This window comes from Weissella sagaensis (assembly GCF_010306265.1).
In the GTDB taxonomy this organism is placed as follows: domain Bacteria; phylum Bacillota; class Bacilli; order Lactobacillales; family Lactobacillaceae; genus Weissella; species Weissella sagaensis.
This window is the reverse complement of sequence record NZ_BLKA01000007.1, coordinates 1-108949: the sequence shown is the minus strand read 5'-3', so window position 1 is coordinate 108949 and position 108949 is coordinate 1. Positions and strand designations below refer to the sequence as shown.

The 108949-nt window shown below is 36.0% G+C and carries 111 protein-coding genes, 4 tRNA genes, 1 rRNA gene, 1 other RNA gene and 1 pseudogene; 11 read left to right on the top strand and 107 right to left on the bottom strand.

From position 1 onward, the window contains the following. Positions 1–490: 490 nt before the first annotated feature. From G7Y65_RS07965 to G7Y65_RS07885, 17 genes are all read right to left on the bottom strand, one after another. Positions 491–2686 carry an LTA synthase family protein gene (locus tag G7Y65_RS07965; RefSeq protein WP_165314781.1) on the bottom strand — a complete coding sequence of 732 codons (2196 nt, stop codon included), beginning with the start codon at positions 2684–2686 and terminating at the stop codon, positions 491–493. 116 nt (positions 2687–2802) lie between these two features. Beyond that, a complete protein-coding gene (locus G7Y65_RS07960; protein ID WP_042493767.1) occupies positions 2803–3057 on the bottom strand; it encodes a DUF1797 family protein in 255 nt (84 codons plus the stop codon). Between the two features lie 13 nt (positions 3058–3070). Continuing rightward, positions 3071–4069 (bottom strand): lysylphosphatidylglycerol synthase transmembrane domain-containing protein, encoded by a 999-nt coding sequence (locus tag G7Y65_RS07955; protein ID WP_165314780.1) that lies wholly within the window; start codon positions 4067–4069, stop codon positions 3071–3073. Further along, a complete protein-coding gene (locus tag G7Y65_RS07950) occupies positions 4069–5106 on the bottom strand; it encodes a glycosyltransferase family 4 protein (protein ID WP_042493765.1) in 1038 nt (345 codons plus the stop codon). Before G7Y65_RS07950 ends, G7Y65_RS07955 begins: the two co-directional genes overlap by 1 nt. Continuing rightward, positions 5103–6350 carry a glycosyltransferase family 4 protein gene (locus G7Y65_RS07945; protein ID WP_165314779.1) on the bottom strand — a complete coding sequence of 416 codons (1248 nt, stop codon included), beginning with the start codon at positions 6348–6350 and terminating at the stop codon, positions 5103–5105. Before G7Y65_RS07945 ends, G7Y65_RS07950 begins: the two co-directional genes overlap by 4 nt. 152 nt (positions 6351–6502) lie before the next feature. Continuing rightward, a complete protein-coding gene (locus tag G7Y65_RS07940; protein WP_042493763.1) occupies positions 6503–6817 on the bottom strand; it encodes a hypothetical protein in 315 nt (104 codons plus the stop codon). Further along, a complete protein-coding gene (glmM, locus tag G7Y65_RS07935) occupies positions 6817–8175 on the bottom strand; it encodes a phosphoglucosamine mutase (RefSeq protein ID WP_042493762.1) in 1359 nt (452 codons plus the stop codon). The genes G7Y65_RS07940 and glmM overlap by 1 nt, the downstream gene beginning before the upstream one ends. 7 nt (positions 8176–8182) lie before the next feature. Next, a complete protein-coding gene (locus tag G7Y65_RS07930) occupies positions 8183–9151 on the bottom strand; it encodes a CdaR family protein (RefSeq protein ID WP_042493760.1) in 969 nt (322 codons plus the stop codon). A gap of 1 nt (position 9152) precedes the next feature. Continuing rightward, positions 9153–9986, bottom strand: a complete 834-nt coding sequence (gene cdaA / locus G7Y65_RS07925) for a diadenylate cyclase CdaA (protein ID WP_137600811.1) — start codon at positions 9984–9986, stop codon at positions 9153–9155. An 8-nt stretch (positions 9987–9994) separates the two neighbouring features. Further along, complete coding sequence (locus tag G7Y65_RS07920; RefSeq protein WP_042493756.1) at positions 9995–12052, bottom strand: Na+/H+ antiporter; 2058 nt, start codon at positions 12050–12052, stop codon at positions 9995–9997. A 22-nt stretch (positions 12053–12074) separates the two neighbouring features. Next, positions 12075–12968, bottom strand: coding sequence for a UDP-N-acetylmuramate dehydrogenase (gene murB / locus G7Y65_RS07915; RefSeq protein ID WP_137600809.1), 894 nt, complete (start codon positions 12966–12968; stop codon positions 12075–12077). 13 nt (positions 12969–12981) lie between these two features. Then, positions 12982–13515, bottom strand: coding sequence for a 3'-5' exonuclease (locus tag G7Y65_RS07910; RefSeq protein WP_137600808.1), 534 nt, complete (start codon positions 13513–13515; stop codon positions 12982–12984). 12 nt (positions 13516–13527) lie between these two features. Beyond that, on the bottom strand, positions 13528–14040 hold the full coding sequence (locus G7Y65_RS07905; protein WP_137600807.1) for a GNAT family N-acetyltransferase: 513 nt from the start codon (positions 14038–14040) through the stop codon (positions 13528–13530). Further along, positions 14040–14501, bottom strand: a complete 462-nt coding sequence (gene tsaE / locus G7Y65_RS07900; RefSeq protein ID WP_042493783.1) for a tRNA (adenosine(37)-N6)-threonylcarbamoyltransferase complex ATPase subunit type 1 TsaE — start codon at positions 14499–14501, stop codon at positions 14040–14042. Before tsaE ends, G7Y65_RS07905 begins: the two co-directional genes overlap by 1 nt. 125 nt (positions 14502–14626) lie before the next feature. Then, positions 14627–15604, bottom strand: coding sequence for a linear amide C-N hydrolase (locus tag G7Y65_RS07895; protein WP_042493749.1), 978 nt, complete (start codon positions 15602–15604; stop codon positions 14627–14629). A gap of 111 nt (positions 15605–15715) precedes the next feature. Then, complete coding sequence (pta, locus tag G7Y65_RS07890; protein ID WP_042493746.1) at positions 15716–16696, bottom strand: phosphate acetyltransferase; 981 nt, start codon at positions 16694–16696, stop codon at positions 15716–15718. Positions 16697–16819: 123 nt separating this feature from the next. Beyond that, positions 16820–17485: a uracil-DNA glycosylase gene (locus G7Y65_RS07885; RefSeq protein ID WP_081839324.1), complete on the bottom strand. Its 666-nt coding sequence runs from the start codon at positions 17483–17485 to the stop codon at positions 16820–16822. 122 nt (positions 17486–17607) lie between these two features. Here G7Y65_RS07885 and G7Y65_RS07880 point away from each other — a divergent pair, with 122 nt between their 5' ends. Continuing rightward, positions 17608–18156, top strand: coding sequence for an LURP-one-related/scramblase family protein (locus G7Y65_RS07880; RefSeq protein WP_137600806.1), 549 nt, complete (start codon positions 17608–17610; stop codon positions 18154–18156). 86 nt (positions 18157–18242) lie between these two features. Here G7Y65_RS07880 and G7Y65_RS07875 read toward each other — a convergent pair whose 3' ends face one another. From G7Y65_RS07875 to eno, 6 genes are all read right to left on the bottom strand, one after another. Further along, positions 18243–18980, bottom strand: a complete 738-nt coding sequence (locus G7Y65_RS07875) for an amino acid ABC transporter ATP-binding protein (protein ID WP_042493744.1) — start codon at positions 18978–18980, stop codon at positions 18243–18245. After that, positions 18980–20428, bottom strand: coding sequence for an amino acid ABC transporter substrate-binding protein/permease (locus G7Y65_RS07870; RefSeq protein ID WP_042493742.1), 1449 nt, complete (start codon positions 20426–20428; stop codon positions 18980–18982). The genes G7Y65_RS07875 and G7Y65_RS07870 overlap by 1 nt, the downstream gene beginning before the upstream one ends. A 244-nt stretch (positions 20429–20672) precedes the next feature. Beyond that, entirely contained in the window at positions 20673–21143 is a 471-nt protein-coding gene (smpB, locus tag G7Y65_RS07865) for an SsrA-binding protein SmpB (RefSeq protein WP_042493741.1), read from the bottom strand. A gap of 20 nt (positions 21144–21163) precedes the next feature. After that, the gene (gene rnr / locus G7Y65_RS07860; protein ID WP_165314778.1) at positions 21164–23521 is read right to left on the bottom strand and encodes a ribonuclease R; all 2358 of its coding nucleotides are present in this window, start codon (positions 23519–23521) and stop codon (positions 21164–21166) included. Between the two features lie 74 nt (positions 23522–23595). Then, positions 23596–23835 carry a preprotein translocase subunit SecG gene (gene secG / locus G7Y65_RS07855; RefSeq protein WP_042493739.1) on the bottom strand — a complete coding sequence of 80 codons (240 nt, stop codon included), beginning with the start codon at positions 23833–23835 and terminating at the stop codon, positions 23596–23598. Between the two features lie 133 nt (positions 23836–23968). Further along, positions 23969–25327, bottom strand: a complete 1359-nt coding sequence (gene eno, locus G7Y65_RS07850) for a phosphopyruvate hydratase (protein WP_042493738.1) — start codon at positions 25325–25327, stop codon at positions 23969–23971. A gap of 296 nt (positions 25328–25623) precedes the next feature. Here eno and G7Y65_RS07845 point away from each other — a divergent pair, with 296 nt between their 5' ends. Further along, on the top strand, positions 25624–26328 hold the full coding sequence (locus tag G7Y65_RS07845; protein WP_042493736.1) for a hypothetical protein: 705 nt from the start codon (positions 25624–25626) through the stop codon (positions 26326–26328). Positions 26329–26400: 72 nt separating this feature from the next. Here G7Y65_RS07845 and tpiA read toward each other — a convergent pair whose 3' ends face one another. The 18 genes from tpiA to G7Y65_RS07755 form a co-directional block, all read right to left on the bottom strand. Continuing rightward, positions 26401–27174, bottom strand: a complete 774-nt coding sequence (gene tpiA / locus G7Y65_RS07840; protein ID WP_042493734.1) for a triose-phosphate isomerase — start codon at positions 27172–27174, stop codon at positions 26401–26403. An 89-nt stretch (positions 27175–27263) separates the two neighbouring features. Next, positions 27264–29015: a glycoside hydrolase family 13 protein gene (locus tag G7Y65_RS07835; protein ID WP_137600803.1), complete on the bottom strand. Its 1752-nt coding sequence runs from the start codon at positions 29013–29015 to the stop codon at positions 27264–27266. Positions 29016–29030: 15 nt separating this feature from the next. Continuing rightward, the gene (locus tag G7Y65_RS07830) at positions 29031–30134 is read right to left on the bottom strand and encodes an ABC transporter ATP-binding protein (RefSeq protein ID WP_042493729.1); all 1104 of its coding nucleotides are present in this window, start codon (positions 30132–30134) and stop codon (positions 29031–29033) included. Between the two features lie 12 nt (positions 30135–30146). Beyond that, entirely contained in the window at positions 30147–30986 is an 840-nt protein-coding gene (locus tag G7Y65_RS07825; protein WP_042493726.1) for a sugar ABC transporter permease, read from the bottom strand. A gap of 9 nt (positions 30987–30995) precedes the next feature. Beyond that, positions 30996–32333 (bottom strand): carbohydrate ABC transporter permease, encoded by a 1338-nt coding sequence (locus G7Y65_RS07820; protein ID WP_042493724.1) that lies wholly within the window; start codon positions 32331–32333, stop codon positions 30996–30998. 71 nt (positions 32334–32404) lie between these two features. Continuing rightward, a complete protein-coding gene (locus G7Y65_RS07815) occupies positions 32405–33613 on the bottom strand; it encodes an extracellular solute-binding protein (protein ID WP_137600801.1) in 1209 nt (402 codons plus the stop codon). Between the two features lie 168 nt (positions 33614–33781). Continuing rightward, the gene (locus G7Y65_RS07810; RefSeq protein ID WP_042493721.1) at positions 33782–35461 is read right to left on the bottom strand and encodes a glycoside hydrolase family 13 protein; all 1680 of its coding nucleotides are present in this window, start codon (positions 35459–35461) and stop codon (positions 33782–33784) included. Between the two features lie 304 nt (positions 35462–35765). Next, complete coding sequence (gene ptsP, locus G7Y65_RS07805; RefSeq protein WP_042493720.1) at positions 35766–37493, bottom strand: phosphoenolpyruvate--protein phosphotransferase; 1728 nt, start codon at positions 37491–37493, stop codon at positions 35766–35768. Positions 37494–37531: 38 nt separating this feature from the next. Next, positions 37532–37798 (bottom strand): phosphocarrier protein HPr, encoded by a 267-nt coding sequence (locus G7Y65_RS07800; protein WP_042493719.1) that lies wholly within the window; start codon positions 37796–37798, stop codon positions 37532–37534. A 183-nt stretch (positions 37799–37981) separates the two neighbouring features. Continuing rightward, positions 37982–38167, bottom strand: coding sequence for a protein YkzS (gene ykzS, locus G7Y65_RS07795; protein ID WP_042493717.1), 186 nt, complete (start codon positions 38165–38167; stop codon positions 37982–37984). Between the two features lie 32 nt (positions 38168–38199). Further along, positions 38200–39171 carry a beta-ketoacyl-ACP synthase III gene (locus G7Y65_RS07790; RefSeq protein WP_042493716.1) on the bottom strand — a complete coding sequence of 324 codons (972 nt, stop codon included), beginning with the start codon at positions 39169–39171 and terminating at the stop codon, positions 38200–38202. Positions 39172–39259: 88 nt separating this feature from the next. Continuing rightward, on the bottom strand, positions 39260–39877 hold the full coding sequence (locus G7Y65_RS07785; protein WP_042493714.1) for a histidine phosphatase family protein: 618 nt from the start codon (positions 39875–39877) through the stop codon (positions 39260–39262). Between the two features lie 107 nt (positions 39878–39984). After that, positions 39985–40938, bottom strand: coding sequence for a thioredoxin-disulfide reductase (gene trxB, locus G7Y65_RS07780; RefSeq protein WP_042493713.1), 954 nt, complete (start codon positions 40936–40938; stop codon positions 39985–39987). Between the two features lie 161 nt (positions 40939–41099). Next, on the bottom strand, positions 41100–41975 hold the full coding sequence (gene galU, locus G7Y65_RS07775; protein WP_042493711.1) for a UTP--glucose-1-phosphate uridylyltransferase GalU: 876 nt from the start codon (positions 41973–41975) through the stop codon (positions 41100–41102). A gap of 7 nt (positions 41976–41982) precedes the next feature. After that, on the bottom strand, positions 41983–43041 hold the full coding sequence (locus tag G7Y65_RS07770; RefSeq protein WP_170999668.1) for an NAD(P)H-dependent glycerol-3-phosphate dehydrogenase: 1059 nt from the start codon (positions 43039–43041) through the stop codon (positions 41983–41985). A gap of 69 nt (positions 43042–43110) precedes the next feature. After that, positions 43111–44040, bottom strand: a complete 930-nt coding sequence (gene hprK, locus G7Y65_RS07765) for an HPr(Ser) kinase/phosphatase (RefSeq protein ID WP_042493707.1) — start codon at positions 44038–44040, stop codon at positions 43111–43113. A gap of 15 nt (positions 44041–44055) precedes the next feature. Beyond that, positions 44056–44439 (bottom strand): phage holin family protein, encoded by a 384-nt coding sequence (locus G7Y65_RS07760; protein WP_165314777.1) that lies wholly within the window; start codon positions 44437–44439, stop codon positions 44056–44058. Between the two features lie 141 nt (positions 44440–44580). Then, positions 44581–44754, bottom strand: a complete 174-nt coding sequence (locus G7Y65_RS07755) for a type II toxin-antitoxin system RelB/DinJ family antitoxin (protein WP_042493705.1) — start codon at positions 44752–44754, stop codon at positions 44581–44583. A 562-nt stretch (positions 44755–45316) separates the two neighbouring features. Here G7Y65_RS07755 and G7Y65_RS07750 point away from each other — a divergent pair. Further along, positions 45317–45766: a universal stress protein gene (locus G7Y65_RS07750; protein ID WP_042493704.1), complete on the top strand. Its 450-nt coding sequence runs from the start codon at positions 45317–45319 to the stop codon at positions 45764–45766. 139 nt (positions 45767–45905) lie between these two features. Beyond that, positions 45906–46250, top strand: a complete 345-nt coding sequence (locus tag G7Y65_RS07745) for a hypothetical protein (protein WP_042493702.1) — start codon at positions 45906–45908, stop codon at positions 46248–46250. 76 nt (positions 46251–46326) lie between these two features. On the opposite strand, the gene G7Y65_RS07740 is transcribed toward G7Y65_RS07745, so the two are convergent. From G7Y65_RS07740 to G7Y65_RS07630, 24 genes and pseudogenes are all read right to left on the bottom strand, one after another. After that, positions 46327–47106, bottom strand: coding sequence for a peptidylprolyl isomerase (locus G7Y65_RS07740; RefSeq protein WP_042493698.1), 780 nt, complete (start codon positions 47104–47106; stop codon positions 46327–46329). A gap of 88 nt (positions 47107–47194) precedes the next feature. Continuing rightward, positions 47195–48280 carry an ABC transporter substrate-binding protein gene (locus tag G7Y65_RS07735; RefSeq protein WP_042493696.1) on the bottom strand — a complete coding sequence of 362 codons (1086 nt, stop codon included), beginning with the start codon at positions 48278–48280 and terminating at the stop codon, positions 47195–47197. A gap of 2 nt (positions 48281–48282) precedes the next feature. Further along, positions 48283–49104 (bottom strand): ABC transporter permease, encoded by an 822-nt coding sequence (locus tag G7Y65_RS07730; RefSeq protein ID WP_042493695.1) that lies wholly within the window; start codon positions 49102–49104, stop codon positions 48283–48285. Further along, positions 49094–49912 carry an ABC transporter permease gene (locus G7Y65_RS07725; RefSeq protein ID WP_042493694.1) on the bottom strand — a complete coding sequence of 273 codons (819 nt, stop codon included), beginning with the start codon at positions 49910–49912 and terminating at the stop codon, positions 49094–49096. The genes G7Y65_RS07730 and G7Y65_RS07725 overlap by 11 nt, the downstream gene beginning before the upstream one ends. Further along, entirely contained in the window at positions 49902–51014 is a 1113-nt protein-coding gene (locus tag G7Y65_RS09550) for an ABC transporter ATP-binding protein (RefSeq protein WP_042493692.1), read from the bottom strand. The genes G7Y65_RS07725 and G7Y65_RS09550 overlap by 11 nt, the downstream gene beginning before the upstream one ends. A 129-nt stretch (positions 51015–51143) precedes the next feature. After that, the gene (gene fusA, locus G7Y65_RS07715) at positions 51144–53267 is read right to left on the bottom strand and encodes an elongation factor G (RefSeq protein ID WP_042493691.1); all 2124 of its coding nucleotides are present in this window, start codon (positions 53265–53267) and stop codon (positions 51144–51146) included. 130 nt (positions 53268–53397) lie between these two features. Beyond that, positions 53398–53868: a 30S ribosomal protein S7 gene (gene rpsG, locus G7Y65_RS07710; protein WP_042493690.1), complete on the bottom strand. Its 471-nt coding sequence runs from the start codon at positions 53866–53868 to the stop codon at positions 53398–53400. A gap of 19 nt (positions 53869–53887) precedes the next feature. Further along, a complete protein-coding gene (rpsL, locus tag G7Y65_RS07705; RefSeq protein WP_042493689.1) occupies positions 53888–54307 on the bottom strand; it encodes a 30S ribosomal protein S12 in 420 nt (139 codons plus the stop codon). A gap of 768 nt (positions 54308–55075) precedes the next feature. Continuing rightward, positions 55076–55234, bottom strand: coding sequence for a HeH/LEM domain-containing protein (locus tag G7Y65_RS09475; RefSeq protein ID WP_228179998.1), 159 nt, complete (start codon positions 55232–55234; stop codon positions 55076–55078). Then, a pseudogene (gene rplT / locus G7Y65_RS07700) lies at positions 55211–55624 on the bottom strand (50S ribosomal protein L20); the annotation flags it as partial. The gene G7Y65_RS09475 and the pseudogene rplT, both read right to left, overlap by 24 nt. Before the next feature lie 66 nt (positions 55625–55690). Next, positions 55691–55885: a 50S ribosomal protein L35 gene (gene rpmI, locus G7Y65_RS07695; protein WP_042493686.1), complete on the bottom strand. Its 195-nt coding sequence runs from the start codon at positions 55883–55885 to the stop codon at positions 55691–55693. 25 nt (positions 55886–55910) lie between these two features. Further along, entirely contained in the window at positions 55911–56444 is a 534-nt protein-coding gene (gene infC, locus G7Y65_RS07690) for a translation initiation factor IF-3 (RefSeq protein ID WP_042493684.1), read from the bottom strand. Between the two features lie 175 nt (positions 56445–56619). Then, positions 56620–57039, bottom strand: coding sequence for a transcription antitermination factor NusB (gene nusB, locus G7Y65_RS07685; protein ID WP_042493683.1), 420 nt, complete (start codon positions 57037–57039; stop codon positions 56620–56622). Beyond that, the gene (locus G7Y65_RS07680) at positions 57036–57473 is read right to left on the bottom strand and encodes an Asp23/Gls24 family envelope stress response protein (RefSeq protein WP_042493682.1); all 438 of its coding nucleotides are present in this window, start codon (positions 57471–57473) and stop codon (positions 57036–57038) included. The genes nusB and G7Y65_RS07680 overlap by 4 nt, the downstream gene beginning before the upstream one ends. A gap of 99 nt (positions 57474–57572) precedes the next feature. Next, positions 57573–58139, bottom strand: a complete 567-nt coding sequence (gene efp, locus G7Y65_RS07675) for an elongation factor P (protein ID WP_042493680.1) — start codon at positions 58137–58139, stop codon at positions 57573–57575. A gap of 161 nt (positions 58140–58300) precedes the next feature. Continuing rightward, positions 58301–59644, bottom strand: coding sequence for a glucose-6-phosphate isomerase (locus G7Y65_RS07670; protein ID WP_042493679.1), 1344 nt, complete (start codon positions 59642–59644; stop codon positions 58301–58303). 115 nt (positions 59645–59759) lie between these two features. After that, positions 59760–60794, bottom strand: coding sequence for an aldose epimerase family protein (locus G7Y65_RS07665; protein WP_165314776.1), 1035 nt, complete (start codon positions 60792–60794; stop codon positions 59760–59762). A gap of 125 nt (positions 60795–60919) precedes the next feature. Then, complete coding sequence (locus G7Y65_RS07660) at positions 60920–61666, bottom strand: sensor histidine kinase (protein ID WP_165207015.1); 747 nt, start codon at positions 61664–61666, stop codon at positions 60920–60922. Positions 61667–61839: 173 nt separating this feature from the next. Then, on the bottom strand, positions 61840–62568 hold the full coding sequence (locus G7Y65_RS07655; RefSeq protein ID WP_042493777.1) for a response regulator transcription factor: 729 nt from the start codon (positions 62566–62568) through the stop codon (positions 61840–61842). A 308-nt stretch (positions 62569–62876) separates the two neighbouring features. Beyond that, entirely contained in the window at positions 62877–64124 is a 1248-nt protein-coding gene (codA, locus tag G7Y65_RS07650; protein WP_042493677.1) for a cytosine deaminase, read from the bottom strand. A gap of 27 nt (positions 64125–64151) precedes the next feature. Continuing rightward, positions 64152–66230 (bottom strand): DNA topoisomerase, encoded by a 2079-nt coding sequence (locus G7Y65_RS07645; protein WP_137600799.1) that lies wholly within the window; start codon positions 66228–66230, stop codon positions 64152–64154. A gap of 38 nt (positions 66231–66268) precedes the next feature. Further along, entirely contained in the window at positions 66269–67666 is a 1398-nt protein-coding gene (locus tag G7Y65_RS07640; RefSeq protein ID WP_042493675.1) for a cytosine permease, read from the bottom strand. 123 nt (positions 67667–67789) lie between these two features. Continuing rightward, entirely contained in the window at positions 67790–68842 is a 1053-nt protein-coding gene (locus tag G7Y65_RS07635) for a mechanosensitive ion channel family protein (protein ID WP_137600798.1), read from the bottom strand. A 104-nt stretch (positions 68843–68946) separates the two neighbouring features. Then, positions 68947–69933: a GMP reductase gene (locus G7Y65_RS07630; protein WP_042493672.1), complete on the bottom strand. Its 987-nt coding sequence runs from the start codon at positions 69931–69933 to the stop codon at positions 68947–68949. A 195-nt stretch (positions 69934–70128) separates the two neighbouring features. Between G7Y65_RS07630 and ssrA the strand changes: the two genes are divergently transcribed. Then, positions 70129–70493, top strand: a transfer-messenger RNA (tmRNA) gene (gene ssrA, locus G7Y65_RS07625). Positions 70494–71251: 758 nt separating this feature from the next. Here ssrA and G7Y65_RS07620 read toward each other — a convergent pair. The 5 genes from G7Y65_RS07620 to G7Y65_RS07600 all read right to left on the bottom strand — a co-directional run bounded on the left by G7Y65_RS07620 (position 71252) and on the right by G7Y65_RS07600 (position 73934). After that, the gene (locus G7Y65_RS07620; protein ID WP_503827300.1) at positions 71252–71440 is read right to left on the bottom strand and encodes an LvrA C-terminal domain-related protein; all 189 of its coding nucleotides are present in this window, start codon (positions 71438–71440) and stop codon (positions 71252–71254) included. Between the two features lie 226 nt (positions 71441–71666). Next, the gene (locus tag G7Y65_RS07615; RefSeq protein WP_042493671.1) at positions 71667–72062 is read right to left on the bottom strand and encodes a DUF722 domain-containing protein; all 396 of its coding nucleotides are present in this window, start codon (positions 72060–72062) and stop codon (positions 71667–71669) included. 2 nt (positions 72063–72064) lie between these two features. After that, positions 72065–72379 (bottom strand): hypothetical protein, encoded by a 315-nt coding sequence (locus tag G7Y65_RS07610; RefSeq protein WP_155982517.1) that lies wholly within the window; start codon positions 72377–72379, stop codon positions 72065–72067. Positions 72380–72573: 194 nt separating this feature from the next. Then, positions 72574–73056, bottom strand: a complete 483-nt coding sequence (locus G7Y65_RS07605) for a TspO/MBR family protein (RefSeq protein WP_042493669.1) — start codon at positions 73054–73056, stop codon at positions 72574–72576. A gap of 737 nt (positions 73057–73793) precedes the next feature. Beyond that, positions 73794–73934: a hypothetical protein gene (locus G7Y65_RS07600; protein ID WP_155982516.1), complete on the bottom strand. Its 141-nt coding sequence runs from the start codon at positions 73932–73934 to the stop codon at positions 73794–73796. A 62-nt stretch (positions 73935–73996) separates the two neighbouring features. Between G7Y65_RS07600 and G7Y65_RS07595 the strand changes: the two genes are divergently transcribed. Then, positions 73997–74206 (top strand): hypothetical protein, encoded by a 210-nt coding sequence (locus G7Y65_RS07595; RefSeq protein WP_042493667.1) that lies wholly within the window; start codon positions 73997–73999, stop codon positions 74204–74206. 117 nt (positions 74207–74323) lie between these two features. Here G7Y65_RS07595 and G7Y65_RS07590 read toward each other — a convergent pair whose 3' ends face one another. From G7Y65_RS07590 to G7Y65_RS07555, 8 genes are all read right to left on the bottom strand, one after another. Further along, positions 74324–74566: a GlsB/YeaQ/YmgE family stress response membrane protein gene (locus G7Y65_RS07590; protein WP_042493665.1), complete on the bottom strand. Its 243-nt coding sequence runs from the start codon at positions 74564–74566 to the stop codon at positions 74324–74326. 130 nt (positions 74567–74696) lie between these two features. Continuing rightward, positions 74697–74978: a hypothetical protein gene (locus G7Y65_RS07585; protein WP_165314775.1), complete on the bottom strand. Its 282-nt coding sequence runs from the start codon at positions 74976–74978 to the stop codon at positions 74697–74699. 315 nt (positions 74979–75293) lie between these two features. Beyond that, positions 75294–76868, bottom strand: coding sequence for a DUF5906 domain-containing protein (locus G7Y65_RS07580; RefSeq protein WP_165314774.1), 1575 nt, complete (start codon positions 76866–76868; stop codon positions 75294–75296). Beyond that, on the bottom strand, positions 76865–77767 hold the full coding sequence (locus tag G7Y65_RS07575) for a hypothetical protein (protein ID WP_165314773.1): 903 nt from the start codon (positions 77765–77767) through the stop codon (positions 76865–76867). Before G7Y65_RS07575 ends, G7Y65_RS07580 begins: the two co-directional genes overlap by 4 nt. Before the next feature lie 459 nt (positions 77768–78226). Further along, positions 78227–78490, bottom strand: a complete 264-nt coding sequence (locus G7Y65_RS07570) for a hypothetical protein (protein ID WP_141926534.1) — start codon at positions 78488–78490, stop codon at positions 78227–78229. 341 nt (positions 78491–78831) lie between these two features. Continuing rightward, positions 78832–79113, bottom strand: a complete 282-nt coding sequence (locus tag G7Y65_RS07565; RefSeq protein WP_165314772.1) for a hypothetical protein — start codon at positions 79111–79113, stop codon at positions 78832–78834. A gap of 6 nt (positions 79114–79119) precedes the next feature. Further along, entirely contained in the window at positions 79120–79440 is a 321-nt protein-coding gene (locus G7Y65_RS07560) for a Rha family transcriptional regulator (RefSeq protein WP_042493775.1), read from the bottom strand. A gap of 85 nt (positions 79441–79525) precedes the next feature. After that, positions 79526–79726 (bottom strand): hypothetical protein, encoded by a 201-nt coding sequence (locus G7Y65_RS07555; RefSeq protein WP_042493658.1) that lies wholly within the window; start codon positions 79724–79726, stop codon positions 79526–79528. Positions 79727–79859: 133 nt separating this feature from the next. Here G7Y65_RS07555 and G7Y65_RS07550 point away from each other — a divergent pair, with 133 nt between their 5' ends. From G7Y65_RS07550 to G7Y65_RS07545, 3 genes are read left to right on the top strand one after another with little or no spacing between them, the layout of a single operon-like run. Continuing rightward, positions 79860–80537: a helix-turn-helix domain-containing protein gene (locus tag G7Y65_RS07550; RefSeq protein WP_165314771.1), complete on the top strand. Its 678-nt coding sequence runs from the start codon at positions 79860–79862 to the stop codon at positions 80535–80537. A 40-nt stretch (positions 80538–80577) separates the two neighbouring features. Further along, a complete protein-coding gene (locus G7Y65_RS09470) occupies positions 80578–80706 on the top strand; it encodes a hypothetical protein (RefSeq protein ID WP_269317155.1) in 129 nt (42 codons plus the stop codon). A gap of 48 nt (positions 80707–80754) precedes the next feature. Continuing rightward, complete coding sequence (locus G7Y65_RS07545) at positions 80755–81129, top strand: DUF1304 domain-containing protein (protein WP_042493656.1); 375 nt, start codon at positions 80755–80757, stop codon at positions 81127–81129. Positions 81130–81177: 48 nt separating this feature from the next. Here G7Y65_RS07545 and G7Y65_RS09465 read toward each other — a convergent pair whose 3' ends face one another. Next, a complete protein-coding gene (locus tag G7Y65_RS09465) occupies positions 81178–81300 on the bottom strand; it encodes a hypothetical protein (RefSeq protein WP_269317153.1) in 123 nt (40 codons plus the stop codon). Positions 81301–81347: 47 nt separating this feature from the next. On the opposite strand from G7Y65_RS09465, the gene G7Y65_RS07540 reads away from it, so the two are divergent. Further along, a complete protein-coding gene (locus G7Y65_RS07540) occupies positions 81348–82499 on the top strand; it encodes a site-specific integrase (protein ID WP_081839321.1) in 1152 nt (383 codons plus the stop codon). Between the two features lie 608 nt (positions 82500–83107). Here G7Y65_RS07540 and epsC read toward each other — a convergent pair. The 21 genes from epsC to G7Y65_RS07440 form a co-directional block, all read right to left on the bottom strand. Further along, entirely contained in the window at positions 83108–83611 is a 504-nt protein-coding gene (epsC, locus tag G7Y65_RS07535; RefSeq protein ID WP_141926528.1) for a serine O-acetyltransferase EpsC, read from the bottom strand. A 239-nt stretch (positions 83612–83850) separates the two neighbouring features. Next, entirely contained in the window at positions 83851–84762 is a 912-nt protein-coding gene (locus tag G7Y65_RS07530) for a PLP-dependent cysteine synthase family protein (RefSeq protein ID WP_141926970.1), read from the bottom strand. A 433-nt stretch (positions 84763–85195) separates the two neighbouring features. Beyond that, on the bottom strand, positions 85196–85705 hold the full coding sequence (locus tag G7Y65_RS07525; protein ID WP_137600797.1) for an Asp23/Gls24 family envelope stress response protein: 510 nt from the start codon (positions 85703–85705) through the stop codon (positions 85196–85198). A 40-nt stretch (positions 85706–85745) separates the two neighbouring features. Next, positions 85746–85943, bottom strand: a complete 198-nt coding sequence (locus tag G7Y65_RS07520; RefSeq protein WP_042493649.1) for a DUF2273 domain-containing protein — start codon at positions 85941–85943, stop codon at positions 85746–85748. A 17-nt stretch (positions 85944–85960) separates the two neighbouring features. Next, entirely contained in the window at positions 85961–86515 is a 555-nt protein-coding gene (gene amaP, locus G7Y65_RS07515) for an alkaline shock response membrane anchor protein AmaP (protein WP_042493646.1), read from the bottom strand. Positions 86516–86557: 42 nt separating this feature from the next. Next, positions 86558–86692, bottom strand: a complete 135-nt coding sequence (locus G7Y65_RS09460) for a hypothetical protein (RefSeq protein ID WP_255313610.1) — start codon at positions 86690–86692, stop codon at positions 86558–86560. Between the two features lie 415 nt (positions 86693–87107). Then, positions 87108–87863 carry a TraX family protein gene (locus tag G7Y65_RS07510; RefSeq protein ID WP_231467286.1) on the bottom strand — a complete coding sequence of 252 codons (756 nt, stop codon included), beginning with the start codon at positions 87861–87863 and terminating at the stop codon, positions 87108–87110. Positions 87864–88028: 165 nt separating this feature from the next. Beyond that, entirely contained in the window at positions 88029–88592 is a 564-nt protein-coding gene (locus tag G7Y65_RS07505; protein ID WP_137600796.1) for a hypothetical protein, read from the bottom strand. 91 nt (positions 88593–88683) lie between these two features. Next, positions 88684–90018, bottom strand: coding sequence for a C1 family peptidase (locus tag G7Y65_RS07500; protein WP_042493641.1), 1335 nt, complete (start codon positions 90016–90018; stop codon positions 88684–88686). A gap of 74 nt (positions 90019–90092) precedes the next feature. Continuing rightward, positions 90093–91769: an aryl-sulfate sulfotransferase gene (locus tag G7Y65_RS07495; protein ID WP_137600795.1), complete on the bottom strand. Its 1677-nt coding sequence runs from the start codon at positions 91767–91769 to the stop codon at positions 90093–90095. Positions 91770–92260: 491 nt separating this feature from the next. Beyond that, on the bottom strand, positions 92261–92443 hold the full coding sequence (locus G7Y65_RS07490) for a hypothetical protein (protein ID WP_141926526.1): 183 nt from the start codon (positions 92441–92443) through the stop codon (positions 92261–92263). A 122-nt stretch (positions 92444–92565) separates the two neighbouring features. Continuing rightward, the gene (locus tag G7Y65_RS07485) at positions 92566–92826 is read right to left on the bottom strand and encodes a hypothetical protein (RefSeq protein WP_042493637.1); all 261 of its coding nucleotides are present in this window, start codon (positions 92824–92826) and stop codon (positions 92566–92568) included. A gap of 128 nt (positions 92827–92954) precedes the next feature. After that, a complete protein-coding gene (locus G7Y65_RS07480) occupies positions 92955–93833 on the bottom strand; it encodes an ROK family protein (RefSeq protein WP_042493635.1) in 879 nt (292 codons plus the stop codon). A 282-nt stretch (positions 93834–94115) separates the two neighbouring features. Further along, positions 94116–95906 (bottom strand): FtsX-like permease family protein, encoded by a 1791-nt coding sequence (locus G7Y65_RS07475; RefSeq protein WP_042493632.1) that lies wholly within the window; start codon positions 95904–95906, stop codon positions 94116–94118. Between the two features lie 12 nt (positions 95907–95918). Then, complete coding sequence (locus G7Y65_RS07470; protein ID WP_042493631.1) at positions 95919–96671, bottom strand: ABC transporter ATP-binding protein; 753 nt, start codon at positions 96669–96671, stop codon at positions 95919–95921. Positions 96672–96825: 154 nt separating this feature from the next. Next, a complete protein-coding gene (locus G7Y65_RS07465) occupies positions 96826–97869 on the bottom strand; it encodes a PTS sugar transporter subunit IIC (protein ID WP_228179650.1) in 1044 nt (347 codons plus the stop codon). Positions 97870–98824: 955 nt separating this feature from the next. Next, positions 98825–100390, bottom strand: coding sequence for a ribonuclease Y (rny, locus tag G7Y65_RS07460; protein ID WP_137600792.1), 1566 nt, complete (start codon positions 100388–100390; stop codon positions 98825–98827). Between the two features lie 195 nt (positions 100391–100585). Beyond that, on the bottom strand, positions 100586–102169 hold the full coding sequence (locus tag G7Y65_RS07455) for an HAD family hydrolase (RefSeq protein ID WP_137600791.1): 1584 nt from the start codon (positions 102167–102169) through the stop codon (positions 100586–100588). Between the two features lie 79 nt (positions 102170–102248). Then, positions 102249–102338, bottom strand: a tRNA-Ser gene (locus tag G7Y65_RS07450). A 5-nt stretch (positions 102339–102343) separates the two neighbouring features. Continuing rightward, positions 102344–102417: transfer RNA gene (locus G7Y65_RS07445), tRNA-Met, on the bottom strand. Between the two features lie 34 nt (positions 102418–102451). Further along, positions 102452–102541 (bottom strand) — tRNA-Ser (locus tag G7Y65_RS07440). Between the two features lie 226 nt (positions 102542–102767). Here G7Y65_RS07440 and G7Y65_RS07435 point away from each other — a divergent pair. Further along, on the top strand, positions 102768–102950 hold the full coding sequence (locus G7Y65_RS07435; protein ID WP_042493624.1) for a hypothetical protein: 183 nt from the start codon (positions 102768–102770) through the stop codon (positions 102948–102950). Between the two features lie 148 nt (positions 102951–103098). On the opposite strand, the gene G7Y65_RS07430 is transcribed toward G7Y65_RS07435, so the two are convergent. The 7 genes from G7Y65_RS07430 to rrf all read right to left on the bottom strand — a co-directional run. After that, a tRNA-Leu gene (locus G7Y65_RS07430) sits at positions 103099–103182 on the bottom strand. A 154-nt stretch (positions 103183–103336) separates the two neighbouring features. Continuing rightward, positions 103337–105523 carry a Tex family protein gene (locus G7Y65_RS07425; protein ID WP_165314770.1) on the bottom strand — a complete coding sequence of 729 codons (2187 nt, stop codon included), beginning with the start codon at positions 105521–105523 and terminating at the stop codon, positions 103337–103339. A 1-nt stretch (position 105524) separates the two neighbouring features. Continuing rightward, positions 105525–105971, bottom strand: coding sequence for a hypothetical protein (locus tag G7Y65_RS07420; RefSeq protein ID WP_042493622.1), 447 nt, complete (start codon positions 105969–105971; stop codon positions 105525–105527). A gap of 112 nt (positions 105972–106083) precedes the next feature. Next, complete coding sequence (hpf, locus tag G7Y65_RS07415; protein WP_042493620.1) at positions 106084–106644, bottom strand: ribosome hibernation-promoting factor, HPF/YfiA family; 561 nt, start codon at positions 106642–106644, stop codon at positions 106084–106086. A gap of 152 nt (positions 106645–106796) precedes the next feature. Then, positions 106797–107222, bottom strand: a complete 426-nt coding sequence (locus G7Y65_RS07410) for a ComF family protein (RefSeq protein ID WP_137600789.1) — start codon at positions 107220–107222, stop codon at positions 106797–106799. Between the two features lie 241 nt (positions 107223–107463). Beyond that, positions 107464–108756, bottom strand: a complete 1293-nt coding sequence (locus G7Y65_RS07405) for a helicase-related protein (RefSeq protein ID WP_165314769.1) — start codon at positions 108754–108756, stop codon at positions 107464–107466. Between the two features lie 88 nt (positions 108757–108844). Then, positions 108845–108949, bottom strand: a 5S ribosomal RNA gene (gene rrf, locus G7Y65_RS07400); the annotation flags it as partial.

Below are 108949 nucleotides of genomic sequence, written 5' to 3'. Positions count from 1 at the left end.
CGTTCATCCTGAGCCAGGATCAAACTCTCATTTTAAAAGTTTGAGTATAACTCAATTTTGTTGTTTTAATTGTTTAACAGAAGTTAAACGAATTTATTAGCGAATTGACTTCGCAAATGTTTTTTGTTTCAAGCTTAATGCTTGAAGATCCTACACATTTGTTCTATCGAAACGATATTCAGTTTTCAATGATCAACGTTGTTGTCTCGCTGACAACTTAATCTATTATACAGAACTGATTTTGAAAGTCAACAACTTATTTTTACCAATTTCTTATATAATTTCTCACAGTTTTTCGACTGCTTATATAATATACCGTAGAAATCAACGTTCGTCAACTACTTGTTTTATTTTAATTTTAACGAACGTTTTTATAACCAATATGCTCGAATAATTGCGTGTTTAAAGCGCAATAAAATCCCATCAGCGCACCACAAAAGTAATTTTGTAGTGTGCCAATGGGATTTTTAAATAACGACTATTAACTTAATTATTGTTGAATATCAGTTGTGGGCGTTACATTTGCACCATCATCCTCACCGTTATTTTCATCTGTTTTAGACAACTCTGATGATGAAGAAACCTCTTGAATAGTTTGTGGCTCACCACCTAATTCTGGCGCATCTGTCACATAGTCCTTTAATGTTGATTTATTATCATGTTGTGCTTTAATTGATGTTTTATGTTCCTTATTCATCTTTTGCAACAAACTCATTCCTTTAGCCCGCTGATAAGAATAGTCTTTGATATTAACCTTCTTAAAATCCTTTGGCTTATAGAATCGTAGTAAGTCACCCGTTTGCACGTCATCAGAATAAGTTAACATTTTATCCACATATGATTGAGTCTGATCAATAATCTCTTTAGCTCTTGGATCTTCCTTTGGTTTAATCTTTGTACCCGTGGTTGTAACATAATAATCACCACCATACTTCATATACTCAGCTGATACCCAGTCACCATTTCTAAATGGAACAATTTGACGTCGATTTGGACTTAGTAAATCTTGTCCAAACTGGATATTATCTTGCGTTGATTTTCCCAACAAGTGCAAAATAGTTGGCATGACATCAATCTCACCACCATACGTATGATTAACACCACCCTTTAACCCTGGCGCATGTACCATAAATGGCACTTTTTGCCAGTTTGCTAAATCAAAATTAGTTGTGCTCTTCTTTCCAGTTAACTTGGCGATAGCAGCCTTATGATTTTCAGAAATACCATAATGATCACCATACAACGCAATAACTGAATTATCATATAAGCCCGACTTCTTCATCCAGTTTAAGAATTCAGCAAATGATTGGTCCAAATAACGCGCTGTTTGTACATAACCATCAACAGTCTTATCGCTAGTCTTCGTTTTAGCGATAGAAATATTTTGCTTATCCAAATCATAAGGGTAATGATTTGTAACCGTAATAATCTTTGAATAGAACGGTTGTGGTAACTGTTCTAGATACTTTGCGGAATCCTTCAAAAATATCTTATCCTTCATACCATAACCAATATTGTAATTAGCATTATCTGCATTTTTAAAGTATGGCTTGCTAAAGAAATAATCGTATCCCCATGATTTATAGGTATTGTCACGATTCCAAAATGAAGCAACATCCCCATGCAAAGCTGCTGTGGTGTACCCTTGCTGATCTAAAATAGCAGGAACTGCTTGATACGTATTTGATGTACCATAATTAACCATTGCTGATCCTGAAGCTGTTCCAAATAAGCCAGTCTCTAACATCATTTCAGCATCAGCTGTTTTACCTTGACCAACTTGATTATAAAAATTATCAAATGATAATGTGTTTTGATCATGATAGAACTTATTTAAGTTAGGTGTTACTTCCACCCCGTCCACTTTGTAATCAATTAAAAATTGTTGGAATGACTCTAAGTGGAACATAATAACATTTTTGCCTTTTTCCTTACCAAAGTAAGCGGCATTTTGTAAAGCTTGATTATCTTTTAGATAGTTTTTGATTTTATTTAAATCTTGCGCATCAGCATCTTTTTTAACATCAGCCGTCTGCTTAGTTTTGAACATATTATAAGCAGCATATTCATTAAGTCCCAGATACTTAACAATGTAGTTATTATCAAAAGTTCGTGTCAATAGCCCTGAACGATCTTTACTTGATATACCATAACCAACTAACATTAAAACAATACCAAACAATGTTGTTAGTGCTGCAAAGCGCTTCTGTACAATTACCTTATCATATTTAATGCGTTTGAATAAAACCAACAATATTAGAATAATGATGTCTAAAAACACCAAAAAATCAAACGGACTAATGATTTCAGCAATTGATTTACCTAAATTATTTTCTACTGAGCCACCAGAATTAATAATATTTAAAGATAGGAAATCTGAAAACTCACGATAATACAACATATTAGCAAAAAGCCATATTGATTGTATTAAATTAATTAAAATCATTAACCAATAGGCTACTTTACCTCTAAAGTACAAAGCAATACTTAAAAGGATTATTGCTGTTGGTAATGGATTTAAAATTAAAATAAATTCTTGTAGCGTTCCTTTAACGCCTAAAGAAAAACTTGTTTTATAGGCCCAATAAGTTTTGATCCATACCAAAAATACAGATAACAAGAAAAAGCCAACAGTGGCATTAAAATCAGGCCACTTCTTTTTTATGGCTAGCATAACTCGTTGCATTATATTCTCTCCAAACTGTTTTAACTGCTAAGCAGCCATTTAATTTTAAAAATTTAGTATCCAATTTAACAATTAAACAAGTGTCATATTAAAAAGACCATAAACTATTGCCAACCTTAAAAGGTTTCCTTAAATTCTGACAACGCTTCATAGACATCAATAGCTAATAAATCAACATCATCAAAGGCAAAACGCTTACGTTTTTCTTGGTTAATTTCCAACGCAAACATACCTGACTCTGAATCATATAAAACAGTCACGACCGACACACCAAAAATACCAAAATCACGTTTTTGTAGCGTTTTTTGACGATCCTGCACCATCGCATTAATACGATGAACTATTTTATCTAAATTATTTTCTATTGGCATTTGTTTAACTCCGTTATTTTGTCTTGACGTTAAAAGCAATAATTCCTGCAAACATCCCCAAATAGTAGGTAATGATCCGCCATAAAACCATAGCGCAAACCAACAACCCTGCATTAGGCAAGAACGTTGAAAAAATCATTGAAAAGCCAATCTCAGCTCCTCCTGTACCACCTGGAATTGGAAATAGTGAAATAACCATCACAATTAGCACATGTAACGACATTACCAAAATAATGTTAACATGTTCCGCCCCTAAGGCTAATAATATGAAATACGGAATTAGATAATAAACTAATAATTGCACCAAAGTCAACATAATTGTTTTTATCAAAACTAACCAATCGTGGCTCATTCGGACACTTTCTGAATGAAAGTTATCAATTTTTTCATTGACCAAGGATTGCCATTCAGTCACCTTATCAGGTTTAATCCATTGTACTGGTTTAAAACCAATTTTAACCAATGTTCTTGTTAGACTTGGCCAATACATAACCAATAGCAAACCAACAATAACAATGAAATGAACTAAAAATCCTAACACTAAGAACCATGCCCATGCTTTTAATTTATCAGCAATAAACTCATAACCAACAATCATGGCTATGAAAAAATTTACAACAATCATCGCTTGATAAACAACAAATTTCATTAATAGAATTGAACCTGCACGACCTGGATCAACACCTGCCTGAATTAAAGTTATTAGTTGCATTGGTTGGCCACCAGCGGCAAATGGTGTAATACCATTACCAAACTGTTCAACTAATGGTATGCGCACCGCATTTGGCCATGACAATTTTCCATGTGAATCATCTACAAAAATTTTAACGACTACTGATTCAATCAATAGATAAACTACCATCGCTAATACTGCTACTAATAGCCACCACCAATTAGCATTACCTAAATCATGAACTAATTGCTTCATACTAACACTTTTAAATGACCAATAAAATATTCCGACACCAGCAATCATCATCAAAACGAACACAATGCTATTTCGCCTTGTCATTAATTTACCTCATCATCTTTATATTGAACTTGCGCTGTATAGTAAGCTTCCCATATCTTAGAAACACGCTCAGCAGAATAATATTCTGATGCTGACAGCGACTGCTGACTAACTTGTTGTCGTAACTCATCATCTTTTGCGAGCTTATCTAACTGACTTTGCATAGCTTGTCGGTCATAAGCTGGTAAGTAATATCCTGCAATAATTGCTTGATATAACTCTAAATCTCGCAAAATAGTCGGCGTTCCTGTACTAAAAGCTTCCAATGCTGACATTGGAAATAATTCCGTGTAACTTGGTAATAAAAAGACATCTGCTGCATTATAATAATCATTCATAAATGAGCGATCAACAATACCAGGAAAAATTAAGTTCTTTGGTGGATTATCAATTACTTTTTTTAATTGATCATACCCAGCTGTAATTGTTCCAAATGAAAAACCACCAACCCAAACAAAAGTCCAATCAGGATTGTCTTTTGCTAGCTGAATAAAATCAAGCACACCTTTGCGAACTTGAACTTGGCCAACCCCTAACACAATAAAGTCTTGCTCAGGTAAATTAAGTTTCCGTCGTAAGTCCGTTTTTTGCGAGGTTGGCTGCTTAAAGAACACTTTTTTTGAAACAAAATTTGGAATAAATGTTATTTTTTCCCGCTTCACACCTAGTGCAACTAGTTTATCAATAAAAACTGGGTTTACAACTACAATTTGATCCATTCGCTTATAAAACGTCATCATGTACCAATAAAAAATCTTTTTAAAAGGCCACCATAACTTAATTGAATCTTCAAGCGTTTCTGGAATAAAATGCACATATCCAACCTTAACACCACGACCAGGTAAGAAAGTATTTAAGAAAAAGCCCAAATTAATCGTATGATAATGACTAATATCCGACCTCGCTAAGCTGTTAAATTTCAACTCAAATTTATTTGGAAACTTTTCAGTTAATAAATTCACGAGTTCTCGATAAGCTGATCCAACTCCCTGACCGGGAACTGTCTCCGCAGCAGAAAACATTGTAATTCGAATCATTTTCCTTCTTTATGGAAAGGCGTCTTAGTTAAAAATGATTTTGCATATTCTAAATCATTACTAGTTACTTCTTCCATATCCTCCTCTTCATGGTAGACAACCAATGCCTCAGAGTAACAATCTAATACACGTTGTCCAAATGTTACCGCATCTATATCATATAATACCTTTTCACGAATCGATGGCTGACCAATTATACGATGTGTTTTTTTCGCCATCAAATAATTAACAACTGGTTCTAATAGTTCGTAACTATCATCAGCTAAGGCACCAATATTATCATCGATCACAACTGTTTCCAAATACGGACTACGTATTGCAACAACCGGTGTATTAGCTGTCATAGCTTCAATAAAAGTTAACCCTTGCGTTTCAGAAATCGAAGCTGACAAAAAAACATCAGCTAATCTGTAATAGCCATATACCTCATCATGATCCACTTCTCCAGTAAAAATGACATTATCTGAGATTTCTAAAGAGCGCACATGATCTTTTAATGCTGCCATCGCTGGCCCACCACCAACAATCAAAAAGATAGCATCAGGAACTTTCATTAATACTTCAGCAAAAATTTCTAGTGCCGTATCAATATTTTTTTCAAAAGCAATTCGTCCTAACGATAAAACAACTGGCGTCTCCGATGATATGCCTAATTTTTGTCGCAGTTGACTACTTGTGTCTTCTGACTCAGCGTGTTTGACGTTAACACCAGTTGGAATAATTTCAATTGGTGCTGATACTTTGTACTTTGTCAAAGTATCATACGTTTGTTTAGACGGTGCGATAACACCGGTCATTCCTGCCATAAAACTGCGTGCTATCACAGCTACACTTGCAGGTCTAATAATTTTACCGTTAGCAACATAATGCAAATAATCTTCATAGTTTGTGTGGAACGTGTGTACTGCTGGTATTTTTAATTGCCGTGCAACTAATTTACCAATTAATCCCAACGAGAACTCAGTTTGCGTGTGTACAATATCTAATTGTAGTTTTTTTGCCAACTGTATGGCCTGAATTCCACCTCGATATGACAATCGTCGATCTTTAAATCCAATAAAAGGTAAGCTTGGGAACCGATAAACATCTGGTTCTAAAACATCCCTTGGCACATTTGGATCTGTAGATGTAAATATATATACACGATGACCACGTGCAATCAATTGTTGACGTAACGTTTGAATCGACGTGACAACTCCTGAAACTTGTGGTGCATATGTATCTGTAAATAACCCAATATTCATGACCAACCAGCCTTTCACTAAATAGCTTATCCCTTTATAATACCAAATTTCCATTTAGAACGGTTAAAAAAGCAATATAAAAAGAGCTAGAAAATTTTTGTTATCCTAAAAATTAAGACTAATCACAAAATTTTCTAACTCTTAAACTATAACTAACTAACTTTATTTTCTGCTAAAATTTTGTCTACTAATGCATCCATTTCTGGTGAACGTTGCCATTCGATAAACTCAGAAATGGCAACATTGGTTGGAATATCAAAATTTTCATTAACAAACTTTTCATATTTCATCACATTAGCAGAATGTGGGATATTGATTTTCAAAATACGCACTTTTTTAATCATGCCTTTTTCAACTGCATATTCTGATTGACCATTATGTAATAAATTACCAATCTCTTTATACGTTGAACCATCATTACGTGTGATTTCTTCAATAATATCTAAGGTTTGAAAGGCTTCTGCCATTATTGAACACCAACCTCTTGTTGCACAACAGCGACAATTTGATCAACATATGCATCAACAGACTCTTGTGTTGGCGCTTCTGCCATTACTCGCAACAAATCTTGTGTCCCAGAAGGACGTACTAGCACACGACCTTCATCTCCCATTTCAGCTTCAACGCTGGCAATTACTTGTTTAATGGCTTCATTAGCTAAAGCCTCTTTTTTATCTTGCACTTTAACGTTGACTAATTTTTGCGGATAAATGGTCATTTCAGCTGCTAATTCTGACAATGATTTATCAGTTTCTTGCATCACGTGTAGTAATTGTAAGGCTGTCAACATGCCATCACCAGTCGTTGCCCAATCCAAAAAGACAACATGTCCAGATTGCTCACCACCCAAATTATAACCAGATTTGAGCATTTCTTCAACGACATAACGATCACCAACAGCAGTCTTAACGGAATGCATATCATTAGCCGACATTGCTTTATACATTCCAATGTTAGACATAACAGTTGTAACAATTGTATCCTGCTTTAGACGACCATGAGCTGACATAAATTTACCAACGATGAACATAATCTGATCACCATCAACAATTTGCCCCTTTTCATCTACTGCAATCAAGCGATCGCCATCACCGTCAAACGCCAAACCAACTTGTGCATCATGTTCCAAAACAAATTCGGCCAATGCTTCTGGGTGAGTTGAACCAACATTTTTATTAATGTTAAGCCCATCTGGATTAGTTCCCATTGTTTCAAAATCAGCACCCATATCAGCAAATAAATTGGCTACCAACCCAGATGTGGCACCATTAGCAGCATCAATAGCTAATTTCATACCATCAAGATTACTTGGAATAGTTGTCTGCAAATATTCCAAATATTTAGCAGTTCCTTCTTTAAAATCAGACACGGATCCGAGACCCTCTGCTGCTGGACGAGGTAATGTATCTTCTGGTGCATCTAGTAGAGCTTCAATTTCAGCCTCTAGTTCATCAGATAGTTTCATACCATCAGAACCAAAGAATTTAATACCATTATCTTCAGCTGGATTATGAGATGCTGTAATTTGAGCACCAGCATCAGCTTTTTGGGCACGTACTAAATACGCAACTCCTGGCGTTGAAATAACGTCTAAACGCTGAATTTCAATACCAACAGATAATAAACCTGCAATTAGTGCATATTCCAACATTTGGCCTGACATACGCGTATCACGTCCTACTAATACACGTGGTCGATGATCAACGGCATGCCGTGTTAATACAGCGCCACCCATACGACCTAATCGAAATGCCAATTCAGGTGTCAATTCTTCATTAGCAATCCCGCGTACGCCATCTGTTCCAAAATAATGTAATTCAACCATAACTTTCTTACTCCTTAGGTGTAACAACTACTGATACTGTCTTTGGGTCTACGCTTTCAGCACCATCTGGTACCTTAACTGTCACTTCTTGTTCACTTTCTGCTGTAATGTTTGATAAATCAACAACCGCTTGCACGCTCTTTAACTTATTTAACACATCAACATTGCCTTTTACAGCAACTTCGTTTACTGAACCAGATAATGTAAATTCAGCAGCATTACCATTTTTTGTTTTTAAATCTAACGGCACTTGTTTTGTACCATTTCCCTTCTCTATCGGGATTTTTACAGTGGTATCTTGTGGTGACACAGCAACATCAACGGGATTGTTATTAACATCAACCGCTTGCAAAGTGACTTTTTGTTTCGTTGTCTTTTTTGTATCACGTTCTAACTGCACATTTGCCACGACACTGTCTACAGCATCAATGGCATTTTGCCGTCCCATGATTTGTACATTATTAACTGAACTCGTCACTGTGCCTACAGTATAACCATCAGCGATTGCTTCTTTATTATAGTTTGTCTTCACTGAATAATAAGATGATGTACGCTTATAGATTGTTAAAGTTACTTTAGATTGTTTTATTTTATAAGTTAAATCCTTATTCAACCCAACCACTTTTAGTGTTACTGTATGTGTCCCATCAGACAAATTTTTTAAATTAGCTGCCACCTGAAAATTCTTTGTGTTTTTAGCTGCCGTAACTAATGCTGCTGGCCCACTAATGCTAACTTCAACGTTATCTGGTGCACCACTAATGTAATAATCATCTGTATTAATTCCCGTGAATTGAATTGGTACCGTTACTTTATCAGTTTTAGATGATGCGATTTTGCTAATGTTTGCAAAACCTTCTGTTTGATTATCCGTCCGTCGATTAGATGACGCTTGTGAGTCAGTATAAGCGGACATAAAGACAGCAACAGCTAAAGTCAAAAGGCCATATACTATTTTATCAGTATGCCATTTCATATCACTTATCTCCTCGCTTTAAAAAAGATTGCACTTGCGCCCACCATGACTTATTAGTTCCTTCATCTGAAGTCACTAATTGACGGGTAAGATACTTACGATAATCTTCACGTGACAACGATTGCATCAATTCTGCATTTCTTGTAATTGATACTGCACCTGTTTCTTCAGAAACAACAATCGTTAATGCATCCGTTACTTCAGAAATTCCCACAGAAGCACGATGACGAGTTCCTAATTCTTTAGGAATTGTCGCACTATCTGATAATGGTAAATAAGCTGCAGCAGTTGCTAAACGACTATCTTTTAGTATCACTGCACCGTCATGTAAAGGAGTATTTGGAATAAACGTATTAATTAATAATTGACTAGATATTTCCGCATCAATTGGAATACCTGTTTCAATATATTCTTCTAAACCTGTTTCCATTTCAATTGAAATCAACGCACCTATCCGACGTTTTGACATATATTGAATGGCATCATCTAACTCATTTACCAAACGCATTTCCGATTGATAGGCTTGCTTTTGTCTAAATAACCCAGAACGACCTAGATGTTCTAATCCTCGACGAATCTCAGGTTGAAATACAATAACTAAAGCAATAACTCCCCAGTTAATAACTTGATCTGTTAACCATGAGATTGTGGCTAGACCAAAATACCAACTGATAATTTTAACAATAATAACAATTGCCACACCGCGCAACAAAGTTATAGCCTTGGTTCCGCGAATTAACATCATTAATCGATATAATACCCACCAAACGATGAGCACATCAATAATACGGACAATACTTATACTTTTTAACAGGGTCTCAATATCAAAATTCATCTTAACTCCTACTCTTCCAAATTGGTCAACATACCTGCTTCAGTAAAGTTAATATTTTGACGAATGTTCAAACTAGTTGTCCCAGATATAAAATGAGCTTCCGTCAAATGTTGTACTGCTTCACGCTGCGCATTTAACCCGATTAATTCTAGTTCCATTTTAAGTGCTTCAGCATTTTTCACGCTCGATTGCCCATGCCGTTCACGTTCAATTTGCGCACGATACATAATAATTAAATTATACGCTGCAGTTTGATCAAGATGTGAACTTTGCGCTTCATCGGTACTGATATATTTTGAAATAGCAGCAATTGCTTCCTTTGATGCCTCATGGCGAGCTAATTGATATTCTGATAACAATTTATCTGAAGAATCATCACTTAACCAGACTCGAACCATACGACCAAATCCAGTGAAAAAACGCCGAATTTGACGCCACGTTCGTTTACCACGATCATGCGTGACCAAATCATCTAATTCTGATTCAGCTCGATCAATACGACGACCCTCACTCGCAAACACTAAAGGTGAAATGCGTTCATCTACTAATAATCTTTGCACTGCACCTCGTTCTGTTTCTAATGCAAATTCTCGTAGCGTCATTTCAGCATCTAAAATCGGACTCATTTTATCAGCTTTCATAAATTGCAATTGTAATTGCCTAATCTGGCTTTGATAACGCCGAATAATATCATAAACAACCGCTTGATTAGACTCTCGACGACGAGCTTCTATCTCACGAACAGCCGATTGTAATACGTAGACACGTGCTCTAGGTTCCGACATATGCTGAGCAACTTTTGCTTTCGCCTTAGTCGCTCCTGGTGGTACCTGTGTCTTTTTTTCACCACCAACAATGGGTAGTAAAACAATCGCCATAATCAAAGATAATATAATCGTAATAGCTGCAATGAATAACATCAATGCTCGCTGTGGGAAAGGTGCCCCACTATCTGTCACCAACGGAACAGATAACACACCGGCCATAGTAACAGCTCCACGAACACCAGTCAAACCAGATGTTATGGCAACTCGCCATGAAGCTGTTTCATTTTTATGGTTTTTGAGGCGAACCCATTGCGTTACATAGGTCCAAATCACACGGATACCAAAAATAATTAGCCAAGTCACAACTGAATAAAACAATGCCATTGGTAGCGAAATAGCTGCACTCAAATGTGTAGCCAAGGGGAATTCAATTCCTAATATAACAAATATGTACCCATTTAATAAATAACCAAAAACATTCCAAGTGTTAATACCAACAACGTGTAATTCACCAGTATAGTCCACATCATGCTTTGTATGAATATTTAAGATAATGGCTGCAACAACTACTGCAATAACACCAGATGCATTAATTTCTTCGGCTAAAATATATACCAAAAATGGTGTAAATAATTGGAGAACAACTCTTAAAGAAACATCATTATTCCCGTGCGAAGATAACCAATCGCCAATCGCGTTAAGTATAAATCCCATTAGCGCACCAACTAAGGTACCCATAATTGAAACATAGAAAAACTCACCTGTTGCTTGCCACAAAGAAAATGTACCAGCTGTTGCAGCTGCAACAGCAAATTTAAAGCCAACAAGACCACTAGCATCATTAATTAAACTTTCACCAGCTACCAAGTGCATAATTGACGGTGGCAATTTTGCTTGGGATGCAATTGCAGATACAGCTACTGGATCAGTTGGTGACAAAATAGCTGCAATTGCTAAAGCAACCGGCAATGGCAATTCTGGTACCATCCAATAAATTAAAAAACCACCAACAATCGTTGTAATAAAGACCAACAAGATAGCATTACCAAAAATTGGTCCTCTTAATTCCCATAACTCTTTCTTAGGAAAACGCCATGCATCTGAATAAAGCAAAGGCGCAATAAATAAAAGCAAAAACCATTCTGTATCAAGTTCAATTTTAACATTTAAAAAAATAGCCACTAATAAGCCTAAAGCAATTTGAAATAAACTAACCGGAATTTTTTTAAAGAAATAACCTAACACATTACCTAACACAACTAAAAATGTCAGGCCTACAACGGTTTGTAGTAACGCCATACGCACTCTCCTTTTTTAATACCTATTTTCTGCCCAATATTCGAACTTCAGTTTCCAAATCAACCATAAATGTTTGATAAACAGTCTTTTGAACATGTTTAATCAAATTAACATAGTCACTCCCAGTCGCATGTCCACGATTTACAATAAAACCTGCATGTTTCGTTGATACTTGGGCATCCCCAATTCGGTATCCTTGTAAACCAGCATCCATAATTAATTTACCAGCAAAGTATCCGGTTGGTCGCTTAAACACTGAACCACATGATGGGAACTCTAATGGTTGTTTTTGAGCGCGACGCTCATTATAATCCGCCATTTGTGCGCCAATAGCTGATCTTTTACCTGGCGTTAAGACAAAAGTTGCGCTCACAATAATATCACCAGTTTCTTGAATTAAACTGTGACGATAACCAAATGCTAACTCTGCTGCTGAATAGGTTTTAAGTTGACCATCAGATGTCACCACATCTGCACTTTCTAATACTTGATCAATTTGTCCACCATAAGCACCTGCGTTCATAAACACAGCACCGCCGACAGAACCTGGAATTCCCGCAGCCCATTCCAGACCTGTTAGGGCATATTCATAAGCCATTTGTGCCGTTTCAATAATCCAGGCACCCGCTTCTACAACAATATGATTATCTAATACGTTAATCTGTTTCATTTCTGTCAAAAAAATGACTAATCCAGATAACCCATCTTCTTTAATAACCAAATTTGACGCATTTCCCAGTACAGTTATCAAAATATTTTGTTCATTTGCATACTGCACAACTTCTTTTAATTCTGCTTGTGTCTTTGGCCAAAAGCACCAATCTGCTAGCCCACCAACACGAGTATTGGTATAATTCCCTAATTTAACATCCGCTTGAATATTATACTTTGGAAATGTTTCAATCAACGTCTTCATTTTTTTCCCTCAATCAAATCACTTTAACCAATTGTTTTAGTGGTTCCACACCAAAAACCTCTGTTTGTTTAACTAATATTTTTGCAGCAGCAACCGTATCATCCAATGCATTATGATGATGCTGTAAATCAATTGCTAATGCTTCGGCAACTGTATTTAACTTGTGATTAGGTAACTGTGGGTAAAGTTTGCGTGATGTACGCACTGTGTCTAATGATAAATAATGTGGTTGTGCAATACCATAATGCGCAAGTGTTGCCCGTAAAACACTATTATCAAAAGATGCATTATGGGCAACTACCAATTGATTGGGTGTATAAAACTGTTGAATTTGTTCCCATACCTCAGGAAATACAGGTGAATTGATAACATCTAATTCTGAAATACCATGAATGCTTGTATTTCGTCTATCAAACACCGTATCCGGTTTAATCAACGTATAAAATTCATCAACAAGTTGGTTATCACGTACAACTGCTAATCCCAATGAAACTGCACTATCCCGTTTCGCGCTAGCCGTTTCGAAATCCATTGCTACAAAATTCATCTTTACACCTCATTACTTTATAACTACTAAAGTCATATCAAAAGCTGGTACATTTTCATGATCACTATTCAAAACCTGTTTTTCTGAACCAGTCACCCGTTTAAACCCTATCTTTTCATAAATATGAATGGCTGCAGCATTACTAGTTTGGACAGTCAGCAGTAATTTTTCAACTGTACTAAATGTCTGCGCCCAATCAAGTAATTCTGCTAACATCGCCTGGGCTAATCCATGTCCTTGAAAATCGTTTATGACCGCCACACCAATTTCAGCAACTTTTGGTTGTCCTGGCATAGCGGCTGCAGATGCTAGTCCAACTAATTGGCCACTCTCTGTTTTAGAAACAAGCATAATATTATTGGTAGTTGTTTGTAAAATATCAATATTATCAGCTTCCTCTTGCACTGCAATTTGATTTGGATCTTGTTCAACAATGAAGGTGTTTGATTCATCTTGCAGTTGAAAAATCAATTGCATTAAATTAACAGCATCCTGCCGTTCAGCTGGACGAACAAAAACTTCCATTATTTCTCCATTTCAGACAACAGAGCGACTGATTTTTCACCACTTGCTGTCAGTGTAATAACACGTTTTGTGTCATAATTTGGGACACGTTCAAAAACAATTTCTAAAACATCATCAGGTAAATCCGGCTTAATATACTGTGACCATTCAACCAACGCAACTCCTTCACCACCAAAATATTCCGATAGCCCTAGGTCTTCAGCATTGCCCTCTTCACCCAAACGATAAACATCTAAATGATATAAAGGAAATTGTGCTGTCTGATATTCACGCACTAACGTAAAAGTTGGACTTTTAACTGGTCGTTTAATCCCCAATGCTTTCGCAAAGCCTTGCGTAAAAGTTGTTTTACCAGCTCCCAAATCCCCTGATAATAAAATTGTATCTCCTGCTTTGACATTTTTTGCTAATTTTGCAGCTAATTCTTGTGTTTCATTCACTGTTTCAACTAATATTCTCATAATTAAAAGTATACCATTTTTCATCTTTTGATTACAGCTTAACAACAGCCTAGACTGCCAATAAAAAAGCCCGTGTAAAAATGAGTTCTACTGAGCTTTCTTGATTATACTGATTACAAAATTGATTAATTCAACTGATTAACTGATAATTCATCGGGCACCTCATATATAATTGGCTCTGTCAAAGTTAGCATTTCATCTGTTAATTGCAATTTTGTAATACTTCCCTGATGATACGATTGAAAATAGTAGCTACGACTTTCGGATACAGTAGCTGCCCGATAGACAGAAAAAGTTTGTTGATGCCTTAAATTTTGTGGAACTGTCACGCTATCAAGTAAGTGCCAACTTGTTATAATTGCTTCATTCTCATCATTAGGCTGATCAGCTCGTTCTTTTAAATAAGCAGCTCTCAAAAAACGAGCCCCTGGTGAATATGCTCCTGGTGGGGTTGATTTTCCAGAAAGTTTCCCTGTTGTCACCTTTGGCACATTGATACCAATAGTGCCTGCTTTAAATTCCGGTTTAAACTCAACATATTTTTCTAACTGCTTAATTTGTTGATCAAAATATGGACTATTAGTCACAATCCCTAATGGATTCGCCACAATTTTCATTGGCCAAGTTGTCGGTTCAACAACAACGATAGCACCAGTTGTATCAGTAACTGCATAATGCAATTCTGGATTACCATATTTAATAACGCTGTTTTGGTCAGACATCAATTGAATTTGATCAATATGAGAAACCATATCATCAACCGATTTAAAATTACCTAGTAACCAGAATACAAATTCAAAAGGTGCGATTTGTACCTTTTCATCATCAATATTATCAACAAATTTAGCCCCATTACCGAAAGTTAATTTTTGGGCACTTAAGCCAAATTCATTAACACCATCTGCAATATCTGTTCTTTTACTACTTAATTCACCCCCACCAATGAAGGCATATTTATTTTGAATTAAATGTCTGTTAAAAGATGAATGCCAGCGATACTTTCTAGGGACAAACATTGGTGAATTCTCAAGTTTAGGCCAATCCATAGTACGTGACAACACATGTGTGCCATCTTTTGCAATCTGTAAAATACTTGTACACATACCGTTTTACCTACCTTTATCGAAAAATGTTTATTAAAAAAGCGCTGTTAAACCTGCTTAAAAGTTATCAAAACTTTTAAGATCAACTTAAACGACGCTTTGTTTTTTTATTTAATTAGCAACTGCTTGCGCTGCCGTAATAATCGATACTTTATAGACATCTTCTTCGTTAGCACCACGTGACAAGTCCGAAACTGGTTGCGCTAAGCCTTGTAAAATCGGACCAATAGCTTCAAAGCCACCCAAACGTTGCGCGATTTTATACCCAATGTTACCAGATTGTAGGTCTGGGAAAACAAAAACATTGGCGTAACCTGCAACTGATGATTCAGGGGCCTTTGCTTGACCAACTGCTGGGACAAATGCAGCATCAAATTGTAATTCACCATCTATTGGTAAGTTTGGTGCTAATTGTTTTGCAAGCTCAGTTGCTTGTACAACTTTGTCTACTTGTGGTGCGCGTGCTGATCCTTTACTTGAAAAGCTCAACATAGCAACCTTTGGATCAATGCCAAATACACGTGCTGTTTTAGCAGACTGCACAGCAATTTCAGCCATTGTTTGCGCATCAATATCAATGTTGATAGCAGCATCTGCGAATATATAGCGTTCGTCACCTCGTTGCATCACAAAGGCACCAGAAATACGTGATGCATCAGCGCTAGTTTTAATAATTTGCAAAGCTGGACGAACAGTATCGCCAGTGGGGTGGTTGGCACCTGAAACCATACCATCAGCTAGATTCATATACACGAGCATCGTTCCAAAGTAATTTGGATCTTGTAACCATTTTTTAGCAGTTGCTGTATCCGTCTTACCATGACGACGTTCTACTAAAACGCGCACCATTTCTTTAAAATCGTCTTTTGGATAAGTTGCAATATCAATAATCGTAACTTGTGATAAATCAAAACTATTTTTTTTAGCCGTTGCATCGATACTTGATTTTTGACCTAATAAAATTGGTTTAATCAATCCATCAGCTGCTAAACGTACTGCAGCACCTTGAATGCGTGGATCTTCACCTTCTGGAAATACTAGGGTTTTATTTTGCCCTTTAATTTTATCTGCTAATTGTTCGAACAATTCCATGATGGACAAACCTCGTCTCTTTTATTAATAATTCATTATCGTATTACACAGTTATTATAACACAAATGTTGATACACCAACGTTTTAAAAGCGTTTCACTACTGGGACAATTTTAGCAAATTCTTATCCCCAATCAATGGGAGGACAACCTGCTGTGATCAAAAATTGATTTGTCTGACTAAATGGTTTAGAACCAAAAAAACCACGGTATGCTGATAAGGGGCTCGGATGTGGTGCTTGCAAAATTAAATTCTGTTCTCCAGTTATTAACGTTTGTTTCTTTTGTGCTTGCTTGCCCCATAAAATAAATACAGTCGGTTTTTCTTGTTGCGCGACTAAACGAATAATTTCATCTGTTAACGGTTCCCAAATTTTACCAGTGTGACCACCTGCCTGGTGTGCTGGTACCGTCAAAACTGTATTTAGCAATAAAACACCTTGGTTAGCCCAACGATGTAAATCACCATCTTGTGGTGCTGCTATACCTAAATCATCAACCAACTCTTTATAAATGTTAATTAATGACTTCGGTAATGCCATCCCCGCAGGTACTGAAAAACTCATCCCCTGCGCTTGGTTTGGATTCGGGTATGGGTCTTGCCCAAGAATAACGACCTTCACTTCACTTAGCGGCGTTACTGATAAAGCAGCAAAGATATTTTCACGTTTTGGATAAATTATTTCACTGCTATAAACGGCATCTAAAAATGAATTGATACGTTCTAAATATGAACTACCCAATACAGGTTGTATTGCTTTTTCCCAGTCTGCTGGTAATAATGATGCCATGTTAATTTTCCTCCTCATAAATTTTATCTACTATCATTATACTGGCTAACCACTGGTCTAAAAGAGATATGTTAAAATTAAGTTAGTTGAAACCTTGTTTATTACTATAAGGAGGTCTTATTTTGCATCATTTATATTTATCACAGTCGCTCAAAGAACGCTCCGGTACAACTACGGTTACAACTTATGACCAAACAATTAAATATTTTGTTTCAGGGCAAATTGGGCAACGGCATAACCAATTAACCATTTTTAATGACGCTTATGAACCATTAGCCACCATTACGCAAATTTCTGGCGGACTCTTACCACGCTTTATATTATCCAATCAGGATAAACAAGTTGGTTCATTTGGTATTTCACTGAAACGACACGAACTTTTATATATTAATACACTTAACTGGTTTGTTTTAGGTCGTCTTGAAAAACGCCATTTTCAAATATCAATGGTTAACCATCAATTAGCAAATGCGTATCCGCTAACAGATAACAGATTAAAGGTGACTCTAGTAAATCATGACCAAGAAAACTTACTTGTGTTAATCATCGCCTTTTTAGACCGATGGCTATTTATTGCACATCGATATCCACTTAGTTGGCCAAATCTATTTGACACATCATCTCCGTTAGTCGCACCGTTTAGTCGTTCAAAACCATACAACCTAAAATAATCTACAAAAATAAAAGTGTCTCACCGCTATTAGACAAAAAAGGTCTACTAACGATGAGGCACTTTACTTTTCAGCTGCTATATCAATTAAGCATTTAAAACTTTATTCAAAAACTCACGTGTCCGCTCATCTTGTGGATTCTCAAATATTTCAACTGGCTTACCTTCTTCTTTGATATGTCCATCCGCAAAAAAGACGACTCGATCTGCCACTTGTTTTGCAAATCCCATTTCATGTGTCACCACAATCATAGTCATACCTTCTTTAGCCAATTCTTTCATAACATCTAATACATCCCCGACCATTTCTGGATCAAGGGCTGATGTTGGTTCGTCAAACAACATAATTTCAGGATTCATTGCTAATGCACGGGCAATGGCAACACGTTGTTTTTGACCACCAGAAAGTGTATCTGGCTTAACATCTGCTTTTTCCAACAAGCCAACACGTTTCAACAATATTTTAGCTTTATCAATTGCTTCAGATTTAGTCATCTTGCCTAATTGGACTGGTGCTAAAACCATGTTTTCCATAACCGTTAAATGTGGAAACAAATTAAAATGTTGGAACACCATGCCCACCTTTTCACGGACCTTATCGATATTAATTTTAGGTTCGCTAATGTTATGCCCATCAATAATAATTTGACCACTATTAATTTCTTCTAACTTATTTAGTGAACGTAAAAAGGTTGATTTACCAGAACCAGAAGGACCAATCATAACAACAACTTCGCCCTCATTGACAGCTAAGTTCAAACCTTTTAATACTTCATTTTTACCAAAACTTTTATGAACATCATGCGCTTCAATAATTGCTGTCATTATTTGATCCTCTTTTCTACCCAATTTGATAACCACGTTAGTAACGTAATCACGATAAGATACAACGCAGCAATCATCAACCAAACTCGGAATCCTTGTAGATTACGAGCAATAATTAATGTACCCGTTTGTGTCAATTCAATAATACCAATTGCTGACAGAATTGACGTATCTTTTAACGTGATAATAAATTGGTTGATAAAACTTGGAATCATTAAGCGAATTCCTTGTGGCATAACAACCTTACGCATCGCTTTACCATATGGTAACCCTAATGAGCGTGCTGCTTCTAATTGACCTGAATCAACAGACTTAAACCCACCACTTACAAACGCACCAATATAGGCACCTTCGTTTAAAATTAATGTAATAACGCCTGCTGTAAAGGCTGGAATCTTTTGACCCGTTAAGTTAGGAATACCAATGTATATAAAGAATGCTAATACTAGCATAGGTAATCCACGGAAAATATAGATGATCGTCGTTGATAAACCACGAGCAAATTTACTTGGCATAACACCTAGAATACCCAGTAGTATTCCCCAAATTCCAGCTAAAACAATACCAACTAACGTCAATTCTAATGTCTTAACTAACCCAGTAAACAAAGCACTTTTATTTTCGTTAAACAAACTCCAAATGGTTGTTTGTTTCTCAACCTTATCAGCTGCATTTTTTTTGTAATTATAGCTACCTTTACCTAGATAACGATTGACAATTTTATCATACGTACCATCTTTGACAATCGCTGCATAGCCTGTATTAAATTTCTTTAATAATTCCGTATTGGCTCCTTTTTTTACACCAAAGCCATACCAATTTCCTTTAGCTGGATCCGTCACAATTTTTAGTTTCGTTCCTTGTTTAATGGCATAGGCCATAACAGGTTGATCTTCGAACGCAGCCACTGTATTACCAATTGCAACATCATTGTACATAGTATTTGAATCATTGAAGTACGTTATTTTAAAACCATACTTTTTTGATATTTCACGAGCATAATCAGCTCCCGCACTACCCGTTTTTGCTGCAACAGTCTTACCCTTTAAATCAGACAAGCCTTTAATTTTCGACTTATCCGTAGTAGCCATTACAATACCACTTTTATAATATGGTGTTCCAAAATCGAACATTTTTTTACGTTCATCAGTAATTGACATACCCGCAACGATACCGTCAACCTGCCCTGCTTGAACGGCTTGTACCCCTGCATTAAAACTCATTGGCTTTAGCTTATAGGTAAAATTTTCGCGTTTTGATATTTCTTTCAACATATCCATATCAATACCACGATAATCTCCTTTATCCGTTTGAAATTCAAACGGTGGAAAAGTCGTATCAGTTGTTATAGTGTAGTTTGGTGTTGCAGCATGGACAGCCGGTGAACTAATTAGGACACCAATTGCCAAGCTAGCCAACGCTATTAGACTCATTAACCACTTGCGCATTCTTTATTCCTCCAAGAATCTTCTCATTCCCACTAATTGTACGCTATTGTCCTAATAAGCGGGTAAATGATGTTAGTTTTCCTGACATAAAATATAACGATACAAAACTTCTTAAACGCTATTATTATATGATTTAAAAAGCAATATATAAAAATAGCAAATCACCCATTTTGGATGATTTGCTATTTTTTTAAACAAAAGACGTACTTGATGTTCTTTCGCCAATAATTGAATTTTTATCCTACTAATAGCGCTTTTTCATTGTTCGATGTAAATCACGATCTTGATCACGTTTTTTAATCGTCTCACGTTTATCATAATTATGTTTACCAGTGGCAACGCCAATCAAAACTTTTGCAAAACCATGTTTTAAATAAACACGTAATGGCACAATCGTTTTACCTTGTTGCGCTACAGCTGCTTGTAAGGTATCAATTTCTTTCTTATGCAATAATAAGCGCCGACTACGTAATGGATCATGATTAAATCGATTGCCTTGTTCAAACGGACTAATATGAACATTATCTAACCACGCTTGTCCATTACGAACCTGTACGAATCCGTCCCCTATTGTAATCTTACTAGCACGAACAGATTTAATTTCAGTTCCCGTTAATTCGATACCGGCCTCATATGTTTCAGCAATTGCATAATTATAGCGTGCTTTATTATTCGTGGCCAACGCGTCATTAGTACGTCGCTTTTTTTTAGCCATGATAACCCCCTAATTTGTCATTACGAATGGCGACCCTTCCGGTTAGAATCTTGACGCTTATCATCAGGCTTACGCTTGTTATGGTATGCACCAAATGGCTTACCATCATTATGCGTCTTACCACCCTTTGTTGAACGGTTACGCTTATCATTATGACGACGGTCACCACGATTCTTGTTACCAAAGGCACCGCGATTATCTTCAGGTACTTTAATATCAGTAATTGGTGCTTCTTCTGGATCAACTAGCACAAAATCAATTGATGATTGTTCTTTATCAACACGAACAACACGTACCTTGACAGGTTGACCAATTTGGTAAATATGATGCAAACGACGTCCAATAAGTGCCATGTGGGCTTCATCATAAACATATTGATCATCAGTAAAATTAGAGATATGAATCAAACCTTCAACCGTATTTTCTAATGAAATAAACATGCCAAACTTCAAGACACCGTTTACAACACCATCAAATTCTTGTCCGACTTTATCAAGCATATACTCTGCTTTCTTCATCGCATCTGTATCACGCTCGGTATCAACTGCCCGACGTTCCTTAACTGAAGTTTCTTCACCAATCTGAGCTAATTTATCAGCGTATTTAGCTTGTGCTTCTTCACCAAGGCCATTCTTTTCATACCACTTAATTAAACGATGAACCGTTAAATCAGGATACCGACGAATTGGCGACGTAAAGTGTGTATAATAATCTGCACCAATTCCAAAATGACCCAATGGATCATTAGAATATTTAGCTTGTTTCATTGTCCGTAACATCATGGTTGATACCATTTGTTCTTCAGGACGATCGATAAAGAAATTGTGAATACTTTGTAAGTCTGTTGACTTAATCTTTTCAGGGTCAATCTTAACTGGCGCACCTAATGCTTTAACGAAATCAACAAATTTTTCAACGCGATCAGCATCTGGTGATTCGTGAATACGATACAAGAATGGTACCTTCGCTAAATCAAAATGCATTGCAACCGTTTCATTCGCTGCTAGCATAAATGACTCGATAATCCGTTCTGATAACCCACGTTCACGTAATTCAATATCTGTTGGCTTACCTTGTTCGTCAACAATAATTTTTGCTTCAGGCGCATCAAATTCGATTGCACCCCGGGCAGTACGTTTGGCTGCTAAGGCTTCATGCAATTCTGCCATGTCTTCAAACATAGGCACCAACTCAGCATATTCACTACGTACTTCTTCATCACCTGCTAGGATAGCATTCACGGCTTTATATGTCATGCGTGCATGTGAACGCATGACTGATGTATGCAATCGATGATTTACTAAATTACCTTTCGGTGTGAACTCCATTTCGGCTGACATTGCTAACCGGTCAACACCTGGATTCAAAGAAGCAATGCCATTAGAAATCTTACGCGGTAGCATAGGAATAACACGATCCGTCAAATAAACTGACGTGCCACGGTTGTAAGCTTCTTCGTCTAAAGGTGTACCTTCAACTGCATAGTGAGAAACATCCGCAATATGAACACCAAGATGAAAATTACCATTTGGTAACTTCCATACCACCACAGCATCATCTAAGTCCTTTGATTCAATTGAATCAATAGTTACCAACGTTTGGTCCGTAATATCTTCACGGCCCTCACGTTCACTATCTTGCACCTCATCAGGTATTTTTTCAGCTTGTGCCATTGCTGCTTTAGGGAAAACGTGTGGCACATCATAGTTATAAACAATTTCCATGATATCAACCCCTGGTTCGTCTTTATAACCAATCTTTTCGACAATTGAACCAGTAAAGTGCTTTGGCATTTCAGCTGAAGGATATGTTGCAATTGATGCTACGACAACTTCACCATCTGTTGCCGCTAAACCACCCTCTTTGACCAAAAATTCAAATGAGGCAAATTTTTTATCAGTTAATCGGACACTCCCAATATAACCAGTATACGGGCTACCTAATGTAAATTCACCGACCACTTGTTCACGACCACGCGTGATAATTTCAATAATTTTTCCTTCTGGTCCACGCTTTTCATCACCTTTATTAAGTAACTTAACCCGAACTTCATCACCTTGGGTTGCAAAAGCTGTGTTGTCAGGATTAACAAAAACATCTGGCGCTGTTTCATCGTAATGAACAAAACCAAATCCTTTGTCGTTCGCTTTAAATGTACCAATCACACCCTCATGTTCAGCATTGTATTGGAAAGCACCTGCTTCATTGACTTTAACTTTGCCACTACGCTCTAAAGCAGCCAAAGATTGGACTACTAGTTTAAACGCATTTGCGTCATCTAACCGTAACCCATCAGTCAACGTTTGTGCTGGATAAGCCTGGGTTGGATTCCCTTTCAAAAAACCAAATAACTGGTCTTGTAAATTTTGTAATTCCATTGATTTCTCACTCTTCTTAAAATGAAAGACCCCTCGCAATACATGTCACGAAGGGTCTTGAGTACTGGTGATTTTTAATGTGAAGAAAGGTAAACTAGCGCCAATCCCAAAATAAACCAGATTGCTGCAAGAACAGTCGTGATACGTTGCATAACTGCAACAAATCCTCGGGCCTTTTGGGTTGCAAACAAGTCACCACCGCCACCACCTGACAATGCTGACAAAGCATCTTGTTGTTTTGATGGTTGCATCATAACTGCAATTATAATTAGCGCACCAACTATAATCATTGCCGTTAATAATATGTCGTACATCTTGGTGCCTCCTCTTTCTTCTGTTTATAGTCTATATATACTTATATAGCATAACATAGGACCAAGTTTGTCTCAATAAAAAAAGTAAGACTAGGCTAATAATAGCCAAGTCTTACTTTAGTTAAATATTTAATTATTTTGCTTCGTAGTTAACAATTGCATCACGTGCAGACTTGTCAATGTTGTAGAAGCTGTTAATACCCTTGTATTCAGCAACCTTGTCAGTCAACAAATCTTCAATACGCATTAATTGGTTGTACTTTGCAATACGATCAGTACGTGACATTGAACCAGTCTTGATTTGACCAGCATTTGTTGCAACAACCAAGTCTGAAATTGTTGTATCTTCAGTTTCACCAGAACGGTGTGAAACAATAGCTGTATAACCAGCTTCCTTAGCCATTTCAATTGCTTCAACTGTTTCAGTCAAAGTACCAATTTGGTTAACCTTGATCAAGATAGCGTTTGCTGCTCCCTTAGCAATACCCTTTGCCAAGAAGTCAGTATTTGTAACGAAGAAATCATCACCAACTAGTTGTACCTTGTTACCAAGACGTTCTGTTAACTTAGCCCAGTTATCCCATTGCTCTTCATCGTTTAGGTCTTCTGCTTCTGCAAGAGGATCTTCGATTGATACAACTGGGTACTTTTCTACCAAGTTTTCTAGATAGTCGATAAATTCATCAGTTGTGTATTCCTTCTTATCAGGCTCACCATCTAACGTGTAAATCTTACGTTCGTGATCATAGAATTCTGATGAAGCAACGTCAAAGGCAATCGCAACATCTTTACCTGGCTTGTAACCAGCACGTTCAATAGCTTGTAACAAGTATTGGAATGGCTCTTCGTTTGAAGCAAAGTTAGGTGCAAATCCACCTTCATCACCAACAGCAGTTGAGTGACCAGATTCCTTTAACAAAGCTTGCAATGCATGGAAAGTTTCTGAACCCATACGAATAGCTTCAGCAACTGACTTAGCACCAACTGGCATAATCATAAACTCTTGGAAGTCTACAGAATTATCAGCGTGAGCACCACCATTAACAACGTTCATCATTGGTGTTGGCAAAACCTTTGAGTTGAATCCACCAAGATAATTGTACAATGGTGTACCAAGTTCATCAGCAGCTGCACGAGCAGCAGCAATTGAAACACCCAAGATTGCATTAGCACCTAGCTTACCTTTGTTTGGTGTACCATCCAAGGCAATCATTGTACGATCCAACAAAACTTGATCGGTAACATCCATACCAACCAACTTGTCCTTGATTACCTTGTTAACATTTTCAACAGCCTTTAAAGTTCCCTTACCTAGGAAACGGCTCTTGTCACCATCACGTAGCTCAACAGCTTCATTAACACCAGTTGAAGCACCTGATGGCACAATTCCACGACCGAAGCCACCTAATTCAGTGTAAACTTCAACTTCAACAGTAGGGTTTCCACGTGAGTCCAAAACTTCGCGTGCATAAATATCAGTAATTGCAGACATGTTGTCTTCTCCTTACTCATTCTTGAAAGTATAGTTATATGGGATTATCCCTCGAAAACTATTGTAACATAATTCAAAGTATATGCTAACAATGACCTTTTCATCAGTTAAAAAGTTCATAAATTAGTCAAATAACAGTTATATATATCTTTAAAAACACTTTGCTTGTTCACCATTTTATATTCTAGACATTAATTTGCAAGTGATTTGTTGTCATTTTGTTACACTTTTGACCGTCATGTAATTGTTAATCACGTTAAACTAATTAAATCAAATGGGTTTTGGGGGGATATTTTATGAAACGTACAATTTATACAATTTCATTACTAGTTGGTCTACTTTTTATCATTCCTGTGTGTTTTTTAAGTACTTCCCAAGCTTTCTCCGGTTGGCTAACTAACCCCCGAGAAGAAGTAACCCATTTACAATCGCAAAAACAAGCACAAGCTTCATCAAAATCTGAATCATCCAAATTTAGTTCACGATTAGCCGATAGTGGTGTCTTCATTGCTGATTCACAAGAACAAGCAGTTAATACCAACAACAAAGCTGCTATTTCAACAAGTACAAAACGTCCTTCGCAAACGCAATCAAGTCAGCAGTCGTTTTATGCCCAACCTTCTTCACAAAGCAATACCAGTCAAACATCAAAAAATAATAGTTCACAGAGTAATCCGGTTTCAAGTAGTGAAACAACTCAGGCAAGTAGTAGTATAAGTGCCTCAGAAACAACTTCTTCAGTTTCACAAAGCACTTCTTCGGCTGTAACATCTTCTAATAGTAGCTCTTCACAGAATAATTCGTCATCCACATCTAGTTCATCTGAAAATAGTGATACGAGTGATAGTTCTTCTCATAGTTCAGATAAGTCAAGTAGCCATTCTGATGAGTCATCAAGTGAATCTAGCAATGATACTGATTCCTCACAAATAATTGACGATGATGTACCAGATGAAGTTGCACCATCAGAACCAGATACAGCAATTTCATCAATTGATTAATTCAATTAGTAAAATAAAAAAGCGCTTTGTCCCGCATTATAGTGCGGCAAAGCGTTTTTTGTTTACTTACGATTAATTTCTTTTAGCCTGATCAGCTAAACTGATTAATTCTAGGAAAGTTGTTGCATCTAAAGCTGCATCCCCCACTAATACCCCATCAATATCTGGTTGTTTTAATAAATCATAAGCATTAGCTGGTTTTACTGAACCACCATACAAAATACGCACACGATCAGCAATATCCTGATTAAACATATCCGCAACTGTTTGACGAATAATTCGTAAGCTTTTTTGCGCATCAACTGGTGTCATTGCTTGTCCTGAACCAATTGCAGCTGTTGGTTCATAAGCTAACAATATATGACTCATTTCCTGCTCAGTAACACCTTTGAGTGACTCTACTACTTGATTAACGATCCAATGCGCATGATCATTTAAAGATGTTAGTTGCACAGCTTCGTCAATCGCAATAATTGGGGCCACACCATTTCTTAGCGCTGCCAAGGTTTTCAAATTAACCATTTCATCAGTTTCACGAAAATAATTACGCCGTTCAGAGTGCCCAATAATAACTTTGCTAATTCCTAAATCAGCCAAGGCACGTGGACTAGTTTCACCTGTATAAGCCCCCTTATCTTGCCAATACATGTTTTCCGCCCCAATTTCAATTGAAGTATCTTTAGCCGCCATAACCATTGTATTTAGTAACACATCTTGCCCTGCTAATACAGCATCAACATTTGGATAACCAACCAATTTTGGTGCAACATATTGGATATATTGTGATACCTCACTTGGCAACTTATTCATTTTCCAGTTTGCAATTACAATTGGTCGTCGTGACATCTTTATTACCATCCCTCGTTATACTAAAACCAATTATACCATGCTTAGTTGTGCAGAACTATTTAGGCTTAAACTAAATATAGCAACATTTATTTAGTCAAATATACAAACACCGAATGCGGTGCTAACTTTCTTTCAAGGATGTCTTCGTTACCAAATAATACAGTCATACCACTAACGTCTTCAATAGGTAATGTACTTTGACGAGAAAATACACCTGTAATTATTTTTTGGCCTAGCTGGCGTTTTACTACAATACCATCTTGTAACGGGATTAATACTAGATTACCCTCTGCAAATAATTTTGCATATTGCCTTCTAATTTTGATAATAATTTTCGTATTCTGATAAGTTATATTATCTTCATTAGCTAACTGCCATGCCATTGGTTTACGGTTATCTGGATCATCACCACCAGTCATCCCTAATTCTGTACCATAGTAAATATCAGGTGTACCTGGTTGCATAAACATAAACATCAATAACTGTCTGACAATTTTTTCATTGCTAACTTCAGTTTGAATACGTGCTGTATCATGTGAATCTAATAAATTAAACATCATTTGATTAGTTGTGTCCGAATATAACATCAACTCATGTGTCAAACGATTAGTAAATTCTTCAGGGGTTTGATCGTTCTGTATAAAGAAGTCTTTTATATGCTGCATATATGCATAGTTCATGACACCATCAAATTGACTGCCATCTAGCCACGGTTGCGATGTATGCCAAATTTCACCTAAAATGTAAATATTTGGTTTAATTTGCTTCATACGCGTACTAAACTGACGCCAAAAGTGATGGTCTACCTCATTTGCAACATCTAAACGCCAAGCATCAATGTCAAACTCCTTCACCCAATACTCACCAATTGAAAGCAAATATTCCTGTACTTCAAGATTACTCGTGTTCCATTTTGGCATGTGAGGTGTAAATGCAAACGTATCATAATTAGCTTTTTTGGAAAATGCTTCATCCGTTATGTCAGAATTTACAGCTATTGGAAAATGATTAATATGAAACCAATCTATATATTGCGATTGATTCTCATTTTTGATAACATCCTGCCATATTGGTGACTGATCACCAATATGGTTAAACACGGCATCTAGCATCACACGCATATTTCTTTTATGGGCTTCATCAATTAGCTTTTTTAAAGTTGCTTTATCTCCAAAATTGACGTCTACTTCATAGTAATCACTTGTATCATACTTATGGTTAGACGGCGCTTTGAAAATTGGGGTTAAGTATAATCCATTAATTCCTAAATCTATTAAATAATCTAATTTTTCAATAATACCTTCTAAATCGCCACCATAAAAGCTATCTGATTGGGGTGATACTGTTGAATCCCAAGGTAATGTCTTAACCGGATCATTATTTATATTACCGTTATTAAACCGATCTGGAAAAATTTGATACCAAACTGTTTCTTTAACCCATCTTGGTCCAATACTAGCATCAATTAAATGAAAGTATGGTAACTTAAAAAATGCACTACCATTTTCACTAATTTGCTTATTAGGGTGATAAAACTGTTGATCAGCATAAAGGCTAACTTCACCATCATAATCTTCTAACAAGAATGCATAGGCTAAACGTTTCGTCTTTTGCTCTAATTCCAGTTCCCAATAATCATAAATATCATCATGCCGTTTCTTAATTAAAAATTGTGATATTGCTGGCTTATCTGCCGATATGAGATAAGGATCCCCATACAATAATTTAATTTTTTTAATATCATTTAATGCTGTTTTAATGCGAATAGCCACTGTATCTTCTGACAGTAACGTTATATCTTCACTTTCTGGTCGATGATAAATACCTGCCTTGAACATAAGCACTCTCCTTTATTAAATAATGCGGTTTGTTGTGACAGCATCAAAATAGTGTGCTTTTGATAGATTAGCTGCAACTTGGATTGCTGTACCTGGTGCAACATAATCACTACCTTTACCACGAACGACAATTTCTGAATTACCAATTTTTGTATATAACATAACATCAGCACCTAGCAACTCCGAAATTTCTACCTGAGTTGTAAATTTGCCACCAACATATGTCTCCATTGCAATCGGATCAAGGTGTAAATCTTCTGGCCTAATACCAAATACAATTTTTTTGTCTTCATATCCTTTATCAGTTAATTGTTTAGAAATACCTTGCGGTAAGGTTACAGAAAATCCTTCATCGCTCACTAACATACCATCATAATATTCAACTTCCAATAAATTCATTGCTGGTGAACCAATGAAGCCTGCCACAAAAGTATTAGTCGGCTCATTATATAGTTCATTTGGTGTCCCAATTTGTTGAATATCCCCATGATCAATAATGACAATACGATCAGCTAAAGTCATTGCCTCAGTTTGATCATGCGTCACATAAATTGTTGTTGCACCCATTCGCTTATGAATTTTAGTAATTTCTGCACGCATTTGTACACGTAACTTTGCATCCAAGTTTGAGAGTGGCTCATCCATTAATAATATTTTTGCATCTCGCACAATTGCTCGCCCCATAGCAACACGTTGCCGTTGACCACCCGACAAGTCGGCTGGTTTACGCTCCAAATATGGTTCAATTCCTAAAATTTTGGCAGCTTGATGAACCCGTTCTTCAATTTCTGTTTTAGGCGTCTTCTTTAATTTTAAACTGTAGCCAATATTATCAAAGACTGTCATATGTGGGTAAAGTGCATAATTTTGAAAAACCATCGCAATTTCCCGATCCTTTGGTGCCACTTCGTTCATTACTTCACCATCAATAGTAAATGTGCCATCCGTTATTTCTTCTAAACCAGCAATCATGCGCAATACTGTTGACTTACCTGATCCAGATGGTCCAACAAAAACAATAAATTCTTTATCATGAATATCTAAGTTATAATCAGCGACTGATGGTTCACTGGCATTCTGATATTGTTTTTTAATATGTTCTAATTTTATTTCTGCCATTTTATTTTCCTCTTAACCCTTTACTGCACCTGAGGTCATACCTTCAACGAAGAATCTTTGCAAAGCGATGAATAGAATTGTAATCGGTACCGCAATTAATACAGATCCAGCAGCGAACGCCATAAACAACGAATTTGCAGATTCACGGGTCATCATAGTATACAAACCAATTGCTACCGTATAATTTTGAATATTATCGCCCATAATTACTCGTGCAAAAATGAAGTCCATCCATGGTCCTGTAAAGGCCATTAATGTTGTATACACAATTATCGGCTTTGACAAAGGTAACGTAATTGTTCTAAAAATATCCCACTTCGTTGCGCCATCTAACATTGCTGACTCATCTAAAGAAATTGGGATTGTATCAAAAAAACCTTTTTGTACATAAAATCCTAACGCTGCTCCTGCTACATAAACCAAAATTAGTGCAACTAGTGATTGTGTCAATCCAATTGCCTTCAAAATGTAATAAATAGCAATCATACTCATAAAGCCAGGAAACATGTTCAATACCAACGCACCTTGTAAGAAACGGCCACGCCAACGGAATTTTAATCTTGATAACGAATATGCCATCACAACCGTTATAAATGTTGATAATGTTGCACTAACAACTGCGACAATTAATGTATTCATGAACCAACGACCAAAAGGATATGTTGAATTAGTAAACAACATTTTATAATTATCTAGTGTGAAATGATGTGGTATAAAATAATCAACAAACATGCCACCTTCAGATCTAAAACTCGTTAATACAATCCAAATGATAGGTAATACCCATACTACTGCCAATAACGTTAATATTGTATAAACAATCATACGTGTCCGTTTATTTTTATTTTTCATAACTTACTCCTATCCCAGATTATTCATCTTATTAACACGTTTGTAAGCAAATAAAGAGAATACTGCTGACAATGTGAAAATCAAAATTCCGATAACTGAAGCTAGGTTGTAATCTGCAGCATCGATTGTCAATTTGTACAACCAAGTCACCAATAAATCGGTGTCTCCTGCATTATAGTAATCAGAATTCATCGGACCACCACCGGTTAACAAGAAAATAACATTGAAATTATTGATGTTACCAATGAATTGTTGAATTAAACTTGGTGCCATAACAAATAGAATTTGGGGAAAAGTTAAATCACGGAAAATTTGAAATTTGTTAGCCCCATCAATTTCAGCAGCCTCAATTTGATCTTGATTCAAATTTTGTAAAATACCTGTTGTTACCAACATTGTGGCTGGAATACCAATCCACATATTAACAATAATTACGGTGACCTTTGCCCAAGTGCCGTCAGTTAAGAATGGCAAAGGATGACTAATCACATGCCAATTCATCAGCATTGTATTAACCATACCGGAATCATTTAATAAATTATTCATAATTAATAATGTAATAAATTGCGGTACTGCCATTGTTAAGATAAATAACGTACGATAAACCTTTTTACCCTTAATGCCTTTAGCATTGATTAACATGGCTAATAATACACCAAACAAGAAAGATGTTACTGTTGCCATAATGGCCCAAACAATGGTCCAACCTAGTAATGGGAAAAATGTACTAGCAACATCTCCACCGAGCACATTACCCAAATTTTCAAAGCCAACCCAACTAAATAAATTTTTAGGTGGTAAATGATTATGATCGTAATTCGTAAAGGCAATAGAAATCATATAAATTAATGGTAATATCGTAAAAGCAACGACACCAGCAACCGGTACCGACATTAGCAAGATATGTAACTTGCTATCTAATAATGCTGATAAATCTTCTTTTAAAGTTGGAATGCTTTTATGATATAAATCTAATTCCTGCAATTTTCTAGCTGATTTTAAATTTACCCAATATTGATAAAAAAAGATAACAACAACGAGAATAGTTGCAACCCCAAACAAGAGCAACAACATCGAATTATCACCTTGATGTAACACATTTATCCCTAACTTTTTATCAAATACAAATCCTTGCTTATGTGTTCCAAGAGTTATTAGGGATTGTAAACTCTTAATTCCTCTAGCAAAGAACCAAGTAAAAAAAGAAATTTCAACTGCTAAAAACCATAATCCTTTTAGTATCTGTCCATGTAAAAGTTGCGATGTCCCCATAATGATAGCCGATAATTTCATTCGCCAATCGCCTACTTTTAAGGCTTCACGCACTGATAGTTTCTGCGTTTGCATGCGATATCCTCCATATAGTGATGATAAAAAGATATGCCTTACTAGGCATATCTTAGTTATTACTATGTAACTTATTTTTCAGACTTTGTTGATTGCTTAACCAATTTATCTAACTTAGATTGCATCTCTGTATCTGAGGTAAGCTTGCCTTTATAAGCATCATTAATCAATGCATCTGACGGTCCCCAGAAGGTCACCATTTGTGGTAATTTAGGCATAATAACTGAATTTTCAGGCTTAGCCATTTCCGTCACAGCAGCAGCCACATCATCTTTTTGAACATCGCCACTAGCTTGTACTGATTTACTTGATGGTACGTAACCTAATTTATCGAACACTTGCTTTTGGACTTTATTTGATGATAAGTAGTTAGCTAATTTCATTGCATTTAATGCTTTATCTGTTTGTGCATTAACACCAAATAATTTAACACCCAGGAAAGTTTTCATCTGCTTGTCACCATCACCAAAATTAACTGTTGGATACTTGGCAACCCCTAATTTATCTCCCATTTCCTTTTTCAAAGTCACCTTATCCCATGGTCCAGAAAGATAGGCATCGGCCTTACCATTTGACATTTTGTTTAAAGAAGCTGCATCCGTACTTTGAATAACACCATTATTATCCTTTTGCTGGGCAATCCACTTTAAAACTTGCATGCCTTTATCATTGTTAAAGTTAGTGCCTTTTACTTTTTCACCATTTTCACCATACAAGTAATCACCATTACTCATAAATAATGGTACATATTTATAATTAGCACCGTCACCAGCAAAGTTTGTTGTTAGCTTACCTTTCTCAGTAAGTGAGGCCCATGATTTAATATCATCTGCTGAAAGCTTTTCCTTGTTATAATATAAAACTTGCGTCTCAACACCATAAGGGTACCCATACATCTTGCCCTTATATGAAGCCCCTTGGACAGCTGAATCAGTCTGATCCTTTTTAATGCTCTTTTCATACTTCGTGTTTTGATAAATCAAGCCCGCCTGCACCATTTGCCCTAATTGATCATGTGGAAACATAAAGACATCTGCTGCTGCTGACGGATCCTTTTTTAAATCAGCTTGAGCATCTGCTGACTGCCCAATTTTAAAGTCCACTTTGATACCAGTGTCTTTTGTAAATTGCTTAACGATTGGTTTATATGCTTTATTATCAACCCATAATTTAACTGCTTTATCATCAGCAGAAGCCGAATTATTTGATACGAATATACCTGCTGAAGTAACTGTAGCAGCCAGTGCTGTCATCATAACAATTTTATTTGCCTTACCCATTTTTTATCCTCTTTTCAAAATATCCCAAAATAATGTAAGCGTTTTCATTAATAATTATAGCAACTTATTAAAAAAAAGCACGATGTTACCGGTAACATAAATTCACATAAAAAGAACGTACAAAATTAATCATTTTAAGTACGTTCCTTGCTTATATATTCACAATATTTATTTGACCCCAAGCACTATTGCACTATATCCTGACATCGTCACACGATGTTGGTTTATCGCAGTATCACCCACTGTTACAAGTTGTTCACCTATTTGCACCAACCCAAATCTTACATTATTTGGTGACAAGTTTACCAATATCGTCAAAACTTGTTGACCTAATGTCCGTTGATATCCAATTACTGTATCAGGCAGTGAAGTTAATGGTGTAAATACACCCGATACTGCAAGTTTTTCCCAATTTTCATCATGTCGAATTTGTCCTAATTTTTGATAATAATGTAATACTGATGAAGTATCTGCCTGTTCATCAGAAACATTAATACCTTGACGATCGTTGCCCATCTTTAACCAAGGCGTTACGTCTGAAAAACCACCAAACTCAGAATCGTCCCATTGCATCGGTGTTCGTGCATTATCTCTTGATTTTGCATTAATTGAAGCTAATGCCGCTTCCTTTGAGTAGCCAGTTTCTAATGCTTCATGATAATTATTAATTGATGATACATCATTAAATTCTGCAATGTCTTGACGTTCAAAATTTTTCATTCCTAGTTCTTGTCCTTGATAAATAAAAGGCAATCCTGGTAAGAAATAATACATCGTCGCTAATGCCTTGGCTGTCTGTGCAGTTTGATATGCCTTATTTGGTACTAATTTTGAAAGCACTCTTGGTTGATCATGATTCTCCAAGACATTAGCCAAGGTCCCTTTAATATCAATAGCCGTTCGCTGGGCATTAAACATTGCTTGGCGTAAATCTTTAATTTGCCAAGTACTGCGACCTCGATACCATTCATCGGTGTTTTGCACATCAATATTCATATATGAAAAATCAAAAATAGCTGAAAAATAGCCTTCAGGTCCAACATATTTTTCTAGATCACTGTCAGGAACACCATATGCTTCACCAACTGTTAAGGCATCATACTTATCAAAAGTTGCTGCTTTTAATTCATTCAAAAACAAATCAATGCCTGGACGATTTTGTCCCTTTTTAACAACTGCAACTAGGTCATCAATGCCATCAGCAGGTAAACTGGCCCAATCCAAATCTTTCTTCAAATGCGTAATCGCATCAACACGGAAGCCAGCAACCCCCATTTCTAGCCACCAATTAATCATTTGATAAATTTCTTGTCTTAGTTTTGGGTTTTCCCAGTTTAAATCGGGTTGCTGTGGTGCAAATGTGTGAAAGTAATAGTTTCCTTGTTCCCCTGGTACAGGCTCCCAAGTAGAACCACCAAAAATACTTCGCCAATTATTTGGCGCTTTACCGTCGTCACTTTGCTTAAAAATATAGTAATCCCGATACTCACTATCAGGATGTTCCAACGCGTCAATAAACCATTGATGCTGATCAGAGGTATGGTTTATCACTAAATCCATAATGACCTTAATACCTCTTTTTTCGGCTTCGGATAAAAACCGCTTAAAATCATCCAAGGTACCAAATTGTGGATCAATATCCTGATAATCAGAAATATCATATCCCATATCTACCATTGGTGATTTATAAATTGGTGATACCCAAATCATTGTTACACCTAAATCTTTAATATAATCCAAACGATTAATCATCCCTTGAATATCACCAATACCATCATGATTAGTATCCTGAAAAGAGCGCGGATAAACTTGATAGACAACCTCATTTTGCCACCATTTTGTATTCATTGATAAATCCCCCAGTTATTTATTAATGACTTTAGCTTATAGGAGACTCATTAAATATTCAACAATACAATCATTGATTTAAGTAATCGCTTTCATTGATTTATTTTAAATTATTTATAACAATATTATATATATAAATTCATTAGAAATATCTTTTATTATTTTTCTAATATACAAATAAGCATATCAGGTTATCCTATGTTACCGATAACAGAATCATATCAAGCTTTAAAATTATGGCTAATTAAAAATGGAGGTAACCTGTTATTTCAGATTATCTCCATTAAATATTTTATTAACTTATCTAGTCTACTGAAACATTAGCTTGTACTAAAGCAATAACTTCATCATTGGTTTCAGAATCAACGGCTTGCTCAGCTAGCTGCGCCATTTCTTGCGTATCCAACTTCTTCATCAATGAACGCGCTTGCAAAATTGATGTAGCTGACATTGAGAATTCATCTAATCCCATACCCACAAGGATAGGCAAAGCAATTGGGTCACCAGCCATCTCACCACACATTGCAGCAAACTTACCATACTTGTGAGCAGAATCAATAACATTCTTAACCAAACGTAAGATTGATGGATTATATGGTTGATACAAATATGACACACGGTCATTACCACGATCTGCAGCCATTGAATAACCAATCAAGTCGTTTGTTCCGATTGAGAAGAAATCAACTTCTTGAGCAAATTTATCAGCCAAAACAGCTGCAGCTGGAATTTCAATCATGATACCTAACTTGATATCATCTGAAACTTCAGTACCTTCAGCAACTAACTTCGCTTTTTCTTCATTAAAGATATCACGAGCAGCACGGAATTCTGGTAATGTTGCCACCATTGGGAACATAATCCACAATTGACCGTAAACTGATGCACGTAATAGCGCACGCAATTGCGTCCGGAAAATATCATCACGATCTAATGAAATACGGATAGCACGGTAACCCATAAATGGATTATCTTCTTCTGGTAATGGCAAATATGGTAAGTGCTTGTCACCACCAATATCCATCGTACGAACCGTTACAGGTTTACCATCCATGCTTTCAAGTACTTTCTTATATGATTCAAACTGAGCTTCTTCAGTTGGTAATTCTGAAGAATCCATGTACAAAAATTCAGTACGATAAAGGCCAACACCTTCAGCACCATTTTCAATCACACCATCAAGATCCTTGGGAGTACCGATATTAGCACCAATGACAAATTCTTTACCATCAGCAGAAACAGACTTTTCATTCTTTAGCTTAGCCCATTCTACCTTCTTATCAGCATATGCACGACCCTTTTGTTGATATTCAGCAATTTCAGCATCAGATGGTAAAATCAATGCATCCCCATCCAAGCCATCCAAAATTACCATATCATTTTCATCAATATCCTTTGTAGCAACATCAGAACCGACGATTGCAGGGATTTCTAGCGTACGTGCCATAATCGCTGCGTGGGCAGTACGACCACCAACATCAGTAATAAAGCCTTTTACATAGCGACGATCAAGTTGTGCTGTGTCTGAAGGCGTCATATCGTGCGCAACAATTACAACTTCTTCATTAATCAAGGCAGGATTGGGTAAATCTTTGCCTAATAAATGACTCAAAACACGCTTCGTAACATCACGAATATCAGCAGCACGTTCTGCCATATATGGATTATCATCTGCCATAGCTTCGAACATACCAATATACATATCAGTAACAGCTTTTAGCGCTGCTTCAGCATTTGTTTTGTCGGTATCAATTTTATCATTGATACTACTTAGAAGTTCTGGATCCTCTAATACCATAATATGTGCAGTAAATACTTCAGCTTCATCAGCTCCCATTGACGCTTCAGCTTTAGTACGAATTGTTTCCAAATCTGCCTTAGATGCCAAAAAGGCCGCATTTACGCGGTCTTTTTCACCTTGAGCATCGTCGATTGTGCGAGTCTCAAAAGACAGATCCGGGTCAACAAGCTTATATGCTTTTGCAATTGCAACACCATTAGATGCTGCAATTCCTGTAATTTTTTTAGTCATTACTCTGTTCCCTTTGAATCTGTTTATTTAATTACAAATTAATCAGTCAAACCTTCAGTTGACATTGTTTCTGCAATAGCTGCCAAGGCATCAGCCTCGTCATCACCTTCTGCAGAAATCTTAACGTCAGCATTTTGACCAACACCCAATGACATAACACCCATAATTGACTTCAAGTTTACATCCTTACCTTGGTATGACAAGGTAACGTTTGATGAGAACTTTGAAGCTGCTTGTACCAACAAAGTTGCTGGACGTGCGTGGATACCAGTTTCGGCTACAATGTGAAATTCGCGTGATTCCATGGTGATAATCTCCTCTAAATTTAAATATTATTCTTATAAATGGGTTTAGTGAATCAATACTTTCAACAATCTTTTTTCAACTAACCTCTATAAACATTTTATCAGGTATTAAATACAATCGCAAGCGCTTACATATTTTTTTCATTAATATTCATTGCGTTATAGTTATCAATAAATTTATTTCTATGATGCTTCATCATCTTTTGCTGTGTACGTGATAATGCCACCTCGTTCAGCAGTACCAGTAATTGCATTTTGATATGGGTAGTCACGCCAAACATTATAGAAATCTGAAAACTCTTTTGCATTAACTATAAATTGATCTAATTCGCCCGATCTAAGCTGATCTAACATTTGATTATAATCCATTTGGCCTCCTTAACTATATTATACCGTTAATTTTAAAATTGGCACAAGAGACTTCCATAAGTAAAGCCGGCACCAAATCCCGTTAATAAAACTTTTTTACCTTTTAAAGGCACTTGGTGTCTTAGTTCATCCAAAGCCATCGCAATACCGGCTGACGATGTATTACCATATTTAGTTACATTTGTAACAAATTTGCTCATTGGCTGATTTAATTTTTTGGCCAACATCTCTATAATCCGCAAGTTTGCTTGATGCGGAATAAAATAGTCAATGTCATCTGGCGTTAAATTATTCTGTTGCAATAAGTCATTAATATGTGCCGGAATTAAACGTTCTACTTCACTAAATACCTGACGTCCTTCTTGGTGGAAAGCCGTCGTTTTGGGGTAATTATTCGCAGATATTTCATTTAACGGTGCAATTAATCCAGAATGAACCACTTTTGAATTACCAATTGTATGCATTTGCTCAGCAACTACAAGGCTATCTGATGAAGCTTCTAAAATAAAGGCAGCTGCCCCATCCCCAAAGAATACAGCAGACGTTCGGTCATTAAAATCCATCATTTTAGAATTAACTTCAGCTGAAATAACTAAAGCATATTTTGCTGCATTGGCTTTTAAAAATTTATCAGCAGTGCTTAACCCAAACACAAATCCAGCACAAGCAGTTGATATATCATATGCCCATGCTTTTTTTGCTTGTAAGTTTCTTTGAACTAACGCTGCAGTGGATGGCGCTAAACCATCTGGTGTAAACGTCGTCACAATAATTAAGTCAATATCGTCTGGCGTAAGTAACGTTTGTTCAAATGCTTGTTGCGCTGCCTTAGTTGCTAAGTCTGAAGTATTTTCTCCTTGAAGAGATACATGTCGCGTCTTAATACCCGTATGTGTTTGAATCCACTCGTCATTTGTATCCATAATTGTTGCCAAATCATCATTGGTGACAATATCTTCAGGTACATAATGAGATGAGGCAACAATTTTTACGCCTTGCGCCATACTTTGATTTCCTCCTAAATACTATTACAGGCTATTATACTTGTACAAGCACAAAAAAACATTAATTTTTAATAAAAATTACATTTCATCAATACTGTTGATTAAAAAAGTGTAAATACTTTTGACCATCAGTTGTCTGTGTCAATTTTGTCATACTAGCATTGCCTGGTTCTGGTAAATGTATTGTTGCTGGCGTTATACCAAAAGTCGCCATTATCACTGCTTTAATCGTAAAGCCATGCGTTACTACCACAATATTATCAGTTGGATAATTTTTCGTCATTTCATCTAAAAAGATCTGTACACGTTCAACCACCTGTTCAAATGTTTCACCCTCAGTTGCATATTTAACATATTGTGGTAAAACATCATGCAAGATGTCATCAAAAACATCCGGATATGCCGTCATTAATTTTTGATTACTTTTACCGTCCCATTGACCATATGAAATTTCTAATAATCTTTCATCAGTTTGTAGCGACAATTGACCCGTTTTATTTAATAATGCCGCTGTTTGTTGCGTTCTGTTCAATGGACTAGCTACAAGATGTTGCGCAAAATCTAAATCAAAATGCTCTGCTAGCCTTGTAACTTGTTGAATTCCCGTTTCATTTAACTCTGTATTTTCAGTATTAATTTGACCTTGTTTTAAACCACTTGCATTTGCTAGCGTTTGACCATGTCGTACAAAATAAAAGGTTGTCATCGTGTTACTCTCCTGTATTAGCTAAAAAAGCTGGAACAAAATGATGTTCCAGCCAAGTGATACTAAAGATTATCAATAACATTGCTTAAATTGGTAAGTATGCCAAATTATGCTTTTGTTACCTTTTGCTGTTTTAACTTGAATTCTTCATTATATGAGAAGACATTTTGACCAGCTACGGCAGCATCACCCACAGCAGTGGTAATTTGACGTAGTTCCTTATCACGAACATCACCAAGAGCAAACATTCCTGGGCGTGCTGTTTCCATACGCTCATTGGTTTCAATCCAGCCTTGTTCATTTGTAACACCTAAATCAGCCACAACTTGTGATACTGGCAATACACCAACATAAATAAAGACACCAGCAGCATCTACCGTATAAACTTCATCAGTGACATTATTATGCACGCGAACGCCAGTTACCTTCTTGTCGTCGCCTAAAATTTCTTCAACTTCAGTATTCCAAACAAATTCAATCTTTTCGTTGGCAAATGCACGATCTTGCAAAATTTGTTGTGCACGTAATTTATCACGACGATGGAAAACCGTAACTTTATCAGCTAATCCAGCTAAATAAGTTGCTTCTTCCACAGCTGAATCACCACCACCAACAACAATTACATGTTGATTACGGAAAAATGCCCCATCACATACTGCACAGTACGAAACACCACGGCCAGCATAGGTATCTTCACCAGGGACCGCTAATTTCTTATAATCAGAACCAGTTGCAACAATAACCGTATTACTTGTATACTCATCCATATCAGTTACAACATGCCATGAACCATCTTCTTGTGCTTGAACATGCAAAACTGTTCCAAATGCATATTCTGCACCAAATTGTGTTGAAGATTTATACATATTTTCGGCTAAGTCAGGGCCTAAAATACTACTAAAACCAGGGTAGTTTTCTACTTCGGCTGTATTATTCATTTGACCACCATAAATACCGCGATCAATCATCAACACAGAAAGATTTGCACGCGATGCATATGTTGCTGCTGTCATACCACCAGGTCCTGCACCTAAAATTATCGTGTCATAATGTTGAACCATAATAACACCTCCATCTTCAAATACTTTATTTTCTTATTTCCTAATTACTTCTATTACATTTTACCTTCTTTGAAACAGAAAGCAAGCTATTTACTTACTTTTTGTTAACAAAAATAAAACTGTAAGTATTTTATCATACCAACAGTTTTATTTTTAACAAATTAATCTAGTTTATTGGCTAAATCTTTAATGTAGCGCTTCAAAGCTTCAGCTGTTTGTGGATGCTTCAAACCAAATTCAATATTAGTTGTCAAAAAGCCAATTTTTGAACCAATATCATAACGGTCACCCTTAAATTCATGCGCATAAACATGTTGACGCTTGTTTAACGTATCAATGGCATCTGTTAATTGGATTTCGTTACCTTTACCAGGCTTAGTATTTTCCAACTCTTCAAAAATTTCAGGCGTCAATAAGTAACGTCCAATAATAGCCAAATCTGATGGTGCATCTTCAGGCTTTGGCTTCTCCACAAAGCTATTAACTTGGTGAAGGCCATCAGCAACTTCCTTTTCAGGTGCAATGACACCATATTCAGAAACTTGATCGTGTGGAACCTTCATAACAGCCAACGTTGACTCACCTGTTGTATTATAACGGTCAATCAACTGCTTTGTTAATGGTTCATCATCATGCATCAAATCATCACCTAGCATGACAACAAATGGTTCGTCCCCAATAAATGACTTAGCAGTCAAAACCGCATCCCCCAAACCGCGTGGATGTGATTGGCGAATAAAGTACAAGTTGATATCGGTTGTTTCTTCAACAATCTTCAATAACTCATTCTTTCCCTTCTCACGTAAGTTATTCTCTAACTCAGGATTTGAATCAAAGTGATCTTCAATAGAACGCTTTGACTTACCATCAACAATCACGATATCTTCAATTCCTGAAGCTAATGCCTCTTCAATGATGAATTGGATAGTTGGCTTATCAACGATTGGCAACATTTCTTTTGCTAATGCCTTAGTAGCTGGCAAAAAACGTGTCCCTAATCCTGCGGCTGGAATAATTGCTTTACGTACTGGTTTCATGATTTAATTACTTCCCTTCTTGTGAGACTGGCCGTCCCATTAATAACTGCATAACATTTTTAACATCTTCATTGTCATAAATAACACGATACATAGCTGAAGTAATTGGCATTTCAACATGTTTCTTTTGTGCTAATTCATGCGCAACTTTGGTAGTTGAAATTCCTTCAATAACCATTCCCATATCAGCCACGACATCATCTAGTTGCTTCCCCTGGCCTAATTGCACACCTGCACGATAATTACGTGAGTATACTGATGTTGCCGTCGCAAATAAGTCGCCTACACCAGCCAAGCCCATAAATGTAATGGGGTTGGCACCAAAAGCTTGTCCAAGACGACTAATTTCAGCTAACCCTCTTGTAAACAATGCTGCTTTTGCATTAGCATCATATCCTAAACTCTCCAAAGCCCCTGCTCCAATGGCAATCACATTTTTAAGAGCTGCGCCGATTTCTGATCCCACAACATCGGTATTGGTATAAACACGGAAAATTTGATTGCTCAATACATTCTGTACATACTTTGCAACCGTCAGATCTGAGCTGACTGCCGTCACTAGTGTTGGGTCATGCTTGATAACGCCTTCAGCATGTGAGGGACCAGCAATAATCCCCAAGCCACCTAAATATTCACTTGGAATTTCTTCGGCAAGCATTTCAGATACCCGCTTATAAGTGACCGGTTCGATTCCCTTAGTCGCTGCCATAACAACAACTTTATGGTTAGTTTCCTTTAAAATTGTCACTAACTGGCGAGCTACTTCACGTGTTGCTTTAGTTGGAACAACACTTAACACAAGATTAGCGTCTGCAATTGCTTGCTTCATATCAGCAACTGCGATGACACCTTCATTAAGTGGATGTTCACCCAGATATTTTGTATTACGATGGGTTTCGTTAATTTCATCAACTTGTTCAGCACGATGACTCCACAAGCGCACAATATGCCCATTTTCAGCGGCAACATTTGCCAGGGCGGTTCCCCAAGAACCGGCACCTAAAACTGCAATAATTTCGCGACTCACGAGATTCCTCCTTGTTACTAATATCCCTGAGAATACCATAATAATACCACATCTTAATATCTTGGCAATCAAAATTTAAGCTTTGTCTACCCTTATATATTGAAAATACTATTTTGAATTATCAGAAATTAATTTATTTAAGTTATTATTAAATGTCTGAGTTGCATCGAATCCCATTAATTTAGCACGGAAATTTTTTGTTGCTGTCTCAACTAAAACAGCTAAATTTCGTCCAGCTTGAACAGGGAGAACAAAGCGTGGTAAATCAACGCCTTGTATAGTCATTACTTCCTCACCATTCCCTAAACGATCAACGTCTTGATCATCATGCCATTTAGCAAGATGTAAATTAAACGCAATCGTTGCATGTGAACGAACCGCTCCAGCACCAAATAAATCCATCACATCAATGATGCCCACACCACGCAACTCCATTAGATTCCTTAGAATTGCTGGCGGCTCACCTACCAGACGCTCTTCATCTTGTGCATAAACATCTACTCGGTCGTCTGCAATTAGTCGATGACCACGTTGTACTAATTCTAAAGCTGTTTCTGATTTACCAACGCCAGAATCACCCGTGATCAAAACACCTAACCCGAAAATATCAACCAATACACCATGAATAGATTCACGTTCTGCCAGACCTCCACTCAAAAAATACGTCATGTTGGCCAAAGTTTTAGAAGAAGTCAATTCAGTTGCTAATACTGGAATGTGATTTTCTTCGGCAGATTGCATAAATTCTTCTGGTAATTGCCGACCTGTTGACACAACAAATGTTGGTGTATTTGGTTGCATCATTTTTCTTGCAATCAATAACAACTCTTCATGATTCATACGATGCGCAAATGACGTTTCCGTAATCCCCATTAACTGAATACGTTCGGGTGCATAGTAATTAAAATATCCAGTCATTTCTAGACCAGGACGCGAAATATCTGGTGTCGTAATTTTTCGATCTAAATATTCCTCACCTGCCACAATTTTTAGACGCGTATTGTCTAACAAATCTTTTACTGTTAGTTCTTTTGTCATCTTTAATTCCCCATCTTATGCCTGTTGATTATCTTTATTGAAATAATTAGAAATGATCAAATTAACAAGCGACATTATAATTGCAATAAAGACCGCCCAACCAAAACTGGCAAACTTAAAGCCATCCCCAATGACCCAAGCTGATAACCAAAGCACTAGTCCATTAATCACTAAGCCAAACAGTCCAAAGGTCAAAATGGTAAATGGTAATGCTAATAAATGTAACACTGGTTTAACTAGGGCATTTAAAATACCTAAAATAAATGCCGCTAAAATTGCTGTCCAAATACTGCTAATATAAAGACCGTTTCTAAACAATCCTGCCATTGCTAATAATGTAATTGTATTAATAATAATGCGTTGCCAAAAAGAAAAATTCTTAAAAGTAACTGTTTTCATAAAATTCCTCCAGTTATTCTTAATAAACAGTATATCAAAATTACAGTTATATTTGGCTAAATGTCTTGTAAATTAGTCTTTAAATATATAAAAAAAGCGGAAATGAAATAAATCATTTTCGCTAATATTGAAAATTTTTAATCAACGTTGATCTTTAGCTTTGAATAAATCATCAAATGGCGATTTCCCACTATGCGCAACTTGCGTTAAAAACATTTTAACAGCTTGTTGGGTGGTTAACCCATTTTCTTTAAAAACATTATCTGCTGCATTACGCACCTCTTCTTCAACACGTATTTGAATCAATTTTTCCATTGGCGCATCCCCCCTTTTACCTTATTAAGTATATTTAACCCATGCTTTATTATATACCATTTTACGGAAAATATCTTATTCCAGCATAGATTTGAAATACAAAAATTTTGTCTGTATAAAAAAATGCACTGTCTTATACAAGACAGTGCATTTAGATTGGCATTGCTAAGATTGACGCGTCTTAGCGCACGTGATGGTTACCCATCAGTCAACGTACACCCAATAGCAAAGCTAAAGGTAGTCATGTGCAGCAATCCGAGTTCCACAACTCGTTTTGCATCCTCCAGTATATACGACTGTTAATGAGGACCGTTTATAAAAGATCTATTATGATCTTTCTCGACTCATCGCATAAGTAAAATTATAGCACATAATAATATTTAAAACAATCTAAACATCATTTTAAACATTACTAGGTGAAAATTCACCTTTTGTATGAATTATGCATTAAAGGTGTCACCTAATTTTAAAGATTGCGCTTACATTTAACTATTATTAGGTATATAATACAAGTATAAAATAATTTATTTAAACATAATACCTTATAAGGATGGTGACTTCCATGGCAGAGGACAAGATTGCATACAAGAACATATTGGCTCCTATTGATGGATCGAAAATTTCTAGCGTCATAATTGAAAAGGCTGCTGCAGTTGCTGTGCGTAACCAAACTGCTCTAGATTTGTTGTATGTTATTGATACAAACTCAATTTCTGGCCTAGCTGGTATGTCAATATCTGGTGATGTTGTTTATCAATTAGTACAAGATGCTGAAGAAAAGCTAACAAAATACGCTCAAATTGCTCGTGATAATGGTGCAGAACAAGTTAATATTCACGTTCGTTTTGGTTCACCAAAGACGGTTATTGCCCGTGATTTCCCACGTGACCACGATACTGGTCTAATCATGCTTGGTAAGTCAGGATTAAACGCACTGGAACGTATTCTTGTTGGATCAGTTACATCGTTTGTGGTGCAAAACGCTAAAACAGATGTTTTGATTGTGCAGTAAATTTTAAAAAGCCGGCTACTTCGTAGTTGGCTTTTTTATTGCCTATCCAACTTAATTTAATATAACTTAATGGACTTTTATTAAAATTAGGTTATAATAATTCTATGTTTTTAATCATTATTAACACAGGGGATGCACTATGAAAATTATTGGAAATACACTAGAAACAATTCATAAATTTAGACACGGACATGTTAGCCAACATTGGTTAAATGATCCATTTTTAACTTCATCGACCTCACTTGGGGCCAATCGTAATATTAAATTACAACTACTCTACTTAGATATCAATGATACGTTCTATTTAGTTGAAAGCACTTCAGCTATGTCTCATTCATTACAGTACCAGGATGGTGCAATTGTTATTTCTGACTGGTCACCAGCTGATTTTGCTGGTTTACTACGTAGTTACAATAAACCTGGTTTTGATAATTATTTCCAATTAATTGTTACAAATACTGCCCTAGCCTACTCAAATTCATAGCCTAAACAAAAGGCAGCAAACTATCGTTATTCGATAGTTTGCTGCCTTTTAAATGATATTAAACCACTAAAACTAACTAAGACTTTTTATCAATTGTTATCTTTACAATTTTATCTGGGTTAACCGGCGTTGATTTTTCTGAATGATCCGCATTATCTTTAACTTCAGCAGCTGCAATTTTATCCACAACATCCATCCCACTAATGACTTGTCCAAAAACAGTATAATGACCATCTAATGATGGGTTACCACCTTTTTTATACGCATCAATAATTTTATCAGGATATTTTGATTTTTTTAACTGTGTTGCTGAATTCTCATGATTTTGATTAATAAAAAATTGTGAGCCATTTGTGTTTTCACCCGAGTTAGCCATTGAGACTGCTCCCCTTATATTATAAAGATTAGGCGAAATTTCGTTCTTAAAGCCTGAGCCATCATCAATTTTTTCATTTTTATTCTTCCAAATTGATGCACCACCAGTTCCTGTACCAGTTGGATCACCACCTTGAATCATAAAATCATTAATCACGCGATGAAAAATTGTCCCATTATAGTAATTTTTTTGAGAATGCTTAACAAAATTTTTAACTGCTAATGGCGTATATTTATTAAATAACTTCAGTTTGATATTACCAGCTGTCGTTTCGATTGTCACAACTGTCTCATTTTTATGAACCTTTTTTGATAATTGTGGCAATGTCAATTTATTTAATTTTGTTTTTGAAAGAGACTGCTGTTTTTCAGACATCTCATCTTTATCTGAATGTGCCGACTGAAACGCAATCGCAAGTCCTAAAATAACAAAAACAACTGCAACCAACGCAACAATCTTTTCTGATTTGCCTTTCTTCATTATGTTAACTCCCGTTCTTAATTAACTTTTCTTGTTAACCCCATTTTATAATGCAATGCTTAGTGTAAAGATAAAATTTTACTTTAAATTAACGATTTGTCATTTTAAACTCTAAGAAGTAGTCATTATACTTACCAACCCAATTTGGCCCTAAATCTTCGTACACTTCAAGTTTTGACAATGTTTTATTATCAGGGTACCAAGATGGGTTATTTTTAATTGCTTTTGGTAATTGTTGCACTGCTTTTTTATTTGGTGTTGCATAGCCAACATAAATGGCATTTTGTTTTGCATTAGCTGGCTTACTCATAAAATTCAAAAAAGCATAAGCTGCTTTTTTATTTTTAACCGTTTTAGGCATAACAATATTATCAAACCACAAGTTACCACCATCGCTAGGAACAACATAATGCAAATGTTTATTTTCAGAAATCATTTCTGCTGCATCACCTGAATAATCAACTGCCAGTGTTGCTTCCTCTTGTGCCATATACGTCTTAATCTCATCTGCGACAATTGCTTTAACATTTGGCATTAATGTATCTAATTTTCCTTTAGCTGCAGCTAACTCCGGGATGCTTTTTGTATTAACAGATTGTCCACTAGATGCTAAAGCCATCCCCATAATATCCCTTGAAGAATCGATCAACATAATACTTTTTTTGTACTTAGGTTGCCAAAGATCATTCCAAGTTTTAATCTCACCAGGCTTAATGTACTTATCATTATAGACAATCCCCAATGTCCCCCAAAAGTACGGAACAGAGTATTTATTACCTTTATCAAATGCTTGGTTCATAAACTTTTTATCATAATTACCGAGCCCCGTTAATTTTTTATGATCCAATGGTAACAAAAGATTAGCAGCCTTCATCTTTTGAATCATGTAATCTGACGGTACTGCTAAATCATAATGTGTGCCACCTTGTTGAATTTTCGTAAACATTGCTTCATTAGAATCAAATGTTTCATAATCAACTTTATAACCTGTCTCTTTTTGAAACTTTTTTAACAAATCTGGATCAATATAATCTCCCCAATTATAAATTGTCAATTCTTGATGACCATTATTTTTAGTGCCAACATTTTCAGTATGTTCTAAAAAAATATTAACCCCGAATAGCGCTAACGTGGCACCTAATATAATTGTTGTTAACCAAATGATTTTTTTCATGATTAATGCACCACCACTCTATTACCTTTCTTTTTTTTGCTATTAGCAGCACTATAATTTGAAATAAAGTAATAGATAATAACCAAAACTAGTGACAACAAGAACATTAAGGTCGCCATCGCATTGATAGAAAGATCAATTCCTTGACGTGCACGTGAATAAATTTCGACTGACAGCGTTGAAAAACCGTTTCCTGTTACGAAAAAGGTTACTGCAAAATCGTCCAATGAATACGTAATTGCCATAAAAAATCCAGACAAAATACCTGGCCATGCATATGGCAAAACAACTCTTGATAACACTTGATAACTATTTGCACCTAAATCACGTGCTGCATCAATCAGGGCTGGATTCATTTCATTTAAACGTGGTAACACCATTAATACAACAATAGGAATTGAGAATGCAATATGCGCTAACACAACAGACCCAAATCCTAATTTCAAGCCAATCATTGTAAAGAAAATCAAAAAGCTTGCACCGATAATAACATCTGGCGATACCATCAAGACATTGTTTAACGATAATAAGACATTTTTAGTGCTAGCTTGTTTTGTATTATAAATACCAATCGCGCCAAATAAACCGATTAAAGTTGCAATTAGGGCTGACAATAATGCCACAATAAAGGTATTTACTAGCATCTGCATTAATCGAGCATCGGCAAACATATCGATGTAGTGTCGCCATGAAAATCCCGAAAATCCTGCCATATAATCACCTTTATTAAATGAATAAAAAATAAGGTAAAAGATTGGCGCATACATTAATATAAAGACAAAAACCAAATAAATATTTGCCCATTTTTTGTGCTTATCTACCATGCTTGCCTCCCTTCTTCTTACGATCTCTGGTTATCATCATCGTTAAAATCATTGCAACAATCAAAATGACACCAATGGTCGAACCCATTCCCCAATTTTGCGTAACTAAGAAATGCTCCTCAATTGCAGTTCCTAAGGTAATCACACGATTACCTCCAATTAGTCTAGTGATCATAAATAATGACAATGTTGGGATAAAGACGGCTTGAATACCAGCTTTAACACCACCCATTGACATTGGAAAAACAACCTTAACTAAGGTTTGCCATTGTGTTGCCCCCAAATCACGCGCTGCATTAATATAACTTTTATCTAGCTCAACCAGTGAATTAAAAATCGGCATAATCATAAAAGGTATTTCTATATATGCAGCAACAACCAAAAAAGACATATTTGTAAACATCATTTGATGCGGCGCAAAGCCTATTAATGATAAAAACTCGTTAATAGTCCCTGTTTTAGAGAATAGTCCTATAAAGGCATATGCTTTTAATAATAAATTCACCCACGTTGGCAAAATAACCAATAATAACCAAAATTGGGCATGCTTGAGACGACTCATTATATATGCCATTGGATAACTAATCAATAGTGTAATTGCTGTGACAATAAATGCAAAAAAGATTGAATTAAAGGTCATCCGTAGATAAGTACCTGAACTAAAATACGTCACATAATTTCCAAATGTAAAATGCCCATTAAGGTTCCCAAATGATTGAATAATCAATAAAATAACAGGGGCAATGACAAATAATCCTAACCACAATATATATGGAATTGTATAAGTTAGTGTGCGTTTACGATTCATTCATTGTCCCCTCCTCAGTATCATCATATTCTTCCATTCGTGCATCAAAATCTTCCTCAGACTCATTTAAACGCATAATGTGGATATCTTCAGGATCAAAGAACAAGCCACGCCGTTCACCAATAACAGCAGGATTAGTTGCTTGAATTTGCCACTCATTTTGATCATCATCATATGCTGTAATTTCATAATAATCACCTCTAAATGATTGGTCATCAATCGTGACAATTAATTTCCCCTTATCAGCACTTACTAAATCTAAATCTTCAGGTCGCAATACCACTTCAACCTGTTCGTTAAGTCGCATACCACCATCGACATTTTCAAATTCTTTACCTGCAAATGAAACTAAGTAATCTTTACGCATCACACCTGGTAAAATATTTGATTCGCCGATGAAGTCTGCTACAAAGTGATTAATTGGGGCATCATAAATATCCACAGGCGTACCATTTTGAACAATCTCACCTTCATTGGTAACAAATATCCAGTCTGACATTGCCAGTGCTTCTTCTTGATCATGTGTCACAAAAATAAATGTTATCCCCAGACGCTTTTGAATCTCACGTAATTCATATTGCATTTCCTTACGTAATTTATAGTCTAACGCTGATAACGGTTCATCTAACAATAAAACCTCGGGATCATTAGCTAATGCTCGTGCAATCGCTACACGTTGTTGTTGCCCACCAGACAGTTCTGAAATTTCTCGATCTGCTAAACCAGATAATTTTACTAGGCTTAACATTTCAGCAACTTTTGCTTTAATCTCAGCCTTGCCTTTGCCTTTAATTGACATACCAAATGCAACATTTTCAAAAACATTCATATTTGGAAACAATGCGTAATTTTGAAAGACTGTATTAACGCGCCGTTTCTCAGGCGGTAATTCATTAATTCTTTGACCTTCAAATAAAATGTCTCCTGAAGTAGCTTCTAAAAAGCCAGCAATTAAACGTAAAATTGTCGTTTTACCAGAACCTGAAGGTCCTAATAACGTATAAAACTTACCAGCTTCTATTTCTAAATCAACTGACTTCAAAACAACATTGTCATCATATTGCTTAGCAACATGTTTAAATTCGATAATTGGTTGTGCCACTACCAGTACCACCTTTCTTTACATAAACTTTATTATACAAATTAATCAAAAAATAGTCGATAATAAAACAAAAAAGGACATTGATAAATGATTTTATCAATGTCCTTCTTAATTTTTATTAAATAAAACTTATTCAGCTGATGAAGAAGAACCGTACTTAGCAATAATATCTTCTTGTACGTTCTTAGGAACTGCTTCATAGTGGTCAAAGACCATTTGGAATGTTCCACGACCTTGCGTTGATGAACGCAAAGTAGTTGCATATCCAAACATTTCTGACAACGGAACCTTAGCGTGTACTAGCATTTGCTTTCCACGTTGGTCCTGTCCTTCAAGCAATCCACGACGAGCTGAAACGTGACCCATAGCATCACCCAAGTTATCCTCAGGGACCATAATGTCAACCTTCATGATTGGCTCCAAAATAACTGCACCAGCAGTCTTAGCAGCTTCACGCAAAGCTAATGAAGCAGCAATCTTAAAGGCAGCTTCAGATGAGTCGACATCGTGGTATGAACCATCATACAACTTAGCCTTCAAATCAACCAATGGGAATCCTGCCAAAGGACCATTGTTCAATGAATCCTTCAATCCAGCTTCAACTGAAGGGATGTATTCACGAGGAACAACACCACCAACAACGGCATCTTCGAATTCAAATCCAGCACCTTCTTCATTAGGTGAGAATTCAATCCAAACATCACCATATTGTCCCTTACCACCTGATTGGCGCTTGAAGTATCCACGAGCTTGAACAGTCTTCGTAAATGCTTCACGGTAAGCAACTTGTGGTGCACCAACCGTAACGTCCACGTGGAATTCACGCTTCATACGGTCAACAATGATATCCAAGTGCAACTCACCCATTCCAGAAATTAGTGTATCACCAGTTTCTTGGTTAGTTTCTGCACGGAATGATGGATCTTCTTCAGCCAACTTTTGCAAAGCAACAGTCATCTTAGCTTGATCAGCCTTAGTCTTAGGCTCAACAGCTAGTTGGATAACTGGGTCAGGGAATTCCATTGATTCCAAGATCAATCGACGATCTGGTGAAGTCAAAGAATCTCCAGTAGTCGTATCCTTCAAACCGATGGCAGCAGCGATATCTCCTGAGAACACTTCAGGGATTTCTTTACGATCAGTTGCGTGCATTTGTAGCAAACGACCAACACGCTCACGCTTGTCCTTTGACGTATTCATGATATATGAACCTGATTCCAAAGTACCAGTATATACACGTAAGAATGTCAAACGACCAACGAATGGATCAGTCATAACCTTAAATGCCAAAGCAGCAAATGGATCCTCATCGTTAGCAACCAAGTCAATTTCTTCACCAGTTTCTGGATCGTTAGCAACATATGGCTTAACGTCCAATGGTGATGGCAAATATTCAACAACGGCGTCCAACATCATTTGAACACCCTTATCTTTATAAGCTGAACCAGCAAGAACTGGGTAGAATTGTAGAGAAATTGTTGCACGGCGAATAGCAGCCTTCAATTCAGCTTCGCTAATTTCTTCACCTTCCAAGTACTTGTCCATGATTTCGTCGTCAACATCAGCGACGGCTTCAACCAATTCGTTGTACTTTTCTTCTACTAAGTCAACATAGTCGGCAGGAATTTCACGTGCTTCCCATTCTTCACCTAGTTCAGTGGTTGGGTACATTGCCTTCTTTTCGATTAAGTCAATAACACCTTCGAAATCGTCTTCGGCACCAATTGGCCATTGAATAGCCTTAGCATTGGCATCCAAACGATCCTTCAATGAATCAACAGACATACCAAAGTCAGCACCCAACTTGTCCATTTTGTTAACAAAAACAACACGGGGTACTTCATAAGTTTCAGCTTGGCGCCAAACAGTTTCTGTTTGTGGCTCAACACCGGCAGCCCCATCCAATACGGCTACGGCACCATCAAGAACACGCAATGAACGTTCAACTTCGATAGTGAAGTCCACGTGACCTGGTGTATCAATGATGTTAACACGGTATGGCTCGTTCTTATATTGGTCATAAAAACCATGCCAAACAGCTGTTGTGGCCGCAGATTGGATCGTGATTCCACGTTCCTTTTCTTGGTCCATAAAGTCCATTTGTGAAGCCCCATCATGAGTTTCACCAATTTTATGAATCTTACCAGTATAGTACAAAATACGCTCTGTCGTCGTTGTCTTACCAGCGTCGATGTGCGCCATGATTCCGATGTTACGAGTGCGTAGCAAAGGATATTCACGCTTGTTAGCCATGAGTAATTCTCCTTGAGTTTCTTAACAATTAACTGATTAATATGTTAATTGTTGGTTGTCTAGATATATTATACCGTAAATACACCAAAAGTGGCTACTGTCATTTGACTGCAGCCACAAAATTGGTCTATTACCAGCGGTAATGTGCAAAGGCACGGTTGGCTTCAGCCATCTTATGTGTGTCTTCACGTTTCTTAACAGATGCACCAGTGTTGTTGGCAGCATCCATAATTTCCTTAGCTAAACGCTCTTCCATAGTATGCTCACCGCGGGCACGTGAGTATTGCACCAACCAGCGCAATCCCAATGTCACACGACGTTCTGGACGAACTTCAACAGGAACTTGGTAGTTAGAACCACCGATACGGCGTGCTTTAACTTCCAATACGGGCATAATATTGTTCAAAGCTTCTTCAAAGACAGCCAATGGTTCATTACCAGTAGCTTCCTTAATACGACTAAAAGCATCATATAAAATTGTTGAAGCAGTTCCACGCTTACCATCAAGCATCAAGCGATTGATCAAACGTGAAACAAGCTTTGAGTTGTAAATTGGATCTGGCAGAACTTCAGCCTGCTTAGTGTAACTCTTACGTGGCATTATATAAGTCCTCCCTTAATTATTTCTTGTTCTTAGGGCGCTTTGCACCATACTTAGAACGTGATTGCATACGTCCGTCAACACCAGCAGTATCTAGTGCACCACGGATAATGTGGTAACGAACTCCAGGCAAGTCCTTAACACGACCACCACGAATCAAAACAACTGAGTGTTCTTGTAGGTTGTGTCCGATACCTGGGATATATGCAGTAACCTCAATCAGATTTGACAAACGTACACGAGCGTACTTACGCAAAGCTGAGTTAGGCTTCTTAGGTGTCATCGTACCAACACGGGTAGCAACACCACGCTTTTGTGGTGAAGACACGCGTGTGGCCTTCTTTAATTGTGAGTTATAACTAAAGTTCAAAGCAGGTGACTTTGACTTTGTGCTCTGTGACTTACGAGGCTTACGAACCAATTGGTTAATTGTAGGCATTTCGAAGAGTCCCCTTTCAAATTTTTATTCTATAGTGTTTAGTCCACATTTCCAGGCGTGTCATTTATTAAACAACAAACCAATGAACTTTGATCATTTGGTACTTTTGGTTTACGAGTTCAGCACGTCGCGTAACCGCAAACACCCTGCTAACTAAAAGCACAATTAATAATATACCACTGACTCGAATATTATGCAACCTTTTTATCATATAAAAAACGTTGATAGAATAACCTTTAGTTTGCAAACAATTCCGGGCGTATCATTTTTGTAAAATACACGACATTAGGCGTCTCTATAACTAGGTGCACACAGAAAGGACTTCATATGCTACTTGATTTTTTATTATTGCTAATTTTAATTCTTATTTCTTATCAAGATATTCGATTTCAACAATTTAATAGCATTTGGTTAGCGCTACCTTTATTTCTTGGTGCCCTTTTTTATCATACCCCTATTTTTATTATCTTAACCGGTTATATTATTTGCCTAACAATTAATGTTTTTACTCAAGAACACTATATTGGTAATGGCGATTTAGATGTATTAGCTACTATACTTTTCTACGTTAATTTCTATGAGTTTTGGTTAATTTGCTGCCTTGCTTGTGGCATTCAAATCGTTTTTCACTATATTAATGATCAAAAAACATTGCCGTTCGTACCTGCGATTACCTTTAGTTTCAGCATAATTGTTATTTATTCATTTTTATTTTGAAAATAAAAAACACCAAGAATAATATCCTGGTGTTTTTAAAAATTTTAAGAATTAAACCAAAGCTAACAAATCAGCCTTCTTTGCTGAAGAAGCAAATTCGATGCCGTTTTCTGACAAATATGCTTTAATTTCAGCAACAGTATTCTTTTCAGTTGGCTTTGAAGCAGCCTTCTTTGAAGAAGCAGCGTTGATAACAACACCCTTCTCCAAAGTAGCAGCTGACTTTTCAGCAACAACTTGTCCGTTGTCAGCCAATGCCTTCTTTGCTGATTCAACCAAAGCTGAGAAAGCTTCGAAATCTGAAACAGCTAGTTCAGCAAGCATCTTACGGTTCAAAGTTGAACCCATCAATGACAAACCGTTCATGAAACGTGAGTATGATAGACCATTCATACGCGCACCAGCATTGATACGTGCAATCCACAACTTACGGAAGTTGCGCTTAGTTTGCTTACGATCACGGAATGCATAGAACCATGACTTCCAAACTTGTTGCTTAGCAACCTTATAGTTGATGTGACGTTGACCACGGTAACCCTTGGCCAACTTAATCATCTTCTTACGACGTGAACGCGTAACGTTACCACCCTTAACTCGCATGGGTATTTCCTCCAGTAATTTCTAATTTATTCGGAACCAGTTATAACTATTTAACAATAATTATGATTAACGGCTCAACATTTGTGTATATGTCTTCAAAGTAGTGTGGTTCATCATTGAAGTACCACGCAATTGACGACGTTGCTTCTTAGTCTTACCGTGGAAACGGTGTGACGTATAGGCATTAGCTGACTTCAACCCACCATTTGCAGTTTTCTTGAAACGCTTTGCTGAAGCGCGATGTGTCTTATACTTAGGCATTGATATGTCCTCCAAACTGGTTTAATTACTTAGTTTCTCTGGGTGCAAGCACCATAAACATGCTGCGCCCTTCCATCTTAGCTCTTGATTCAATTTTAGCAATTTCCTCAAGCTCCGTTGCCATACGATTCATTACTTCACGCCCAATTTCCTTGTGTGTGATAGCACGTCCGCGGAAACGAATTGACACTTTAACTTTATTACCCTTGTTCAAGAACTTAATTGCATTGTTCTTTTTAGTATTAAAATCATTAATATCAATAGTTGGGCTAAGACGAATCTCTTTAACGTTGACAACTTTTTGGTTCTTTCGTTGTTCGCGTTGCTTTTTTTGCGCTTCGAATTTGAACTTTCCATAGTTCATAATCTTAGCTACTGGTGGCTTAGCATTGGCTTGTACCAATACCAAATCCAATTCAGCATCGTCAGCAAGGCGTTGTGCGTCTACTTTAGACATGACACCTTGGTCACCGTCATCCGTAATCAAACGAACTTCACGAGCACGAATGTGATCATTAATTAAATCTTTTTGTTGTTGTGGTTGGCGTGCGTTTGCTATGATCCTTACCTCCGAAAAAACTTGTGATAAAGTAAAAACGGCTTGCCGTTACACACGACAACCCGCCATTATCATCTTTAATAATAAAGTGATTGACCTGCTAAGTAATCTTAACTAGGTGAACAGCGGGTATGCCATTACTTTATTTCCTAACAAATACTTATTATACGCCAGACTAATCTAAAGTCAAGGCCTTATTCAAAATACCATTAATAAACTTACGTGACTTATCATCTGTAAAATCATGAGCTAATTGCAATGCTTCGTTAACAGCAATTTTAGCAGGTACTTCAGTAAACTTTGCCTCATAGATTGCTAAACGCATCAAAACAAGATCTGTTGTATTCAAACGTTCTAATGTCCAGCCCGTTGAGAGATAATCTGAGATGATTAAATCTAATTGATCTTGATGTGCAACAACCCCCGTCACAACCTGTGTTAAATCAGCTGGTATTTCTTGAGTCCACGCCACTTCCGGGTCACCAACTAATACTTGTGAGATAGTCGTTTCAACATCAGCTGTTGGATTTAGTGCCAAACCAAATAGTGATTGAAAGGCTGCCTGACGAATTTGGTGTCGATTTAGTTCGCTCATTTCTTAGTTCCTTCCGTATCTGATTCTTCACCAAATAAATTATTAACATCAATTGTGTTAGTTGTCTTTTGTGAAACAACACCTTGGACATGAACATTTACAAGGTTAACTTGTAGTTCTGTCATTGCTGCCACTTGGGATGTAATACGTTGTTGTATAGCATGTGATACCTTTGGCACACTCACACCGTAGTTAAGATATACATAGACATCAACATCTAATCCTGATTTAGTTTGTTGTAACTCAACACCTTTTCCGTGTACGCGTCGCCCAAATGCTTCTTGTGCACGCTCTGTTAATGAACCGCGTAGCCGAGAAACACCTTCAACTTCTTGTGCTGCCAACCCTGCGATAATTTCTAGTACGCGCATGCTAACCAATGTCTCGCCAGAGGCCTCATTTGAATATGTTAATACGATTGTCTCTTCTGCCATATGGAACTAACCTCCTAAATAAGTCGAAAGCGCCGGCCGGCTGCCGGTCGGCGCTTTCTTAATTAATATCGTTATTATACCTAACTTTCCTAGTAAAAACTAGGCACGTGACGTATATGATCCACCATTATCAGTATTAACAACTAACTTATCACCTTCATTGACGAAATCAGGTACAGTAATTACCAAGCCAGTCTCCAAAGTAGCAGGCTTACCACCACCATTAGCAGTAGCTCCCTTGATACCTGGTTGTGTTTCCGTAACTGTTAATTCAACAGTCTTTGGTAATTCAACATCCAAGATTTCACCTTCATAAGTTGTGATCTTAACAGTCATATTTTCTAGCAAAAACTTCAATGCATCTGAAATTTTATCTGCTGGAATAGAAACTTGATCGTAAGTCTCATTGTCCATAAATACGTGTTGATCGCCATCCGCATACAAATATTGCATGTCAGTTTGTTCAATACTTGCTGTTTCGAACTTATCACCAGGACGGAACGTTACTTCGTTTACCGCACCAGTACGCAAGTTCTTCAACTTTGAGCGCACAAAAGCTGCACCCTTACCTGGCTTAACGTGTTGGAATTCCAAAACGCGCCAGATTGATTGGTTATACAAAATTGTTAACCCTGTTTTCAAGTCATTCATACCAATAGTTGCCATGATTGAATTCTCCTAAATTTATGTCTTTCTGAATTATATTAGCAGGTTTTTAGAATAAAGACCAGCATTACATTAATTTTAGCACGATATTTGTAAATATTTTTTATATTTATCAAAAAAATCGAAACTAGCATTGTTTCGATTCTTTCATCAATTTTAAATTATAGACGAGCCTTTAGTGATTCTGTTAATTCTTCATAACCAGGCTTACCCAACAAGCCAAACATATTCCGCTTGTATGCTTCAACACCTGGCTGATTAAATGGATTAATACCATTTAAGTAACCTGAAATACCAACAGCTACTTCAAAGAAGTAAATCATTTGTCCTAAAGCAAATTCATTTTGCTTATCAATTTCAACAATCATATTTGGCACGCCACCGTCGACGTGAGCAAGTAACGTACCTTCTGAAGCAGTACGGTTAACATAGCTCATGTCTTTACCTTGTAGATATCCCAAACCATCATCTGCATCCATTGTTGGAATAACAACATCTGAAACTGGTTCTGTTACACGAACTAAAGTCTCAAATAAGTTACGACGACCGTCTTGAATATATTGACCAAAACTATGCAAATCAGTTGAGAAGTTTCCAGATGCTGGGAAAATACCTTTACCATCCTTACCTTCTGATTCACCTTGCAATTGCTTCCACCATTCACCAAATTGTGTCAACGTTGGATCGTAATTAATCAACAATTCAGTTGTGTATCCCTTACGATACAAAATATTACGATAAGCTGCATATTGGTAAGCAGGATTCTTAGTCAAATCTGCATCTGCATAAGTTTGTTCACCAGCTGCGGCACCGGCCATTAACTGATCAATATCTGCACCAGATACGGCGATTGGTAATAGACCTACTGCAGTTAAGACTGAGAAACGGCCACCAACGCCGTCAGGAACAACGAATTCTTCATAACCTTCAGCATCAGCTAATGTCTTCAAAGAACCACGGTGGGCATCCGTTGTTGCAAAGATGCGTTCACGAGCTCCCTCAACACCATACTTTTCTTCTAATAGTTGTTTGAACACACGGAACGCTACCGCTGGTTCTGTTGTTGTACCTGACTTTGAAATGATATTTACTGAAAAATCACGATCACCAATCAACTTAATTAAACTATTTAGGTATGCTGGTGCAATTGAGTTTCCTGCAAATAATACTTGTGGAAAATCACGTTCTTCATCACCATAATAGTTATTAAAGTAATCATTTAAGAAATCAATAGCTGCACGAGCCCCCAAGTAAGAACCACCAATACCAATAACAACTAGTACTTTTGAATTACCTTGGATCTTCTTAGCAGCTGCTTTAATACGTGCAAACTCATCTTTGTCGTATTCTGTTGGCAAATGTAGCCAGTCCGTAAACTCAGCTCCAACACCAGTACCCTTACGCAACAATTCATCTGCAGTATTTACCATTGGTTGCATCATTGACAATTCTTCTTCGCCAACAAATGCTGATAACTTTGAAGTATCAAATGATAGTGTGCTCATAATTAATTCCTTCTTCCTGTAAGTCCCATTTTTTAGCTTTACGGTATAGACCAATTATAACTTCTTGTTCCCTAAATTGAAAGTGTTTTCATGAATTTATTCACAACCATTTCAATTATGCTAAATTATTGAACTTATAGGTAGTACGGTATGTTTGTTTTTTATTAGCTGGCAATACAATGTCACCAAATCCTTCATGATTAATCGCATCACTCAAAGTTTGCGCTTCAAGCGCAATTGCATTATAAGGATGCGCATCAAACCATTCACGATCCCCCTCATGATAAGCCACTTCCGGATTAGCAATAAAGAATATAATCGCATTACGATCAGAATAAACTTCAATATTACGACCTGATTTTGGATCAGAAACAACTGCAGCTGGCTGACCTGCTACTTGATTAATTTTAAAGGCTTCATCAAATTTAACATCATAAGGTCCTTCTAGTTGCGCCAAATTATCACCAATTCGTGTGGGCTTTAGAAAATCATATGCCGTGTGGGCATTTTCAAAGAAATTTCCAGTTGGTGTTGTATCTTCATCACGTAACTCTAAACGGCGTTGTGAATTAATCTGCAAGTTCAAGTCACGAGCATCAGTATCAATTCCAGCTGGGTTAAAATAACCATGGCTTGTTGGATTATACAATGTTGTTTGGTCTGATTCAGCAGCAAAATCTAAAATAACTTCATCATTATCAGTTAGTGTATAAGTAATTGATGTCGGCATTGTCCCTGGAAAATTATCAATTGCTTCTGTCATAGTTGTTGTAAAAGTAACGGCATTATTTTCTTGGTCAATTGTAAAATCCCATGTACGATTTGAAAAACTATCTCTTCCACCATGCAAAGCATTTCCTAATTCATTATCCTTTAAATGGTATTGTTTACCCTCTAATGTGAATGTGGCCCCAGTAATACGGTTACCTACACGACCAATTGCATCACCTACTGAGTATAGTTGTTCCCATAACTTATCAGTTGTATGTAATCCTACCATCAAGTCATGACCGTCATTAGTCTTAAAGAATTGCCAAGTTGCCCCCCAAGTTGTAACACCGATTTGATGACCATTTTTATTTTCTAATACAATTTGTTGTGCTAAGTCACCATTTGGCATTTTCCCGATTTCATGAACTGATACTGTCATTTTTAATTTCCTCTTTCGTTCCCCTAAAGTGGTTTGTTTTTTCAATATAATTGTATTCTAACACATTATATTGTTTCTAATTGTACATAAATAAACCGTTTTCATAAATAATGTAACCTTAATGATTAACTTAATTTTTGTGGCAATATCACTTCAAAAGTAGTCCCAACATCAACTTTGGAAGTGACCTTAATTTCACCATTATTTGCCTTAATCAACTCACGGACAATTGACATTCCTAATCCTGATTCTCCTTTTATTGTGCGCGAAGGATCAGCTTTGTAATACCGTTGCCACATTCTGTCTATTTGATTAGCAGTCATGCCAATACCAGTATCCGTAACAAAAAGATGGGTTTTGCCTGCAACGTCTTTAGCTGAAACAGTTATAATACCATTTTTAGTAAATTGAATTGCATTCGCCAAAATATTAATCAAGATTCGTTCTACTTGGTCAACCGCGGCATACACATAAACATCTGGCTCACAAAGATTTTGAATTTCATTACCAAATTTATTTGCTTGTGGCCACATTTTTTCTATCAGTTCACCAATTAACAAGGTTACATTAAACGTCTCTGCTTGATTTTCTGCATTCCCTTGTCTCATACGCTCAAAAGAAAGGACTGATTTTACCAGCCTTGTTAAACGGTCCGCTTCTTCTTTAATTAAATCATAAGATCGCTGTTCGTTACCATCCATAACACCATATTGAAGGCCTTCTGCAAGGCCTGTAATTGTCGTCAGTGGTGTGCGCATTTCATGTGACACATTGGCTAACATGGTCGCTTCTTCATCTCTTTGTTCAACTATTTGTTGTTTCAAGGCCGCGATTTCATCTGCTTGTTGTACCGTTACTTTTTTTTGTCTCATAACCAATGTTATCGTTGTAATTAATAGGCCTATCACAATTACTAGCATCACAAAAAAAGCTATGTTAGCACTATTAATTAATGCCCAACTAGTTAATAAGAAAAGAAGTACGCTCAAAACCTTTAATATTATCTCAAGCCATCTATTTTTCATATTTATTCATGATCCTTTATCTATTTTCTTGGATTTTCTGGCAAAATAGAGTCATCAAACTTATAGCCAACACCCCATACTGTTTGAATAACTTGTGGCCCTACTTTTTCAATTTTTTGACGTAACTTTTTAACATGTGCATCAACCGTTCTTTCATCACCAAAATATTCATAATCCCAAACTAATTGTAGCAGTTGGTCACGTGAAAAAACTTGTCGTGGTTTTTGTGACAACACACGAAGTAAATCAAATTCTTTAGGTGTTAAGTCAGGTATCAACACATCATTTATATATGCTTCACGCGTGCGTGAATTTAATTTGAATGTCCGAGTTTTAATATCAAAATCGTCTGCAACATTATCATCTTGTCCGTTTGATTTCATCGTTGCTCGACGATGTAATGCTTTAATTCGCGCAATCAACGTAATCGGGCTAAATGGCTTTGTAACATAATCGTCTGCACCAACTTCAAATCCTAATACTTGGTCAGAATCAGAATCACGTGCTGTTAACATAATTAATGGCACCGTTTCTGTACTTTCTCTGATTTTAAGTGCAACCTGCATGCCGTCAATTTTTGGCAAATTCAAATCTAAAACAATGACATCCCAAGCTTGTTTATTATCATCAAATAATTTCAAAGCTTCTTCACCATCATAAGCATTAACCACATTCCATTGCTCTTTTTTGTAAAACATCCCCATCATTTCTGATACGGCAGTATTATCCTCTATCATTAATAAATTCATCTTATCACCCGACATTTCATTATTGCTTTATTTTATTTTTAAAAAAATCTTCACAATTATTATACAACGATGTGGCCTAAATTTTTTTATAGGGCTATCCCATCAACGCAACACTAAATACCAATCATTGTTACGATAAGGAGCCTATTAATAAAATGATTTCCTTTTAATGATAACCCTCATTTGACTAACACATGGTCACCACAAAGTGCATAATATCACAAAAACATTAATATACGACACCGTCATGATGGAAGTACATAGAAAAAGTAAGCCAACTCTTTTTAAAAGATGACTTACTTTTATAATTAATCTAATTTTGGTAAATCAATCTGCATTTTTGCAGGTTGTGTCTTTACTAATATTTTGCCTTCATGAACAGAATATAATATTTCAGCACGTTCATTTAAGGTGTTATACCAGTTATCCGCATTAAAAATCAAGAAATTAGCTGGCTTACCAACTTCAATACCATATTGATTTTCTACTTGCAGTGTACGTGCACCATGGTGAGTGATGAAACGATATGAATTCATCACTTCTGTATATCCCATCATTTGCGTAGCATGAAGCCCCATATGCAACACATCCATCATGTTACCATTGCCCATTGGATACCAAGGGTCTTTAATGTCATCTTCACCAAAAGCAACATTCAATCCTTCTTGATCTAATTCCTTAACACGTGTCAAACCACGTCGCTTCGGATACGTATCAAAACGACCACCCAAGTACATATTGATCAACGGATTGGCTACAAAATTAATATCAGCTAGTTTCAATAATCTCATTAACTTAGATACATAAGCATCATTATATGATCCCATTGCCGTTGTATGTGAAGCCGTTACACGTTCCTTTAAGCCAGTTTCTAACGCCAAGGTAGCTAATGTTTCTAATCCACGTGAAGCAGGATCATCAATTTCATCAGTGTGCGCATCAATCAATAAATCGTATTTTTGGGCCAAATCAAATACAAAACGTAATGATTCTACTGAATATTCACGTGTAAACTCAAAATGCGGAATGGCACCAATAGCGTCAACCCCCATCTGAGCTGCCTTAGTCATCAATTCTTTACCATTAGGAAATGATAAAATGCCATCCTGAGGAAAAGCAACGAGTTGCAACGTCATCCATGGTTTCACTTCTTCACGCACCTCTATCAATGCCTTTAGCGCTACCAAATTAGGATCAGTTACATCGACGTGTGAGCGGACAAACTGCAGCCCATGTGCAGCTTGAATTTTCAGTGCTTTGATCGCCCGCTGCTTAACATCTTCATGTGACAGTGTTTGCTTGCGTTCACCCCAAATACGAATCCCTTCAAACAAAGTCCCTTTTTCATTCCACTCTGGCTCACCGGCCGTCATCGTAGAATCTAGATGTACATGCGGATCTACAAATGGTGGCATCATCAATTTACCATTTGCCGCAATAACTTGCTCACCTTCATTTGCTTCTAAATAATCTGCAATTGCCGCAAATTTACCATCAATAATTCGTACATCTTGCCTCTTTGCTGCATTTTCAATCACAACTTGCTTAATTAGCATTGTCCCTATCCTCTTTATTTCTACTTACTACGATTTAGGATTTAATTTAAACCCATAGTATGAATGCCCTTTGAAAGTTTGTTTTGCTAGCTTACCCGTTGCAGTATACTGCTTGCCACGCTTTGTTTTAGATAAAAAGCTAACCTCACCACCAGACAATAATGTTTGAACCTCTACATCTGAAAATGTATGATCACTCCACGTTTTAGAAAATTGAATCGTCTGATTATTAAATATACCACTTACTTTTTCAGTTGTTTTTGCCTTACTAGTCGTTTTTTTTACTTTAGGTTTCCCTAGTATTGTTTCTAATTTTTGGGCATTTTCAACCATGATTGGCATATCATGCGCAACAACTTGCGTTAACGAATTCAATGCTTGTGGCATTGATATTTTAAATTCACCAACCTCGTTCATTATTTCAAATAATCGCTTCGTTATTTTGGGTGATGCAATCCATGTATTTTGTACCATAACAGCTGAAACATTACCCGTTTCAGTCAATGTTAGGCGCCCCTTCTTTTCTTGCATCATTGCTTTAACACCTTGACTCATTTGCGAGAGTGTTGAAACACGTGTTGCCCCAGTACCAACATTATGTTTTTCTAAAAATGCCATTAACCACTTTGTCGTTGGATAAGTTGGTTTTTTATTAACACCTTCAAAAATAAATGGTGTTGCCTGTGGGCCAACTTGGGTATTTGGCGTATGTGTATCCTCTTCATCTGCTTGCAGCGCTTTTTGTGCATCATACACAAGCTTATAATTAAGCGCAATCGGTATATTAAATGCCGTTTTAAAGGCTGGATATTGTGCTAATTGCGCTGTGACATGATCGTAAATATAATTTTCTGCCAACATCGCCAAATAATTTTTAGCTAATATTTCATAAATTGCTGCTGCACTTGGTCCATACTTAGATAAAGCGGCTAAATTAGCCGGTACTTTTGTTCCTGGTCGATTTGCACCATGCGATCCAGTCTCTTTTACATGTGTTGTACGCACTTGTCGATGTGTTAATAATTGTTTATCAACACCAACTACGTCAGCAATTTGATCAACTTTTGGTAATAGTTCAAAAAATTGCTCTGGTGTAACCGTTTTATCATCCGTTCTAGGATATGACACAATTTGTGCCTCATACATTTTTTGATAAGTTTGTAATACTTCTTTACTATCAAATCCTCTTGGCGCCAAAATTGCTGCTAAGCCTGCCAAATCAAGTAATTTATCAGGTGCTTGTTGCCGTTTTTCATGCTGTTCATTAGTGACATCAGCCGTAGCATAACGTTGTAGTTCTTGTTTTGCTTGTGCTTCATCATCATATCGCCACTCAGGTGACGTATTTTTAGGAGCCTGTCGTCGATAAATATGATTTGATGCATCTGTAAAGCAGACTTCATAATATGGCTTTTTGACATAATTTTTAATAGCCTGCATTTGTTCAAAAATTTTCCAAACAATAACTGATTTCAAGCGACCTTCACGTGCTACAACTTTGTATCCTGCTTTTTTTGCTGAAGTAGTGGCAATTCTCGTCAATTGCATTGAAGCAAAGTCCCAGCGACTACGTGTTTCTCCTTTTAAGTAGGCACCATGTTGCCACTTATCAGATACATCTGTTAAGTTCTCCATAGATTTTTGAATACTATTCGGTGCTTCATCCACAAAATTCGCACGTAACACGCGACCATGCCAACGAATAGCATCAATCACTTCCCATGCTAATAAATCACCTTCACCAGAAGGATCTGTATCAGTTGCGATTACTAGTGCATCATAGTTGTTTTTACTTTCTTGCTGTAGTTCTGTTAATTCTGTTTTAGTTGATTTTAAGCGTCCAGTCCGCGGCTGGCGTTGCTTTAAATAAGTTCTTTGCCAGTTCATCTCATCTAGTTGCCAAGGCAAATATTTCAAAGTCCACGACTTATACGCTGTTTGTTTCTCTTCACTAACCATTTCTTCAGGTTCTTTAAAACCCATCATATGACCATGCAAATTAACAATACGATAATCATTACCTGAAAATTGACCCGTTTGGCCACCTAATGCCTTAACAAAATTCTTCGCAGCAGATGGTTTTTCCGTCACAATTAAATATTTCATTTTTATAGTCCTCAAATATATTGTACGAAAAAAATCTATTATTTTACATATTTACCAAACACTTTTGTCAAAACATAATAGATAAGGCCAGAAAGAAGCATCGTCACAAAAGTAACACCAATGGTTTGACTAACCCAAAAGACTGATTTCAAACTGAAATATAACATGATACCAATCGCCCACGATGCAATGGCAAGCCAATTTACACCACCATGATACCAATACTTACCTGAAACCTTCGTTATCTCACTAATTTCATATTGTCCTTTACGAATAATATAATAATCTACTAAGAATACTGCTATTTCGGGTCCTAAGAACATACCAATATAATCCAAAAACACAGTAAAAGCATCTAGGAATGTTGCAAATAACAGTGGAATAAATGATACCAATGTTGCTATTAGCGTTACAATCCATAATGCTGGCGTTAGCTTTAACTTATGCCACATATTCGTCAATGCTGAACCAGCAGCCATTAGATTCACAGCATTAGCCGTTGTTGATGTAATCACTATAACTAATAGTGCAATAATACCTAATCCCAATTTAGAAGCTATTGTAGAAGGATCTGAATCATTAGGATCAAACGATTGATTCATAACCGCTGTACCAATAGTTGCTAACAAACCAATAAAAGCAAAACTAAATAAACCAACATTAGCACCCAAGAATGACCACCCGGTGCCCCCTGACTTCTTCTTAGCAAAACGTGAAAAGTCTGATGAGGCAGTTACCCAAGCCAAGTTAAAAGCTGCCAATATATCAACAGCTTCTCCTGATGAAATACGTACAGACTTAGGTGGTTGCCACTCAAAAATTTGATCTAAAGAAACATGTTGAAAAACAACAATTGCTTCCCAAATCACAAAAACGATAACCAATAAAATTCCTACACGTTCAATCATACGGACTGATTTTTCGCCTAATGAAATTGATGCTAAATGCAGTAATGACATGATAACAATTCCAACAACTAACCCAGTCTTGCCGCCATCAGCGTATGATGTCCAATTAAATAAATCTTTAAAAATAACAGATATAGAAATAGCTGCAATAAAGGTATTTGCTGCTGCCCAACCAATGAATTGAACCAGATTAATAATCGACGGTCCAAACGATCCTTTCAATCCAAAAGAGGCGCGTGTTAGGGTCATCATTGGTAATCCTGTTTTGTAACCCATATATGATGCTAACGCTAAAAATATGTATGACATTATCCCTGTCGCAATTAATGTCGTTGAAGCTGTATACATACCTGCTGCCGCAATTACCCCACCGATATACCAAGTTCCATTGTTTGCATTAGCCCCAATCCACGTTGCAAACATATCCCAATTCGACATCGTCCGCTGATTTTTGCCAATAGCTTGAATTTGACCAAACTCTTTTGCCACTTTTTTTCTCCTTGTATTAATTAAAAAAAATCGCACCATAACAATGGCGCGATTAAGTATACTTATCTCTTTTTACGCGCTCCTTAGCCAGCTCTCGTCTGACAATTAAAAAAGCAATATTTTGTTGTATAAAACTATACCCGTTTCTAAAAACTAAGTCAATTACGATTTTTGTATCGGCCAGTTAGTAACTGCTAATTGGATATCATGCTCTGCTAAAATACGCATGACTGCCATGTTTACATCTGCTCGTTCACTTGCAAAATCAGTATCAGCTGCCATTTTCAGCATAACACTAACATCAAATTCATATCCCTCAGGTAGCACTTGACTAATCGATGCTGACGCCGAGTCTTCGACAAAATGATCATTTTGTGCTAATTTTGCCATCGTATCCTCTGATGCTGCAATAATTTCTTTAGTTGTAGTATCTAAAGCTAAATAAAATGTTAACCCTATTTTTCTAGTAACAACTCGTGACCAATTTGTAATCGGCTCATTTGATAATGTTGCATTAGGAACAATTACTAGCGCGCCATCTAAAGTTCGAATTAATGTTGACCGGAAAGTGATGTCTTCTGCAACCCCAGCTACTGAAGGTGATTCGATATTATCACCAATTTGAAACGGCTTCTCAGTGATAATAATGATACCACCCAATAGGTTTTTAATTGGATCTTGAGCTGCCATTGAAACAGCTAATCCTGCTAATCCTAATCCTGCAAAAACACCATTAACATTAATGCCCCAGTCAGATAAAATCATCGTCACAGTCAAAGCCATCACAATAAATTGTAATGTTCGTTTTAAAAACGGCATCACAATAGAATCAACTTCAATATGAACTTTCGTACCAAAATACCTAAGTAAATCGGCTAATGATGCCATTAAAGTATAAATACCATAACCAACACTAAAAATTAAAACTGATTTATTAATATCATTAGCGTAATGCAAAATAGGTCGTGGCGCATGCGCAACATGTAGAGCCCAGACAATTCCAGCAAATAAAATTGCAATCTTCACAGGTCGTTCAAATGCTTTTAAAATATCTCGCCAAATTGAGAACCGTTTTGATACACGTTTTTCAATTTGTCCAAATAACGGGGTAACAACCCCTTTCGTTATAATAATCGTTATAATTAGAATTATTAAAGCGAGCCCAATAGCCTGCCAATCAAAACTATTGATTAACCATCTTTGCAAAATATTCATGTACAACTCCCTTCAATAGTATATACACCATATGATACCTAATTTTAGGCTACCATGCACCCCTTATAGTAAAAAAGACACTTCAAGCGAAGTGCCTTTCGAAATTAGTATGAATCACCGTTCACAATTGAATTTTTAACAATGACATAATCCACGTACCGCAAATCAGCCAATTGACGACCACCTGCATATGAAATTGATGATTGTAAATCTTGTTCCATCTCGACAAGTGTATCTTTGATAGCACCACGATATGGTACTAACAACTTCTTACCTTCAACATTTTTGTATTCACCCTTTTGAAATTGAGAAGCTGAACCAAAATATGTCTTATACTTTGCTCCATCTACTTCTACAATATCTCCTGGCGTTTCAGAATGCCCAGCAAATAATGAACCAATCATTACCATTGTTGCTCCAAAGCGTACTGACTTAGCTATATCACCATTATAGCGAATACCACCATCTGCAATAATTGGCTTCTTAGCAGCCTTCGCGCACAAACGAAGGGCTGCCAATTGCCAACCACCAGTTCCAAAACCAGTCTTTAATTTAGTAATGCAGGCTTTCCCAGGCCCAACCCCAACCTTAGTTGCATCAGCACCAGCATTTTCCAAATCACGGACTGCCTCAGGAGTTGCAACATTACCAGCAATGACAAAAGATTCTGGCAACGCCTTTTTAATGTACTTAATCATTTCAATCACTGAATCAGCATGACCATGTGCAATATCAATCGTAATATACTCAGGAGTTAAATCTGCAGCTTTTAATTGATCAATAAATTCATATTCTTCTTGCTTAACCCCAACAGAAATTGATGCAATTTGGCCTGCTTCATGAAACTTCTGCACAAAATCCAAACGTGTTTCTGGATTAAATCGGTGCATGACATAAAAATAACCATCTTTTGCTAACTTCATAGCCAATTCATCATCAATAACTGTCTGCATATTTGCAGGAACTACAGGTATTTTAAATGTATGATTACCTAGCGTTACCGAAGCATCTGCTTCTGAACGACTATCAATAATACATTTATTGGGGATTAATTGAATATCTTCATAATCAAAAACAGTTGTAATTTCCATATTAATAAACTCCTAAAATAAACGTTCGCTTTTTTATTGTTTTAATTTAATCTTAACCACCAAAAACAAATTATACACGAACTAAATACAATAAACAACTTTTTTATAAACTAAAAATGCGAATGTTATTGTCACTTCGTTATAAACTTTCTAGTTGTTAAACAACTAAATATTTGCTATAATTAATTGTTTAACGGGGTCGTTACGGAATCGACTGGCATTGTTTGGGCCGGTACTGCGTTTAGGGGTTGTGGCCCTATAATCCACTCAGTAGAATTAACTGCAAAAAATTCAAACAATAATTACGCATTAGCTGCCTAAAAACCAGCTAGCGTTGCTTATAGTTGTATTAGTTGTGTGCTACTATAAGTCTAAAAATGAACAACCTGCGCTAAATTCTCTCCGTCTGGGGCAATTTAGAAGAGGATAATCAGACTAACTAATTCGATCGCTTAGCAAAACAGCGTGCGATTAGCGAATTTTAAATTGTTTTGCTATGAACGTAGATGTATCGGTTGCAAGATGTTAGGACAGGGGTTCAACTCCCCTCGGCTCCATAGTGAGGTGCTATAAACACCTACATATCAACGTTTTCGTTGATATAACAAGGTTTGATACACATTTAATTACACAGCTGAAAGTTATGTAATTCCGTGAAATATCGTTGAAATTATGCTTAATGTGTATTTTGATGTGTATTTCTGACAAGCAAATAATACGGGACTATCCACCGTGCAAATGTGTCGCTGTTCACTTGCTGAACGGCGTTTTATTTTGCGCTTTTTTCGGGGATGTCGATTAAATCTACACCCATCACATTCGCAATTCGTTGCGAAAATATAAGGGGTCTGCGTTTTACAGTTACCTTAATTTGGCGGATGCTTGTAAGTGACTGGCATAGTGCTGTTTACTTATTAACCGCTGACAGGGCGTATTTTCGACTACTACCTTAAACTCATTATGAAAACTGTTCATTCTCCACTTGTGGGGAAAATACTTAGGTTTTATTAGGTTGTTCCGCCAATTATGGCGGAAACATTTAAACAGTTGTCCTAAATTAGGCAACAACAATTTATTCAACATGTTGTATAAAATTTAAGCTCGTTTCTAACATTATTAGACTAATTCCCCAAAGGACTCTAAAACGGCTTACAAACTATTATGTTTCTTCTCAGGGTCTTCGTAAAATTGCGCTAACCTAAATTGGACAACCCCCATTTATTCAACATGTTGTTTAAAATACCAGCTATTTTCTAACGCTATTCGACTAATTCCCCAAAAGGACGCTAAAACGGCTTACAAGCCATTATATGGCTTCTCATGCTATTGATGATTTTGTTGCTCGATAGGCAGTAATTAGTATTTTCTTTTTCAAACCAACGATACCGTTTTGAATATCCTTATTAGTGGCACCGGCTTTAATTGCTTTTTGGTAAGCTTTAAATGCTAAGTCTTTACCTTTTTTATTCGGGTACAATTTCCAAAGTTTTTCAAAGTCAGACTCCAGTGCATTAGTATATTCAATTGATCTATTAATTGATCTATTATACGTGACACTGATGTCACCAGGGTGGTGTCAGACATGTCACTAGGTGGTGTCACTGATGTCACTACCGACACACTGCGCTTTGTAACCATTTTTTGCTCATTTCGATACATTTTTATGGTTACAAGCCCCAAACTTTTTAAGTGTTGTTATCGACTTTCCACAATGTGATATAACTTATCTACCATTACACTGCCTCCAGTGGCGACTTAATCAACGCTTTGAATTCATTGCGTCTCTCCCTTGCTGAACGTTCATCTATATGTACAATCATAGAAACAGCTAACCAGCTTTTCTTACGACCATAACGTTCTTGAATAATCTTTTGGACAGTTTCCGTTTGCGTGTCGAACATCATACCAATCACTTCTTTTATGTACGTTAAGCGCATTAACATATAATCATCATCTAGTTTCTGCATTGTTATTTCCGCCCCACGGACGATATTATTTTGCATCCGACCACCTCCAATGTTTTCATCATCATTGCTATGATAACTAAGTTCTAGCTTGCGCATTTTAATATCAACATCCAAGTTACCTGTAAAGTAATCGCTCAGCATCTTATCAATTTTATCAGCCATGACTAGTTCTCTAATTCTTTCTGTACGTCAGCAATTAAACGACTCTTATACGTTACCAATAGATACTTTTTGATACCCAATGCATCACTAATTTGTTGCCATGGCATGTTGTCTTTTTCGTGCATTATTACAGCCTTTAGTATGGTTGGCCCTAGCTTATTTAGTGCAAAGTCTACTGCTTCCTTTGCTGATTCAAACATACGTAAGCAATCGGTAGGCCTATCAGGAAAGTATTTAAGTTCAGATTTTGAAAGTTCTATAGATGCATCCAACCACCCATTAAAATATTCTTTAATAACTTTTTGTGCTAATTTCATACGTCCGCCCCTTACCTCATATAAAAATATTTCTTTTAATATTATACAACGTATAGCATTAAGAAACACGCTAATCATTACTTCCTTTTAATATTGATTCATCAAATGTTCCTTAATTTTAAGCGCACTAAAAAAACCATAAGTAAAATTACTCGTGGTTTAAAGTTACCTATTATGTAATTACACGTTTGCCTCTATTTGTTTAAAAAATAAACACTGATAGATAAATAAGATGCAAATATTATCCAAACCAAATAAGGGATTAGTATCCACTTTATTTTCCGATGATCATTAACCAATATTAATATAACTGATATATCCATTACAAAAATCATTAGTGATGCCAGTCCATAATTAGAATATCCAAAAAACACCGTTGTCCATATTAGATTTAAAAACAATTGAAAATACGTTAATACAGATAATTTAATTTTATCGTACTTTAGATAACTCAAATTTGCTATATAGATTCCAATAAAAATATAAAGAATCGTCCAAACTGGACCAAAGACCCAACCCGGTGGCGATAAAATTGGTAAGGTGATTGTCTTGTATATACTGCTTATACCTATTCCATTTATCCACTGCACGCTAAGCGCCGATAGACCACCCAACAATATTATGACAATGGAAACAGCTATTGCTTTTATTATAGTATTTGTACTTTCATATTTCATAAATTAAACTCCGTTTCAATAATGCTTCTTTTTCATTTTAAAGTACTTCAAACAAATTATTTATACGGCAATTGCATAGTAGAAAGTTCACGTCCTATGTTGAACTTAGCCCGTTAAAATATATTTTCTGCATCGCCACATGTGGCGACGTTTTCCTACTATTTCTCATAAGATACATTTATATAACGTCTTTTTTTTTAGTAAATGGTTGGTTCACAACCGTAAACGTTTTCACACTTGTAAAATCAATACCACTTTATAATAAGTTCTCTTGTATGTTAAAGGTTTAGACTTTTTGGACGTACTTGGAGGTACATCCGTTAAAGGTGGAAATGGTGCGCTTTATGTTCTCACTGCGGAAAATTCCGCCATGAAAATAGTTAAGTTATCGTTGTTGAAATTTCGATAGTGAACGTAAGTAAGGTTTAGTTAATTCTGCCAAAAGTGGCAGAAAGGTCACGCCCTAACCCGTTTGCCTTTTACAAGTACGATTGCTCATAACTTATATGAAAAAGCTCATAGAGTGCGTTTCTCAACGCTTCAAATCTAAGTATATCATCTAACCACCATTTTTTATGATATTTGAAAAATATTTATAAATGCAGTCTGTGTGAAAGGTGGCAACTCTTGATATTCGGTTATCTCTACTCGCTCAGGGGCGGGGGTATTTTTAAAATTTCGTAAAATATTTTTTCACTTCGACAAAACTTTTATCCACCACTCACGCTTTGCATGCTTTAAAACATTTTCATCAAGTTTTCTTTCAACTGACCTCTGGTAACTATCTCAGCTAATTCATCACCGCCATAAACATATGTATACTTTCCACGGTTAATATCGTTACTCTTAATCATCTTGTCCATTAAGTTTTTATTCATGTTGTACTCCTTTGTATAATTTATCCATGCTATACTTTTGATAACTAATTTGGAGGCAGGTTATGTTTGAAATTATTATTAATATATTAGAAGTTGTTATGTTCATTTCCGCTATTGGTACTTTTATTGTTTTAAAGCCATTATTTAAAACATTTACAAAGTCTCAAAAAGTATGGACAATTATTTTCGTTGTATCAACGGTTATCCTATTCTTTATGACAAATATTCCTGATTTTATTAAAGGTTTTACAGATGGCATTAACGATAAATAATTAGTAACTTACACCATCATTAAAGATGGTGTTTTTTTATAATTTCATCTCATTACCCCTTTTCAGTGCAAAATAAAAAGGTAACAATCTAATGACTGCTACCTATAATGAATATTATTAACCCTTTTTCATTCCAAAGATTGCTGAAATAATAAGTACTAATACAACTGCTCCAATGATAGACGGAATAATTGCCATTCCTGCTAGGCTCGGTCCCCAATGTCCTAATACAGCTTGTCCAATAGCTGAACCAACTAAACCAGCAAGTATATTAGAAATCCAACCCATGGCTTCACCACGGTTTGTAATAGCTCCTGCGATCGCTCCAATAATAGCTCCTACGATTATAGACCAAATCATAATTAGTTCCTCCTAAGGATAAAATATTAACTACACTAGTAGTATAACACCTTTACTGTCTATTTAGTTATACAAGTATCTGCCAACAAAAAAAGACTACCTAAGATTTAGATAGTCTTTCCTATATTATTTATGCTTTCATCTTGATTAGTTCGTACAACATAATATTCATCTCTAAGACATCTGTTAAATCAGAACCGCTGTACTCATCCAAATGTTCATTCATTTCAAATGATTTCTGCTTAGCTAGTTCTAATAACCTATCCACATAATTCAATGTGGCGTGTAGTAACTCATACAAGGTATCTTTTAGTACTGGATCCGTGATTCTGTCCAATTGTTTGCCTACTGTGTCCGTCCACCTGTCGAAATGCTCAAGTGTTGCATCTTCACTATATTGTTCGTATCTCATCTATTTTGTCTCCTGTATTCTGACCATGTTTTTTATAGGGAGTAATTACTCCTCTTGTATTTTTAATAAACCATCTACAAATGCCCATTTAATAACATTCCGTTTTTCTTACTCCATTACTCCCTTTTTTTTGAGTTCAGGTGCGACGCATGTAACGTGTCATCTGCTATATAACCTATACAATTACAAACTTAATATTTAGGGAGTAAAAGGAGTGAAACACTTAAAAACATTGTTAAGTTAGGCTTTTTAGCATTTTTTATGTGGAGTAAACTAGGGGTAAATTACTCCCGTTTTGAAGCTATTACTTCTTTTTTAAGAAAATTTATTGATGCCATACCCCTTTAGTCTGTTCTTTTTATTGCTGTCAAAATCGTTCACGCATTCTCGGTCTTCTTCAATACCTTTACTTGAGTAACTTGTAATGGCTATCCCTTTACTCAATAAAGCATTTCTAAACTGTGTAAATGAAATAATATCCATATCGCCAAACCCTTGTTCAATCATGAATGGTCGGAATTGGTCGTACACATATTTAACTGTCGCACCATTTGTACCAGTGATTTCAACTAAACACTCATCAATGAATTGGCTAATATAATCATCACTCTTCAGCCAATCGGCAATTCTAGCTTTCGTGCTAGGTAATAAACTAAGTTGCTTATTCAACATGGCCTGTTTAGCAAACTTGATGGCATAACCAATATATTCAGGTAATGCCCGCTTTAATTTATCTTTATCAAACTTTTCTAAAAATGCCGTGCGTTTGTCATCGGGCATTGTGTCTATCGATTGTGCATCAGCCGACAATAACACCAATCGCCGTTGGTATTCTTTACTATCCTCAAACACTGGTAAGCGGTAATTAACTGATATAAGAAACTTTGCTCTCGGTGTATAAGTGAACGTGTCCTTTCCTTTAGGGTTCGCCGTAATTGGATCTCCTGATGATATTTTTTTAATCAACGTCATACCGTCATTGTTAATTTGTGCATCGCTTTCAGTCAGAATGTTAGCATAAGATGTTGATAGCTGATTTACAAAACGGTCGCTATCTTTACCAGATAGTTGGGAAAATGCAATTGAGCTACCAAAATCGCCAAATGACTCTAATAAAGTTTTTAACAGCGTACTCTTACCATTACCGCCAACTCCCTGCATGAAGACAATGGCATTGATGTCACTGGCATCCTTGAAAAACATATAACCAAACCATTCGGACAATATCTTTTCCTCATCCCCTAATAGGTGACGTGCATACTCTTTAATCAGCCCGCCATCATTATTTTTAAAGACCACGTCAGTCGGCAACATAGTGGTTAGATAGTCTTTTTTATCAAATGGTTTCATTTCAAATGTGGTTAAATTAAGCGTGCCATTCTTAAAATTAACTAATTCTTGATTATCGAATTTAACGGCTTTAGGTTCTAGCATGTAAGCATACATATATGCGTAAATTTTACTCAAATCGCCATTGCTAACCTTTTCATAAATCAGCCAATCACTAAGCTCAAATATCACTTCATTTTTAACGGCTTGTGTTATTTGACTGGCTTTGGTATAAGACTGCCAATATTTCCCTGTGTAGTGATAGCCTAGTGGGTTCTTATCCGTAACAATCACATGAATTCGTTCAGAAATGCGCTTTAGAAACTTTTCAGAGTCAATTAGATGATGTAATTTGCCTTTGTAGAAACTATGCCCCAACCATTTCGGGCTAACGTCCTTAAGCTCATCAAGCAATTGTGCTGTATCTGCCTCATCTTCTTGTAAACGCTGTTCAATTCCCTTACGCCTTTCCCAATAAATAACTTGCGCTGGCTTACCTTGATTAATTTGATTATTATCTGAAATTTCTTTCAATTCTTCTTCGTTAAACAACTCGTTCAATACGTCCACCCCCTGAACCATGACTTGATTTTGATTTTTAATTCTTGTTCACTAATTGGTACACTACCTTTACTATTAACGGATGCCACTGTATTAACGGTAGCTCGCTTATCGCCGTGCGTTTCTCGGTACGTCCAGCCACCTACTGCCGTCAGCATATTATCCCAACCACCAAATTCTTGATAGCTTTGTTCTGGATCTAACAGGCACGCAATGATTGCCGTATTTTTTCTTGCCCACCTTGGTACGTTGCCATTAGTGGCAATGTTCTCCCTTGGTTCATGCGCCTTTTTCAATTGATACTCGCCTGCGTTTTTATCGTATATGGAAACAAACTTATCGACTGGCAACCCTGCGCCGTCAGTTGTGATTATCGGCTCATTTAAAGCATTCTGTGACGTCTTCACGTATAAGCCTTGTAATTGTTTAAAACTGTTATTAATCGCTGTTATATCGCCTTTAACGTGCAATTGATGCGTGATAACTAACCAAATCTTTTTGTATGCTTCTAACTCTACCGCCTTATCCAATTCGATACCAACACGCAACCTAGCACCGTCTTTGATGCCGTTACTTATGGTTGGATAGATAACGAAATTAATTCCCAACGCGGTAAATAAATTGGCTAGTCGATTGCTTAATGTTTGATAATCACTTTCATCATCAATATCAATAAACAACACGCTACGATTAAGCACGTCATCACGCCTCTGCCGTCCATTTACAGCCCCATATAAGGCGTATGTCACGCTACTTGACTTATACTCTGCTAATTGTTCATCAGTCATGTTTAGCGCCTCTTGTGGAGTCTTTGTGGCTTTCACAAGGTGGTCAAAATCTGGCAAATCATCTAATTGTGTATATTGCTTGTTCAGTAAACCGTTAGTTAGATAAATCATTTCGCAACTCCTACATCAATAAAATACCGATAGCGATTGTTATCCCTTGTTGTTTCACTTAACTTATTAATTGCCATTTGCGCTATTTTGTTCTTATACATGTTTCGCCACCACGTTATCAATAAATTGTAATAACTCTTCTTCCGATATTGATGATGATGCGATTATTAATTTTCTACTCACTACATATATGGCTTTTGAATCAAGAATTTCTTTAGTAAAATGCGCTGAAACACCTAGCTCGTGCATTTCCTTTAATTTAGCCAATAATTTAAATCTGTTGCTCATTCCGCTTTGATTGTTCATAATGTAAATAAACCTTTCTTTGAGAGAGAGTTGTTAATTGATTTCATATATTATCGGGTCGCCAAACTTTCAAATATATGATTTTAGAAACTATCAGTTACAATTTTTTGTAGCTGTTTTTTTATGCTGTAATTTTCATTTCATCCCCCATGCTTAAGTTAAACTCTTCATAGCCTGATCTAATTCATCTCGATTGTATCGTTCTAGACGTGCTAGTCCATGCGAATCAAGTGAATGTACTGGGATAACCTTGTCATCAACCAACTTTTGGAACGCCTGCTTGCCCAAATTTACATAGACTTGTGCTTGTTGCTTGTTCATCCATTGACGCCCGTTGTCTTTGGTTTCTAACCTATCAGCAATTAGTTGTACTGCACCCACTAATGCGGGATAATCTGTTAAAATAGTATTAGTCATAAAGGTTCACTCCTTTTTTCTTGAGAATATTGCTACAATTTGTTAAGCCATTGTGAGTTAATACCTGATTAGGTTGCTGACAATGGCTTTTCTTTTGGTTTCGGTGTGGTAGTCCCGATTGTTATTTTTTTGATACTAACCAAAAGATTTACCAAACAGTTTAGTGACGTGTTCAGGTCGCACCCTAGATTAAATCTAGGTCGTTATCTTCAATGTAATAACCGTACTTCTTCGTAATAAGGTGGTCGGCTATGCGGTCAATCACAAATAGTATTGCTAATGTGATACTGATTTCTATAAAGAATGCTGTAACTGTACCCATTTTTGTCATCCCCTTTCATTTAAATTGAGATAGCTTGTTTAATCGCTTTATACGTCTGACCAATCATGATTAAACTGGCGATTGCTTGCTTCACTCGCTCAAACTCATCAAGTTGTTCATTGGTTAGCGCCTCTTGTGCATTTGCAACGTGGTACATATTTCTTAGCTTCTTTGGTGTCAAACCTGTAACAGCCATATATGCCAACGTGTGATAATTTGAATAGGCGTATTGATTATCAGGCAAATACTCATGGATCACTTGCCCTAAATCTTTGTTAATTTGCTTATTGCGTTCTAGCAAAACCCGTTAATTAGCCACCTCTTCACGCAACTCATAGAATGCTTTAACAAGATTAACTTTAAATTCAGTAACTACTGGTGTGTTATCTAGCATTGTCATTAGTAAAGTTGCTTGTGGCTCATTCAAATGCCATTCTTTTTTAGGTCGTCCACGCCCGTTTAATTTACGCATCTCAAATGCCATATTCCCAAACTCTTTAAGTTCATTCATATGATTATTAATTAATTGCATAACCGCATGTCTTGATGTCTTTGTGTGTGTTGTAAGTACGCTCACTGTTGTATATGGTTCACTCTTCATATCGTGTACAAATACTAAATTCTTCATGTTATAATTAACCTCCGTTACATGTCGTGTGATCTGTAATTAGATTTTTGCCCTACCATTTAGCCATGGTGGGGCTTTTTTGTGTTTACAAATCTTCTAGCAAATAGTTATTAACTGCTGTGAATGTCTTACTATGAACAGCAAACGGCGCTTTTTTGTCTAACACGTCCTTAATTGTTGGTCGTGATAAATTTAGATTAGTTGCCAATTGGGAACGCGTCAGGCGATTAATTGCCTGTTTTTTAATTAGTGCGGTTTGTTGTTGCTCTGTTATCATTGATTGCATTGTTTTCTGCCTCCTTTAATATCTTTTCGTTTTGGGGTTCCATGTCTTGCATTATAAACTTTTCATTTTGGGGGGTTATGATATAATTATTTGTAATATTAATAAGAATTTTAACCAAACAGGAGGTAACAAAATGACTAACCGTCTTAAGGAAGTCAGATTAGAAAAAAAGCTAACCCAAAAAGAAGTTAGCCTACAAACAGGTATTCCTGTTAATACTTATTCAAACTATGAACGTGGAGACCGTGAGCCCAAACTTGCTATGTGGCAAAAACTAGCCGATTACTTTGATGTTGATATTGGTTATTTGCAAGGTGTAACAGATTATGAGAACGCTAACGACTTGATTAATAAGATTGCTTCAATAGAAAACAATGAAGAAAAAATTGAATTCATAAAACATCTAAGTTTAAACGATAAGAAACTTATCGCTTATGCTAATGATCAGGAAATAAGCGATTCTGATACGTTAGAAATGATAATAAAAATTATGCTTTCCGATACCTTAAAATATTCGAAACAGTTTTCAAATATACCAGAGGTTATAGATAAAAATCTTTACTCTCGAACATTAACTAAACTTGCTCAACGTGATGATGATATTGATGAAGATGAAAAATATAATATTACTTACAAAAATGAGTTTGAACTTGTTTACTATCTGAATTTAGTGCAAGACAATTTATCGACTCTAAAGCGTGACAAAGTTACTGCTGCTATATCAGCTTTGAAGGATGTTTTAAATGACGATTCAACAACGGTCAGTGCAGAATTGAGTGCATATTTGAAGAAGGTGCGTGACTATTACTAAAATCTCACGGCCTAAATCTCGGCTATGAAAGGATAATCTTATGTATTGGACAGGTTTATCTAAGACTAATGCAAAGCGCTTGTCTCAATCGGATATAACGCCACTCTCGCAAATGAATATACAACCATTGTCAGAAACTAATAAAACAGGCTTACAGGCTTTAAAATAGCCTTTACGTGCAAAACTGAACCACGTTAAAAGCTGAAAGGATCTATAAATGAATTTATTAATTATCGCTTTAAGTACCCTTGTGGCTTTGGAATTCTTTTTTATTATGTATTTGGAAACATTTTCTACTAAGTCATCTCGTACCGCTAAAACATTTAGCTTGTCAAAAGAAGACCTAGAAAGTGAAAAAGTAAACACCTTGCTTAAAAATCAAGGTATCTATAACGGTCTTATCGGTATTGCCATACTATATCTATTGATTTTCACGCAAAATTACAACGGTACTTTGTTAGCCATTATGTTTTACATTATTTTGGTTGCTCTATATGGTGCTTTTTCATCAGGAAATAAAGCAATCTTCTTCAAACAAGGTTCATTAGCTGTTATTGTAGCCGTACTATTACTAATTCAAATGGTTATGTAAGTTAGTTAAGCCGTTGACACTTGTGTCAATCTGGTATAACGCCACGTTTTAATTCGTCCCCACTTGTGGGGATGCCCATAGTAAAATAGCACGGTCCAAATCTGGTCCACCAATTAAATAATTTTCGTGGCGCAAATCTGCGCTATGAATTTGATACTCAAAATAAACCATACATATACGCTCGATGTGGTAGTCCCGTATAGAAAGTGTTTAATTTTATGAGTATTAAAAAGCAAAAAAACAGAACATATAACGTGCGTGTTTCTTATAGTGATAATGATGGTAAACGCCGTGAGAAAAATAAAAAGGGCTTCACATCCCTAACCCTTGCGAAAAAGTGGGAACGTAAAACCCTCGATGAGATTGATGAAATTTTAGCTAATCATAAACAGCAACAAGAAAAAATGTTACTAGTTGATGCCTATGAGATGTGGTTAGCCACTTATAAACCTAAAGTAGCTGATACAACGTTTAATAAAACAAATCGTTTCATGATTAACCATGTATTAACCACTGATTGGTTTAAGGATAGCTATGTGGATGAGATTACCCCTACAATTTTACAGCAATTTGTAAATAAATTAAGTACTGTTGTGCATGATTACAATAAAAACCTTATGCCATTTAAACGGACACTTGAACAATGTGTTGTTATGGATCTAATTGAAATAAGTCCATTCGATAAGATTATTAAACCAAAAGCAAAACCATCCCCTATTTTTACGGATAGACTAGATTTTTATACTGTTGAACAACTTAACCAGTTCATGAGTAGTGCAAAACAGTTATATGGTACTGACGATAATAGGTATAGAATTTATACTCTATTTCGTATGTTGGCTTTTACTGGTATGCGACGCGGCGAATTATTAGCCCTTGAATGGTCGGATGTTGATTACAAAAATAAGTTGATTCATATCACTAAAAACCTCGTCACTAGTGCGGGCGTAAAAGATGTTATCCACCCACCTAAGACTAAAGCAGGTAAACGTGATGTTAAAGTCGATAGTAATACGCTGGCAATTCTCCGCCACTGGCAAGCCATACAAGCTAAATTAACGCTTGCTAACGGTTTACAGTCAACTGGTATAGTATTTACTAATGACGACTTAAAAGGCTATCAGAACGTCAATAAACTGCGTTTGTGGTTGATTAGAATAGCTGAACAGGCTGGACTACCTAGAATAAAAGTTCATGGTTTCCGCCATACTTATGCCACCTTAGCAATTCAAGCGGGGATGAATATCAAGCAACTACAATATCAGCTCGGCCATGATGATGTACAAACAACATTGTCAGTTTATAGTGGACTGACTGAAAGTGATAAGGCAAAAACAGCGGATGTATTTACGTCACTGGTAAACTTTTAAACTAATGTGTATTTTAATGTGTAATTATTAAAGTTAAATGCCTTTATATCAACGTTTCAAGGGTGTTAATCAACTCCCCTCGGCTCCATTTTATAGGCACTATAAACGTTGATATAAAGGTATTTGTGTTGATGTTAGTGCCAAATTAGTGGCAAATTTATTTTAAGTTTTTTTATTTTAAGGCCTGTTAAGCACGTTACTTAACAGGTCTTTTATTTACTGCTAAAATTTAATTGGTATTACATGTTTTGGCTACGTTACCTGAAATAAATGTACAAAAAATTCCCACCAGTCGTGATTGACGAGTGGGAATGAACTCGAGCTTAAATACGATATAACTACACTTACTTCCATTATAATAATTAGATAGTGAATCCGAGTTAGCTGCTATGAAGCTACGGCAAGTACCAATGTAAAAATAGTTTCTAACCTTCTTCTTACTACTTAGTACACGAGCGGTTACACTATTGTTTATCTTTGGTTTGTCCGTGAAAAGTTTAAAATGTATTGCCCAATTTAAAATCAGCGTTTTTTTCCAAGTTATCTCCTCATATCACTATCATGAAATATTTCATTTTACTTAAAAAGCTAATTGAAATAACCTTCTTCTACTTTTTCTCAACAATTCTGGCTGGATTACCAACTGCTGTTGTTTTATCAGGAACGTCAACTAAGACAACAGATCCAGCTCCAATTTTACTGAAAGCGCCCACGCTGATATGACCTAATATCTGAGCGTTAGCGCCAATAAAAGCCCCCTGTTTAATGTGAGGATGCCGTGCATCCGTAATTGATTTTCTAGCACCAAGCGTAACACCATGTAAAATGGTAACGTCATCTTCAATAATTGCGGTTGCTCCAATAACAACCCCAACCCCATGATCAATAAACAACCGCTTACCAATTCTAGCTTGGGGTGAAATGGTTATTCCTGTGGTATGGGTCGCATGCTGACTGAGTAAATTGGCTATTATAAAGAATCGCCTTAATACTAAAAAGTGCGCGATTCGATACCAAAATAAAGCCCTAATCCCTGGATAAGTCATCACTACTTCTAAAAGACTGTGAGCTGCAGGATCACGATTTAAAATTGAACGCGCTGTTTGAAACATGATTCTCCCTTTTCCTAAGAATTAATTCTATTTTCTAAGCTAACCAGTAGGTTCCTTTTTCCTTTTACGCTAACTAATATCTGCTTCTTTTGCTTTTTAATTTCCGTTTTAGCATCAGCATTCATTTTTTCAAAAGCGCCCCAAATTTGGACACCTAAACGAGCATAACTGTCTTAACTGACTCCACCACATAATAATTTTGTGCCAAATTTCATGATTATCCCCTACCTATTTGTGTTTTATGATTCATAAATATGTTCGCTCATATACCGTTCGCTGCTGTCCGGAAAAATAGTAACGATATGGCTATTATCGGGTAAACTTTCAGCAATTCTTAAACTAGCTGCCAGCGCTGCACCACTTGAACTGCCAATGAATAATCCTTGCGAAGCTGCCATTTCTTTAACTTGTTTAAATGCATCGGCATCTGAGATGGTTAAGATTTCATCTATGGGAACTTCTTTAAAAAATGGCGGAATAAATTCAACACCAATTCCTTCGGTTCGATGAGAATGCGCTGGTCCACCATTTAAAATAGACCCTTCTGGTTCAACAACAACTGTTTTGGTATGAGGATTTTGTTCTGTCAGGTATTTAGCAATGCCTGCAAATGTGCCGCCACTACCTGCTCCAGCAACAAAAGCATCAATCGGATGATCAATGTCGTTAAGTAATTCCGGTGCCAATGTATGATAGTAAGTTGCTGGATTAGCCGGGTTCTGAAATTGCATTGGGACGAAGCTATTAGGAATCTCAGACGCAAGTTGCTCAGCTTTTTCGATGGCACCACGAATTCCCTGATCACTGGGTGTGTTGATGAGGGTAGCACCTAATGCCTTCATAAGAATTTGTTTTTCATAGCTAAATTTTTCTGGTACAACTAAAATGGTCGGTAGTTGATAACTCTGCGCAGCTAAAGCAACACCAATACCTGTATTACCTGCAGTGGGTTCAATAATCGTTGTATCCTTGGTAATTTGGTGTTGATTAATGGCATCTTGAATAAGATATTGTCCCAAGCGGTCCTTGATACTTCCACCAGGGTTAAACATTTCCAGTTTTGCATAAATGTGACTGTGACGTGGCACATTAATGTGTAAATCAATAAGCGGCGTATGACCGATAAGTTCTGAAACAGCTTTTATTAACATAATATTATCCTTCTTAAACATCATTTAGATAGAAAAAGGGTGCGAAAACTCAAATGAATTTTCGCACCCTTTGTTTAGTTCATGCCTTTAACAGACATTGCATTTTTAAGGTCATTATTCCTCAAAAAATATCAACGCTAAAAGGCCAAACATCGCCAAAAGTGCGATGTTTGACAGCAGTTATTAATCACGTTAAACATTGATTGAATCATAATGAACCCTCCGAACTGATTTGTTCAAACTATACTGAATAACAGTAACTTTGTCAAATAAACTTTCGCATGCCCGCACCAAATTTTATCATTAAAATCAGAATGAGTGCCTAAAAATAGTTACAACAAAATTAATGGCTGATGCATATTAAAAGCTCGTGAATCTGGCAAAACTACCAGATTCACGAGCTATATTTTATATTAACTTATATCGCAAACTACTACTTCACACGTTCGTCATCAGATACCATGTTAGCAGTTGAAGACTTTACACTCTCAACACCATTAGATGTTTTTTCCTTGACAACACTACCTGCGTCAGTGACACGATCTTGTAGTGTTGTTTGTGAATTCTCAAATTCCTTTGTTGTTTGAATATCAACAACTTCAACATTCAGTTCTACTAATGCCAAGCTTGTTGTATCTTTAACTTGCTTAGTAATTGCTTGGACCAATGCATTGTATACATCATGTGCATTATGTCCGTATGCCATAACAATGTTTAAATCAACAGCAACTTGTTCTTTACCAACTTCAACATCAATACCATCAGTTGGGTTGTCACTATTAACAATCTTATTTTTGATATTTGTTACAAAACCACCGTCAACGCCTAATAGACCAGGTACTTTTTCAATTGCATTACCGACAATTTTTTGAATAACTTTGTCGTCAAATGTTAGTTCACCTTTTGTTGCAACTGCTGCTTCATTCTTCTTTTCAATAGCCATTTTAAATTCCCCTCTTATCTATAAATGTATGATGTACTTATTATTTTCTTGTAAATATTTTAGTAATAACTGATAAATCTATATTATATCTACCAAATAAAGCACCAATTCCTGCTGCTAATAAAGTAATGATTATGATTAATATCGTTTTCCAAAAACCAACAGTCACTAACAAAGTTGATAGAACGAAACCGATAAGACCACTAATCAATATATTTATTGATTTTCTGTCCAACATTTAATTCACCTTCCTTATTAAATAACTCGCGCTGTTTTACGCTTTGAATTTGATTTTTGATTTACTTTAATATCAACTTTAACTGGTTGCTTACCTTCGCCAGCAAGTAACTCTTCAATGCTATCACGTAATTCGTTTGAAATCCGTGGTAATTCTTTAATAGTCGCTTGCTTATATGCTGCATCAGCAACAACATAGAATTTATGTTGTCGCTTTGTATTTTTCACCTTAATTTTGATATTTGATAAATCTTCACCGGAAAGTTTTAGCTTAATAAACTGACTGATACCATAGTTACTTAGTGCTAAACGACCACTTTTATTCTTCTGTAGCGGCACATCCTTTAACTGTTTTGGCCAAACTAAGACAACAATCAAGATAACTGCTGTAATAGCTAACAAAACTAACCCATAATAGTAAATAAATGTACTAGCTGACAAAGTAACATTCAGCCCAATCTCTTTGAGTAATCTGACTGATTCTGTATAAATATTAGGCCAAATCATCAAACTAATTCCGAGCAAATATCCAAGAGTAAAAATCACTAATAGACTTCTTTTACTTTTTTGCATATCACGCCTCTAGACTTAATTTATGTTTACTCGTCGAAATAATTAACCGTGCAACTTATCCTCTAATTTATCACCGACTGCGTCAATTCCCTTTGCTGTAAAAATTGTTCCCAAAATCGTAATACCACTCACAAGTAGCATTAAAGATAGGGCTACCTTAAAAATCTTACCAATCATCTATTTCCCCCGTTTCTTACGTGCCATATAACTATTAAAACCTTTTACGATTACGATACTGCTTAATCACTCCATACAAGCGCGACAACAACTGTAATGCGGTCATAACTAGAGAAATTTTCTCCAATAAGCCAAGTCTGCCATCTTTTCTTTTCATAAGTGCTCCTCAATCTATTGACAAAACAAATAATGGCAACTGCCTCACCCCTAATTACAAAGCCATATTAACATGCAAAAATACGATTATCAATTAATTTGCTCAAAAAAATAATATTTAATACGTTTTACTGTTATGCTATATAATGCTTTTTAAATTTAAAAGCATTAAATTAATTTATCTCATCCGCATACAAACAAAAAATGCCAATATATTAGTCATTTCGCTAATATACTGGCATTTTCATCGATTAATTTTTTAAAATATAGTACTCAAAATATATATAATGATTAAATGGATTGGATAGAAATAATAAAATAAATTCTTCTGCCATTTTTGACCACTACCACCACGTTGTCCATTGTATAAATAAATAAACGGTAATACCGTAATCATCATATATTCATCATCAAACGTCAATGTTTGATACAAGGTTCCCACATCAACTTGCCCAAAGTAACTCATCAATGCATGCACGAACAAGAGTAATGAAAAAGTCATTACACCGACACTAATTCTTTTGAAATTTCCTCGGCACAGATAAAAAATTAGGCCCATCACTAACTCATATGGACCACCTTCGCTAATGAGAATAAATGGGATTATCACTATCAAAGCTATGATTAACATAAAATAGTTTGTAACGTGTAATCGATTAACGATTATCGTATCTAATATCCAAATCCACAACAACACCAGTGCTAATGTCATAAAAATATTTTGGCCTTGAAAAAGATAAAAGATGTCAAATTGTTTCGTATATGGATTAGTCGTATTATGCGTCAAAATATTGCGCAATAAATTAATACCATACATTAATACACCACCAATAAATAGACGCCAGAAGTACTTTTGACGACTATGTGTATAGTAGAATCCTTCAATAATAAAGAATATAAATAAAGGTGCAACAAAGCGTCCTAAGAGCGATACCCATAATGGTAAATGTAAGACACCGCCCAAATAAATATTAATGTGATCGATTACCATGAAAATAATGCCAATTATTTTCAAAGCAAACCCTGATAATCCTTTTTTATTTGTAGCGCCATACTATATATACAATCTCCTTTAACCTATTTGATTATATATAATACTATATTTCGTATATATTGGTCAAATTAACAATACTTAAATAAGACAATATACACCATTATAAATGAAATTATACGTATAAAATCATTGTAATACTTTTAATATATCACGTAAGACACTTTCTTGGTAAACCGGCTGTTTTTGAAAATTTCGTCGTTCCAATTCTACTGCCTGCATGGCTTGATCAGATGCCTTTTTTTGCACATCTTGCTTATTGACTTGAGTAGCATCATCGTTTGCTAACATGGTTAACAACGCATGATAATAACCCAAAAACCACCCATTAAAATACGGCATAATAAAATTTTGATGTTTCATTACATTATCCTGGTGTGCCGTTATAGCATGTGATTCTTCAGATAACATACTAATTACTTCTTTGCTGACAACACTCTTAATCTGTTCCATATCAGTTACAAACGGTATAAACTGTTCATTAGCCAATGCTTCAACATGATCTACCCAAGTGGCAGTTTGTGCCGCAGGTTCGACTCCTGAAGAAATACCAATGATATACAGATAAGCTGCCTGAAAACCACGTTGCATCCCCTGTACTAAGATTGGTCGTAATACTGTATCTATTTTTTGATCATTAATATCTTGATTATTTAATACTGCTAATTTTTTTGTTAATTGTTCTTTTAACATAGCGTCCTCATTTAATAATAGTTTATATTATGATTATAAACTAAAAGAGCTACTAGTTTTTAAATTAGTAGCTCTTTTAATTAGCATTTTATTAAGCTAATGCACCCATTGGATCCCATGGTGCTAATTCTTTAGGTGTCTCATTTTCAAAAATGTTGCGTAATTCTTCTGTCAAATATTCTTTTTTAATAACCACTTGATAGGTGAATTGGTCAAACCATTCATCTGACATTGTAAAGTATCCCTTGTGGCCGTTCTTGTCACCCCAAGAGTTTTCAACCTTCCACTTAGTTGGTTGACCATCTACTAAATCAACACCTGTCAAAACCATGGCATGTGTCATCAATGAATCACCGTAATCTAAACGCTCTGCTTTGGTTAAGCTAAAATCAATATCAAATAAGCTGTCTTCATCATACAACTCAGTATCCATTAAACCTGCAACGCGATCTAACTTAGGTCCCATATCAACCCCAAACCATACATTTTCACCAGCTGAAAGCTGCTTAATTGCAAGGTCCTTAAATGTTGCCAAATCAAGGTTTAAATGCTTAACATCACGACCACCAACAACTGATCCCAACATCTTTACCCCATATGTCTGGTTATATGGCTTATCTTCAGTTGGTGCATTGATAATTGAAATGTATTCACTCAAATCCCAACCAACATATTTCTTAAAGAAATCTTGTGGTGTCATGCTTTGCTCACGATGGAATTCGCCATCTTTATCACGGAATGAAAAATCAAATGATAGTGGTGGCTCACCAAATGTAAGTGATAGCATGTAATAATTTTCTTTATTCAATGCCTCAATCTTCGTATCAATATCAGCCTGCGATGCACCATCATTAACTAACTTACGCAAAGCAATAGCATCTTTACGTAGCTTACCATTATACAAGCGATTAAATTCAGCTGAATGTGATGACGCTTGTGACTCAGGGAATGCTGATTGTGGCACAACACCATACTTTTCAATAATTGCAACAATCATATCCCATTGACCACCATCTTGTTGTGGCGTTGCCAAAAGAAAACTTACTTCACGATCAGTTGTTGCCTTATCTGCAGTTGCGACAATATTATTGTAAAAATAATTTGCTTTTTCAAACTTGTCCCAGAAAAATGTGTAGCTTTGTGATAACTCAAAATCACCTGGCAATCCATACATTGCTTTCATATCATGACGCATTGTATTCAATGCCGCAAACATCCAGCAACGACCTGACTGCAATTGATTAGCTACAGGTGAGCTTTCTAAATCAACACTAAAAATAGGCGTCAGTTCACCAGCACGTTGATTGTCACGAGCTGACTTTAAAATACCGTTAGTTGTTACAGCACCACGTAAGATAGCTGCTTTAGGCTTTTCATTAACATCCTTTTTAAATGCTGCTAATTGTTCTTGGGTAATTTCACTCATTTTTTAACCACCTTTTTCTCATAATCATTTAAGTTTATCGCTTTAAATACTATTATGCAAGGTCAATAAATTAATTAAGATATCTTAATACGATAAGCACGATAGACGTAACCCTTTGATTGTAAGTTACTTAATTCAACATTGAATACCTGATATCCTTCTGGTGTAACCTCTAAAATATTTGAAGCATCTCCATTTTTTGCATTTAAATAGCCAAAATCAATTAGATAATTACCATTATCTAATAATCGATTTGAACCAATTCTATCAGTATAATTTGCTTCCCCTAACGCTTGTCCATATGACCAAATTTCTTTAGCTGTCATATTTTTTAAATTAATTTTAACTTCACGTCCTGCTGAATACTTTGTCGTCGCTTGCTTATCACCATAAGAAACAGCACTATTATTGTCATAGAATGAAATGATCTCTTGCCCATCTTTTTGTGAACCAGGCACCACACGAGCATCATGTTGACCACCATTAATTGATGTGCCATCTGCATATTTAAGCACATACTGCTGCCATTCCTTTGGCCACTTCTCCTTTGGCTTACCAGATAATATCCACTTTGGCTCCATAGTCTTATAGTCAAATTTCATAATCAAATCCTGGTGTCGAGATGAAATAATGATACTATCATCATGCTTATCATAATTAATGGCATTTTGATGTAACCAATCAATGCGACCATCACGACGTTTGGTTGCCTGATAATTTGCGTAAAGATCATCCGGGAAAATACGTTTAAAATCAATTACTCGTCCTACCTTACCTGTCTGACGATTAATTTCAACCATCGTATCTTCGATATATTTTGATCCATCTGAAACTGTCGCAAGTAGGTTACCATTTGGTAATTCAATCACATCATGATGCACAACCGTTGTTTCACCATCAGATTTACGAGCTGCTTTTAAATTTTCTGTTGATGCTGTTTTACTACTAAACTGGTAATCTCGATAAAGTTTACCGACATAATCAGTTTCAACTAAATCATTATAAACGCGTTTACTATTATCTTGCTTACGTAAAATCAATAAATGGCCGTTTTTTAATGTTTTAAAAATATGTTGATTATATTCCGTGGAATACCAACGAATTGCCCCATCAGCATCAATTGCGAATGGATTTTTAGTCGTTCTTGTAAAAACTGTTAACCCATTATGACCAATCGCCATTTGATTTTTACTTGCTATATTGACCTTAATATTGACATCAGCTAACCGTGTTGGCAACGGATCCGTTTTAATATTGATAACTTTTTCTTCAATTTGACCATTTTGCTTAGTTATTTTTACCGTTACTTTATTATCTGTATCAGCATATAATCCCACCACATTAATACGATGGGTTTTGGTCTGTTTATTAACTGTATTTGTAATGGCGGTATGATCCGTTTTACCAGCCACTGTATAGCTCACTTTAGCAGGGATATCCGTTTTAAAAATGACTAATGCTGTTAATGGGGATGTTTTATACGGATTCGTTTGAATAAACATTTTATCAAATGTATATTGATCATCTTGTGTTGCTTTATTATACTTTTGATTCAACTTTTTTTGTTTATCAAGCAAATCATCACTTAGGTGAATATCTAAATTATTTTTAATTTGTTCATCTGTTAATAATTTAGGATGTTGTTCACGATACATTTTATGACCATAAACACTACCGCCAATAATAAAAACACCGATAACTATTATTAACAGCCATTGCCACACTTTTTTTCTATTTCGCTTTTCTTTCATATTAACCCCTTCATTACTAATGATTAGTTATTGTCTAACTTATCTGTTGTCATGATAAAAATCAAGTTTTTATTAATCCTAGTCTTTTTTATACGAAAAACACCTACTAATATCATTTTAGTAGGTGTTTTTGAATCAAAGAATTTAATAATAAATTCTTTGATTTTCTTAGGAGTAGGTATTTAAATTTTACTTTAAATACTTGCGTAAATTTTTATGAGTATGGGCTGTCAATCGGGGTGGGCTCCCCTATCAACAACACTCATACTAAATTCTTCATCTTAAAATAAATATAAAATATCTTAAAAACAACCTTAACAAAATTAAAAGTGGCCCTACTCCCCTACGGAGCACAGCCACTTTAAATCATCTATTTTTAAGAGTAGAAAACATGAATAAGATTGATGACTTAATATTAATTATAACACTAAAAATGATAAAAACAATCATATTTCTAATCTTTTTTTAATTTTAAACTCAATACTTTGTTATTAACCTTCAAAAATCATCGGCACCTCTAATTGTGGAATATAAGTATTTAGCCCAATTTCTCGTAAGGCGTTGCTTTCTAAATCTGGTCTAAATAAGTTCCATGGTATTGCTACTTTTGCATCAAATTTAGTAGCAATTTTTAATTTTGTGCCCTTCGTTAAACTTAAAGCATGTATATTCAATAAATAATTCGTATTTAAATCAATAATTGATTAAATAACATTTTCTTACAATAAGCAAACAATACAAAAAAAGCAAACAATACAAAAAAGCCCCAAAAGTTACTATTGAACTTTTGAGACTTTCATTTTTTGTTTTCTGCAATAACGACTTTTAACGCAGCTGGATAGACACCACCACTTTGATTTCTTTTCATAAACAACGCTTTGAGGCCCTGTTTCAGATAATCTTCTCTTGGATCATTAACTGCTCGCCAAGTTGCTAAACCACCCATGGATTTAATAATAATATGCCCAACATCAGCATAAACGTTTTGTCGATTTTCAATGTAATAATCATATATTATTACATCTCTATCTTCATATTGTTTAATAACCGTTAACATATTAATTCTCACTTTTTTGTAAATTATATCTTGGAGTAACTAATCAATTATATCCTATATCAAGAATTTAACAAAATGTATCTGAGAAAATTTGTAAACAGGGCTTGTAACTATTAAAATCAGATAGTTTAGTCAGAAATCATATCCTTTGCTAAATAGAAGCAACCATAAATTCCAGCATTATCTCCGTTACCGACTGAAACAATGTAATCGTCTAAGTCAGGAACTGCAAGATAATCATGTAATTGTTCGGCAAATGACTCACGAACCATTGGTAGTAAGTTTTCACGATGAGGTACACCACCACCAAATACAATCCGTTCTGGACGTAATGTGGCCGTATATGTCAATGCAGCTTGTGCAAGATAATATGCTTCAATTTCCCATGCTAAGTGATCATCAGGTAACTCCTTGGCTGAAACTCCCCAACGTTCTTCCATAGCTGGACCAGCAGCTAATCCTTCTAAACAACGATCGTAATGGAATGGGCATAGTCCTTCATAAGTGTCTTTTTCATGCTTAGCCATTACAATATGGCCAGCTTCAGGATGTGAGTAACCCCCAACAAATTGACCATTTGCAATAATACCAGCACCCACACCAGTACCAACAGTTAAGTAAACAACATTTTCTACATCTGATGCTGCACCAGAAACATATTCAGCCCAGCCAGCAGCATTCACGTCAGTTGTCCAGTAGTATGGTATATCACGCCAAGATTTCATAGCACCTAAAAAGTTATATCCTGACCATCCCCGCTTAGGTGTATCTAGCACATAGCCATACGTTGCACTATCTGGTTTAACATCAATTGGCCCAAACGATGCAATTCCAATCGCTGCAATATCTTCATATTGATCAAAAAATTCTTGTACTTTTTTAACAGTTGTTGCACCATCTTCTGTTGGAAAGCTTTCACGAGCAATCACTTTTTCTGGCTCTTCAACTGGGGCAACAGCCACCACAAACTTTGTTCCACCTGCTTCAATAGCACCTAACAATGACATTTGGGAATCCCCCTATGATTTCTTAATTTATTTTTCTATTCGTAAGGTATTTTAATGTAATTCGATAATAAATGCAAACGTTTACAGAAAATATTATTAATTTAGGCGCAAACGATTACGCAAATGATCTATTAAAAAATAACAGACTCTATAAAATAGATGAATTAAAAAACGCCTATCTTGCGCGTTTAGATAGGCGTTTTATATAGTATGGACGTCTCATTACTCCACAACATTTTGAATATGTCTTCATTATAACGTATTCTCTATAAAAATGGCGAATTAGTTTTTTATTAAACGACGATACATCCAGACTGTTAAGATATAATAAATTAGATACAAAACTAAGATTCCTACTAATGACGGACCAAAGCCAAGATAAATATTCTTTTCACCTGCCATTAATGGTGCAAACATTTTTAGTCCAAAAATAACATCTAAAACACCAATGATCATTGGAATACCAAATAAGATTCCTAAATCAGTAGCAACAGTCTGTGTAATTTGCTTATTACTTGTACCAATCATTGACAAAATACGGTAACGTTGCTTATCATCTGCAACCCCAGATAATGTCTTAAACATTAACGTCGCTGCTAACATTGCTAAGAAACCAATTCCCAAAAAGACTCCCATGAATTCAATACCACCAAAGATTCCTTTGGTTTGTTGATATCCTGCATAAGAACCGGCAGCGAATTCTACCTTAGTATTGTTTACTTTTTCTTCAATATTAGCATTATGTGCCAATGCTTTCTCATTGGCTAACATATCAGCAACTTTGACTAATTGTAACGATTGTACTGGTGTATTAGCTGGCATTTTTGATTGATTTTGCGTAACAACTACTTTAGCCCCATAGCTTTGGTTAAGTAGCTGATTAGCAATTCCTTCCAGCGTATACTCAGATCCAGGTGTTTTACGGATATAGTCTCCGGTTAACCATTTTGTCTGCATTGATGACCCATTTTTTTCAGGTACTCGAGCTGGTAATTTATTCTGATTAAATTCTGCACCATTAAAGTATACTGTTTGACCCTTTTTAACATAATGGTATGTTTGTTGCCATGTTACATCTTTTAAGTTATCCGTTTTAACCTTATCAGTATCATAAACTGCTGTCATTGAATAGCTTGATTCAGCTAGCTTTGGCAACATACGATAGTAACCTTGACCTACTGACATAGCACCCAAGGCTAATGCAAACATAATCGCGATTGATGATAACATTCGTTGATAATCTGGTAAACGAAATGATAACTGTCCATTAATAAACGAACGTAATCCTCGCATACTAAATGATGATTGACGCATCCCATTCGTTATCATTTTTAATGTACGACTGATAAACCAGTAAGTTCCCCAAACATTCAGAATTAAGATAAGTACAAAGCCTGCCATGCCTATCGATGCTACTTTTGGCATTAATGCATAACTACCAATTAACAAAGCTAGCCCAATTAAACCAAATAATAAATCTACTTTTGCGTGTACTTTAGGTTGATTTACTTGTTTATTAGCCAATAGTAACGTCAAAGTATCTTGTTTCCGCAAACGACGCTGATTATATAAACCATTTAACAAGAATAAAACTGTAAAAAATACTAATGTAATAACAACTGACTTAATAGAAATTGATTGCCAATGGGTTAATTCAACCCCTAATAGTTTAATCAAATAACTACTGCTCAATGACGTTAATGCAAACCCAACAATAATACCAATGATTGTTGCAATAACACCAATACTTAACGTTTCACGTAACAATAGTGAACTAATTTGTTTTTTACTTGCACCCAACATTGACATCAAACCATAGTCTGACTGACGTAATCGTAGCAGGAATGCATTCGCAAAATTTAAATATACAAAAGTAATAATCCCTAAAAGAATTTCACCAATTACGAAAATGATTGAGATCTGTGACACGATGGAATTAGATTCCAAAAATGCTTTGTTATTAGCCATTGCACTAAACATATAGAAAATAGCCGCCGAGATGATCAAGCCAACAAATAATACAATATAATCACGCCACTTTGATCGTAGTGATTTTAAAGCAATTCCAAACATATGCGCCTCCTACTAATTAAAGTTCCCTAATTCAGACAAAACTTGTTGATAAAAGACTTCACGCGGTTGATTATCTCGATTAATCGTTTTAGTAATTTCACCATCAGTTAAGAACAAAATGCGTGATGCAAATGAAGCTGAGAAAGCATCATGCGTTACCATAATAATTGAAATACCTTCATTAGCATTAATATTTGTTAAATAATTCATCATTTCACGGGCATTTTCAGAATCCAATGCTCCTGTTGGTTCGTCCCCAAAGATAAGTGCCGGATTGTGTACCAAAGCACGCGCTGCACCAACACGTTGTTGTTGTCCTCCTGAAAGCTCACTTGGATATTTATTTAAATATTCTTCAATATGCAACATTTGGGCGACCTTTTGAACAGCTTGCTTAATTTTTTTGACACTAGCTTTTTGTAAAGTTAGTGGCAAACTAATATTTTCTTGCACAGTTAAACTGTCAATCAAATTATAATTTTGGAAAATAAATCCCATATCCTGACCTCGGAATTTTGAAACTTCTTTGTCAGATAGTTGCCAAATATCTTTGTTATTGATTGTAACAGTCCCTGAAGTTGGCGCCATCAATGTTGATAGGATATTTAATAATGTTGATTTACCAGATCCAGAAGGACCCATAATCGCAACGAATTCACCTTTATCTACTGAAAATGACAGATCATGTAAAACATCTTGTTGTACACCTGCTGCACTTAAATAACTTTTATTTAATTGATTAGCAATCAATAATGATTCAGTCATAACTCTTCTCCTAATATTTCCAATTTATTTCTTTTATGTTACAAGCAATACTATACACAATCTAATATTGGGTTGTCAAATGTTTTGTTAGCTGTTTATTAAAAAAACAGCTGTTCAGCGTATTAATCGCTTGAACAACTGTTTTATAACATCATTAAATTTCTGGTAGTTTTAAATCTTTAGTATCAATTAAGTGTAATTTATCAATAAAAATGTATTTCATTAAGAATGCTAAAACAATGGGGATTACAAAGAAGACAATTATAACTCGAATTCCTATTTGACTACCGCTTGATTCATTCAATGCCGTAATGGGACCAATTAATCCTGACATACCAAATCCTGCTGAAAATGGTGTTCCTGCCATCTTTAATAGACTAGCAATACCTCCTGAAATGGCAGACGCAATCATCACAGGAATAAATAACTTAGGTTTTGATAACATGTTAGCCATTTGAATTTTAGGCGATCCCATAAAGTGAGCAATAAATAACCCCCATGAATTTTCTTTCATTCCCATAATCGCTAACACTAATGATGCCGTAACAATACCTGCATTTGCAGCACCTGCACCAACGCCAGCCAATCCTATAGCAGTAGCAATTCCTACAGATGATAATGGCGATACAATTAAAATTGCAAATAAAGCACCCAACAAAATCCCCATCACAAGCGGTGCTGTTGTTGTTGCTGCCTGCACAACCCTACCAATACTATTTTGGATTGATACCATAATTGGTAAAGTTACTAACCCTAATCCACCTCCAACAACTAAAACAGCTAGCGGCTCAAATACTGCTCGTAATTGACCAAGCACTTTATGGAAAAAAATCGTTACCAAACTAGCCATCAATGTTGTCAGCATTATATTTAAAATCACACCGGATCCACTAATTATAAACTGTCCATGTTGTGTCGTGACAACACCTGAAGCGATAAAAGTGGCTAATGCCATTGAGGCACTCTCGATAGTCCCAAATTTCAATAAAATTCCTACAGCAAATGCTGCAATCAACGGCAATGCACTCTGTGATAACATGACCATCATATTTAAGGTTTTCACAATTTCAGTTTGCGGCATTATCGCTAATAACTGGCTGATCAATGCTGCTGGAATTAAAGCAACAATGATACCGCTCGCATTACCATTCAAGATTGCTAGTCCAAATTCTTTTTTACTCACTTTATTCATATTCATTATACCTTTTCCCATAATTTTACGACTACTCTAATTTAGCTCTACATCTCCCCAGTCTTGATTGCAATAAAAAACTGGGTATTTATTTTAAAATACCCAGTCCCTAATAAAATTCAATTCAATCTATCGATTAAATTGGTTATTATTTGGTTTCGGATATTTTTTATCCGAAACCTAGCAAAAATGCTTTTGGTCATTCGGATAGTCACCTAAAAAACCAAAAGTAATACTTCGTTTCAGTTGTTAACGTCATATTAATCATCATTTTTGCCCCTTTACTTAATTGATAATATTTATTTTAATCTATTTTTCATTTTTGTCAACATAATTTAATTAACAAAAATAAAAACACCGTATATCTACGGCGTTCTGTACATTAAAAAACATACTTGATAGCTTTAAAGCAACTACCACGGGGAATACATACAGTATATCGATAATTAATTAAATATGCGAATAATTTGATTCTAATTTTTTTATAATAAAAAAATCGTATTGCGTATCCGCAAAACGATTTGGTGTGGATGACGACCCACAAAATATTTTTTGATTGTGAAAGCGTTGATGTTGATATTGAGTCGTCTCATCACCCTCTTACTGCTCGAATAAAATTCTAATTATCATTCTTTTTTTCTGAAGGAGAAGAGTTTTCAGCAAGTTTTTTTGAAATCAATTGATAATTCGAACAGTAAGAGTGAAATGCGACATACCAACTTAACGGCCCCAATTCCGTTAATTACTTCATAATCTTGTTATTCGTATACGTTCCCCCGTATCTCTAACACAAGTACTATTGTAAGCGTTTCCATTATATTTGTAAAGCTTTTTTTAGAAAAATTTCATTTTTGTATTAATGTGACAAATTAGATGTACGTACAGCAATCTTTTACTAATACAAAAAGAAGCGTAGGCATTAAAAATACCTACGCTTCTTTTAATTTATTTAGTTATTGTTTTATTTTGCATACTCAATCGCACGCGATTCACGAATAACCGTTACTTTAATATGCCCTGGATAATCTAAATCATTTTCAATCTGATTACGAATATCACGAGCCAACACAGTTGCTTCAATATCAGAAACAGCTGCTGGTTCTACAATAACACGAACCTCTCGACCTGCTTGAATAGCATACGATTTTTCAACACCATTGAATTCATTTGCGATAGCTTCAAGCTGTTGCAAACGTTGAACATAGTTTTCCAAAGATTCTGATCGTGCCCCTGGACGTGCGGCTGAAATAGAATCAGCTGCAGCAACCAAAACAGCAATTGCAGATTCAGGTTCAACATCACCATGGTGTGAAGCAATCGAATTAATCACGACAGACCGTTCTTTGTATTTAGTTGTCAATTCGACACCTAATTCTACGTGCGAACCGTCTACTTCATGATCAATAGCCTTACCAATATCGTGTAATAATCCTGCGCGCTTGGCAAGCGTAACGTCCTCCCCTAACTCAGCTGCCAACAAGCCAGTTAGTTTTGCGACTTCTATTGAATGAACAAGAACATTCTGTCCATAACTTGTACGGTAGTTCATCCGACCAACTGTTTTAACTAGGTCAGGATGCATATTATGAATACCTAAATCAAAGATAGTCTGTTCACCAACTTCGCGAATATGTTCATCCATCTCTTTACGAGATTTCTCAACCATTTCCTCGATACGTGCTGGATGAATACGACCATCTGCGATCAATTTTTCCAAGGTATTCTTAGCAATTTCACGACGAACTGGATCAAATCCACTCAATACAACGGCTTCTGGTGTATCATCAATAATTAAATCAATACCAGTTACTGTCTCAAGAGCTCGAATATTACGGCCTTCACGACCAATAATACGACCCTTCATATCATCATTTGGAAGTGTCACAACTGAGACTGTTGACTCAGCCACCATGTCAGCAGCAGAACGTTGAATTGCACTAACAACTAAGTTCTTAGCCCGCTTATCTGCTTCTGCACTGGCTTGCTCTTCACTATCCTTGATCATCACAGCTCGTTCAGCAACTAGTGCCTCTTTAGTCTCTGATAAAATGCGATTGCGTGCATCTTCACGAGTTAAACTAGCTACTTCAACAAGTTTTTCTTCTCGTTGTGCGACTAATTCCTCAGCACGTTTTTGCTTATCATTAACACTTTGGCGTTGATGATCCAATTTTGTTTCTTTGCTCGAAATAACTTCTTCACGTTTTTGTAGTGAAGCATCTTTTCGATCCAAAACAGATTCACGACTTACCAAACGATCTTCTTGTGATTTTACAGCAGAACGGCGTTCTTGTAATTCACTCTCAATACGTTGTTGGTAACGTTGGCTTTCGTCACGCGCTTCCACTAAAGCATTTTTCTTTAATTGCTCAGCATCAACAGCGGCCTGACTCGTTATTTCTGTAGCGGTTTGGTGTGAAATAGTCAACGTATGGTTAATTTTTGTCTTAGCCACTTGATAACCAATCACACCACTAATTACGATTGCGACAAGCAACAACAGGATGATCATTAATGTGCTGTTCATCTTGTTTCTCCTGTCTAGAGAATTGACGTTTATGTCAAATCAATAGTGTTTTTTTTTGCGCTTAATAACACATAACTAATTTTAGGCTTTTACGTACCATAAGTCAATGCAACTGACTGATACTGTAAACAACAAAATAGCGCCATATCAACATTTTCATGATGACATGGCACTATTTTAATTGTACGATTTACTTTATTTTTTATTTTTAATTTGCAAACGTAACATATAACTCATTACATAACGAATTATGACTGCAATAATTGGTGAGATATACAACCATGGTGAAATAAATATACCTAGTCCAGCTGCTAATAATAACAATATAATAACTGGCAAACTAGCCCAGCGTAACATCTTTTTATCTATCTGAATTAATCGATCTGCCGTTGCCCAAAATTTCCTCAAGTCTGTAATTTTCTCAACATGAATATCTGCGTTAAGATCTGGTCGATTAACCGCAACCGTAATCGCATCTGTGTCATCTGGTAAATTATCTTGATTAGTGACAAACATTGTATTTTTATTTGCTAACCATTCATCTAATTGTGCTTGTTTATTATCTGGCGTCAAGTCAGCCTTTATATCAGTTAATGATGACATCATTTTTTGTAACGACGCTGTTGCACCAACAGTATCTCCAGAAGCTATTTTTACTGATAAATGACGTTTTACAAAAAAGTCATTTAATGAAATTAATGATTTACTTAATGTATCACCAAAGGTAATAACACCGATTACTTGTAATTTATCAACAACATAACTGACTGAATTCCCCAAACTTTTATAGGTTGCTAGTGCTTCTTCATCAACAATATAGCCTTCTGCTAATGTTTGAGCAGCAGATAATACAGCAAAACGTTCATTGAAAACGACACCCCTCACCCCTGCGCCAAATACAATCTCTGGTTCAGAAGCTGTTGAAGGAAAAATTGTGTGATCTTCAGCATACTTAATAATGGCCTGTGATAAACCAGATTTGGGCTCTAATGCTAGTAGACCTGTTGCTAGTCCTAATATATCAAAATCACTATAACGTTCATCCAATGACAAAATAGAGTGAACGGTTACGCTATCATCAGTTAAGACACCTCTTTTTTCAGTCACAATCGTTGACACTTTATGCAACTTTTCAATAACACGAACATCTTTGAAATTAATACCTTGTGCAGGTAAGTCATCCAAGCTTTTTTCTCGATGCCATCCAGCCCATAGCGCTGGCCAATTTGCATCAGCAATTATTAATACTGATACCATTATCGTCAAACCATACACCCAACTGGCAGTTAAGCCAAAGAATAGCAGCGCATAGATTGCCAAAAATACTGTCATGATATTCAATCGACGTGTTGTCTTTTTCATTGGGTCATTAACAATGATTGACAAAGTCTCTCGTTGTAGTAAACCTAATGACCCCATCATAAATGACATACCAAACAATAGCATTGGTAGTGTCATGGTCCATAAGGCGTGATCTTTTAGATTAATAAGATAAATCCACAATACTACTAAATACCAAATCGTTTGACCCAAAATTGGTAACCACAAAGTCACCGTCTTCATTTGCTTACTTTGATATAATGCTTGCTTTATCATACGATCATCTAAATACACAATCGTTACAGCTCCTAAACCAAACAGCGTCATTATCAAATGGTTAATATGCGCTGTCACTAACGGCGATGTATTTAACAACGTTGGTAAAAAAATAACAGCTAACAATGCTAACATAAACATCACAATTGCGTATTGGTAATATCGAATTTTACGTACCGGCATATATTAAACCCCTCGCATACTTAGAAAATGTCATGATTACAAAAATAACCGTGCCCTAGGGACACGGTTATTTTAAAAAAGGAGATGGAGGGATTCGAACCCTCGCGCCGGTTTCCCGACCTGACGGTTTTCAAGACCGTTCCCTTCAGCCAGACTTGGGTACATCTCCATTAATTGCGGGTGTAGGATTTGAACCTACGACCTTCGGGTTATGGGCCCGACGAGCTACCAGACTGCTCCAACCCGCTATAATATTAAAATAAAACATCTAATGATGTTAAAAGGAGATAGGGGGATTCGAACCCTCGCGCCGGTTTCCCGACCTGACGGTTTTCAAGACCGTTCCCTTCAGCCAGACTTGGGTATATCTCCATGTATGTAATTGAACAACATAACCACAAAGAATATCTTACCTTTTTAAGCCAAACATGTCAACACTTTTTTAAACAATCGATTAATTCATTATTGATATCTTTTTATTTAAAAAGATATCGTAATTCGAGTATTATGATATCACATTAATAACGAGATAAAAAATATTTTGTTATATAATGACATATCGCAATATTTTATATTTTGTTTTTTTGGAGGAGAAAATATGCTTGGATTAATTGGTTTAGCAGTTGTTATATTAGGACTTTTAATCTCGATACTAGGTAATACTGCCCCACTTATTCGTTTATACTTTGGTGATAAAAGTGTCGTCACTCAAATTGTTTGGGGCGGTGTCTTATTTATTATTGGTGCAGCTATCTTAATTTACAATGCCATTAACTTATAATTTGTGCTAATTTTAAAACAGCAAATGTTTTAGTAAATAATAATATCTAATAGTTAATTATGAGAAAAATCAGTATTCCCTAATAAATAAAGCCCTTGGTATATCAACATTTTGTTAATATACCAAGGGTTTCCTAAAATCATAAAAATGCGAACGAAGGGGATCGAACCCTCACGGTATTTCTACCACAGGATCCTTAGTCCTGCGCGTCTGCCAGTTCCGCCACATTCGCTTCGTTATCAATACACAGGTAATGTTAGCAAATATCTACAGTATATGCAACCCACCCAACGTTTGCTTAATAACGTTATTTACTCCAAATAAAAGCCTTGTGTGTTACCTGAAAAAAGTAGCGCACAAGGCTTTTATAATACCATACATATACTTTATTTATTTGGCTCAATCATCGACAATCCAATGCGTTGTCTTTTTTTATCAATCTCAGTTACCCAAACTGTAACAATATCGCCAACAGCAACAATAGTATGTGGATTTTTAACATGTGCCTGCGTCAATTTTGAAATATGGACTAGCCCATCCTCATGAACACCAATATCCACGAAAGCGCCAAAATCAACGACATTACGCACTGTCCCCTGTAATTGCATCCCCACCTGTAAATCATCCATTGTCAGCACGTCAGATCTTAACGTTGCCATTGGTGCATCATCACGTAAATCTCGACCAGGTGTAATTAATGATTCAATAATATCATGTAACGTTGGATACCCGACATTAATTTTTTGCGCAAAAGCAGGTGTATCTAGTTGACGTAATTTGTCTGCAGCTTGTGTCCCCAAATTTTCAACTCCTGCTTCCAAACAAATTTGTTCAGCTATTTTATATGATTCAGGATGAATATCAGTGTTATCAAACACATTTTTACCATTTGGAATCCGTAGAAATCCTGCTGCTTGTTCGTATGCTTTTGGTCCTAATTTTGCAACTTTTTTTAATTCAGTCCGCGCCTTAAAACTGCCATTTTCATTACGATAGGTAACAATATTATTGGCTGTGGTACTCGTTAAACCTGCAATATGCGTTAACAATTGCGGTGATGCAGTATTTAGATTAACACCTACCTGGTTAACTGCTGTTTCTAACACATGGTCTAATTCTAGAGATAGCTCTTTAGTTGGTAAATCGTGTTGATATTGACCAACCCCCACAGCTTGTGGGTCTATCTTAATTAATTCAGCCATGGCATCTTGTATACGCCGAGCAATCGAAATGGCTGATCGTTGTTCTACTGGTAATTCTGGAAATTCAGCTCGCGCAACATCACTAGCTGAATAAACTGATGCACCAGCTTCATTAACCACTGCATACCGTAGATTTGGTAAATCTTTTTTTATAATATCAACAATAAACTGCTGTGATTCACGTGAAGCCGTCCCATTTCCAATAGCAACCAATGATACACCATATTTATTAACTAATTTAATTATAGTATCTCGTGCATCTTTTGGATTATATTTGGGTGCTTTATGAGGGTAAATGACTGCTTTATCCAAAAATTGACCAGCTTTATCCACTACAGCTAACTTTGAGCCTGTACGAATTCCCGGATCAAATCCCAATACAACTTGTCCTCGCAGTGGGGCCGCCATTAATAAATGATACAAATTAGTCCCAAAAACCTTAATTGCATCCTGACTAGCCTGCGTAAACAGCTCCTTCCTAATTTCACGTACAATCGCTGGTTTAATAAACCTTTTATAGGCATCATTGGCTGCTGCACTCAAAATATCGGCAGCTAACCCTGTTTTACTACCAACTAAGCGGAATTTAAAATAACGATTAATCGCTTCCTCATCAGTAGTAATACTACCTGATAATACACCTTCACTTTCACCACGATTAATTGCTAAAATTTGATGATTTTGCACCCTTTTTAAGGGTATATCAAACTCATAATATAATTCAAATACTCCTTGTTCATCTTTTTTATCAGCACCACGCTTTAATTTAGAAGCCAAATGACCATTTTTATAAGTAAATTGGCGTACCCAATCACGAAGTCCAGCGTTTTCGCCAATCACTTCTGCAAAAATTTCATGAACTCCTGAAAACACATCATCACTCGTATTTAAGCCCTTTGTCGGATTAACATATTGCATCGCAACTGATTTCAAATCAACATCTGGAAAGGTCTGGATTAACTGTGCAAAAGGCATCAAACCCGCCTCTTTAGCAACAGTTGCTTTTGTTTGTCGTTTTTTCTTATAAGGTAAATAAATATCTTCAATCTTTTGTAATGAATCTGCTGCTACAATCGCTTTTTGAAGAGATTGTGTCATCATTTTTTGTTCACTAATGGCTTTATAAACCGTTTGTTTACGATTTTGGATTTCAGTTAATTGTTTAGTAACTGTTTGAATGTCACGAATTTGAACTTCATCCAAATTACCCGTCGCTTCTTTTCGATATCGAGCAATAAACGGCACTGTATTTCCGTCATTCAATAAATCGGTTACTGCTTGCACCTTTTTAGTAGGTAACGTTAGCCGCTCACCCACCTTTTTTGGCACATTAATTGCTATTATCTCGTTCATTTGATCTAAATCTGACATTTTATTTTGTTCCCATAGTAAAGATACGTCTAACCTGTGCAAAGAATTTATCTAAATAGATATCTTGGTCTTTTTCTGATTGTGTAAATGCAGTCAAATCAACCTGTTTTGTTTTTGTATCTAAAGAATCAGCCATCATCTTGGTTGCACTTGTATACGCAGTAAATAACTGTTGTATGTTCTTGTGGGCCCCAATAAATCGGACAGGTGCTGACATCCCATTTAACTTGCCAACAACGTCTTGATAAACTTCTACCGTATTTTCAAATTCTGTTGCTATTTCTACAAATTCTTGATCTGATAACTTTGAAATGCCATCAGATTTTATTGCTTCATCTAATTTTTCAAAATAAGGCGCAACATGATTCCCAGCTTCTTCAATGGTTTCAATATGCCCACCTAATAAAACACTATATTGTTGCATCGTAATAAATTTTTTCTTGCTCATTATTTTTCTCCTATAATACAAAAAGACTAGGAAAAATTCCCAGCCTTAATCGTTTCAATTTAATTAATTGTATGATTTAAATTTCCTATCTTAAATTATACAATACTTATCCTTAATTTAATGTATCAATTAATGCATATTTACCATCTCGACGCTTGTAAACAACCGCTGGTAAATCAGTCTCAGCATCTTGAAAAATGAAGAATTCGTGACCTAATAGCTCCATTTGAAGAACAGCTTCTTCAACATCCATTGGCTTCAAATCAACATGCTTTGTACGTACAATGTTCAACCCATCTTCTGAATCGTCTTCAGTCGCTTCAGGTTCAACCATGAAATCAGTATTCTCTAATCCCTTATATCCCTTTTCACGAGACTTGCGGTTAACCTTAGTTTTGTACTTGCGAATTTGACGTTCTAACTTCTCAGAAACAAAATCAACAGTTTGGTACATATCTGTTTGTGTATCTTCTGCACGCAACAATAAATATGGTAATTGAATAGTTACTTCTGTCTTAAAAGTACCTTCTTTATATGAACGCACATTAACACGAGCAATATAATTAGCTTCTGTGTTCAAGTAACGCTCTAAACGTGAAACACGCTTCTCGATGTACTCTGACATTGCATCAGTGATTTCAATGTTCTCACCACGTACCTTAAATTCTAGCATAATTCCGTCTCCTGTCTAACTGAATTTGCAAGATATTAATCCCCAAAATCTATATCTTACCCTACCGAAGATTTAAATTTGTATCCCTTCGGTAGTTATATTGTAACACATTAATAACAAAAAAAGAAAGCGTTACCATTTAATTGGTATCATTACCGTGATAACGTTATTGACGTTACATCCCGTGCACCAGCATCCAATAAACATTGTGCTGCATGGCGCAATGTTCGACCAGTTGTGTAGACATCATCCACCAAACAAATCTTTTGATTACAGACATATGACTGAGAAACAGCTAATTTAAACGGCTGTTTCGTATTTAGACGTTCCTGCCTATTCTTTTGTGACTGTATCTTTTTATTAGAATAACGATATTCTAGTAATTCTGCAAATGTTAAGTCCTCTAACCAACCAACAACTTGATTAAAGCCTCTTTGTGCATACGTCTTATCTGTAACTGGAATCGGTACAATCTGGTCAACATCTATTGTTGCTAATTTTTGCTGTATCATATCTTTAAAAATCAGACGTAAATGATAGCCGCCGTCAAATTTATAACTTTTAAAATATTCTTTCATTTTAAAATTATATTTAAATAATGCTTGATTATTAATTTTCGGATAACCCAGTTTAAACCATTGTAAGCAGTCTTGGCAATATTCTTGAGTTGTCTTTATCTGGCACTCTAAACATCCATTTATAGGATTGATCATTTCAAATTCACGCCAACAGTCACGACACACTATTTCTGGTTTAACAAATGAAAAATTAAATAACTTATTTAAATTCCAAGACTGTTTAATAAATTGCTGACATAATTCACATGTCATATTTCTTACCTAATATATTTAAATAATTTATCTCTGCTATAGCCGTCATCAGTTGCTTTGTTTTCTCTCTGGCATACACGGTAACGTTCCCTGTTGGCCTTTCTAAACTACGCCCACATCGACCAGCAATTTGAATTAATGCTGTTGCTGTAAAAATATTTTCATCTCCACCAAGAATTAAAACATCAATTCCTTTAAAGGTTACGCCACGTTCCAAAATAGTCGTTGTTATCAAACCATCAATTTGTTTAGCACGCATGGCTTGAACTTTTTCTAATCGCTTTTCATCTGTTGCGTAAGTTCCTAATATATTAATATCAGTACCTGTTAATTGGGCTACTACCCTTTTAACATCGTCTACCTCTGGAACAAATAATAAAAAATTAATTTTCATTTGTTTTAAATACATAATATGTTTAATCACTTTAAGTGGTAATTTACGCCGCCAGTTTTGTACTATTTTAATTGTTAAATTGGGAAGTTCATAACCATGAAATCGACGGGGTAATGTTGAGAATCCTATCATTCCTTGTTTTACAAATTTTTTTAATTGTTGATTTAAAGTAGCTGTCAAATAAAATTTAATACCTGTTTTTTTTAAAGCTTGCTCTGTCGCATAACTTAGCATTGTATTTTCTACATATGGGAATGCATCAACTTCATCAATTACAATAACATCAAATGCCTCTTTGAAAGTCATTAATTGATGCGTCGTTGCAATGACTAATTGTGTGTAGTAATATTCATCTTTACTACCACCATATAAGGTCACAAATGGTATTATAAATGCATTTTGTATGCGTTTTTTTAATTCAATTACAACATCAATACGTGGCGCTACAACAGCAATGCGCATATTATCTTGGATTGCTTTGGTTATCATTGGAAATAGCATTTCTGTTTTACCAGCTCCCGTAACTGCGTAAGTCAAATGGGAAATATTTTTTCTCAAAGCAATTAATTGTTGATTAGAAACTGCTTCTTGGAATGCCGTTAATTTTCCTTCCCAAATACACGGACGTTCACTATGCTTAAAATCATTTGGATCTGCTAAAGTTATTAAATAATCATTAGAAGTAATTCGCCCCATTTTTGAACAGCCCCAACAATAACTAACATTATTGGGTAATTGCCACGCTTTTAAAATTTTACTTTGACATCGTGTACACTGACCATTTCGAATAGCTGGCAAAATTTTCACATCATTTGGTAATACATCAATATTTTCTTTTGCACAGACTACATATCGACCATATAACAGAGATTTGTCATGAACTATCATTATGCTACCTCCTTTTTATAAAGACGGTATTTACCATATTTGTACACAAAAAAAGAGTTCACATTTTACTGTGAACTCTTTCCAAGTTGCATCGCGACGTCCTATCCTCGCAGGAGGCGATCCTCCAACTACTTTTGGCACTACTGAGCTTAACTTCTGTGTTCGGTATGGGAACAGGTGTGACCTCAGTGTC

Bases quoted from the DNA above. Each gene is read 5' to 3' on its own strand.
- G7Y65_RS07800 (WP_042493719.1), bottom strand. From the start codon at position 37,798: ATGGAATCACGCGAATTTCACATTGTAGCCGAAACTGGTATCCACGCA.
- G7Y65_RS07630 (WP_042493672.1), bottom strand. From the start codon at position 69,933: ATGGAAATTACAACTGTTTTTGATTATGAAGATATTCAATTAATCCCC.
- G7Y65_RS09460 (WP_255313610.1), bottom strand. From the start codon at position 86,692: ATGATTGGTAAGATTTTTAAGGTAGCCCTATCTTTAATGCTACTTGTG.
- cdaA (WP_137600811.1), bottom strand. From the start codon at position 9,986: ATGAATTTTGATATTGAGACCCTGTTAAAAAGTATAAGTATTGTCCGT.
- smpB (WP_042493741.1), bottom strand. From the start codon at position 21,143: ATGGCTAAAAAAAAGCGACGTACTAATGACGCGTTGGCCACGAATAAT.
- G7Y65_RS07680 (WP_042493682.1), bottom strand. From the start codon at position 57,473: ATGGCAGAAGAGACAATCGTATTAACATATTCAAATGAGGCCTCTGGC.
- G7Y65_RS07485 (WP_042493637.1), bottom strand. From the start codon at position 92,826: ATGTTAACGGTTATTAAACAATATGAAGATAGAGATGTAATAATATAT.
- G7Y65_RS07750 (WP_042493704.1), top strand. From the start codon at position 45,317: ATGGCAGAGGACAAGATTGCATACAAGAACATATTGGCTCCTATTGAT.
- G7Y65_RS07410 (WP_137600789.1), bottom strand. From the start codon at position 107,222: ATGAAAGAATATTTTAAAAGTTATAAATTTGACGGCGGCTATCATTTA.
- G7Y65_RS07645 (WP_137600799.1), bottom strand. From the start codon at position 66,230: ATGAAATATTTAATTGTGACGGAAAAACCATCTGCTGCGAAGAATTTT.
- nusB (WP_042493683.1), bottom strand. From the start codon at position 57,039: ATGAGCGAACTAAATCGACACCAAATTCGTCAGGCAGCCTTTCAATCA.
- G7Y65_RS07830 (WP_042493729.1), bottom strand. From the start codon at position 30,134: ATGGCAGAAATAAAATTAGAACATATTAAAAAACAATATCAGAATGCC.
- ptsP (WP_042493720.1), bottom strand. From the start codon at position 37,493: ATGACTAAAAAAATTACAGGAATTGCAGCATCTAATGGTGTTGCAATT.
- G7Y65_RS07640 (WP_042493675.1), bottom strand. From the start codon at position 67,666: ATGGTGCGATTTTTTTTAATTAATACAAGGAGAAAAAAAGTGGCAAAA.
- G7Y65_RS07555 (WP_042493658.1), bottom strand. From the start codon at position 79,726: ATGCAATCAATGATAACAGAGCAACAACAAACCGCACTAATTAAAAAA.
- G7Y65_RS07595 (WP_042493667.1), top strand. From the start codon at position 73,997: ATGTTTGAAATTATTATTAATATATTAGAAGTTGTTATGTTCATTTCC.
- amaP (WP_042493646.1), bottom strand. From the start codon at position 86,515: ATGCAAAAAAGTAAAAGAAGTCTATTAGTGATTTTTACTCTTGGATAT.
- hpf (WP_042493620.1), bottom strand. From the start codon at position 106,644: ATGCTAGAATTTAAGGTACGTGGTGAGAACATTGAAATCACTGATGCA.
- G7Y65_RS07575 (WP_165314773.1), bottom strand. From the start codon at position 77,767: ATGATTTATCTAACTAACGGTTTACTGAACAAGCAATATACACAATTA.
- G7Y65_RS07540 (WP_081839321.1), top strand. From the start codon at position 81,348: ATGAGTATTAAAAAGCAAAAAAACAGAACATATAACGTGCGTGTTTCT.
- G7Y65_RS09465 (WP_269317153.1), bottom strand. From the start codon at position 81,300: ATGGTTTATTTTGAGTATCAAATTCATAGCGCAGATTTGCGCCACGAA.
- G7Y65_RS07605 (WP_042493669.1), bottom strand. From the start codon at position 73,056: ATGAAATATGAAAGTACAAATACTATAATAAAAGCAATAGCTGTTTCC.
- G7Y65_RS07470 (WP_042493631.1), bottom strand. From the start codon at position 96,671: ATGACTGAATCATTATTGATTGCTAATCAATTAAATAAAAGTTATTTA.
- G7Y65_RS07435 (WP_042493624.1), top strand. From the start codon at position 102,768: ATGCTTGGATTAATTGGTTTAGCAGTTGTTATATTAGGACTTTTAATC.
- G7Y65_RS07785 (WP_042493714.1), bottom strand. From the start codon at position 39,877: ATGACAACCTTTTATTTTGTACGACATGGTCAAACGCTAGCAAATGCA.
- G7Y65_RS07545 (WP_042493656.1), top strand. From the start codon at position 80,755: ATGAATTTATTAATTATCGCTTTAAGTACCCTTGTGGCTTTGGAATTC.
- G7Y65_RS07940 (WP_042493763.1), bottom strand. From the start codon at position 6,817: ATGGCAGAAGCCTTTCAAACCTTAGATATTATTGAAGAAATCACACGT.
- G7Y65_RS07810 (WP_042493721.1), bottom strand. From the start codon at position 35,461: ATGAATACAAAATGGTGGCAAAATGAGGTTGTCTATCAAGTTTATCCG.
- G7Y65_RS07895 (WP_042493749.1), bottom strand. From the start codon at position 15,604: ATGTGTACAAGTATTTTACAGATTGCAAAAGATGGCACACATGTGTTG.
- G7Y65_RS07505 (WP_137600796.1), bottom strand. From the start codon at position 88,592: ATGTTAAAAGAACAATTAACAAAAAAATTAGCAGTATTAAATAATCAA.
- rpmI (WP_042493686.1), bottom strand. From the start codon at position 55,885: ATGCCTAAGTATAAGACACATCGCGCTTCAGCAAAGCGTTTCAAGAAA.
- tpiA (WP_042493734.1), bottom strand. From the start codon at position 27,174: ATGTCACGACGACCAATTGTAATTGCAAACTGGAAAATGAATAAGTTG.
- G7Y65_RS07730 (WP_042493695.1), bottom strand. From the start codon at position 49,104: ATGGTAGATAAGCACAAAAAATGGGCAAATATTTATTTGGTTTTTGTC.
- G7Y65_RS07525 (WP_137600797.1), bottom strand. From the start codon at position 85,705: ATGGCTATTGAAAAGAAGAATGAAGCAGCAGTTGCAACAAAAGGTGAA.
- G7Y65_RS07950 (WP_042493765.1), bottom strand. From the start codon at position 5,106: ATGATTCGAATTACAATGTTTTCTGCTGCGGAGACAGTTCCCGGTCAG.
- G7Y65_RS07420 (WP_042493622.1), bottom strand. From the start codon at position 105,971: ATGAGCAAGAAAAAATTTATTACGATGCAACAATATAGTGTTTTATTA.
- G7Y65_RS07960 (WP_042493767.1), bottom strand. From the start codon at position 3,057: ATGCCAATAGAAAATAATTTAGATAAAATAGTTCATCGTATTAATGCG.
- G7Y65_RS07560 (WP_042493775.1), bottom strand. From the start codon at position 79,440: ATGAAGAATTTAGTATTTGTACACGATATGAAGAGTGAACCATATACA.
- G7Y65_RS07590 (WP_042493665.1), bottom strand. From the start codon at position 74,566: ATGATTTGGTCTATAATCGTAGGAGCTATTATTGGAGCGATCGCAGGA.
- G7Y65_RS07520 (WP_042493649.1), bottom strand. From the start codon at position 85,943: ATGTTGGACAGAAAATCAATAAATATATTGATTAGTGGTCTTATCGGT.
- G7Y65_RS07955 (WP_165314780.1), bottom strand. From the start codon at position 4,069: ATGACAAGGCGAAATAGCATTGTGTTCGTTTTGATGATGATTGCTGGT.
- G7Y65_RS07725 (WP_042493694.1), bottom strand. From the start codon at position 49,912: ATGAATCGTAAACGCACACTAACTTATACAATTCCATATATATTGTGG.
- G7Y65_RS07600 (WP_155982516.1), bottom strand. From the start codon at position 73,934: ATGAATAAAAACTTAATGGACAAGATGATTAAGAGTAACGATATTAAC.
- G7Y65_RS07550 (WP_165314771.1), top strand. From the start codon at position 79,860: ATGACTAACCGTCTTAAGGAAGTCAGATTAGAAAAAAAGCTAACCCAA.
- fusA (WP_042493691.1), bottom strand. From the start codon at position 53,267: ATGGCTAACAAGCGTGAATATCCTTTGCTACGCACTCGTAACATCGGA.
- pta (WP_042493746.1), bottom strand. From the start codon at position 16,696: ATGGAATTGTTCGAACAATTAGCAGATAAAATTAAAGGGCAAAATAAA.
- G7Y65_RS07845 (WP_042493736.1), top strand. From the start codon at position 25,624: ATGAAACGTACAATTTATACAATTTCATTACTAGTTGGTCTACTTTTT.
- glmM (WP_042493762.1), bottom strand. From the start codon at position 8,175: ATGGTTGAATTACATTATTTTGGAACAGATGGCGTACGCGGGATTGCT.
- G7Y65_RS07930 (WP_042493760.1), bottom strand. From the start codon at position 9,151: ATGAAATGGCATACTGATAAAATAGTATATGGCCTTTTGACTTTAGCT.
- G7Y65_RS07660 (WP_165207015.1), bottom strand. From the start codon at position 61,666: ATGAGACAAAAAAAAGTAACGGTACAACAAGCAGATGAAATCGCGGCC.
- G7Y65_RS07500 (WP_042493641.1), bottom strand. From the start codon at position 90,018: ATGAGTGAAATTACCCAAGAACAATTAGCAGCATTTAAAAAGGATGTT.
- G7Y65_RS07965 (WP_165314781.1), bottom strand. From the start codon at position 2,686: ATGCAACGAGTTATGCTAGCCATAAAAAAGAAGTGGCCTGATTTTAAT.
- G7Y65_RS07755 (WP_042493705.1), bottom strand. From the start codon at position 44,754: ATGGAAAAATTGATTCAAATACGTGTTGAAGAAGAGGTGCGTAATGCA.
- G7Y65_RS07790 (WP_042493716.1), bottom strand. From the start codon at position 39,171: ATGGCGCAAGGCGTAAAAATTGTTGCCTCATCTCATTATGTACCTGAA.
- eno (WP_042493738.1), bottom strand. From the start codon at position 25,327: ATGTCTGCAATTACTGATATTTATGCACGCGAAGTTTTGGACTCACGT.
- G7Y65_RS07770 (WP_170999668.1), bottom strand. From the start codon at position 43,041: ATGGTATTCTCAGGGATATTAGTAACAAGGAGGAATCTCGTGAGTCGC.
- secG (WP_042493739.1), bottom strand. From the start codon at position 23,835: ATGTACGACATATTATTAACGGCAATGATTATAGTTGGTGCGCTAATT.
- efp (WP_042493680.1), bottom strand. From the start codon at position 58,139: ATGGCAACTATTGGTATGAATGACTTGAAAACAGGGTTAACAATTTTG.
- ykzS (WP_042493717.1), bottom strand. From the start codon at position 38,167: ATGGATTATAATCAAATGTTAGATCAGCTTAGATCGGGCGAATTAGAT.
- galU (WP_042493711.1), bottom strand. From the start codon at position 41,975: ATGAAACCAGTACGTAAAGCAATTATTCCAGCCGCAGGATTAGGGACA.
- G7Y65_RS07455 (WP_137600791.1), bottom strand. From the start codon at position 102,169: ATGCCGGTACGTAAAATTCGATATTACCAATACGCAATTGTGATGTTT.
- G7Y65_RS07905 (WP_137600807.1), bottom strand. From the start codon at position 14,040: ATGGAAGTTTTTGTTCGTCCAGCTGAACGGCAGGATGCTGTTAATTTA.
- G7Y65_RS07740 (WP_042493698.1), bottom strand. From the start codon at position 47,106: ATGAAGAAAGGCAAATCAGAAAAGATTGTTGCGTTGGTTGCAGTTGTT.
- G7Y65_RS07530 (WP_141926970.1), bottom strand. From the start codon at position 84,762: ATGTTAATAAAAGCTGTTTCAGAACTTATCGGTCATACGCCGCTTATT.
- trxB (WP_042493713.1), bottom strand. From the start codon at position 40,938: ATGGTTCAACATTATGACACGATAATTTTAGGTGCAGGACCTGGTGGT.
- G7Y65_RS07745 (WP_042493702.1), top strand. From the start codon at position 45,906: ATGAAAATTATTGGAAATACACTAGAAACAATTCATAAATTTAGACAC.
- tsaE (WP_042493783.1), bottom strand. From the start codon at position 14,501: ATGAGAATATTAGTTGAAACAGTGAATGAAACACAAGAATTAGCTGCA.
- G7Y65_RS07825 (WP_042493726.1), bottom strand. From the start codon at position 30,986: ATGAAAAATAAAAATAAACGGACACGTATGATTGTTTATACAATATTA.
- rpsG (WP_042493690.1), bottom strand. From the start codon at position 53,868: ATGCCACGTAAGAGTTACACTAAGCAGGCTGAAGTTCTGCCAGATCCA.
- G7Y65_RS07570 (WP_141926534.1), bottom strand. From the start codon at position 78,490: ATGACTAATACTATTTTAACAGATTATCCCGCATTAGTGGGTGCAGTA.
- G7Y65_RS07870 (WP_042493742.1), bottom strand. From the start codon at position 20,428: ATGCGCAAGTGGTTAATGAGTCTAATAGCGTTGGCTAGCTTGGCAATT.
- G7Y65_RS07875 (WP_042493744.1), bottom strand. From the start codon at position 18,980: ATGACAGCAATTATTGAAGCGCATGATGTTCATAAAAGTTTTGGTAAA.
- G7Y65_RS07910 (WP_137600808.1), bottom strand. From the start codon at position 13,515: ATGAATTTTGTAGCAATGGATTTCGAAACGGCTAGCGCGAAACGGGAT.
- G7Y65_RS07760 (WP_165314777.1), bottom strand. From the start codon at position 44,439: ATGAAAACAGTTACTTTTAAGAATTTTTCTTTTTGGCAACGCATTATT.
- codA (WP_042493677.1), bottom strand. From the start codon at position 64,124: ATGCTAATTAAGCAAGTTGTGATTGAAAATGCAGCAAAGAGGCAAGAT.
- G7Y65_RS07735 (WP_042493696.1), bottom strand. From the start codon at position 48,280: ATGAAAAAAATCATTTGGTTAACAACAATTATATTAGGTGCCACGTTA.
- G7Y65_RS07465 (WP_228179650.1), bottom strand. From the start codon at position 97,869: ATGAATATGAATAAAGTGAGTAAAAAAGAATTTGGACTAGCAATCTTG.
- G7Y65_RS07820 (WP_042493724.1), bottom strand. From the start codon at position 32,333: ATGCAAACGCAGAAACTATCAGTGCGTGAAGCCTTAAAAGTAGGCGAT.
- G7Y65_RS07655 (WP_042493777.1), bottom strand. From the start codon at position 62,568: ATGAATTTATTAATGATAGAGGATAATACTGCCGTATCAGAAATGATG.
- G7Y65_RS07885 (WP_081839324.1), bottom strand. From the start codon at position 17,485: ATGGCATCATTATTACCAGCAGACTGGGAAAAAGCAATACAACCTGTA.
- rnr (WP_165314778.1), bottom strand. From the start codon at position 23,521: ATGGAATTACAAAATTTACAAGACCAGTTATTTGGTTTTTTGAAAGGG.
- hprK (WP_042493707.1), bottom strand. From the start codon at position 44,040: ATGACAAAAGAACTAACAGTAAAAGATTTGTTAGACAATACGCGTCTA.
- G7Y65_RS07610 (WP_155982517.1), bottom strand. From the start codon at position 72,379: ATGAAATTAGCACAAAAAGTTATTAAAGAATATTTTAATGGGTGGTTG.
- G7Y65_RS07475 (WP_042493632.1), bottom strand. From the start codon at position 95,906: ATGTTTGGAATTGCTTTAAAATCACTACGATCAAAGTGGCGTGATTAT.
- G7Y65_RS07670 (WP_042493679.1), bottom strand. From the start codon at position 59,644: ATGAGCACACTATCATTTGATACTTCAAAGTTATCAGCATTTGTTGGC.
- epsC (WP_141926528.1), bottom strand. From the start codon at position 83,611: ATGTTTCAAACAGCGCGTTCAATTTTAAATCGTGATCCTGCAGCTCAC.
- G7Y65_RS07665 (WP_165314776.1), bottom strand. From the start codon at position 60,794: ATGACAGTATCAGTTCATGAAATCGGGAAAATGCCAAATGGTGACTTA.
- G7Y65_RS07480 (WP_042493635.1), bottom strand. From the start codon at position 93,833: ATGTCATTGTTAGGTGCTATTGAAGCAGGTGGAACAAAGTTTGTGGTG.
- G7Y65_RS07405 (WP_165314769.1), bottom strand. From the start codon at position 108,756: ATGATAGTTCATGACAAATCTCTGTTATATGGTCGATATGTAGTCTGT.
- G7Y65_RS07615 (WP_042493671.1), bottom strand. From the start codon at position 72,062: ATGGCTGATAAAATTGATAAGATGCTGAGCGATTACTTTACAGGTAAC.
- G7Y65_RS07835 (WP_137600803.1), bottom strand. From the start codon at position 29,015: ATGTTCAAGGCAGGTATTTATCATCGACCAGAAAGTGAAGATATAACG.
- G7Y65_RS07635 (WP_137600798.1), bottom strand. From the start codon at position 68,842: ATGAATATTTTGCAAAGATGGTTAATCAATAGTTTTGATTGGCAGGCT.
- murB (WP_137600809.1), bottom strand. From the start codon at position 12,968: ATGAAGACGTTGATTGAAACATTTCCAAAGTATAATATTCAAGCGGAT.
- G7Y65_RS07920 (WP_042493756.1), bottom strand. From the start codon at position 12,052: ATGGCGTTACTACAAACCGTTGTAGGCCTGACATTTTTAGTTGTGTTA.
- rny (WP_137600792.1), bottom strand. From the start codon at position 100,390: ATGAACAGCACATTAATGATCATCCTGTTGTTGCTTGTCGCAATCGTA.
- G7Y65_RS07585 (WP_165314775.1), bottom strand. From the start codon at position 74,978: ATGAGATACGAACAATATAGTGAAGATGCAACACTTGAGCATTTCGAC.
- rpsL (WP_042493689.1), bottom strand. From the start codon at position 54,307: ATGCCTACAATTAACCAATTGGTTCGTAAGCCTCGTAAGTCACAGAGC.
- G7Y65_RS07945 (WP_165314779.1), bottom strand. From the start codon at position 6,350: ATGAATATTGGGTTATTTACAGATACATATGCACCACAAGTTTCAGGA.
- G7Y65_RS07425 (WP_165314770.1), bottom strand. From the start codon at position 105,523: ATGTCAGATTTAGATCAAATGAACGAGATAATAGCAATTAATGTGCCA.
- G7Y65_RS07815 (WP_137600801.1), bottom strand. From the start codon at position 33,613: ATGGGTAAGGCAAATAAAATTGTTATGATGACAGCACTGGCTGCTACA.
- G7Y65_RS09470 (WP_269317155.1), top strand. From the start codon at position 80,578: ATGTATTGGACAGGTTTATCTAAGACTAATGCAAAGCGCTTGTCTCAA.
- G7Y65_RS07495 (WP_137600795.1), bottom strand. From the start codon at position 91,769: ATGAAAGAAAAGCGAAATAGAAAAAAAGTGTGGCAATGGCTGTTAATA.